Raw genomic sequence first — 115,343 nt, forward strand, 5'->3', positions numbered from 1 at the left:
GTCGGTGGACTCGTCGGTCGCCCGGGCGCATCAGCACGCCGCCGGGGCGCGTAAAAGGGGGATCTGCAGGTCGAACCGCCGGGCGGCGTCGCGGTCGAGCCGGCCGATCATGCGCTCGGGCGGTCGCGGGGCGGACTGACCACGAAGGTGCACCTGGCATGTGAGCAGGGGCAAAAGCCGTTGTCGATCGTGTTGACCGCCGGGCAGCGCGGGGACAGTCCCCAGTTCATCGCGGTCCTCGACGGCATCCGGGTGCCCCGCCAGGGCGGCGGTCGGCCACGGACACGCCCCGATCGGGTCTTGGCCGACAAGGCGTACACATCGAAGGCGAACCGCCGCTACCTGCGCCGACGCGGGATCGCCGCGACGATCCCGTCGAAGGCAGACCAGGACGCCAACCGGCGCAAGAAGGGGTCCAAGGGTGGGCGACCACCGGCCTTCGACCCCGAGCGGTACAAGCAGCGTCACGCCGTGGAGTGCGGCATCAACCGACTCAAACGCAACCGTGCCGTGGCCACCCGCTTCGACAAACTCGCCGTGCGCTACGAAGCCACCGTGCACATCGCCGCGATCAACGAGTGGCTATGACCGACTTCGATACAGACCCTAACGCCCCCGCCCCACCCCCCACACGCCACCCCCCGCACCCCGCCCTCTACCCCCGCGATCTTGCACTTTCGGTTGTCGGATCACGTGAAATGCCCTTTATGTCGCCACAGTAAGTGCAAGATCGCGGGGCCGGGGCCGGGGCCGGGGCCGGGGCTGGGGCCGGGGTCGAGGGCTTGGCCTCGGGCGTGATCGACTCGGTTTCAGGGAATCCGGGGTGTCTTGCCGTCGAGGACACGCCGAGTTCACCGAACCTGAGTGGATCACCGCGTCGGGGCGCTCTCATGAACTGGAGTGGATCACTTGGCGTCAGCCGGCGGGGCGGGGCGGGGTGGTGGGGTCAGGGTTGGTGGGGTGCGGCGAGGAAGTCGGCCAGGACGCGGGTGTGGGTGGAGAACGCCAACTGGACCGGGTCGGTGAGGACCAGCCACTCGGTCGCCTCCTCGGTGGGCGCGGACGGGGGCAGGTCCTCGGCGGCACGCTCGGGCAGCACTCCGAAGATCATCATGGTGCCGCCCTGCGGCGCGCCCCGGACGGCGAGGAGCCGGGCGTCGGCGGCGTCCGCTACCAGCCCGGTCTCCTCCCGCAGCTCACGTACGAGCGCGTCGGACCATTCCTCGCCGTACTCGATGAAACCGCCTGGCAGCCCGAGTAGCCCGCGGGCCGGTTCGATGGCCCGGCGGACCACCACGACCCCCAGGCCCTCGGCCGTGCGGACCGGTAGCACCGCCACCGCGACGGGCAGGGGGTTGCGCCAGACGGTCTCGCCGCAGGCCGCGCAGACCCGCGGCCATCCGGCCGTGGCCGGGTAGGCGGCGCCGCAGTAGGAGCAGTGCGAGTACGGCGTACCGGTCATGCCGCAGCACGTTACCCGTGCCCGGTCGGTCTGCCGCTTTCCGCTCAGGCTTCGGGCACGCCCGTGTAGAAGGCGGTGGTGCGCTCGGCGGCGGCCTTGGCCTCGTCGGGGTCGGTGCCGGCGGCGACGCTCGCCTCGCCCCAGAGTTGGCTGCTCAGCTCCATGGCCCGTCGTGCCTCGGCGGAGGCGATCCACTCGGCGCTGTCCTCGGGCCGGACGCCGACGCCGTCGCTCGACAGGTGCGTGGCGAGGCCGAGCAGGCCCAGGTCCCAGCCGACGCCGACGGCGCCCGGCCCGAACTGTGCCCATCGGTCCTGGTCGACGTGTGCGATGTGGTCCAGGTCGAGGCGCGCCCGGTCGTCGCCGACCGGCGTGACCCGCACGTCGATCCAGCTCACCTCGCCGCCCATCTCCCAGGTGGCGGTGAAGCGGTGCGGGGGTTCGCAGGTCTCGATGGTGCCGCCGGCGTTGCCCTCGAGCTGGTACGTGCCGTGCAGCCGCAGGTCGCCGCTGATCGGCAGGAACCAGCGGGGGATGCGTTCGGCGTTGGTGCAGGCGTCCCACAGGTCCTCGGCGGTCGCCTGGTACGTCTGGCTGATCGTGGTCACCCGGGCCTCGCCGGCGGCCAGGGTGCGGCTGCCGACCTGCCGTTGGACGGCGTTGATCTGCTCGGTCGCGTCGAACATCAGGTGTTCCTCTCGTCGGGTGGGTCGGCGGGCCCGCGCAGGCGACGCTCACGTCGGCCCCGGGCCAGCTCGGTGGCGAGCGCGGCCAGGGGTGGTGCCCAGAACCGGCGGAAGTGCTCCAACCAGCCGTCGACCTCGCGTAACGGGCGCGGGTCGACTGCGTACAGCCGCCGGGTGCCTTCCGGACGCACGGTGGCGAAGCCGTTGTCCCGCAACACCTTCAGGTGCTGGGACACGGCGGGCTGGGAGATGCCGAACTCGTCGCGGATGACCGCGCTGACCGCGCCGGCGGTCTGCTCACCGTCGGCGAGCAGCTCCAGGATGCGGCGCCGGACCGGATCGCCCAGCACGTCGAAGGCGTGCACGGCGACAGTTATATCAGCATGGCCTTATTTAAGCCAGGCTTGACACTCCGACCAGCTTGTCCAACCGGATCGGCAGCTCGCGAATGCGGACGCCGGTGGCGTGGTGGACCGCGTTGGCGACCGCCGCCGCGGTGCCGACGATGCCGATCTCACCGAGGCCCTTCACACCGGCCGGGTTGAGCTCGTCGTCCCGCTCGTCGAGCCAGTACGCCTCGATGGACTCGACGTCCGCGCAGCCGGTGATGTGGTACGTCGCCAGGTCGTGGTTGACCCAGTCGCCGTAGCGCTCGTCGAGCACACCCTCCTCGTGCAGCGCCATCGACAACCCCATCGTCATACCGCCGATCAGTTGGCTGCGTGCCGTCGTCGGGTTCACCACCCGACCGGCGGCGAACACGCCGAGCAGCCGGTTCAGGCGTACCTCGCCGGTGTCCGCGTCCACCCGCACCTCGACGAACTGCGCCCCGTACGCGTACCGGGGCCGCGCCGGCTGCCCGGCCACCTCCTCGGACGTGTCCGCCCCGGCGGTGACCTCGGTGTCCGTCGGCGCGCCGTCGCGCAGCTTTCCGCGCAACGCCTCGCAGGCGCGGATCACGGCCCAGCTCCAGCTCGCCGTGCCCATCGACCCGCCGGCCACCGGCGCCTCCGGCAGGTCGCTGTCGCCGATGCGGATCTCCACCCGTTCCGGCGGTACGCCGAGCGCGTCGGCGGCCACCTGCCACATCGCCGTCCGCCCGCCGTTGCCGATGTCGGTGGCGTTGATCCGGAGCAGGAAGGTGCCGTCCGGCCGGGCGGTGACCGTCGCCGAGGCGGGCCGGGCCCGGGCCGGGTAGGCCGACGCGGCCACGCCGGTGCCGATCAGCCACCGCCCGTCGCGTCGCGCCCGGGGCGTCAGATCGCGTCCGGCCCAGCCGAACCGCTGCGCCCCCTCGCGCAGGCAGGCCACCAGGTTGCGGCTGGTGAACTCCTCCCCCTGGTCGGGGTCGACCCGGGGGTCGTTGCGGATGCGCAGTTCCACCGGGTCGATGCCGGCGGCGATGGCCAGCTCGTCCATCGCCGACTCCAGACCGTACGCGCCGGGGCACTCGCCGGGGGCGCGCATCCAAAACGGTGTGGGCACGTCGAGGCGGGCCAGCCGGTGGGTGGTGCGCCGGTGCGGCGCCGCGTACATGCTGCGGGTGTACACGGCGGTCTGCTCGGCGAACTCCCGGATGGTCGAGGTCTGGCTGATCGCGTCGTGGCAGACGGCGGTGAGCCGCCCGTCGGCGTCGCACGCGAGACGGACCCGTTGGATGGTGGGGGTGCGGTAGCCGATCGGCCCGAACAGTTGCTGGCGGGTGAGGGCCAGCTTGACCGGACGGTCCACGTGCCGGGCCGCGAGCGCGGTCAGGACCACCGCCGCCTTGGTGAACCCCTTGCTGCCGAAGCCGCCGCCGACGTGTTCGGCGACGACCCGGACCGACTCCCGGGGCAGCTCGAACAGCTCGGCGAGGGTGGCCTGCACGGACGCGGTGCCCTGGTTGGAGTCGTGCACCAGCAGCCGTCCGTCGTCCCACCGTGCCGTCGTGGCGTGCGGCTCCATCGGACTGTTGTGGTAGGCCGGCGTTCGGTAGGTGGCGTCCACCCGCACCGGGGCGGCCGCGTACCCGGCGTCGAAGTCGCCCTCCGCGGTGTCCGTCGGGTAGTGGGGATTCACGTGGTCCGGCCGGTACAGGCCCGGGTGGTCGGCGGTGAGCACGGTCGTGTGCGGTCCGGCGTCGTATTCCATCCGTACCAGTTGGGCGCCCTCCCGGGCCGCCTCGAGGCTGGTGGCGACCACCACGGCGACGAACTGCCCCCGGTGGTGCACCGTGGGATCCTGCAACAGCCGCAGCTCCGCCGCCGGGCCCGGCGCCATCCGGGGCGCGTTGCCGTGGTGCAACACGGCCAGTACGCCCGGCGACGCCAGCGCCTCGTCCGCGTCGACGCGCGTGATCCGGCCCCGGACGACGTCCGCCGGCACCACCCAGCCGTACGTGACGCCGTCGGTCGGGTACTCGACGGCGTACCGTGCCGTGCCGGTCACCTTCTCCCGGCCCTCCAGCCGGGGGTACGCCCGGCCGACCGCGCCGGCGCTCACGAGGATGCCAACTCGGTGAGTACCCGGACCGTGATCGCCCGGGTCAGGGGCAGCTTGAAGCCGTTGTGCCGCAGGGGCCGCGCCTCGGCCAGTTCGGCGTCGGCGGCCCGCGCCGCCAGCTCCGGACTGAACGGGCGACCCCGCAACTCCTGCTCGGCCCGGTGCGCCCGCCACGGCCGGTGGGCCACCGCCCCGTACGCCAGGCGCACGTCACGGACCACGTCGCCGTCGAGGTCGAGGACCGCGGCGACCGAGCCGGCGGCGAAGGCGAACGACGCCCGGTCACGTACCTTGAGGTACGCCGAGCGGCGCGCGGCCGGCAGCGCCGGCAGCCGTACGGCGGTGATCAGCGCGCCGCGCGGCAGGGTGGTCTCCCGTTCCGGCTGCGTGCCGGGGGAGCGGTAGAACGCGGCGAGGGGGATGTCCCGGGGGCCGTCGGCCTCGTGCACCTCGACCACGGCGTCCAGCGCGGCGAGGGCGACAGCCAGGTCCGACGGGTGGGTGGCGACGCACTGCTCGGACCAGTCCAGGACGGCCAGGTCGCGGTTCTGCCCGTGCAGGGCGGCGCAACCGCTGCCCGGGTCGCGCTTGTTGCACGCCTTGCCGGTGTCCTGGAAGTACACGCAGCGGGTGCGCTGCAACAGGTTGCCGCCGGTGGTGGCCATGTTGCGTAGCTGGCCGGACGCGGCGGCGAGCAGGGCGCGGGCCAGCACGGGGTAGTCGCGGCGGACCGCCGGGTGGGCGGCGAGGTCGCTGTTGCGTACGGTCGCGCCGATCCGCAGCCCACCGTCGGGTAGCTCCTCGACGGCGTCCAGGGGTAGCCGGGTCACGTCCACCAGCAGGTCGGGTCGCTGCACCCCGAGCTTCATGAGGTCCACCAGGTTGGTGCCGCCGCCCAGGTACGCGGCGTGCGGCTCGCCCGTCAGCACGGCGACGGCGTCGGCCACGTCGGCCGGTCGGTGGTAGCGGAAAGGCCTCACGACGTCGTCGCCGTCTCGCGGATCGCCGAGACGATGTGTGGGTACGCGGCGCAGCGGCAGAGGTTACCGGCCATCCGCTCCCGGATCTCGGCGTCGGTCAGCTCCGGCGGCGAGTCCAGGTCGTCGGTGACCGCGCTGGGCCAGCCTCTGGCGACCTCGTCGAGCATGCCCCGGGCGGAGCAGAGCTGCCCGGGGGTGCAGTAGCCGCACTGGAACGCGTCGTGCGCGACGAACGCGGCCTGCAACGGCGACAGGTCGTCCGCCTCGGCGAGCCCTTCGACGGTCCGGACGGACCGACCGTCCAGGGTGACCGTGAGGACCAGGCAACTCTTGGCGCGACGGCCGTCCAGCAGCACCGTACAGGAGCCGCACTGGCCGTGGTCGCAGCCCTTCTTGGCCCCGATCAAATCCAGATGCTCGCGCAGCGCGTCGAGCAGGGTCGTGCGGTTGTCCAGCGTCAGTTCCCGCCGGTCGCCATTGACCTCGAACGCCACCCGGGTCGAGTGACGTTCGTCGGTCGTCGTCGCGTTCTCAGGTTCGCCCCGCACCGGCCCAGACTAGCGGCAGCGGTACATAAGCGGGCGAATTACGCAGACATCCCACCGTGGTGCGGCCCCCGGGTGCCGCCGGTCGCGGCACCCGGGGTTCGTGCCTCAGGCCACCGGCGCGGCGGCGTCGGCGCTACGGGCGAGGTGCCGGTGGGCGCGGATCAGGTCCGCGTACCGCAGGCCACTCGCCTTCACCGTCCGCCGCTGGGTGGCGTAGTCGACGTGCACCAGGCCGAAGCGCTTGTCGTAGCCGTACGCCCACTCGAAGTTGTCCAGCAGCGACCACACGAAGTAGCCGTCCAGCGGCACACCCCGCGCCACCGCCGACGCGCACGCCGCCAGGTGCTGCTCCAGGTGGTCGGTGCGCTCCTTGTCCTGCACCGTGCCGTCGGCGGTGACCTCGTCGTGCCACGCCGAGCCGCTCTCGGTGACGATGATCCGGGCCGGCCCGTACCGCTCGTGCACGTCGACGAGCAGCCGCTCCAGACCCGCCGGGTGCACCTCCCAGCCCATCGCGGTCTCCACCGAGCCGGGCACCGGCACCTGCTTCACGTACGGCGCCGGACCGGTCGGGTCGTCGACCACCAACTGCCGGAAGTAGTAGTTCACTCCGAGGAAGTCGGTGGGCGTGGCGATCACCGCCAGGTCGTCGCCGCGTACCGGCGGCTCGACCTCGTACGTCTCGACCATGTCGGTGGGGTAGCCGCGCCCGTGGATCGGGTCGAGCCACCAGCGGTTGACGTGCCCGTCGGCCCGCCGTGCCGCAGCGACGTCCTCGGGCCGGTCGGTCGCCGGCTCGATCGGGCTCAGGTTCACGACGAGCCCCACCGAGGCGGGCCGGGCGGCGTTCGCCCGGATCGCCTGGGTGGCGAGACCGTGCCCGAGCAGCACGTGGTGCGAGGCGTGCACCGCGCGGGTCAGGTCCCGTTCGCCGGGGGCCATGTTCCCGTCAAGGTGCCCGATCCAGCACACGCAGAGCGGCTCGTTGACCGTGCACCAGTCGGCCACCCGGTCGCCGAGACGACCGGCGACCACCGCCGCGTACTCGGCGAACGCCTCGGCCGTGGCACGCTCCGGCCAGCCACCGGCGTCCTGTAGAGCCTGCGGCAGATCCCAGTGGTAGAGCGTGACGAACGGCCGGATTCCGTCGGCGAGCAACGTGTCGACGAGCCGGTCGTAGAAGTCCAGCCCGGCGGGGTTGACCCGGCCGACGCCCGCGGGCATCACCCGAGGCCAGGCCACCGAGAACCGGTACGCGTCCACGCCGAGCTGCCGCAGCAGCCCCATGTCCTCCGGCCACCGGTGGTAGTGGTCGCAGGCCACCGCACCGGTGTCGCCGTTGTCGACGTTGCCCGGGATCGCCGAGAAGGTGTCCCAGATGGACGGCTCCCGGCCGTCGACGTCGACGGCCCCCTCGATCTGGTACGCCGCAGTGGCGACGCCCCAGAGGAAGTCGGGTGGCAGCTTGGACAGGTCCGGCACGGGAAGGCTCTCCTCTGGGTTGGGGTGACTCACTTGACGGCGCCGGCGGTGAGACCGGCGACGAAGTAGCGCTGCAGGGCCAGGAAACCGGCGACGACGGGGATGCTGACCACCAGCGACGCGGCCATGATCTGGTTCCAGTAGACGTTGAACTGGGTCGAGTAGCCCTGGAGGCCGACCGCCAGGGTGCGGCTGCCCTCGTCGGTCATCACCGAGGCGAACAGCACCTCACCCCAGGCGGTCATGAACGCGTACACGGTCACCGCGACCACGCCGGGCACGGCGGCCGGCAGGATGACCTGGAACAGGGTGCGTAGCGGCCCGGCGCCGTCGACCTGCGCCGCCTCGTCCAGCCCGCGCGGGATCGAGTCGAAGTAGCCGACCAGCATCCAGATCGAGAACGGCAACGAGAAGGTCAGGTACGTGATGATCAGGCCGGTACGGCTGGCGTACAGCTCGATGCCTGTGGCGTTGCCCAGGTTGACGTAGATGAGGAACAGCGGCAGCAGGAACAGGATGCCGGGGAACATCTGCGTGGACAGCACCGTCACGGTGAAGACACCGCGGCCGTGGAACCGGTACCGGCTGACCGCGAACGCCGCGAAGATGGCGATCGCTACCGAGCAGACCGCCGCGACGCTCGACACCACGAGGCTGTTCACCAGGTAGCGGGCCAGCGGCACGGTGCTCCACATGTCGACGAACGGTTGCAGGGTGGGCCGGCTGGGCCACCAGGTGAACCCGTTCTGCACGTCCCGCAGCGGCTTCGCCGCGGACGTGACCATCACGTAGAGCGGGATGACGACGAAGAGGGTGAGCAGGGTCAGCACGATGCGTCGGCCCCAGCGCTCACCGGCGGTCTCACGCATGGTCGTCCCTCCGGCGGTTGGTGATCAGCAGGTACGCGGCCGAGACGACCATCAGGAACAGCAGCAGCGCCACCGACATCGCCGAGCCCGACCCGAAGTCCCAGGTCTTGAAGGAGCTGCGGTAGATGTGGATGGAGATCAGGTCCGCCTGCGCGGGCGCCGAGCCGCCGAAGAGCACGAACGGGGTGTTGAAGTCGTTGAACGTCCACAGGAACAGCACCAACAGCAGCACCAGGTTCACCGGCCGCAGCATGGGCAGGGTGACCGAGCGCAGCCGACGCCAGAACCCGGCGCCGTCGATCGCGGCGGCCTCGTACAGCTCACTGGGCACGTTCTGCAGGCCGGCCATCAGGCACAGGAACGCGAACGGCCAGTTGCGCCAGACCGACACCACCAGCAACGACCAGAAGCTGTTGTCGCCGATCAGCCAGAACGGCCGCTCGTTCAACAGGCCGAGCTGGTCGACGAGCACGTGGTTGACCAGACCGGTGTCGCGCTGGAGCAGGAAGCTCCACGTGATCACGGCGGCGTAGACCGGCAGCGCGTACGGGGTGAGGAACAGCGCTCGCAGGATGGCCCGCCCGCGGAACGGTTTCTGCAGCACGACGGCCGCCGCGATGCCGAGCAGCCAGGCGAACCCGACCGAGAGCAGGCTGTAGGCAAGCGTCACCCAGAACGAGTGCAGCAGCTCCTTGCCGGCGGCGGAGTTCAGGTCGAGCGTGGCGCGGTAGTTCTCCAGGCCCACGAAGGGCGCGGTCGACCAGTCGCGGATGTGGAACTGGGTCAGCTCCAACAGGCTCATCCAGACCCCGACCACCATCGGGATCACGTGGATGGCGAGTTCCAGCACGATGGCCGGCGCGAGCAGCAGGTACGGCAGGAGGGAACGGCGGGGGCCGCGCGGCCGGCGGGCGGCCCCCCGGGCGGGTGACCCGGCCCGGGGTACGCGCCGGTCGGCGTCCGGCGCGGTGGTGCTGGTTGCCATCGGGGTCCTCTCGGAGGCGGTGGCCGTGGTCAGGCGACGAGCCCGACCACGGCCACCGGCGCTGCGTGGGTCAGCGCATCTTCTGCTGCGCGTCGGTCAGCTTCGCCTTCACCGATGCCTCGGTGACCGGCTTGCCGCTCGCGGCGTCGGCGAACAGCTCCTTCATCGCGGTGCCGACCAGGGTCTCGAAGGTGCTCTCCTCGGGCACCTGCGGCAGCGGGGCCGCGGTGGTGACCAGGGTCTCCTGGATGCTCTTCTGCTCCGGAGCGCTGAACGCCGGGTCGGAGCCGGCGGTCTTCACAGCCGGCAGCGAGCCGTACGTCTTGTTGAGGATCGTCTGCTCCTCGTCGCTGGTCATGAACTTGACGAAGCTCAGCGCGCCGTCCTTGTTCTTCGTGTGCTTGAAGACGGCCATGTTGATGCCGGCCACCATGCTGTTGACCTTCTTGCCGCCGGCCGGCGGGTTGGCCAGGAACGGCACCGGGGCCACGCCGTACGCGTCGGCGGCCATGTTCTGGGTCTTCAGGTTCGAGCCGGCGGACTGCCAGAGCAGCATGCCGGCCTTGCCGTTGGCGAAGTCCGAGACCGACTGGTTCTGCGCGTACTCGGCGTTGCTCGGGTTGGTGATCTTGTCAGCGGCCATGAAGTCGATGTAGCGCTTGATGGCCGAGACGTTCTGCGGGGTGTCGAAGGTCGGCTTGCCGGCCGAGTCGAACCACTCGCCGCCGTACTGCTGGCTGAAGGTGAACGCGTGGTGGGCGTTCTCGGACGGGTTGGCGCCCTCGATGGCCAGGCCCCACTTGCCGCCGGTGCTGAGCTTCTTGCCGTACTCGACGACCTGCTCCCAGGTCGTCGGCGGGGCGGTGATGCCCGCGTCGGCGAACATCTTCTTGTTGTAGTACAGGCTGTACGCCATGCTGTAGAGCGGCACGGCGGCCGGCGGCTTGCCCGGCGCGCCGGCGGCGGCGAGCGCGGCGGGCACGATCCGGTCCTTGCCGCCCACGGCCTGCAGGGCGGCGTCGTCGAACTCGACGAGCGCACCGGTGGCCTGCAACGACGCCGACCAGGTGTTGCCGATGTTCACCACGTCCGGGCCCTTGCCCGAGGTGGCGGCGGCGAGCAGTCGGTTGAGCAGGTCCGACCAGGGGACCACCTCGACGTTGACCTTGACGCCGGTCTGCTTCTCGAACTTGTCCAGCTCGGGCTGGAGGGTGGCCTTGTCGGCCTCCAGGCTGGCGCCCTGGTTGCTGGCCCAGTAGGTGAGGGTCTTGGGCGATGAGGCGGAGTCGTCGCCGGAGCCGCCGCAGGCGGTCAGCGACGCGGCAGCCAGTACGGCGGCAGCGAATATCCCGAGGTGTCGTTTCGACACGGTGAGCCCTTCCGGTGCGTGGTGGGGGTCCGCCGGCCGTCGTCGCCGATAGGGGTGAGGCGACGGCGGCCGGCTGCGGACGGGGTTTCTCCGGACGCGCCGTCGGAGGTCCTTCGGCGTTTCCCGGGAGTTACATCACGGCTTAATGAATGTCGTCATTAAAGTGGTTGGCTGGTGGGTCGTCAAGCACGGTGCGGTTACAGTCGCCACCTACGGCCGACGGGAACGAGGTAACGAGTGGAGCTGGCGCGTGCCACCAACCGGAGCGTCCGGCTGCGCAACCGGTCCGCCCTGTTGACGAAGCTCTTCCTCGATGCCCCGCTCACCCGGCAGGACCTCGTGCGCAGCACCGGCCTGAGCCAGCCGGCCGTGAGCAACGTGGTGGCCGACCTGATCGACGAGGGCATCGTCGTCGAGGCCGGGGCCGCCGAGTCCGACGGCGGCCGTCCCAGCATGCTGCTGCGGGTCGCCGCCCGCTACGCCTTCGTGATCGGCGTGGACGTCGGCGAGACCCGGGTGCGGGTCGAGTTGTTCGACTTCGCGATGACCCTGCTCGCCAGCGTCGAGTACCCGCTCGACCCGGCGCGTACCGAGCCGGACGTGGTGGCCGGGCACGTGCTGACCGGCATCGAGGTGGTCACCGGCCGGGCCGGGGTGGCCACCGCCGACGTGCTCGGCGTCGGCATCGGCGTCTCCGGCGTGGTCCAGCAGGGCGACGAGGCCGTCGTGCACGCCCAGGCCCTCGGCTGGGACCGGGTACCGCTGGAACGCCTCATCGGCGCGGGCACCGACCTGCCGCTGCACATCGACAACGGCGCGAAGACCCTCGGTCAGGCCGAGATGTGGTTCGGCGCCGGCCGCGGGGCCCGGCACGCCGTCTTCGCGCTGGTCGGCTCGGGTGTGGGCGCGGCCGTGGTGACCAACGGCGCCACCTATCGGGGCGCGTCCAGCAGCGCGGGGGAGTGGGGGCACACCACCCTGGTGTACGGCGGTCGGGCCTGCCGGTGCGGCGCGCGCGGCTGCCTGGAGGCGTACGTGGGCGCGGAGGCGATCATCGACCGCTACCGGGAGGCGCGCCGGGGGCACGCCGTTCCCGGCGAGGACGAGGAGTCCCAGCTCGCCGCGCTGGTCGCCGCCGCCGACACCTCGCCCACCGCCCGACGGGTGCTGGACGACACCGCCGGTTACCTGGGCGCCGGGGTGGCCAACCTGATCAACCTGTTCAACCCGGAGCGGGTCGTGCTCGGCGGGTGGGCGGCGATGGCGCTGGGCGATCTGCTGCCGGCCGTCCGCGAGGCCGCCGGTCGGCAGGCGCTGCGCCAGCCGTACGAGCAGGCGTCGATCGAGCTGTGCCGGCTGGGTGTCGACGCGGTGGCCCTGGGAGCGGCCACCCTCCCGATAGCCCGCTTCCTCACCACCGGCGGCGTCCCCCGCGCCTAACCCCCACCCACCCCACCCCCTTCCTCGTGCGGTGATCAAGAAGTTTGCGTCATTCCCGGGGCGGTTTCTGACGCGAACCTCTTGATCACCGGGGGCGGTCGGGCCGTGCGGGACGGTGCCGAGGGGCGGGGAATTACACAAAACCTGATCCTCGGGATAAATAACGAAGTTATAGATCGATGTCTTGACGCCGTCGCAATCTCGCCGCAACACTCCTACGAGAGCGCTCTCATCCCCGCGGCGTCGCATCGGCGGCACCACCCACGGCACCACGGGCGAACCCGACCCCCATCCGCACGGCGTCCGTAACGCCCTATCGACAGGCGATGTCATGACATCTCGTGCTACATCCGTACGCCCGCGTCCCCGGCGGCGGACCGTTCGGCACCTCCTCACCGGAGTCGCCGTGGCCCTGGTGGCGGCCCTGACACCAGCCGTGGCCACCGCCCCGGCGCAGGCCGCACCCACCCTGCTGTCGCAGGGCCGCCCGGCGACCGCCTCGTCCACCGAGAACGCCGGCACCCCCGCGTCGGCCGCGGTCGACGGCAACACCGGCACCCGCTGGGCCAGCGCCTTCAGCGACCCGCAGTGGCTCCAGGTCGACCTCGGCACGCGGGCCACCATCAGCCAGGTCAACCTGCTCTGGGAGGGGGCCTACGGCCGCGCCTTCCAGATCCAGACCTCCGACGACGCCGCCACCTGGACGACGATCTACTCCACCACCACCGGCGCGGGCGGCACGCAGAACCTCACCGTCACCGGCGCCGGCCGGTACGTGCGGATGTACGGCACCGCCCGGGGCTCCGCCTACGGCTACTCGCTCTGGGAGTTCCAGGTCTACGGCGAGACCGGCGGTGACACGTCCACCTGCGGCAGCGCCAACGTGGCGCAGGGCAGCCCGGTGACCGCCTCGTCCACGGAGAACGCCGGCACCCCCGCGTCCGCCGCCGTCGACGGCAACACCGGCACCCGCTGGGCCAGCGCCGCCAGCGACCCGCAGTGGCTGCGCGTCGACCTGGGCAGCACCCGCACGATCTGCCGGGTGACGCTGACCTGGGAGGCCGCGTACGCCCGGGCCTTCCAGCTCCAGACCTCCGCCGACGGGTCCACCTGGACCACGATCTACTCGACCACCACCGCCACCGGCGGCACGCAGAGCCTCACCGTCACCGGCAGCGGACGCTACCTGCGCGTGTACGGCACCGCCCGGGGCACCGCCTACGGCTACTCGCTCTGGGAGCTGGCGGTCAACACGACCGGCGGCGGCACCACCGAGCCCCCGGTCGGCACCACCGACCCGTACAACCCCAACCTCGGCGCGAACACGTACGTCTTCGACCCGAGCACCCCGACGTCGACGATCCAGAGTCGACTGAACACCATCTTCACCCAGCAGGAGACGAACCAGTTCGGCGCGCAGCGCTACGCCGTGCTGTTCGAGCCGGGCACCTACACCGCCGACGTCAACCTCGGCTTCTTCACCCAGGTCGCCGGCCTCGGCATGAGCCCCGACGACGTCAACCTCAACGGACACGTCCGGGCCGAGGCGACCTGGTTCGGCGGCAACGCCACCCAGAACTTCTGGCGGTCCGCGGAGAACCTCTCGGTGACCCTGCCCTCCGGAGTGAGCGTGGAGCGCTGGGCGGTGTCGCAGGCCGCGCCGTACCGGCGGATGCACCTGCGCGGCGCGCAGAACCAGATCCAGCTCTGGAACGGCGGCGACGGCTGGTCCAGTGGCGGCCTGCTGGCCGACACCCGCATCGACGGACTGGTCGTCTCCGGCTCGCAGCAGCAGTGGTACTCCCGCAACAGCGAGTTCGGCAACGGCTGGACCGGTTCGGTGTGGAACATGGTGTTCCAGGGCGTGAACGGCGCCCCGCCGCCGAGCTTCCCCAACCCGTCGCACACCGTCATTGCGCAGACCCCCCAGGTTCGCGAGAAGCCGTTCCTGTACGTGACGGGCAGCGGCGAGTACCGGGTCTTCGTGCCCGCCGTGCGCACCAACTCCACCGGCACCAGCTGGTACAACAAGACCCCGGCCGGCTCGTCGATCTCGCTGTCGCAGTTCTTCGTCGTCCAGCCCGGCACCAGCGCGGCCACCATCAACGCCGCCCTCGCCCAGGGCAAGCACCTGCTCTTCACCCCGGGCGTGCACCACGTCACCGAGCCGATCCAGGTCAACCGGGCCGACACGGTCGTCCTCGGCCTCGGCCTGGCCACCATCCAGGCCGACAACGGCAGCGTCGGTATGCGCGTCGCCGACGTGGACGGCGTCAAGGTCGCCGGCATCATGTTCGAGGCCGGCACCACCAACTCGCCGGTGCTCATGGAGGTCGGCCCGTCCGGCTCCTCGGCGAGCCACGCCGGCAACCCGACCTCGCTGCACGACGTGTTCTTCCGCATCGGCGGACCGCTCGTCGGCAAGGCCACCAACACGCTGACCATCAACAGCGACAACGTGATCGGTGACCACATGTGGCTGTGGCGGGCGGACCACGCCGCCCAGGGTGTGCCCACCGGGTGGACGCTGAACACCGCCGACACCGGGCTCACCGTCAACGGCGACGACGTCACCATGTACGGCCTCTTCGTCGAGCACTACCAGAAGTACCAGACCATCTGGAACGGCAACGGTGGGCGGACGTACTTCTACCAGAACGAACTGCCGTACGACGTGCCCAACCAGGCGGCCTGGATGAACGGGTCGACCCGGGGCTACGCCGCCTACAAGGTGGCCGACTCGGTGACCAGCCACCAGGCGTTCGGGCTGGGCAGCTACAGCTACTTCAACGTCAACCCCGCAGTGGTCGAGGAGCACTCCTTCGAGGTGCCCGTCAACTCGAACGTGCGCTTCACCAACATGGTCACCGTCTCGCTCGGTGGCGTCGGCACCATCAACCGGGTGATCAACAACGCCGGTGGCACCGCGAACGCGGCCAACCAGACGGTGTACCTGACGAACTACCCCTGACCGGGGCACCCGCGCCGATCCGATCGACTCATCTGATCGGGCCGGCGCGGGTCGTACCCAGGGCCGAGGCCGGCCCGGTCCCGCCGAAGACCGGGCCGGCCACGGTCGTTCCCCCGCGTACGCAAGCCCTCCGCGCACCCGGAAGCGTCGGGCATACGACTCTTCGCGCGCTCACCCCGATGATCGCGGTCCGGGTGGGCTGGCATCGACGGTCCTATACTGTGCCTACCGGTCGTGGAACCCGTGAGCGGAGGCGGGCGTGCCACTTTTCTTCCTGAGCTACGCCCAAGAGGACAACCGCAACGGTCAGATTCAGCAGTTCTTCGGCGACCTCAGCGAGGCGGTGGCCGGTCTGGCCGCCACCCGGTGGGACGAGGCGGGGTTCATCGACGGGCAGATCCCGCTCGGCAGCTCCTGGACGGACTCGCTGTCCGACGCGCTGTCCACCAGCGCCTGTCTGATCGCGCTCACCTCGCCCCGATACGTCGTCAGCGACTACTGCGGTCGCGAGTTCCGGGTCTTCGCTGACCGCGTCGACGAGCACGAGCGGCAGTTCCACGTCCGTCCACCCGCGATCGTGCCGGTGCAGTGGATTCCCTGTGACCGGCTGCCCAAGGCCGTCGCCCGCTTCCAGTACCGCAAATTCCCGACCGGCACCGCGTACGACCAGGACGGTCTGCTCACCCTCAAGCAGCGCAAACGGCACGAGGACGATTACGCGGACTTCGTCGACACGCTCGCCAGGCACATCGTGCAGACCGCTCGAAATCACCAGCTCTACCGCCCGGCGCAGCGTCCGGTGCTGTCCAAGGTGACGAGTGCCTTCGACCTGCCGCCGAGGCCGCAGGCGCACCAGGGGCCGGACGCCTCAAAGGCGGTGGAGCGGGCCACCAGCGCCCGACACGTGCACATCGTCCTCGTTGCCGGCAGCTCCGCCGAGCTGGCCGGCAGCCGCCCCGGCGCCGAGGACCGCTACGGCGCGTTCTCGCGCGACTGGCGACCGTACCGGCCCGAAGTGGAAGCGCCGATCGGCAGCTGGGCCGGGGACATCGCCACCACCAAGAGCTACGGCTGGACGGTGGAGGACGCCGAGGACCTGGCGGCCGTGCGGGAGTGGGCGCGGACGCACAACCAGATCGTCGTACTGGTGATCGACGTCTGGTCCGCCGACCTGCCGCGCTACCGGGTGAGCCTGATCCGCCACGACCGCGACAAGGACTCGCCTCGAGCGCCCGTCCTGGTGCCGTGGACGGCCGCCGACGAGGCGGCTGCCGGCGGCAATCGCAAGATGTGGGACACCCTGGCCCGGGTGCTCCCGTCCCACGTGCTGCACAGCACCCGCGACGTCTGGCGCACCGAGATCGCGACCTCCGCACGTTTTCAGGAGGAGCTCGAGGAGGCGCTCGTCGTCGAGCAGGTCCGGATCTACCGCATGGGCACCGTCTACCAGGAGCCGCCCACGGACGGCCCTGGTACCCGCCCGATCCTCGAAGGTCCCTAGGGGAGGCACGTCATGGCGCTGAACGAGACGGCACGTGGCCAGATCGTGACCTTCTACTCGTACAAGGGTGGTACCGGGCGCACGATGGCGCTGGCCAACGTGGCCTGGATCCTGGCCAGCCAGGGCCTCCAGGTGCTGGTCGTCGACTGGGACCTGGAATCTCCGGGTCTGCACCGCTACTTCCACCCGTTCCTGCGTGACAAGGAACTGCGCGCCACCCCTGGCGTCATCGAGATGATCTGGGATTACTCGATCGCCACGATGCAGCGCAACCGTGACGAGGACTCCCAGGAACTGCTCACCGGCCACGCCAAGATCCAACGCCGAGCGGTCTCACTGAACTGGGACTTCAGCCACGGCGGCGTGATCGACTTCGTGGCCGCCGGGCAGCAGGACTCGGCGTACTCCCGGTTGGTGAGCACCTTCGAGTGGGCCAACTTCTACGAGCGCCAGGGCGGCGCGTCGTTCATCGACGCCGTCCGGGAGCAGATGCGTGCCGAGTACGACGTGGTGTTGATCGACAGCCGTACCGGCCTGAGCGACGTGGCCGGCATCTGCACCGTGCAACTGCCCGACCTGGTGGTCAACTGCTTCACCATGTCCACCCAGAGCATCCGGGGCGCGGTGGCGGTGGCCCGCTCGATCCGCAGCCAGCGCCCGGACGACCCGCCGCTGCTGCTGCCGGTGCCGATGCGCGTGGAGGACGCCGAGCTGCGCAAACTGGAGACCGGTCGGGATCTGGTGCGCGCCGAGTTCGCCCCGTTCCTCGATCACCTCTCGGACGCGGCGGTCGCCCGCTACTGGAACACCATCGAGGTCCCGTACCGCACGTTCTACGCCTTCGAGGAGATCCTCGCCGCGTTCGGTGACCGGCCGGAGCAGATCGGCACCCTGCTGGCCGCGTACGAGCAGCTCGCCTCGGTGATCACCGATGGGCGGGTCAAACGGCTGCACCCGATCGGCGAGGCGGACCGGCGCCGCTCGCTGACGGAGTTCGAACGCAGTCGGCTCACCGCCGAGCAGGCGGTGCTGCTCAGCTACGCCTCCGCCGACCGGCTCTGGGCCGAGTGGATCAGCGACCAGTTGGAGGACGTCGGGCTGCGGGTGGATCGCCGCGCGCTCGACGTGCCGGTCGCCGCCGGCGGACGGGCCGCCTTCGACCGGGCCGTCAGCGGTGCCAGCCGGGTGCTGGCGGTGCTCACCCGGCACTACGCGAGCACGCCCCTCGCTGGCGAGGTGTGGAAGAGCGCCACCGGCCGGGACCAGCTCGGCAGCGGGGGAGTGCTCGTGCCGCTGCGCGTCGACGAGTCGCGGCTGACCGTCCCCTACAGCGACCACAGCCCGGTGGACCTCAGCGACGTCGACCCGTCCACCGCGCGGACCCGGCTCCTGGAAGCCGCTGGAGCGACGGTCACGGCCGGCGGTCGCGCGGTCGGCCGGTTCCCCGGCCAGTTCCCGACGATCTCCAACGTCCGCCAGCACGGCACCCCGTTCGTCGGCCGCGCCGAGCAACTCGAGGCGCTGCGCGACCGGCTCACCGCCGCACCGGACGCGCCCATCCAGGTCGTGCACGGCCTCGGCGGCGTCGGCAAGACCCAGCTCGCCGCCGAGTACGCGCTGCGCTTCGGCCGCGACTACGACGTGGTCTGGTGGATCCCGGCCGACAGCGACGACCGCATCCGCGGTGGCCTCAGCGACCTCGGCCAGGCGATGGGGCTGGGCACGGGCGGCGGCGCCGAGGCGGCCCGCCGGGTACTCGACACGCTGCGCCGCGCCGGGCCCGACCAGCGCTGGCTGATCATCCTGGACAACGTCGACAAGCCCACCCACACCACCCGGGCGCTGCTGCCGCAGGGGCCCGGCCACGTCCTGCTCACGACCCGGGACCAGAGCTGGAGCGAGTACGCGACCGCGACCGAGCTGACCGTCTTCGACCGTGCCGAGAGCGTCCAACTGCTGCGCGACCGGGTGCGCGGTCTCAGCGAGACCGAGGCCGCGCAGGTGGCCGAGAAGCTCGGCGACCTGCCGCTCGCGGTCGAGCAGGGCGCGGCGTACCTGCGGGCCAGCGCCATGCAGGTCGAGAAGTACCTGCACTCGCTGGACACCCCCGGCCTGCTGCGAATCCTCGACGGCCGGCAGTCCGCCGGCTACTCCAAGGCACTCGCCGCGACCTGGCTGTTCACCCTCGGCCAGCTCCGCGAGGAGAAGCCGGCCGCCGCCCGGCTGCTGGAGCTGTGCTCGTTCTACGCGCCGGAGCCGATTCCCGTCGCCATGCTCACCGGCGACCGCTTCGCCAGCTTCATGGCACCGATCGACCCGACGCTCACCGACCCGATCCTGCAGGGCCTGGTCACCGCCGAGTTGGGCCGCTACGGCCTGGCCCAGGTCGACGCGGAGAACAACACGGTGCGGATCCACCGGTTGGTCCAGTTGGTCATCCAGGACCAGCTCAGCGAGCCCGACGAGGCGCGACGGGAAGCCCAACTGCTGCTCGCCGCCGCCAACCCCCGCGATCCCGACAAGCCGGTCAACTGGCCCGAGTACGCCGAGCTGTGGCCACACGTACGCCCCAGCGGCCTGCACCTGTCCACCATGGACGAGGCGCGGCAGCTCGTCGTGGACATCGTGCGCTACCTCTACCGACGCGGCGACTACGACACCAGTCGTGCGCTTGCCGAGGAGGCGCTGGCCGGGTGGCGCGACACCGACGACGACGATCCCACCCGCCTGCGGATGCGCTTCCACCTGGCGAACGTGCTGCGCGCGCAGAGCAACTTCGACCGGGCGTACGAGATCGACCGGGACGTCTACGACCGGCAGCGGCGGATCTTCGGCGAGGAGCACCTGTACACCCTGATGACGGCTCGCAGTGTCGGCGCGGACCTGCGCGCCCAGGGGCTCTACCACGATGCCGAGGCGCAGGACCGGCGCACTCTGGAGCTGAGCGTACGCAGCTTCGGCGACGACAGCGGCCGGACGCTGACCGCGGAGAACAACCTCGCCGTGTCGCTGCGCCTGGTCGGTGACTTCCGCAGCGCGGCCGCGCTCGACCAGCACATCCACGAGCGGCGGCGGGACCGCTTCGGTGAGGAGGACCCGTCCACCCTCGCGTCGGCCAGCAACTACGGGCGCGGCCTGCGCGACACCGGCGAGCTGTGGCGGTCGCACAGCGTCCTGCAACGTACGTACGTCAGCCAGCAGCGGGTGAACGGCCCGGACCATCCGGAGACCCTGCGGACGGCGAAGGAGTTGGCGCTCACGCTGCGCCAGCTCGGTCGTTTCGCCGACGCGCACCGGCTGATCGAGCGGACGGTGGTCCGTTACCAGCGCACGCTCGGCGCCGAGCACGCCGACACTCTCTCCGCCGAGATGGCCCTCGCCACCACGTGGTCGGCGGTGGGCGACAACCAGACCGCCCTGCGGGTGGCGCGCCGCCTGCGCGACGGCTACACCGTGGTGCTCGGGGAGTCGCACGCCATCACCCTGGCGTGCCTCAACAACCTCGGTGTGCTGCTGCGCAAGCAGGGCGACCACACCCAGGCCCGGGAGCTGTCCCAGCGGGTACGCGACCAGTTGCTGACCCACCTCGGTGAGCGGCACCCGCACACCCTGCTGGCCACCCTCAACCTGGCCAACGACCTCTTCGCCCTCGGCGACGGGGACAACGCGTTGCTGCTGGACACCACGGCATACGTGGAGCTGACCCGTGCGTTGGGCGCCGAGCATCCCGACACGCTCTCCGCGTCGGTCAACCTCGCGCTGAGCCGCCAGGCCACCGAGAGCGAAGCGGACGCCGGCCGGGCGCTCTACGACGAGGCGTTCGGTCAGCTGGTGCAACTCTTCGGCGGCGACAATCCCCGGGTGGTGCAGGCCCGACAGCGGGAACGCTCCAACGCCTACATCGAGCCGGCGCTCCTGTAGACCGGTCTAGCGGTCTCGCGGTCTCGCCGCGTCGCGCAGGCAAGCCCCGACGCCGTCGCGGCCCCACCCTGGCCACCTTGCACGCGTCCTTTGCTCTGCTTCACTCCAGGCAACACCTGGTGGCCGCGAGTGTTGCGCCCGTTGAAGCAGAGCAAAGGACGCAACCGACCCCCTGCCGTCGCGGCCGGGAACGCCTCGCCCGTGCGCGTCGCGGCCGGGGGCGGCTGACTCGTGCGCATCGCGTTCGGGGGCGGCTGGCGCGTGCGAGTCGCGTCGGGGGGCGGCTGGCCTGTGGCGTCGTATCCGGAAGAGGCGAGCGGCGTCGCTGTCCGGAGTCGACCGGTCAGGCGGGCTGTGCCAGCCAGGCCGCGAGCGTGAGCGGATCGGCGTCGGGAAGGGTCTGGCTGAGCGCCTGCACCAGCTCGGGCCGGTGGGTCAGCACCCCGGCCGCAGCCGGTTGCCCGGTGTGGTGGGCGGTCAGGGCGAGGCCCACCCAGGCGTCGACGTCAGCGGGGTCGGCTGCGAGACGTCGGCGGTAACCGGCCAGCGCGTCCTCGGAGTTGCCCGCCGCGTACGCCTGGTCACTCGGGCTCGACCCGGACGGCCCGCCGCCACCCATGAGCCGGTGCCGTACGGCGGCCTCGGGACCGCTGTCCAGCGTGAGCGCGGGACGGGCCACGGCCGGGAGGACCGTCGACGCCGAGTGCCCGACCTCCGGTGGCACGCCGTGTCGCCACGCGTGCGCCAGGCGGGCCACCTCGTGCGGGTCGGGCAGCAGGTTGGTCAGGCCCCAGCGCACCGCGCCGGCATCGGCGACGTCCCGCACGGCGGCCTCGACCGGGCCGTCGACCGGGTCGCGCCAGCCGCGCAGCGTGCGCTCCATGTCTGCCACGAACGAACGACCGGTCTCGGTCAGCTCGGCGGCGTCGGCGAGCTGCCGGGCCGCGCGGATCGTCTGCTCCCGCCAGTACGCGTACTCGAACACGGCCGCGGTGCCCTCGTGCCGTCGGCGACGCCACACCTCGGCCACACCCAGGTGGGCGTACGCGCCCTGAAGCAGCGCGCCGACCGGGCGTGGGTCCAGCCGCCACGGCGCCCGGTAGCGCGCCGGCCCGCCCGTCCGGTAGAGCGGCACCAGGTCGAGCAGCGCGCCGAGTTTGGTGTGCTGCACCTCGTGTACGAGCAGCAGCGCGAGGGTCTGTGCGTCGGCCGGCACGGAGAGCGCGATGGCCCCCAGCGCGTCCCTGCTGGTGGCGCTCACCGGGTTGCCCGAGGGCGGCGGCCGCAGCGGCACGAGTGAGCGCAGCAGACCGGCCAGCGTGTCGGCGTGCGCCGGAAGGTGTTCGCGCAGCCACTGGCCTGCCCCGGTGGCGAGACGGTCCAGCTGGGCGGCCCCCGCGTCGTCCAGGCGGGGCGCGGACGGACGGTGGTAGCAGTTGCGCCACGGGTCCTGGTCGTCGACCAGCACGCCGGCCGCGTCGAACGGCACGGTCCTGCGCGCCGGCTGCCAGTCGATCCCGCCGTCGCCCGCGTCCAGCAGCCGACCGTCGCGCGCGTCGACCCGTACCCCGTCGTCCTCGCCGCCGTCGATCCGCAGCGTGCCGGCCTCGCCGCGCAGCCGCACCGCGTCGTCGGCGCGCAGTCCCGTCGCCGCGCCGACGGCGGGCAGCGCGAGCACACCGTCGGCCGGGCGGGGCAGCGTCAGCGTGAACGTCAGGCCGGCGCGGCCCGCCGCGGCTGCCGCGAGCGTCGCCAGGTAGGTGGGGCCGGCCGCGCCGTCGAGCGCGGCGCGGGTCCAGCCGGTCACCGGCGGATGGGCCAGCGCTTCGGCCACGGTCGCCGGTTCGGCGTGTTCGGCGCGGGTGAGCAGTTCCAGACTCTGCCGGGCGAGCGGCTCGGCGCGGCAGGCGCGGGCGGCGGCGACGGTCAGCAGTCGGCGGCGGCCGAGCTGTCCGCCCCGCAACACGGCGATGGTGTCGGCGTCGCCGTGGCCGGCGGCCAGTCCGGCGAGCTGCGTCGCCGTCAGAGGGGCCGTCACGGGTGCGCCGCCGGTACGCTCCGACGGCGCAGCGCCTCCAGGTCGGCGGTCACCGTCTCCTGGACGTGCCGGATCAGCCGGAACAGGTCGGCACAGTAGACCGACGGGTGGGCGAACCCGGCGCCGTCGCGGAAGCGGTGCGCGTACAGGCCGCCGCCGCAGACGTCGACGACCGGGCAGGCACGGCAGGCCGGGGCCAGTGCCGCGATCCCGGTGGGACGTCCGGCCAGCGACGGGTGCCGCAGCGCGTCGTCGAAGCTGTGTCGAAAGACGTCGTACCCGGTCCGCATCGCCGACGCCGTGGTGGTCTTGAGCGTGTCGGTCCCCTCGATGGTGCCGTCGGTCTCGATCGTCATGACATCGGGCTCGGCGACGCCCAGGGCCTGTGTGCCGCTGCGCCCGCCCAGCAGCAGCGCGATCATCGACTCGAACAGCCGGATGCCGGTCCGTCGGGGCGTTTCGGCGTACCAGCGGTCGAAGACGGCGATCAGCCAGTCCGCGTACGGGGTGGCTCGGTCGTCGGGGTGACGCCCGGGCGGGGGAGCGCTCCAGTTTCCGTGCGGCAGCAGAAGGTCCAGCCGGGGCGGGTCGAACTCCCGCAGGCCCTCGTAGACGGCGATCGGGTCGTTGGTCAGGTCGACGGTGCAGAGCAGGCCGGCGTAGCGGGCGCGGTGTTCGGGCCGCGCCAGCAGGCGCAGGGCGGAGGCCACCTCGGCGAAGCTGCCGCGCCCGTCGGCGTGGCGTCGGTGGCGGTCGTTGGCCGTGCGGTCGCCGTCCAGGCTCACGCCGACGTCGATGCCGTGCGTGTGACACAGGTCGAGCGCCGCCTCGTCGAGCAGCAGCCCGTTGGTCTGCATCGCCACGTCGAGTGCGGCGCCGGCGGGTAGCGCGGCGCGCAGCGTCCGTACCGTCCGGTCCAGCACGGCGAGGCCGGCGAGCAGCGGCTCACCGCCGTGCAGCACCACCCGGACACGGTCGGTGCCGTGCCGGGCCATGTGGGCGGCGAGCCGGTCGGCGACCCGGCGCACGGTGCCGGGGGCCATGATCCGGGGCCGGGCCCGCCAGTCCTGGTCCGCGTGCCGGTAGACGTAGCAGTAGTCGCAGGCCAGGTTGCACCGCGAGTGGACCTTCAGCACCACCTGGCGGACCCGGGGCGCGGCCACGGCAGGGCGGTGTCGGGTGGCCGACGGCGGTGCGTCGGCCGGCACGGTCAGAAGCTCGACTCGAACGCCGACACGTCGCCGGGCCGCCCCGGCTCGCCCTCGGCGGCCAGCGTGCCCAGCACGTGGGCCAGGACGCCGTCACCCGCCCCGGCCAACAGGTCCGCCAGGGGTACGTCGCCGAGCTGCACCAGAGCGGTGCCGACAGTGCGGGGGATGGGCGGCTGGTCGTGGTCAGCCACCGTGGACCGTCCTTCGGTCGAAGACCGGCACCTGAGTCACCGCTGCGCTCACTCCGCCTTTCTACACCATCGCAGCCGACCCGCGAGGGCGCGACACCGTACCCCGTACGCGCTGGCCACCGTGCCGTTACCTGGCGTACGACCAGGACCGCCCGGCGGCCCGGCGTCGACGGGCCGATACGTGTCCGGTCGACCTGTCGATGTGGGCGGCCGCCGTTCGTATGGAGGATGAGGGGTCGGCATCGTGCCGACCACCGCCGCGAGGAGGAACGATGGCGCTCTACCTGCTGAGCATGCACCAGCCCGGGGTGGGTCACCGGAGCCGGAGTTCCTGGCCCGGGTGATGCGCGAGGTCGGCGAGCTGCATGCCGTACTCACCGTGCTGTACCTGATCTTCAATGCGGGGTACACGGCCAGCGCCGGCCCGCACCTGGCCCGCGCCGAACTGTGCGTCGAGGCGATCCGGCTTGCCCGGCTGCTCGTCGACCTGATGCCGGACGAGCCGGAGGCGCTGGGCCTTCTCGCGCTGATGCTGCTCACCGAATCCCGCCGAGGTGCCCGCACCACCGCCGACGGTGACCTGGTGCCGCTGCCGGAGCAGGACCGGGGTCGGTGGGACGCCACCCTGATCGCCGAGGGGCAGATGCTGGTGCGCCGCCGACACCGACTGGGGGCAGATCCTCGCGTTGTACGACCAGCTCACGGTCGTCGCCCCCGGTCCGGTGGTGGCGTTGAACCGGGCCGTCGCGCTCGCCGAGGTCGCCGGCGCGGCCGTGGCGCTGGCCGAGGTGGACCGGCTCGACCTGCCCGGCTACCACGTACGGCACGCGGTCCGCGCCGACCTGCTGGTCCGGCTCGGCCGCGACGCCGAGGCGTACCGGATGGCCGTCGCGTTGACGGACAACGCGGCCGAACGGGCCTTCCTCACCGCGCGTGCGGTCGCGCTGGCGACGGGTTGAGCGCGCGTTTGCCGGTTGCTCCGGCGGGGAAACCGAGCCGCCCGTCGGCCGAGTGCCCGCCCGTGGCCACGACAGTGGACGGAGGCGGCCATGGCGTACCGTCCGATGACGGTCGACACCCGGCCTGACCTCGGCATCCTCACTCTCGGCGTCGAGGAGGAGTCCCTGCTGCTCGACCCGGACAGCGGCCGGAACCTGCCGGTGGCCGACGAGGTGCGGGCCGCGCTGCGCGGCCGAGCCCGCGACCAGAGCCGTCAGGAGTTCCGACACAGCATGGTGGAGATGGTCACCCCGGTCTGCGCGGACCTCGGCGAACTGCGTACCCAGTTGGTGGCGCTGCGGCGCTCGGCGGTCGAGACCGCCGCCGCGGCCGGGGCCCGGCTCGTGGCGGTCGGCGCGACGCCGGTGGCCGAGCCGCACCGGACGGTGCCCGACGAGCCGCGCTACCACGCCATGTCGCGCCGGTACGGCCCGGTGGCGCACGACCCGGCGGTCTGCGGCTGTCACGTGCACGTCGGGGTTCCGGACCGGGAACTGGCCGTGCAGGTCCGCAACCACCTGCGGGTGTGGCTGCCGGTGGTGCAGGCCATCACCAGCAACTCGCCGCTGCACGACGGGTACGACACCGGTCACGCGAGCTGGCGGTCGATGCAGTGGGCATGGCGGGCGGCCCACGACGGCCTCGACGGCGCGTTGGTCGACCTGCGGGCCGTCATCGACGACCTCGCCGCCCAGACCGCCGCCGGCTGAACGGTCCGTCCCGGTCGACGCGCGCCGACCGGACCCGCCTCGCTGGCTCAGCGGATGCCGTGGGTCTGCAGCCACAGCTCCAGCAGACCCAACTGCCACAGCTTGTTGCCGCCGGCCGCCGCCTCGGCCCGGTCCGGCTCGGCGAGCAGGTGCGCCACGTACTCGGGGCGGAACAGACCGCGCTCGCGCGCCGCCGGGGCCTGCAACGACTCGGCGACCAGCTCGCGTACCGGCCCGTCCACGTTGCGCAGCGCCGGCACCGGGAAGTAGCCCTTCGGCCGGTCGACCACCTCGGCCGGCAGCACCTCCCGGGCTACCTCCTTGAGGACGCCCTTGCCGCCCCGGGCCACCTTGTGCTCCGGGGGGCCGCCGCGCAGCACGGTCCTGGGCGCCGGCACGATCGAGTGCCAGGACAGGTGGTGGTGCAGCGCCACCGGATCGATGTCGGTGTCGACGTCGCCCGCGCGCAGTAGCGCGGGCAGGGTGGAAGCGAACCGGAGGCGTCCGGGAGTCTCGGCGAGGTAGAGCGGTTTGATGCCGGGCCGGTGCTGGCTCGGGGCGGACATGGCCCCTCCTGTCAGGTCACCCCGACTGGTGGTGGCGGGGCCCGCGGTGGAAACGCGGCCGCTGGCTACCCGGGCGGGGGGACGGCAAACGCGCAGGCGCTTTCGCGTCCGGTGTGCCCACGCGTCCGATTCAGGCGCGCAGGGTGAGCAGGATGCGGGTCAGCTCGGCCCGGTCGGCGTCGGGGAGGTGGCCGAAGAAACGGTCCGCCTCGGCGCGACGGGCGGCTCGGATGGCGGCGCTGACCCGGGTGCCCTCGGCGGTCAACGCGACCAGGGTCGCCCGGCGGTCGGCCGGGTCGGGCCGCCGCTCGACGAGCCCCCGGGCCTGGAGGTCGTCGACGACCTCGGTGGCCGAGCGGGGCGCGATGCGCAGGTGCTCGGCGAGGGTGCCGGGGCGTACCTCGCCGTGGCGGCCGAGCACGCCGAGCGCCCGGGACTGGCTGGGGGTGACGTCCCACGGGGCCAGCGACTCCCGGGTCTGCTGGCGCAGACGGGATGCGACCGCCCAGAACGTCTCGGCCAGGTTCTCCTCGCCGGTGTCGGTCGTGTCCTCGGTCACCGGAATACGGTAGCAGCCAATGCTGTTGTTCCCTCATGTTGAGGTAACCTCAGCATATTCATCCGGAAGGATCTCACTCTTGGAACCCACCCCGATGGGCCGCGACCGCGGCCACCGCACGATCAGCGCCGAGGAGAAGGAGCAGGCCCACCAGGTGTCCCTGCGCCGCATCGGCCGCCTGTTCACCCCCCACCGCTCCGCGCTGGCCATCGTCACCGCGATCATCGTGCTCTCCTCGATCGTCGCGATGGCCAGCCCGTTCCTGCTGCGTACCGTGATCGACCGGGCCCTCCCGCAGGGCGACGTGACCCTGCTGGTCTGGCTGGTCCTCGGCATGGTCGCCGTCGCCGCCGTCACCGCCGCGCTCGGCGTCGTGCAGACCTGGATCTCCGCCCAGGTCGGGCAGCGGGTCATGCACCGGCTGCGCACCGACGTGTTCGGCCACCTCCAACGGCAGTCGCTCGGCTTCTTCACCCGCACCCGCACCGGCGAGGTGCAGTCGCGCATCACCAACGACATCGGCGGCATGCAGTCGGTGGTCACCTCCACCGCCACCGCCGTCGCGGCCAACCTCACCACAGTGGTGGCCACCGCCGTCGCGATGATCGCGCTCTCCTGGCAGCTCTCCCTGGTCTCGCTCGTGGTACTGCCCCCGGCCGTCTGGCTGACCCGCCGGGTCGCCCGCATGCGCCGTGAGATCACCGCCCAGCGCCAGGGCGAACTCGCCGACCTCAACGTCACCGTCGAGGAGGGGCTGTCGGTCAGCGGCGTCCAACTCGCCAAGACCCTGGGCACCGGTCCCGCCCTGATCGACCGGTTCGCCGCCTCCTCGGCTCGCCTCGTCGACCTGGAGCTGCGCAGCGAGCTGGCCGGTCGCTGGCGGATGGCGTCGATGAGCATCATCTTCGCCGCCGTACCGGCCGTCATCTACCTCACCGCCGGCCTGCCCGGCACCGCCGGCACGCCGAGCATCGGCACCCTGGTCGCCTTCACCGCCCTGCAGGGCGGCCTGTTCCGGCCGTTGATGGGCCTGCTCAACGTGGGTGTGTCGCTGACCGCGTCGCTGGCGCTGTTCGCCCGGATCTTCGAATACCTCGACCTCCCCGTCGACGTCGCCGACCCCGCCGAGCCGGTCCGCCTCGACCCCACCCGGGTCCGCGGTCACCTGCGCCTGGACGACGTCACCTTCGGCTACCCGGGCAGCGACACCGCCGCCCTCGCCGGGATCACCCTCGACGTGCCCGCCGGCACCAGCCTCGCCCTGGTCGGCGAGACCGGCTCCGGCAAGAGCACCCTCGCCGGGCTGGTCAGCCGCCTGCACGATCCGACCGCCGGCCGCGTCACCATCGACGGCGTCGACCTGCGCGACCTGCGCCTGGCCGACCTGGCCGCCATCGTCGGCGTGGTCAGCCAGGAGACGTACCTGCTGCACACCACCGTTCGGGAGAACCTGCGCTACGCCCGGCCGGACGCCACCGACGCCGAGATCGAGACCGCCGCCCGCGCCGCGCACATCCACGACCTCATCGCCGCGCTCCCCGACGGGTACGACACGATGGTCGGCTCCCGCGGGCACCGCTTCTCCGGTGGCGAGAAGCAACGGCTCGCCATCGCCCGTACGCTGCTGCGCGACCCGCGCATCCTGGTCCTCGACGAGGCCACCAGCGCGCTGGACACCGAGACCGAACGCGCCGTGCAGCGGGCGTTCGACGTCCTCGCCCAGGGGCGTACGACGATCACGATCGCCCACCGCCTGTCCACGGTTCGCGACGCCGACCAGATCGCGGTGCTCGACCACGGCCGCATCGTCGAAACGGGCAACCACGACAGCCTGCTCACCAGCAACGGCCGCTACGCGACCCTGGCCTCCTGAGCTCGTTGCTTCCTTGATCGTTGGCTGCTGGGCGACATGACACGCCGGGCGGATTGCTGCTGAGCAGCCACCGATCACGATTAGCAGAATGTGGGTGCGACTGGGGGGTTGTCGGGTGCTGCCGGAGGTTTTCGTGGCGGCGCACCTGGTGAACAACAGACCGGACGCCCCGGTCCTGAGCCGCCTCGACCCGGGCGTCGCCGCCCTCGCGGCTCTCGCCTGGGCGCGGGGACGCGCCACACTCAGCCGTTTCAGCGCGCTCGCCGCCTGGGGCCTGCGCCCGCAGAACCCGGGTGGGCCACTGCACCTCACCGCCCCGATCAACGCGGGCCTACGGGCCCGCCCCGGAGTGGTGGTCCATCGGCGTAAGGACCTTGTCGTCGCGCCGCCGCACGTGGTCGTCCGCCGAGGACTGACGGTCACTCGCCTTGAGTAGACCATCGTCGACTCGTGGCCGATCCTGCCGTCCGCCGAACGGAGGGCGCCGGTGCCGTAGTCCGCTGGAGATCTGGGGCCACGAGCACGTCTTCATCGGCCCGACGATGCCGGTGTTCCGCCGGCAGGTGCCGATGCGTCTCGGGCGGCGCACCGTCTACCTCGACATGTTCGCCGAGCGGGAACGGGTCAACATCGAACTCGACGGCTCGACCACCCACGACTATCCCCGGCAGCGGGAGGTCGACCTGCGGCGGGACGCCCTGCTGGCGACCGCCGGGATCCTGGTGGTCCGCTTCGCCCATCGCCGCCTGGTCCACGAGGTCGACGACGTACGCCGGGAGACCCTGGCGATCCTCGCGACCCGCAGGCGTGAGCTCGGACCGTCAGGCGGGTAGCACCGGTAGCCCCGGGTCGTGCATGCGCCGGTGGGTCGGGCAGACCCACAGGAACTCGCCGGTGGAGGTCAGCACCCGGCCCAGCCCACCGAACGCCCGCACGGCGTCCAACTGCATGAGCAGCACCTTGAACGAGCGCAGGGCGGCGCCCTCGGCCACGGACAGGGTGTGCCGGGACTCGGGCGGCGCGGCCAGCGCGTCCTCGGCGAGCGCCGTGGGCAGCGAGTCGATCAGGCTCTTCATCAGGTCGAGTTCCCGCTGCGCGTGTTCCAGGTTCGGTGCGACGTAGCCGACCACCGAGGCCGCCACCGGATACACGAGGCGCAGGGTCTTGAACACCAGGTTCAGGTACGGCGCGGCCGTCAGCAGCCACTCGCGCGGCTGGGTCAGCTCGTAACCGGCCCCGTCCCAGGTGTGCCACTCGCCGGGCTGCTCACACCACAGGGTGATCCGGATCGATCGCTGCCCGAACGAGAGACGACGCCAGCCGACGGACGGGATCGTGGCGACGGTGAACAGTCGCGGGCAGTCGGTCACCTCGGTGCCGACGGCCCGTACCAGCCGACGGAGGTGGTGTGCCGTGTCCGCGGCGAACGACGCGGTCTGCGCAACGTGGTCTCCGATCGCGCCGACCTCCTCGCTGAGGGTGCTGAGTCGCCGTTCCAGCCGGTTCAGCTCGACACCGAAGGGCCGCGGCACCACGAAACCGGTCAGCAGGCCGGCGACGTCGTGGTCCTGCTGGCAGGTCAAACAGGGGAGTACGACCTGCGGCCGGTCCGCCCCGGCCCCCAGGGGCGCCCCGAACAGGCCGACGGGCTGGACCGAGGCGGGACGCGTCGAACGCTCCCGGAACCTGATCAGCCCGTCGAGCGGGAACCGTCCGGTGCAGGCCGCGCCGTCGGGGTCGCGGCTCGGACACGGTACGAACAGCGTGAAGGGCAGGCCCGGCCAGCGCGTCGTGAGCAGGCGCTCCAGGCTGTCCCGCAGCACGTTGAAGAAGAGATCGGGCGACGGCGCGCGGACCTCGATGGCCAACCGGTGGTCAGCCTGCAACTCGACAAGCGCCTCGGACCGGTACGTGTCGATCGGATGGCGGAGGAACACGCCTCGCCGCCAGTGTCGACCCGTCGACGCGTCGTGGTGGCGGACGGTGATCCACGAGATCAGGCCCGGCGGTGCGCTCTCGCCGAGCTCACAGGTCAGCCGCAGCACCCGGATACCGTCCGGTACCGGCTGGCTCGCCTCCCACGGCAGTCGCGGGCGCTCGTACGGGACCAACTGGGCGATCAGGCTCCGGTCCCCGTCGTTCAGCCGGTACGAGACGTCGAACTTCTCCATGAGGCGCAGGAAGAACGGATGGTGGACGGGGTTGTACGACAGGCCGTCGTCGCGCCGACGCCAGATGCGTCGCAGCTCGTGGTGGTCGAGGATCCCGTAGCCGGCCCGGACGCCGTGGTCCTCCAACACGTGGCTGATCGCCTTGGTCAACCACTCGGGATTGAGGATCACGATGTCGCGCAGGCCGTCGTCATCGCCGTAGTAGATGATCTGACCGAGGTCGTGGAGCAGCTCCGCCAGGTGGACGACCTCGTCGTCGCGGACCCGGTGCCGGCGGCAGATCGCGGCGAAGTCCTCGAAGGACATCTGCGGCTGGGCGCCGGCCCGCGCCAGGATTCCGTCCCGGGCGCTGGCCCACCGGCGGCTGAACAACTGGCCCATCTGCGGGAGCTGCGCCGCCTCGTTGCCGATGGCCGTCCGTAACGTCGCGACGCCGCGGTTCGTTTCGCTGTCCACCGCGTACTGCCCGGCGATCATGCCCGGGAAGATCTCCCGCAGGCGCGGGTAGTCCAGCTCGGGCCGTCGCTCGTCCGCGTGGGTCGCCACGATCATCACCCTGGCCGCCGTTCCCACCCGCAGCCGGATGCGGCGCAGCCAGCCTTCCACCTCGCCCTGCTCCTGCCCTTCGCGGGGGTGCCAGACGAGCAGGTAGACGGCACGCCGGCTGAAGAAGAACTGGTGGGTCACGCGGTAGATCTCCTGGCCGCCGAAGTCCCAGGTCCGCAGTGTCAACGACTGGCACTGGAACGGGTGCGGCAGGGTCAGCTCCCGGATCTGGATGCCGTGCGTCGTGGGACGCCCCTGCACGAACTGCTCGTCGTTGAGTGCCCCCACCAGCGAGGTCTTGCCGACGTTCCCCTCACCCACCAGCAGGATCTTGGCCTCGTACTGCGGAACCCCGTCTCCCAGACTCTGCAGGTACATGCCCAGCGCGCCGTCGCCACGGCGCAGGGTCTCGACCAGGGCCTCATCCAGCGGATTGTTGTCGAGTCGGATCGTCAGCTGACCTCGGATCAGCAGCGGCGCGAGACTCGTCGGGAGGGTCCTGAGCCTGTTGCTTCGCAGGTCGAGAAGTCGCAGGTCGGGCAGCGCGCCAAGCTCCTCGGGCAGGGCGGTGAGCTGGTTCCCGCCGAGATCCAGCTCACGGAGCTGCTTCAGCTCGCCGATTTCGGGCGGGAGGGTGGTCAGCATGTTTCCGGCGAGGTCCAGCTTTTCCAGCCGACCGAGCGCGCCGATCTCGGGCGGCAGGCTGTCGATCTCGTTGCCGTACAGCGCCAGCACCTCAAGCTCGGTCTGCTCCAGCAGGTCGGCCGGGATCGACGAGATGCCCGTCCGGCCCAGGTTCGCTACCGTCTTCATCGGCTGTCCGTCCTTCGTGACTGCTGATCGCACACCACTATGGACGCCGAGTGCCACCGCGAGGTCCGTCGATCAGGTCACGTTTCCGATCGAGTGTGGGACGCAAGTGTCCCCTCGTCCCATCGTCGGCACATGACACGCCTGTGCCGACGATTCCAGGCAGGGGGTGGCAGGGCCCGCCCCGGTACGGCAGCCTCGGCAGCGTGGGCACATTGTTGGGTCTTGTGATGTGTTTGTGGGTGGTTGGGCGCGTCGTTTATGGCGCACGCCGTTGTCCTGCCTAGGTTCTGGCTTGTTGAAGGTCAGAACTTTTGGGGGCGGGAGAACGGCGTGCGTTCTGCCAGGGTATGGGCTGGGCTGCTCGGGGTCGAGCAGGCGGTGGTCGAGGGTGTGGAGTTCGATCCGGTCGAGTCGGTGGTGGTGGCTCGGGTGCGGGTGCGCAAGGGCGCGTCGCGGCGGTGGTGGCCGCCGCGAACTGGCGCGACGCTATCTGGCAGGTGGAGCGGCTCGCCCGAGGGATCGTCGGAGCGCCGACGGACGTTTCGGAGCAACTGGCACGGGTCAACGAGGCCCGGGACGGCTACTACCGGGCGGCCCGAAAGAGCCTTGGTGTCCGGGGTGGCTCGGTGGAGCAGTCCGCGGCGCTGCGTCAGGCGCTCGCCGGCCGGACGACGGTGGCAGCCGACAGCACCCTGCCCGCCGACGACGGTTGAGGAACCGTGGAGCGGATCCTCCCGGTGTCTGTCGGAGGTCGGAGACCGGAGAGCTGGACGAAGATCTCGCGCTTGGCGATCGCATCGCCTCGGCGATCGAGGACGTAGCCCGTCAACCAGACCCAGCCCTCGTACGTCGGCTGGTCCGACACGGAGACGATGCGAAAGGTGAGGGCGCGCTCCCCGGCGAACTGCACCGAGGCTCGGCCGTCGATGACGAGCAGGTCGCCGGGGGAGGGGCGCGTGATCACCAGTGGCCGGCGTTGTGTTGCTCGTGCGGTGGCCGGCACTCTCGCGCGTGCATGGTCTGCCAGTCGCGCAGCGCCCGTCCGAGTCGGTCGTTTTCCCGGCTGAGCAGCCGTACCGTCTCGTTGAGCATGGTCAGTTCGTCGGCGACCCGGGCCTGGAACTCGCGTACCTCATCGAGGTCGACGCCGCGCCGACGCGCGGCGAACTCGCGGGTCCGCACCTCGTAGGGCGTCAACCGGGCCGGATAGCCGGCGGGGTGGGGCTGACTTCCTCGATACACCTGAGCCACGACGATCCTCTCTGCGGGCAGACGGGATTGCGAAGGGTCCGTTCGGTGGGGTCGGGACGGGCACACGCACCCGCCCCGACCGAGGGGATGAGCCGAACTCGTTGCCACGCGAGGACCGGCTCCGATCCAACATATCTAGACATGCTAGGTAAGTCAACGCTGCTTGTTAGGCGCGTCGCGGTGTGATCAAATCGGATTGCCACGCGAGGAGTGCCATGCGAGAAGTGCCGGATTACTGGCGCATCGCCGACGATGTGATCGCCGACGTCAGGTCGAGGAAGCTCAAGCCGGGGGACAAGCTGCCCTCGATCACTGAACTGCGTGCTCGTTACGACGTCAGTCATGGGACCGTGCAGATGGCCTACGCCCGTCTGGAAGCGTTGCGGGTCATTCGGCGGCACCAGGGCAAGGGCATCTTCGTTACCGATCCGAAGACCTGGATGCGCGAGCCGTAGGTGGCGTGGGACATCTCGGAACACGCCGCCTACGCGGACGGTCTCGAAAAGCCCTCCCTCGATGGATTCACCCTCCATCGAGAGGTAGCAGGAGGCTCGGCAGCGTCCACCGAGCGAGCCGCGGTCCGTACGGCGGCGCGGCCTTCGGTGAGCTGTCCCGGCGACACCACCGCATAGCACGTGCAGGCGCGATGTGGCGCGCTGTCCACAGGGGCACACGCTGTCCACAGCGGCAGCCGAGCAGGCGGTATGCGGTGGGACGCTGCGGCAGGGTCGGCCCATGGATCCACGACTGCATGCCCTGGTGGTCCGGGGCGGTGGGCTCTGCACCTGGCGGGACGCCGTGCGGGCGGCACCCGAGTGGACGATCCAGGCTGCCTGCCGGGCTGGTCGGCTGGTCCGGGCGCTGCCCGGGGTTTATCTGGACGCGGCCCTCATCCGGAGCGCGGGCGCGGACGTGCCGGTCCTGGCCCGGCTCGAGCCCGAGTTGGCACGTCGGGCAGCCCTCGCGTACGCCGACGGGCGGGGCGCACTCAGTCGACTCGCCGCGCTCGACGTGTGGGGTCTGCGCCGCCAGCCCCCCGGCGAACCGGTGTACGTCGACCTGCCCACCGGCTCGGGTCTGCGTGACCGGCCGGCGTTGGTTGTCCGCCATCGCGCCGATTTCGCGGCGGAGCCGCCCCAGGTGGTGGTGCGCGGCGGCCTACCGGTGACACGGCTCGACCGCACCTTGGTGGACTGTTGGCCGCTGCTGCCGCCGGTCGACCGTCCGGGACCCGTCATCCGCGCGGTCAACGATCGGCTCACCACCCCATGGCGGCTCGTCGCGACCCTCGCCGAGGTACCGCGGGTGACCGACCGTGCGGCGTTACGCGGTCTGGTCGACCGGCTCGTCGCCGGTTGCCGCAGCCCCTTGGAAATCTGGGGCTACGACCATGTCTTCACAGGTCCGGGCATGCCGGCGTTCACCCGGCAGACGCCGGTACGGATCGGTGACCGAACGATCTACCTCGACATGTTCGCCGAGGCCGAGCGGGTCAACGTCGAGCTCGACGGCGCCAGCACCCACGGCGATCCGGCCGAGCGGGAGATCGACCTTCGCCGTGACGCCCTGCTGGACACCAGAGGGATCCTTGTCGTGCGCTTCAGCCACCGGCGGCTACTGGCGAATCCCGGGGAGGTCCGCCAGCAGACCTTGGCGATCCTCGCCAGCCGTCGCGTCTCCTCATGATCAGTTGATGGTGACCAGTTCACCGCGACCCCTGACAACTGGTCACCATCGACTGATCGTGGGCGGTCCTAGGTGGTCGTGGCGAACGCCAGGATGCCGCAGCCGGCGACCAGCACCAGCAGGGTCAGCAGGATGAGGCTCACGATCGCGCCGGAGCGTTGGATGACCGGCTTGCCGGGGTCGAGGGGCGCGGGCAGGTGCGCCGCGACACCCGGCGTCGGCTGGGGCGGGACGAGCCGCAGGATGCGACGTGGCCATCGTCGACATTGTTAACTCCGAGGGGGCGAGGGATCAGTTGGCCGGCGCGGGGTAGCGGTCCCCGCCGTACTGGCGCAGCGCCGCCACGACCTCGTCGCGCGACTGCCGGGTGTTCCGCAGGTCGGCGAGGTGGTAGCCGCGAAGACCGGTCAGCCCGACGTCCGGTGCCATCGCCCGCTGCGTCTGGTCGGCCACCCAGACGGTCAGAATGCTCGGCTTCTCCAGCTTGCCGGCGTTGGGCTTCTTCTCGATCGCGACCCGGGTCACCTCCGACCAGGAGAACCCGATCGTGGCCGCGCCTCTGGTCCGGGTGATGCCCTGCTCGCCGATCTTGACGGCGAAGGCCTCGCGGCTCTCCCGCACCGCGCCGATGCCGCCGATCAGGGCCAGGACCGCCCCGTGCCTCCCGAGCGGAAGGACGCAAGGATGCTAGCCAGTCGTGATCAAGATTTGGGTGCGCGGTGGTGCAGAAGTTCGCCGATCCAGCGTGCGGCGTCCCGCTGGGCGGCGAGCAGGTGCTCGCGGGCGTCCGCCATCTCCTGGTCCGCGTCCGCGTCGAGGTGGTCGCCGAGGATCGTCGCCCACCGCCGGCTCAGATCCTCGGCGTACGTCGCCCTGCGTAACTGCTCGTCGAACTGGTACTCCATCCGCACCATCGCGTCGACGTGCGGCCGGAGCGCCGGCATGATCCGCTCGTCGAGGCGTACGGCCGCGTCGGGTCGGCAGGTCACGAGGACGTCCCCGCGCCGGTAGGACCACTCCGGGTCCTCGGTGCGCGCCCACCACCGCATGTCGGTCGCTCGGGGTTCACCGGGCATTGTGGAGCAGTTGGGCTCGTGGGGGCTGTCGCCGACGGCCGGCGACGGCCAGACTGAGCGCGACCCGAGACTGACGCGGGTCGATGGATCGGATGGTCTGGAGGCAGCCTGTGTCCACCCACATGTCCCCGTTGGCCACGCTCGGCGCGATCCGCCGGCGTACCACCACCCTCGCCCTGCTCCTCACCATGGTCGCCGCCGCGCTCGTCGGGCCGTCCGTGGTGACCCCACGGCTGACCGACTCCGCCTCGGCGGCGGTCTACAGCTCCTGCACCGTCAGCCGCTGCGCGGACGCCCGCACCGCACGCTCCGGCTGGTCCGCCAAGGGTTTCCCGACCAGCCGCGGCTGGTACTCGTGGAGCGGCGGGCTGTCCAACTTCGCCGGTGGCCGGTTCTACAACTACGAGGGTCAACTGCCCACGAACGCCACCTACTACGAGTACGACGTGTATCCGCGTACCCAGGGCGCCGCCCGCGACGCGTACCGGATCGTGGTGAACCGCAGCACCGGAGTCACCTGGTTCTCGCCCAACCACTACACCGACTTCTACCGGCTCTGACCGACCCGGCGGCCAGCCGGTCCAGGAGGTACGTCGATGACCGACGACAGGCTCGGCACGGTGACGCTGGCCGGGACGGGGGTACGCACCCGGCCCGCGCTCTTCGCCGCGTTGACCGAGGCGCTGGCACTGCCGGCGTACCTGGGCGGCACCTGGGACAGTCTCGCCGACGTGCTCCGGGACCGGCTGGACGCCGGCCCACTCACCCTGCTGGTCACCGACGCCGCTCAGCTCCTCGCCGACGAGCCGTCCGACCAGTACGACCTGCTGATGGCCGTGATCGACGACCTCGCCAGCACCGCCCCACATCCCCTGCGCGTGGTCCTGAGCGGGGGCGCGGGTTTCGGGTGAGCGGTATTCCACAGAGGTATGAATATGACTCTGAGGTATATCGCTCCTGGGTGACACCGCCGCCCCGGAACGGGGCGACCGACCGGGCCGCGTGGATGCTCAGTTCCCGACAGTCCGAGCGACGTCCGCGCGCGGTGACGGTGGTGGTGACGTTCGGGTGACGGCCCTTCCGCGATCCTCGTGCCCAGCCGGGCGGCGTGCCCGACGTGGGCGGCGGGGAGGCCGAAGCGGTGGACTTCGTCGACGGTGTGCTGGTGCGGCTGGCCGACCCCGGCACCCGCGCCGCGCTCTTCGACGACGCCTCGCTGGCCCACCTGGTCGACGCCGCGTACGACACCGAGGCGATGCCCGTCGCGCCCCCGTACGCGGCGGCCTTCGACGAGCTGACCCTCGGCTTCGCCGCCGCTCCGGTGACCCTCGCCGAGGGGGAGTGGCTGGGCCCCGGCGGCACCACCCGCACCGAGCTGCGCGTACGCCTGCACGGCCTCGGCGGATCGGCGCTGCGCATCGACGCGCTCTGGCGCGGGAGTCTCGTGGTCCGCACGAGCGCGGCGCGGGACCGGGTCGAGGACCTCGACGTGTCGGTGCCGGCATTCGACGTCGACCCACAGATCATCGCCGACCTGGGCGCGTTGCCGACCGACCCGGCGCTGCTGGAGGCCGAGCGTCGTACCCGACTGGTGGCCCGGCTGCGGGCGGGCCTGCACCAGCCGGCGGCCTTCACCGACGCGCACCTGGACCGACTGCTCGCCGGTGTGGGCGCCGCGAACGCGGGTGACCTGGTGGCCCGGATGCGCGGGCAGGCCGCCGGCGCGACGGTGAAACTGCGGTTCGCCGCGCCGCCGGCCGCGCCACCCACGCCCCGCCCGCTGCCGTTCGCCGCCGCCGTCCTGATCCGCGACAAGGGCTTCTCCCTCGCCGACCTGCTCGTCGAGACGCGGCTGGTCCGCGCCCGGGCCGAGGAGCTGGGGCTGGATGTGCCCGCACCCGAGGACGTCCGGCGGCGACACCGGGTGGTCGCCGTGTGGGTGGTCCCCGTCGAGACGTTCGACGACGACGGGTGGCCCGGCGGCGACACCGGAACCGCCGCCCAGAAGCGGGCCGCCCGGTTCACCCGGGCCGGCCAGTGGCTCGCCCGCAGCGGCATCGGGCTCGCCGCCGTGCCGACCTGAGAACTCAGACCAGCAGCAACTTCGTCCGGGAGGACCCGTGGCACCGACAGCAGCATTCCCGTTCATCGAGGTCCGGATCGTGCCGCCACCGGCGCCGCTCGCCCAGCGCTCGCCGGGCGTCATCGCCGTCGTGGGCAAGGCACCGTCCACGGCCGACGGGGGCTCCGCACCGGCGAACACGCCGGTCCGGATCGAGACCCTGGACGACGCGGTCACCAACTTCGCCCGCCGACAGACCGGCAACGTCGTCCGCAACGCCCTCTACAACTCGCTCGAACTGGCGTTCCTGCAGGACCCGCGCCCGGCCAAGGTGTACGGGGTCAAGGTCGCCGGTGACGACTACGCCGCCGCGCTCGGCGGTCTCGAGGCAGCCGACGACGTGACGATGGTGTCGCTGGCCAACGAGTCGACAGTCGGCAACCCCGCCGGAGCGAACCCGCCGACCGGGCTGCACGCGCTCAAGGCGCACGTGGAGACGATGTCCGCGGCCGGTCAGCGGCGGATCGGCTTCGCCATGGTCAACCCGGCCACCGAGAAGAGCCCCACCTACGTCGCCGACGTCACCGCCGCGGCGAACCCGCTCAAGAGCAGCACCAGCCGGATGCTGATGATCGCCGCCCGGGGCGCGGACGGCGACGCGGCGACCGCCGCGATGGCGGCCGTGGCCGGCCTGCCGGTGCACCACAGCATCGTGCTGAAGAAGATCCGCGGGGTGGCCATCCCGGTGGCCAAGCAGTACAGCCCGGCCGAGATCACGAGCCTCTCCGAGGCGAACCTCACGCCGATCATCGACCCGACGCTGATCACCGGCGAGAGCCTGCACTTCGCCGACGGACGGCTGTTCACCTCCGACGCGAGCCTGCTGCACGTCGACCTGGTCCGCACCCTCGACCAGATCGAATTCATGCTCCGCGCCGGGCTCATCGGCCTGGTCGGCGACGCCCGCATCACCAAGCCGGGCATGACCCTGCTCAAGACCCAGGTGGACGGCATCCTCGGCCCACTCAAGCGGCAGGCCGTGATCGACGACTACCGCATCGAGATCCCGGTGCTCGACATCCTCACCATCCCCGAGGTCGCCCGTACCGCCACCGACACGTCGATCGTCACCGCAGCCCGGGCCGACCGCACCGTCGACCTCGTCGTCACCGTCACGTACGGCCCGGCCGTGAGCCGCCTGCTGGTCACGCTCGTGGCCAAGTTCTGACCGGAGGAACCAGACCATGGAGTGGAAGACCCGCCTCGCGGTGCAGTACACCAAGGGCACCGAGACGGTGTTGATCAGCCCGATCGACTCGTTCAGCCCGTCCTTCTCGCTCAACGTCGAGGCGCTGCACTCGTGCGAGGTGACCCACCTGGGGGTCATCCACGCGCCGGTGTCGATGAACTTCACGATGACCGTCAAGGCGATCGGGGACGTCGCCGGCCGGCTCACCAAGCTGGCCCTCGACGGCGAGCTGTTCGACATCGCGCTGCTGGAGCACACCGGCGACGACTGGGCGTTCTCGTCCTTCGTGTTGCAGGACTGCCTGATCACCAGCGCGACACCGACCACCGCCACCATCTCCGGCGCGCCCGCGGCGACCTTCAGCGGCTTCAGCCTGGCCGCCTCGGTCGACCCGAAGACCGGCGACCCGTCGGTCCTGCCGTAACCCCACCAGGATCAACCGGAGGTAGCAGATGGCGACGGGAGCTGGCCGCGCCGCCCGGGTCACCCGTACCGGGCTGGCCCTGGTGCACGCGGGTGAGCTGGTGTTGCCGGCGGCCGGCAGCGAGGCGGAGGCCGAGCAGGTGGCCGAGGACGATCGCGCCGTCATCGCGTACCACTTTCCGGTGGAGATCGAGGTGGTCGCGGCCGGCGGCGCGTTCGACGCCGACGCGCTCGCGGACCTCGCGCTGGCCCGCCTCGCCGAGCACCTGGACGGGCGGTTCTGACGGTGGCCATCTCGGTGCACGTGCCGGTGCGGATCCGGCTGGACGCGCGGTCGGTGACCGAGCGGCCGGAGGCCGTGACCGACGCGCTCGCCGCGGCCCTGGCCCGCGCCCTGGAACGCTCCCGCCAGGAGGTGGTCGCGCCACGCGGCGGCTACCTGGAGGTACGCACCGAAGCGCCGGAGATCCGGTGGACGGGCGCGGCCCGGGAACGGGTGTCGCCGGACGAGCGGCGGGCCTTCGAGGCGCGGCTGCGGCGACGGGTCACCGAGGTGGTCGACGCCGCGCGCCTCGACCCGGGACTGCCGCCCGGGGTGCCCCTGCCGCTGAGCGAACCGGCCGCCGAGCTGTTCGACCCGCAGCGGATGCGGCACCTGCTCGCCGTGTACCGGGTACCGTCCTACGACGACGGTGGCGACGCCGCCGAGGTGCCGGTGGACGGTCCCGAGCCACCGCGGGTGACCTACCAGTGGCTGCTGCGCCCGGCCGCCTACCTGGCCGGTCACTTCGCCGAACTGGCCCGCGAGGCGGTACGTCAGCACGGTGGCCTGCCGTCGGGCACCCCGCAGGGGGTGATCGCCCGGGTCGTCGGCGTGGACGGGCGTCCGGTCTGGGTGATCATGGTGACCACCACTCCACTGTCGGTCCTGACCTTCGAGCAGTTCGGCGAGACGGTGTTCCGGGCCAGCCCGCAACCCCACTTCGAGGTCGAGGCGCGGGTGCCCAGCCCGCAGCCCGGCACGGTGCAGCGGCGGCCGGTCGCGGACCGCAGCGCCCTGGTCGCCATGGTGGATGAGGAGTTGAGCGCCGACATTCGGCGGCGGCTACGGATCGCCTCGCCGCGCGGCGGGACCACGAGCGTCGAGGAGTACCAGGCGCAGATCGAGCGGGCCGTCGACGCCGAGGTGAGGCGGCGGGTCGACGCGATCCTCGCCTCGGTCGGCGGGGCTACGCCGACCAGCCTGGTGGTGGTCGACATCGGCGGCGTCTCCCTGCTGCTGGTCGGCACCGAGGAGACCGACGCCACGCTGCACTGGACCGGCACGGCCAACCTGCTGCCGATCAGCGTCGAGCAGCACCCGGTCGCCCCGCCGGACCCGAACGCGCCACCCGGCGGAGGTGTCGGCACGGGCACCGGCCCGGGTGGCGGGGCTGGCGGTACCGGTGACGGCGGCGGGGGCACCCGTCGGGGTGGGTTCGTCTTCGACCCGAGCAGCCCCAGCGCGCCGCCCGGCACCGAGGGACGCCCATTTCCCTCCGTCGGGGCGGGGCACTCCACGATGCCCGCCTGCGCGTCGTTCAACGGGGAGCCCGAGCTGGCCGCGCTCGGCCCGGACGGCGACGAGTTGCGCCGGCTGATGGACGACATCGCGTTCCGGCTCCAGATGGGCGAGCCGTGCCGTTACCCCGCCAACTTCTGCCTCCAGGCCGCCGCCGTGCTGCGCGGCCGTGCCGCCGCGATCAGCCTGCTGGTCGGCTCGGCCGAGCGGGAGGCGTTCACCCGTCCCGTCCCCGAGGGCAGCGGACGACTCGGCCCGCTGGACTTCCGGCCCGTCGCCTCGCCCGCCGTGCAGTTCCTGCGCCACCTGGCCGGCGTCGTGCCCCGCCTGGACCACCTCGCCCAGCTCGTCATGCGCCGCTACAGCCAGCCCGAGCACTCCGCGCGGATCCAGGGCGGCTGGATCGACACGTCCGCCTCCTGGAACCTGCACTTCGTGCAGGCGCTCAGCCCAGCCGTCAAGGCTGCGGTGGGAGAGCTGTTCGTCGTCGGCAGCCAGGCCATGCTGGTCCAGCTCCTGCTCAGCTCGCGAACCGGCATCGAGGCGCGGATCGCCAACTTCGACAGGTACGCGCCGATCTTCGAGCGGTTGATCGTCTCCCAGCTCACCGACTACGCCGAGTTGCAGGGGCTGCGCGATCGGCTGCGCCGCCACGAGGCCGCCCGGTGGACGCAGGCGCACACCGATGCCGGCGGCGGCACCGTCGCCACGCTGAGCACGCTGAACCCGTCCACCGCCTGGTACGGGGCCGCCCGCGCCATCGCCAGCGCCTTCCTCGCCACCGAAGCCGCCCTGACCAGCCCCGGCGCGGCCGGCGAGATCGTCGAACGCGATGGCGTCACCCGCGTCCGCGACTCGCACGCGGTGCTCTGGACCCTCGCCGAGATCGAACAGGCGCTGGTCATCCAGCGCGGCGAGGCCGAGGGCGTCGACCCGCTGGTCAAGCAGATCACCGACCTGCCCGAGGTGCTGGCCCGCTTCGCCGGCAACCGGTCGGCGATCCGCGACGAGCTGTGGCGGGTGTTGCAGGACATGCGCCGCCACAACACCGAGATGCTCGGCCGGGCCCGCACCGACGCGCGCTTCGCCTTCCGGTCCAGCCGGATCAGCGAGCACGTCCCGTCGGCGACGATCCCCGGTGGACGTTTCGCGTTGCAGGGCATCCACCTCGTCACCCACCAGCAGCTCGGCGAGTTCTTCGGCGGCAACCTCTACTACGCCACCGGCGTCGACAGCCTGTTCAGCACCGAGCTGGGGCGCGAGGCGCTGAGCGCGTTCGCCGTCATGGTCGGCATCATCGCGCTGTCGCTGCTCTGCCCACCCCTGGGCTTCGTGGTCGGGGTCGCCGTCGCCGCCGTCGACGTGGTCCACGCCCACCAGCGCGAGCGCCTCTACTCCTCGATGCTCGACCCGGAGCTGGTGCTCACCCGCACCGAGGTCGAGGTCGAGCTGTTCGCCGCGTACCTCGGGTTGGCGATGTCGCTCATCCCGGAGGCCGGCACCATCGGCGGCGCGGCCGTGCGCGGCGGCCGGGTCGCCCTGCGCTTCGGCGTCCGCGCGGGGCTGCGTGCCGCCCGGGGGTACGTGGTGCGCCGGGTCACCCGGCAGATCGTCGAAGCCGCGTCCCGTGACCTGCTCCAGGGCTTCCTCACCGAGATCCTGCTCAACGAGGTCCTCGAACGTGTCGTGCAGAAGTTGATGGAGCCCATCCTCGCGTACGTGGAGCGCGAGGCGATGCTCAGCGGCGCGGTCGGCGGTCCGGAGGGCGCCCGGTTCATCCTCATGGTGCTCGACTCGCAGCCCAGCGCCGCGTCCGGCCCGCGCGTGCCGGTGGTACGGCCGTGACCGGGCCCCGCCGGTTCCGCGCCGGCCGCTTCCTCGACGCCGCCGCCGTACACGCCGCCGCCGACGCGAACCCGAGACTGCGTCGATTCATACGCGCGATCACCGAGCACAGCGAGGCCGGCGAGGCGCGCTCCCGACGGCTGCTGGAACACCTCATCCGCCGCATCGTCGACGACGTCGGCGACCTGCACCTGGGCAACGCGCTCAACCGGCTGGAACGCATCGCCGTCCTGCGGGACAACATCGCCGCCATCCTCGACCACGTGCTGGAGGGCGGCACCCTGCCCGAGGGGGTCCGGGTGGCGACCCTCGGCGAGTACTTCGAACAGCTCAGCACCGAGATGCGCGAGCTGAGCCGCCCTCGCGAGGGCATCGTCGGCGACGCGCCGCTGCGGTTGGCCGACGACGCTGGCGCGTACGCCGACTCGCTGTTGCGGGATTTCGACGCCGGCGGCGGCGCGGCCGGCCGGCACGTCGAGCCGGCCGCGATCGTCGGTGACGCGTTCCGGGCCATGCCGGCGGACCAGCAGGCGGCGCTGCGCCGCGCCGCCGAGCTGGAACCGGCCGCGTTGTGGCGTGCGGTGGCCGCCGAGAGCGAGAGCGGCAAGCGGGCCGCCGTCGCGGACCTCCAGACCCGCCTCGGCGGCCGGCTCACCGCCGACGAACTGGCCCGGCTCCGCACCGCCGTCGACGACCTCGGCCGGGCCCGCTCCCGGGGCCTCCAGATGAGTGACGCCCGGCTCGCCGACACCCTCGCCCGCATCGGCGATCCGGACCTGCGGGCGGTGGTGGCCGGTGGCGACGTGTGGCTCACCCAGCAGCTCGCCGTGCACAACCCGGAGGCCCTGGCCACGCTGTGGCGGCGCTTCCGCGAGCGCAACGGACGCGCCGACGACGGCCCCGGCTTCCGCGCCTACCTGCGCCACGACATGGTCACCTACGGCCGGGGTGTCCTCGGCGAGTACAGCGCGGCGTTCTCGCTGAGCAGCATCGAGCTGTTCCTCAAGGGACCGGACGCCAACGTCAAGGTCGCCGGCACCGACCTCGTGGGCATCGGCCACGACGGCTGGGTGTGGCTCGTCGACGACAAGTCGCACCGGGCCGCCAGCGTCAGCGGGGTCAGCGCGCTCACCGACAACCTCATGGTCAACCTGCGTCGCGACGCCGCCGACTTCCGCGACGCCATCGCTCGCCTCCAGCGCGACGATCCCGGCTTCACCCCGGACCCGCGCATCCTCGACGCGATCTCCCGGATGGAGGACGCCGCCGCCGAGATCGACCGGATCAACCGGCGCGGCTCGGCGTCCACCCGGCCCGCCCGGATCAGCGCGGCGCTTCAGGAGCGCCGGTTGCGACTGCGCGTCACCAGCGCCGCAGGCGAGGTCCGCGAGATCACCCAGGCGCTGCGCGACCTCGGCCTGGCCGTCGAACCCATCGGTACGCCGGTGCCGCTGCCACCCACCGGAGGGCGCTGACCATGGCCATCACCAGCAGCTTCATGCGGTACGGCACGGTGCCGTCGGCGATCATCAGCGACGGGGTGCTGCCCATCCCGCTCTGGGCGGTCACCGCCATCTCGCTCGCGCAGACGTACCACCTGCCGCCGATCGGCTCCACCGCGCACAAGGCCATCGTGGCCACCCACGACGACACCATCACGCTCACCGGGGTGCTGGTCGGCGCGGAACGCTACGCCTGGAAGTTCGCCCTGGAGACGATGGCCGAGGCGAGCAAACGCGGCACCGCCCTCGCCGCGTACTCGGGTGGGAAGTTCGGCGGGCTGATCCTGGTCACCTCCATGACGATCCGCACCGACATGCAGGTGCAGTCGCTGACCTTCAACGCCTCGGCCGCCCGCCGCGACGTCCTGGACACCACCATCACCCTCGTCCACGTGCCCCGTCCCAGCCTGCTCGGCAAGCTGCTCGACGTGGCCAGCATCGGAGTCGGCGCGCTCGCCGACGGGTTGGGCAACTGATGCCACCGTTCCCGATCGACCGCTACCTGCTGCCGGAGACACCGATCGAGGTGCCCGAGGGGTTCACCGAGGTGCGGCAGAGCCTCACCGCGGGCCTGCCGCACCGCGTCGAGCTGGGCGGCGGCGTACACGGGGTGCTGATCCTGCCGACCGGCCTGGCCCGGCAGTGGCTCGCCACTGATCCGCTCGCCGTGGTCAGCAGCTCCGCCGACGACCTCGCGCCCCGACCCGCGCCGACGACCATGCCGCGCTCGCCAATGCTGGTCGGCCGTGCGCCACTGCGCCTCGTCGTCCGCCAGGGCACCCGCATCCTCGGCTCGGTGCCGCTGGCCACCGGCCTGCGGCGCGTCTGCCCCGACGCGGGCACACCGGCTCCTCCCGGCGTCACCCCGGTGGCCGTCGAGGTGCTGGTGCTGGCCTGGCTGCTGCACGCCGGGACGGTACGCGGCTCCGGCGACTACGGCTCCCACCTGACCGTGGCCTGGCGGCGGACCGACCGCGCGGTGGACCAGTTCGGACCGCCACCCATCAACGAGTTCGTGTGGCGTCGCCGCCCACCCGCGCAGCGCGTCGAATCCGACCTCGGCCCCGGCAGGCTGCGCTACCGCTACCTGCTCGACAAGAAGATGCGGAGGGTGCTGCGGTGACGCTCACGCCGTTCCAGACCGGCCAGGTACGTCAGGGCGCCGTCGGCAACGACGCCGGCTGGACCATCACCTTCCACCGGGAGACACCGACCGGCATCAGCCCGGACGCCACGCTCACCCTGTCCAGCGCCGACTACTACGCGGCCATCGACGCCGCGCTGGCCGACGGGCTGGGCCCCGGCGCGTACACGGTCACCGTGCAGGGGCTGATCGACGAACACTTCGCCGCGCTGCGCACCGCCGAAGGACAACCGCCGCTGGTGGCGAAGCTGCACCTGTACTGGCGGGACGCCAACACCTCGGTCGGCGCGTTCTTCACCAATCTGGTCGGCGTCAACGCCGGGCCCACCCCCGCCGAGCTGACCCAGGCGCTGGTCGCCGTGCTGCGCGTGACGAAGGTGCGCCGGGTCACCGGCGAGCGGACGTACGACACCGAGCTGACCCTCGTCGAGCAGGCGTACGCCCGGCTCGGCCAGCGCGTCGCCGAACGCTTCGAGGCGGCGACCTTCACCGCCGCGATCCGTGCCATCGGCGAGCGGACCCGGGTCGACGTGACCGGCTGGGGCGCCAACCCGGACGGCACGATGACCCGTGGGGCCACCGAGGCGGCCGGGGACGAGCGGGTCGCCTTCGGGGCCGGGTTGCTCTACCGTGCCGCCCTGGAACGCATCGGTGGCGCGTTGCAGCAGTCCCTCAACGCGTACGGGCGGGGGATGCTGCTGATCCGCGACGGCACCGTGCACGTCGGGAAGCGCCCGATCCCGTACCCGGAGGGGGAGCCGAAGCCGCTCACCCTCGCCACCGGCCTGCTGGCCTGCACCGAGAACGGCACCCAGGACACCGACCCGTACGCCGCCACCGAGGCCGGCGGCACGGCCGCACCACGCCGTCGGGCGTGGACGCTGACCCTCAAGGGCCGCCCCGACCTGAAGCCCGGCGACCTGGTGCGCTTCGACCCGCCCGCCACCGACGAGGCCACCACGCTGGGCAGTGTCGGCGCGGCGCTGCTCGGCTCGTTCGCCGCCCCGTTCGCCCCGTCGACCGGGGAGCTGGGTGCGGGCTCGAAGCTGCTCTACCTCAGCGCGGCCCGGCACACCCTGTCGCGTACCGCCGGTTTCGTCACCGTCGTGCAGGGCGTCGAGGTCACCTCCGGCGCCCAGGCGTGGGACACCTGGAGCGACGCGTCCGGCGTGGGGACCGCCGAGCCGGCCGGTCCGGCGTCCTCGCCCGGGGTGGCCGCCGCCGAGGCGGTGCGCCGGGCCGCCCGCGCGGCCCGGGGCGAGACGCGCGGCCTGGAGATCGGTGAGGTCCGCGCGGTCGCCACCAACGCCAGTGGCGCGGTCGAGCCGCCCGCGCAGACCGAGACGGTGTGGGAGGGACTCATCCGCCCGGACGGCCGGCCCAACGCCGCCCGCCGCCTGCCGGTACGCCGGCAGCAGCCCGCGCCGCTGCCCGGGGTCACCTACCTGACCCCGTTCGCCTGGGGCGGCTGCGGGCTGATCCTGCCCCGCTACCCGGGCACCCGGGTGGCGCTGGCCTATCGCAACGGCGCGCCGGACGACCCGGTGGAGGTCGGCGCGCTCTGGCCGACCGGGCACGCCCCGGCGTCCGAACCGGGGGACTGGTGGCTCTCCCTGCCGGTCGGGGTCGCCAGCGGCAGCCGCTCGTCGATCGCGGACACGGTGACGCCAGCCGACCACGACGGCAAGGTGACGCACGACCTCACCGACGGCGATGGCAACCGGGTCATCGAGCTGGGCGAGCTGACCGTGCGGGTGGGTCGGGCCCAGTTGCAGGGGCGGGGGCAGCGCCCGAAACGCGCCGACGAGGCCGACAGCATCACCATCGAGCACGCCGGCGGGTCCTCGATCGTGATGAAGCAGGACGGCTCGATCACCATCACCGCCACCCAGATCGACCTGGACGCGGGCAACGGCGCGGTGAACATCAGCGGCGGCACCGTGAACATCGCCGCCGACGACGTCGACGTCCAGGTCAGCAACGCGATGAACGTCCACTGAGGAGATCGACATGGCATTCGTGCTCACCACGTCGAGCGACGTGCACTGCCCCAACCAGGGGAAGGTCTCTCCGACCGGGCAGGGCACGCTGACAGTCGACCACACACCGGTGGTCCGCCTCGACGGCATCAGCGGCAGGTCGGTGGCCGGCTGCACCATCACCACCAGCAACTCCACCAAGCAGTGCAGCACGGTGACCTCCGCGACCGGGGCCGCCGGCAAGCTCACGGTCGGTGGCGTCGCCGTGGCGCTGGACTCGCTCAGCGGCGCCACCGACGGCTCCAGCCCCGGACTGGCTGCCAACGCCGGGCAGAGCAAGCTGAAGGCGGCCTGAGGTGGACCGTACCGAGCGCGAACGGCAGGCCGCCCAGCGCCGCTACCTCGGCTGGGGCCTCGCCTTCGAACCCACCATGCCCGGCGTGGACCTGGCCCGGGACATCGTCTTCGACGACGGCCCGAACGGCCGGACGCTGGCCCTGGTCGAGGGCACCGGCAACGTGGCGCAGAGCCTCGCGGTGGCGCTGACCACGCTGCGCGGCTCGAACGTCTTCGACGCCACGTTCGGCTTCGACGGGCTCAACGCCCTCGCCGAGCAGATCGAGCCGAACCTCATCCGCGAACAGGTCCGCATCGGCATCATCACGCTGCTCGACCGTGACCCGCGCGTCCGCAAGATCGTTGACGTGAACCTCGACGACGGTCGACTCGGCGCGGGCCGCGCCGACGACGCGTCGGCCGCCACGCTGCGCGCCTCGCGCACCCTGCAGGTGCAGGTCCAGTTCGAAACCATCACCGACGACCGGCTCTCGGTGCGCCTCGGGGAGCTGCCCAGTGTCTGATCCGACCCTCCCGGCCGAGCTGGCCGACGTGCTCGCCGTCGACGCCGCCGCGCTGCGGGCCACCGGCTCGACGGGCTTCGGCGTCGTCGAGACCGGCTTCGTGCCCAAGTCCTTCGCCCGGCTGCTCGCCGAGAAGCTGGCCACCGCCCGACTGCTCTTCGGCGAGGACGTCGACCTGACCAGCGGCGCGGTGCTGCGCAAGGTGCTCGAACTCGCCGCCTTGGAGGACGCCCGGATGTGGGCGGCGCTCGGCGCGGTCTACGACAACTCCTTCGTGGTGTCCGCGACCGCCGACGCGCTGACCCGCCTCGGCGAGGAACTCGGCATCGGACGGCCGTACCTGCAAGCACGGGGGACGGTGAAGCTGAAGCTCAAGGCGGCGCTGCCGACCGGCCACCCGCAACTCACCCTGCCCCGGGGCGCGCGACTGTCCACCCCCGGCGGGCACCACGTGGCCCTGGACGAGACGGTGGTGCTCTCCGCCGCCGTCGGTGAGCGCGAACCTGTCGTCACCGCCTTCTATCCCGGCCCGGCGCACAACCTCGACCCGACGCAGGCCAGTCAACGGATCGATCGCTGGAACCGCGCCGACACCCTGCTGGCCGACCTCGACGACGCCGAGCAGGCCGCCGGCAAGGAGCTGGTCGAGATCACCCACACCGTCGCGCTCACCGGAGGCGAGCAGCAGGTCTCCGACGCCCGCTACCGGCAACTGCTGCTGGCCGCGCCCCGCTCCATCTGGACGGCCGAGGCGATCGGCCTGGCCGTGGCCACCGTGCCCGGCGTACGCCAGGTGCAGGTGTTCGACGGTCGGGGCGGGCTGGACCTCAACCAGTCCATCTTCGGCAACTTCTCCTTCATCGAGCGGGTGTTCAGCACCGAACGCGACCTGGGCAGCCCGTACTACGTCACGGTGCTCGTCGCCCCCACCGCCGCCGCCATCTGGGACGGCCCCGACGGACTGCACGCCGCCGTCGAGTCGGTCATCGAGGACCTGCGGCCGGTGGGCATCTTCGCCTCGGTGGACCGAGCCGACGAGGTGGGCGTCGGTGTCGAGGCCGACCTGGTGATCCGGGGACTGCCGCTGCCCACCGGCTCGAAGGAGGCGGTGAACGCGTCCACCGCCGCCACCGAGCTGCGCGCCCGGTTGCACGCCCGGCTGCGCCGCTACGTCGACGAGCTGCCCTTCGGCGAGCCGGTTCGCGCCGCCGAGGTGATCTGGACGCTGATGAACGAGCCGGGCGTCGCCGACGTCCGCAACCTGCGACTGGTCCGCTTCCCGGCCGACTCGGCGGTCGTGGTGACCGGCAGCGCGCCCACCGGCGACGGCGTGCAGCGCCTGCCGGTCGGCGACAACGCGGTGCTTGCCGCCAACCAGGTGCCCGTCTACGTCGACCGGGACGATCCCCGGCCGTTCCGGATCGTCTGAGCGGGAGCCGCGATGACCGACATCCGGGTACCCGTGGACGGTGCCGACCCGTCCGTCGAACGCAACCTCGTCGACCAGTTGGAGGGCCCGTACCCGGGGACCGTCCGGCGGGTCGTGGTGCCGCTCGCCACCGCCGGCAGTGCCGCCGTGGACTGGACGAGTCGCCATCCGCTGTTCACCGTCGTGCTGCGCCGAGACCTGGCCGAGGAGACCATCCGGGTGACGGTCACCGTCGACCCGGGAGGCGCGGGGGAGCGGGCGCTGCCTCCGGTGGTCTTCGCGCCCTGGTCCGCCGAGGGCGCGTCGGTGCCCGCGTACGTGCCGGACACCGCCGACGAGCCGCTCGTCGCGCCGTTCACCGTCGCCGTGACGGCCGAGCGGGCCGTCGAGGGCGCCGCCGCCACGGCGGTCACCGGGGCGGCACTCCCCGCTCTGGTCGAGCTGGCCGTCATCGAGGGCAACCTGGGCCGGCTGCTCTACCTGGTGTCGTACGAGAAGCACCGGTTGCGCCGCGCGGCCCGGGAGGTGCACGCGTACCGGACCCTGGCCCACGCCCGCCGCGACGCCCTGGACCGGATCGGCGCGGACGTCGGGGTGGCCCGCTTCGTGGACGAGCTGGTGCACGAGCCGACCAACGGCGAGGTGTACGCCCGCCGGCTGGCCCCGCCGGCCCGCGAGCCGGACGCCGCGTACGCCCACCGGCTCGGGCTGTACCGGCGGTTCCTGCTGCCCACCCCGGGCGCGGTACGCCACCTGCTCAACGGCCCCGGCGCGGACACCGACCCGAACGCGGGCCTCTTCGCCGACCTGCCCGGCGGCGCGCGCTTCACGCTGCGCGAGGACGACGACCAGTTCGCGGTGGCGGTGCGGCTGGTCGCCGTCGGTGACCCGCAGCACCGCACCAACTTCCTCGCCCAACTGCGCCGCGATCGCCTGGTGCTGGCCGCCAACACCCCACCGAACAACACCGTCCACGCCGGTCGGGCGTTGCCGGCCAGCCGTCTCGCCGAGGTCACGGCGTTGCGGGCGAGCCTGCGTCAGTCGTACACCTTCGGCAGCTCGCACGCCGTGGCCCCGCCGCTGGCGATGGCCCTGGACCGTGCGGGGCGGGTCTGCCGGGCGCTCGGCTCGACGATCGTGTGGCAGGTCAGCAGGGCCCAGGACGACGCTGGTGGCAGCCGCTACGAGTTGGGTCTCGGCGTCGACGTGAGCTGGCCGACCCCGGCGCAAGCCACCGACCTGCGTAACCGGGTGCTCGACACCGGCCGGACGGTGACCGCCGACCGGACCGCCGAGGCGCTCATCGTCGCCGCCCGCGCCGCCGGCGTGCCCACCGTCTCGGCCGACGGCGAGCTGGCCTGGCTGTGGCGGGTCTGCGGGCTGCCGACCACGCACCGGGTCAGCACCACCGTGATGTACCTGTCGCACCTGCCCACCCGGGGGCTCGCGGTGACCGCGCCGCTGACCGCTTCGATGGGCGTCGACGCGCCGGTCGAGGCGCAGTTCCACGCCCCGGGCGACCCGGGTGGCAACGCCCTGCTGCTGGCCGGTCTGAGCGCGGCCAGGACAGCGTGGGCGGCCGCCGGCGAGCCGGCCTGGAACCCGTTGACCGACGCGGCGGCCCGGGCCCGGTGGGCGGCCGTGCCGACACGACCCGCCGGGCAGCCGGTCGACGCGGTGCTCTCCGCCGCCGGCCTGCCCGCCGTGCGGGACCCCGCGCCCGTGGTGGCCGCGCTGAACCGCCTCCCCGACGAGCTGGTGGAGACCGTCGAGCTGCCGGCCGCGCTGGCGTCCGCGCTGATCGCGGGGCAACCGGCCGCCGCCGACCGGCTCGCCCGGCTGGTCGGTCTGCTGCGCGAGCAGCACCTCGCTGCCGCGCTGCCGCTCGTCGAGACGGGCAACCGGGTGCTGCTGGTGTGCAGCGTCATCGGCCTTCCGCAGGCCGGGCTGAACCTGAGCGAACGCCGGGCCACCGGGTTCCGCTGGTACACCGTGGGACTCGGCGGCGGTGCCGCGGACATCAAGGCGGTCGGCGCGCGGACCGCGCTGCGCCCCATCCACGCCGGGCTGGTCGCCGTGGTGGCGCTGTCCTACGTGCGGACCGGCCGGACCGACCCGTACGAGTTCCGGGTCGAGCTGCCCGACGGGGTGACGGTGACCCTGGAGCAGTACGAGCGGCTGATGAACGCCCTCACCAGGGTCTGCCCGCTCGGCGTGGAGATCAACACGTTCGGCATCCGACGTGATCATGTCGACCTCGACGACGACGGGACGGCCGAGCCACTGCGCCCGGCCGTGGCCCGCACCTTCCGCACCTTCCAGCAGCGCCGGCACCGCGGCGTGTACGACCAGCTCTGAGAGGGACACCACGATGGCGAACGAGATCAACTACGACGGGGTGACCGTCAGCGAGCTGTACGAGGCGTTCACCCGCAACGGCATCCCGGCGTCGGACGCCAGCGTGCTGGTCTCCTCCTGGATCTATGAGAACGTCGGCACCGCGAAGCGGGTGTTCACCTACGCCGAGTCGTTCCCAGCGGTGGAGCCGGGCTGCGCGCCGCCGCCGTTCGCCCGCACGTTCGCGCACACCGACTGGGTGGACGGCGAGGACGTCGTACAGGCCGGTCAGACACCGGGGGAGCAGGGCTTCAACGAGCGTTTCCACCGCATCGAGCACGACCTGGACCACCTCGGCACCGACCTGGCCAAGGCGTTCTCCTGCATGGCGGCGATGCGGGTGAGTCTGCGCCGGTTGCTCGACGAGATCCGCGCCGAGATCAACCGGCTGCACTCGACCGTGCACGAGAACAAGATCGTGCCCGGCCCGTACACCTTCGAGCAGATTCCCAACTACATCGGCGCGTTGGATTTCGGTAAGTACATGGGCACCACCATGTTCATGGACAAGAAGGTCAGTATCTGGCAGACCAAGGCCGGCACGATCGTGCTGCCCGCCGTGGAGACCCTCGGCGTGGACGTGGTCGCCGGCCCGAAGGTCCGGGGTGCCGCCTACCTCGACCGGTACGCCGTCGAGCACCCCGACGTCCGGCAGCGCTTCCCACGCGAGGTGAAGGTGGTGGAGTTCCTGCGCTCCTTCGGCGAGGAGGAGGTGGCCGACGGCCGAACGATCCGCGACGTGCTCAAGGTGCTGCCGGCGGACAGCAGCTACCCGAGCTTGGACGCGCTGGTCGCCGAGGTCAGCGAGCGGGAGGCGGCGATCGTGCGGACCACCTCGGGCGCCCAGTCGGCGGTCTCCGCCGCCCTCGGCATCGACGCGGCGCTGGAGAACGTCGCCGACGCCGACATCGCCATGCTGGCCGGCGTACCGACCAAGGCCCGGGCGGCGCTGACCCGCGCCGGGATCAGCACGCTGGGCAAGCTCGCCGAGACGTCGACCGAGCGGGTGGTCGGCATCATGAAGGAGGCGGGGGTACGCGCCGACGTCGGCGACGCCGCCGAGTGGACCGGCTACGCCCGGACGCTGAGCAAGCTGCGCTGAACGGCCGGCCGCGACTCCGGCGAACGGTTGATCCGCGCCGTTCGCCGGGTCGGTGTGACGACACTGCGCTGGCGTGCCGACCGTCCACACCCGAGCGTGGGACTCCCACGGGGCGATCGGGCACGAAGGGCGCACGGATGGCAGTTCACGAGGTGACGCACGACCTCCGCTCCGGGGTACCGGAGACCGGGGCGGCGCGACCGACCCGGTACGCGCTGCGGCTGCTCGGCGGCTTCGCGCTCGAACGCGACGGCCGGTCCGTGGTGGTGCCGCAGGGTGCCCGCCGGCTGCTCGCCTACCTCGGCGTACGCCAGCGGTGTGCCCGCTCCGAGGCTGCCGGTACGCTCTGGCCCGCCTCGCACGAGGACCGGGCGCGGGCCAACCTGCGCACCATGCTGTGGCGGCTGCACCGGGTGACGCCGGAGCCCCTCGTCGAGGAGGACGACCGGCTGGCCCTGGCCGCCGGTGTGACGAGTGACGTGGCCGCCCTCAGTGCGGCGGCGGCCGTCCTGTTGAACGGCCGCTCACTCGTGGGCACCGTGCCGACGTTGGCGACCGGCGAGCTGCTGCCCGGCTGGTACGACGACTGGGTCCTGACGGAGCGGGAACGGCTGCGCCAGACCCGGCTCTACGCGCTGGAAGCCCTCGCCGAGCGGCTCACCACGCAGGGCCGCTACGGCGAGGCGGTACAGGTGGCGTTGACCGCGGTGCACCTGGAGCCGCTGCGGGAGAGCGCCACCCGCGCGCTGATCTCGGTGCACCTGGCCGAGCGCAACATCAACGAGGCGGTACGGCGTTTCGAGCTGTTCCGCGCCGACCTGGGTCGCGAGTTGGGTGTCGCCCCGACACCCTGGCTCGAGCAGCTCGTCCGCGCCAGCCTGACCGGCGCGACCGCCCTGGCTCCGTGACCGACAGCGACACCTCGCACGATGTGCGATGCCCCGGCCACACTCCCGCACCCGCACCCGCAAGGGGCCCTGCCCACCTCGCAGTGGGGTGGCGCGGGGTGGGCGGCGCGCAGTGGGGTGGGATGGGTAACGCGCAGTGGGGTGGGATGGGTAGCGCGGAGGTTGGGGGGACTGCCAGGGCACCTGGCGGGCTGGTCGGCCGAGCGTCAGTTGGGGACCGGCTGGTCCAGGATGGCGCTGAAGCGCTCCTCGGCGAGGTCGAGCTGGCTGAAGATGTGCCGCTTGACCTCCTGCGACAACGGCGTGTCCGGCCGGGCGATCAGGTCCCGGAAGAGGGGCACCAGCGGCCGGTACTTCTTAGCCGACGAGACGACCTTCGGCCCGATCGTGTGGATCACCCCGACGCCGTTGTCGGTGAAATCCGACACCTTGATCACCCGTGCCCAGGGCTCGCGGTCCAGGCTGACCGCGAGGTGCTCGCGGTACTGCTCGTTGCGGTCCCGCTCGGGGTCGTACACCGGGTTGGTGACGGCGGCGACGAGCGTCGCGACACGCGTCCCGAACCGTGCGGCGAGCGCGGCCAGCGCGGCCCCCGTCGGGTCGGTGCCAGCATCACCGTGGGCCAGCTCGACCGGGTGGTCCTCGACCGCGTCGTGCAGCAGGCCAGCGACGATCACGTCCACGTCGCGCACCTGGTAGTGGTGCATCAGCCGGATCGCCACCCGCAGCAGGTGGTTGAGGTACGGCTCACGAACGCGCCGGTCGTCCCGGTGCAGCTCGGCGGCCAGGTCGAGCGCGGCCGTCAACCGTTCGCGGGCGGCGTCGTCGAACTGTTGGACCTCCAGCCGGAAGCGCTCCAGCAGGCCCGGTTCGCCGTGGATCTCGGTGATCGCGTGCATCGGCATGCTGCCCAGGTGCGGCGGGAAGTCCATGCGTCACTTATAGCCGATCTTCACCACATCGATGGGCCCTTACGTCGCCGACCCGACCGCGGACCCCGCCGCGGGTCGAGCCGTCAGATCGGCAGCCGGTCGGCTCCGGCCAGCGGGTTCACCACGAGGGGGACCAGTGGCGCCGGCAGGACGGGATCACGACGCAGGGTGGGCGTCCAGCCGGCGTCGGCGGCGAGGTCGGGATCGTGTGCCGCGTTGTACGCGGCCAGCAGGTCCACAGGTCGGGCCGGGCCGGTGCCCTGGCGCACCCAGGAGCCCCGCTCGGTCAGCCCGGTGCCACCCCAGTCGTAGAGCAGGTCGGCCGGGTCGACCGTCGGGTCCAGGGTGAAGAAGTTGCTCTCCGCGTGGATCGCCGACTGGACCCCGACGCCGAGGGCGTACTGGAAGCCGTCCCCGCCGAGCCGGTAGTGGTTGTTGTAGACGTCGACCTGGCCGAAGCGCGCCCGGGGGAGCCGTTGCAGGACGCCGTCGAAGAGGTTGTGGTGCAGGGTGACCTTCAGTCGACCGACGTCCGGGCCGACGGTGTTGGACGAGCCGATCAGCATCAGCTTGTCCCTCCTGACGAAGCGGTTCCAGGAGGCGGTGACCAGGCTGGCGGTGTGCGTGACGTCCACCGACCCGTCGTGCACCTGGTAGGGCCGCCCGAAGTAGCTCGGCTGGGCGCTGTCCGGGTTGTCGCCGTCGGTGAACGTGTTGTGGTCGATCCAGACGTGCTCGCTGCGGCGTACCGAGATCTGGTCGTACTGGCTGTTCCAGTTGCCCGCGTCGCCGTCCGTGGGTGACCAGGCGGGGAAGCAGTCCCGGGCGTCGACGAAGGTCAGGTTGCGGACGATGACGTTCGACGCCCGGTCGATCATGAGGGTGAGGCCGGTCAGCCGCGCGCCGCGCAGCCCGATGATCGTGGTGTTCGGACCCACGTTGATCTGGGTCCGGCGGGTCTGGTTCGCCACCGAGCGCACCCGGGCCTCCTCCAGCGGCCCGGCCGGCGCGACCCGCCCCCAGACCGCCGGATCGTACGCGGCCAGATAGGCGTCCAGGCGGTACGCCGGGTCGGCCAGGTCGGCGCAGCTCAGCGTCGTACCGTCGGGTCCTTCGAAGCCGTCGACGGCACCGTCCACGTAGATCAGTTTCGGGGTGGCGTCGGTGGCGTTCCCGGCGTTGTCGCCGCCGAGGGCCGCCACCAGTTCGGCGCGGCTGTGCACCACGCTGGTCCGTTCCGGCGTGGCTGCCGAACCGCCGGTCGTGCCCGGTCCCTCGGCGGCCCAGCCGTCCCGATCGGGCAGCGTCTGTCGTCCGAGCTGGTGCGCCAACCACGGGAGCGGGTCGGGCCGGGACGCGGCCGAGGCCGGCGCGGCGGCGAGGAGCAGGGCGGCCACCGTGACGCCCACGAGGGTTGTTCTGCGCATGGCACTCTCCCGAAATCAGGGGTGGTGGTCGGGCAGCGGACCCGTCAGGTCGGCGCGGTACGCGGGCACCGCCCACGGCACGCCCAGTTCGCTGGGCAGCGATCCCCGTTCGGCGCAGCGGCGCAGCACGTCGACCACCCTCCTCAGGTGGCGAATCCGCTCCCCGCCGTCGCCCACGGAGTCGATGAGGTCGTCGTCGAGCAGTCGGGGTTCGGGCGCGGCCCGCAGCGCGTCCAGCAGCGCGGTGAACGGCGCGGTACGGGCCAACGGCGCGATCAGCGGCACCGCGGCGGGGTCGATCCGGTGGGCGAGCAGGTTCTCCAACAGGCCCCGTCGACCGGGGACGCGGCGGGTCACCGCGTCGCCGGGCAGGCGCAACCGGTCGGTCGGGTACTCCAGCACCGCCTGCCCGCTCATGCCGGTCACCACCACCTCGCCCGCCACGAACTCCGGCGAGGCGAGGGTGACCGCCGCCAGCACGGGTGGGCCGGCGCGGAACCGGACGCGCAGCACCGCCGTGTCCTCCACCTCGATCGGCCGGACCCGATAGCGCTCCACCTCGATCGCGACCGGCCACGGTGGCGCCCCGCCCAGCGCCTCGGCGACCGCCAGGCACTGCATCACCGCGTGCGCGAACGGGTTCGCCAGTGCGCCGTCCAGCACCGGCCGGCCGTCCAGGCTTCGTCGGCCGGCCCAGCGGGAGCGGGTGTAGTAGGCGTCCGGCCGTTGCCAGGCGGCGACGGTGGAGATGCCGGTGACCGTGCCCAGTCGGCCCGCGGCCAGCGCGTCGGTCAGCGCGGTCAGCGCCGCCGAACCGAGCGCCTGGAAACCGACCTGTGCCAACCGGCCGGCCGCCGCGAGCGTGTCGGTCAGCTCGTGGTGCTCGGCCAGCGACAGCACCGGAGGCTTCTCCAGCAGCAGGTCCGCGCCGGCCGCGACGGCGTCGCGGGCGATCGGCAGGTGGGTGTGCGGCGGGGTGCAGATCACCACCACCTCCGGACGGGTGGCGGCGAGCATCGCGCGGTGGTCGGTGAACACGCCGACGCCGGGCGGCACGGGCGCCTCCCGTTCGTCGCGCACCGGTTGGACGTCGACGAGAGCGACGAGTCGCAGGCGACCGTCGGCGTGCAGCGGCGCGATCCCACGCCGGTGCCAGTGGCCGTGCCCGTTCGCCCCGACGACCGCCACCGTCGTCGGCGGCACCGACCCGTTCACGACACGCCCGCCGACGTCGACCGGTTCACCGGGCGCCGGCCAGGGTCGCCTCGACGCCGTGTCGTCCGAGCGCGGTGAGCCAGGCGGTCACCTGGGCGCGTACCTCGTCGTCGTCGGCGACTTCGGCCGGGATGACCTCGTGCAGCGCGAAGACGGCGTCCACCGCGCCGGCCGGGCTCTGCGCACCGGCGTCCAGAGCGGCCCGGATCGGCCCCGCGAGAGGGTCCTGCAACGGCAGCGGTCGGCCGTCGTCGGCGTACCCCAGCGCGAAGCGCAACCAGGACGCCACGACCAGCGCGCCCCAGCGCGCGGACCGCCCGGACGCGCGCAGGTCGGCGATGGTCTGCAGGACGCGTTGCGGCAACTTCTGCGAGCCGTCGGTGGCGACCTGGAGGGTGCGGTGCCGGATCGCCGGGTTGCCGAACCGGGCCAGGACCTGCTCGCCGTAGTCGACGACCCGCACCCCGTCCGGCGGTCGGAAGCTGGCCGCCACGTCCTCGGCGATCAGCCGGCGCAGCACGTCGGTCAGGTGCGGGATCTCCAGGGCCTCGGCGATGGTCTCCCGGCCGGCCAGGGCGCCGAGGTACGCCACGGCCGAGTGCACGCCGTTGAGGGCGCGCAGCTTCAACCGCTCCCACGGGCCGGCGTCGTCGGTCAGCACCGCACCGGCGTGCTCCCAACCTGGCCGTCCGCCCGGGAAGTCGTCCTCGATCACCCACTGGGCGTACGGCTCGGCGGCCACCGCGGCCAGGTCGGTCACGCCGAGCGCCCGGCGGGCCGCGTCGAACGTCTCCGGGGTGCTGGCCGGCACGATCCGGTCCACCATGGTGCCCGGACAGGTCACGTTCGCGGCCACCCAGTCGACCAACCCGGTCGGCGTTCCGGCGGCCCGCTCGATCCCCTGGTCGACCAGACCGCGCAGTCGCCGGCCGTTGGCCGGCAGGTTGTCGCAGCTGACGAGGGCGACCGGCCCGGCGTCGGCGGCGGCGCGGGCGGCCAGTCCGCGCAGCAGCAGACCCGGCACTGTCGTCGGGGCCCGAAGGCCCGCGAGGTCCGCGGCGAGGGCGGCGTCCGGGGACAAGCGGCCGGTCACCGGATCGAGTTGGTACGCCTTCTCGGTCACGGTGAGCGTCACGACGCGGACGGCCGGATCGGCGAGCAACGCCACCACGGCGTCCGGGTCGCTCGGCGCGTGCCGTACGCCGCTGAGCGCCCCCACGACCCGGGTGGTGGCACCGGCCGCCGAGAGGGTGCTCACGCTGAACAGGTTGTCCTGGGCGGCGAGCGCCTCGACCAGGGCGGTGCTGCGCGGGGCGACGGCCACGATGCCCCAGTCGCCGCCGGCCGCGCCGACCGCCGCCTCGGTGTAGACCGCCTGGTGGGCGCGGTGGAACGCGCCCAACCCCAGGTGTACGACGCCCGTCGGCACGGTGCCCGGCCGGACGAGGGGTCGGGACTCGACGGGCAGGTGGCGCAGCACCCCCAGGCCGAGGCGGGACGCGCCGACGGTCACCGCCATGCCGGACCGTCCGGGAAGCGGAACTCGGCGATCGACGACGGTTTCATGGCGGCGCTGTAACCGGGCCGGTCGGGCAGCAGGTAGCGGCCACCGCGGGTGCGCACCGGGTCGACGAAGTGCTCGTGCAGGTGGTCGACGTACTCGATCATCCGACCGTCGAGGCTGACGCCCACCCGCAGGTAGTCGAAGATCGCCAGGTGCTGGACGTACTCGCAGAGGCCGACTCCGCCCGCGTGCGGGCAGACCGGCACCCCGAACTTCGCGGCCAGCAGCAGCTCGGCCAGGACCTCGTCGACGCCGCCGACCCGGCACGCGTCGACCTGCATCACGCCGATCGCCTCGGCCTGCAACAACTGCTTGAAGATCACCCGGTTGGCGGCGACCTCCCCGGTGGCCACCCGACACCGGCCGCCGGTCAGCTCGGCGACGGCGCGGTTGATCCGGGCGTGACCGAGGATGTCGTCGGCGTGGGTCGGCTCCTCGATCCAGTACGGGTCCACCTCCGCGAGGGCGGTCATCGCCGCGATCGCCTCGTCGACGTCCCAGACCTGGTTGGCGTCCATCATCAACAGCGTGTCCGGGCCGATCTCGGAGCGGATGATCCGGGCCCGGCGCAGGTCGTCCGCGAGCGGCCCGCCGACCTTCATCTTCATCGCCCGCCAGCCGTCGTCGTACGCCTGCCGGGTCAGCGCCCGCACCTTCTCGTCGGGGTAGCCGAGCCACCCGACCGAGGTGGTGTACGAAGGAAAACCACTCTGCTTGAGTTCCGCGATCCGGCCATCCCCTCCGATTAATCCCTTGTCGAGGATCGTCGCCGCCTCGTCGGGTGTGAGCGCGTCACTGATGTGCCGGAAGTCGACGCTGGCGACGAGGTCGTCGGTGGGCAGCTCGGCCAGGAACCGCCACATCGGCTTGCCGGCCAGCCTGGCCCGCAGGTCCCACACGGCGTTGACGAGCGCCCCGGTCGCCATGTGGATGACGCCCTTCTCCGGGCCCAGCCAGCGCAACTGCACGTCGGCGCTGAGCGAGCGCCAGAACGCCACCGGCTCGGCGGCGATCTCCTCGACCGTACGACCCTCGACGTGGTGGGCCAGCGCCCGCACCGCCGCGCAGGTGATCTCGTTGCCCCGCCCGTTGGTGAAGGTGAACCCGGTGCCGACCGGTCCGGCGTCGGTACCCAGCTCGACGTACGTCGCCGAGTAGTCGCCCCGGTTGATCGCGTCGGACCCGTCGCCCCGGGCGGCGGTCGGGAACCGTACGTCGTGCACGTCGACGGACGTGATGGTGACACTCACTGGGCCAGCCTCTCGTTCGCGACTGCGGGGCTCCGCTGCGCTGCACTCCTCGCGCTCACTGGTCGACCCCTTCGAAGTGGAAGACCCGCTTGGGCAGCCGGTACGCCAGGTCGACGATCGTCTCGGCGGCCTCGTCCATCGCCAGCCGGTCCTCGGCGACCAGCCGGGCCAGGAAACCGGCGTCGACACGGCGGGCCACGTCGTGGCGTACCGGGATCGAGCAGAACGCCCGGGTGTCGTCGACGAACCCGGTGGTGTTGTAGAAGCCGGCGCTCTCGGTGACCGTCTCCCGGAACCGCCGCAGCGCCTCGGGGGAGTCCAGGAACCACCAGGGCGCCCCGAGCAGCAGCGCGGCGTACCCGCCCGCCAGGGGTGCCAGCTCGCGGGTGAAGGTGTCCTCGTCGAGGGTGTAGAGCACCACCGTCAGCCGGGGGTCGTTGCCGTAGCGGGCCAGCAGCGGGGCCAGCGCGTGCACGTACTCGGTGGCCTGCGGCACGTCGCCGCCGACGTCGCGGCCGTGCCGCTCGTACAGCCAGCGGTTGTGGTTGCGCACCGCGCCGGGGTGCAGTTGCAGCACCAGGCCGTCGTCGAGGGACATGCGGGCGAACTCCATGAGCATGTGCGCCCGGAACGCCTCCGCGTCAGCGGCGTCCGCCTCGCCGCGCAGCCCCCGGTCGTAGAGTCGCGCGGCCTGCGCCGGGCTCAGGTCCAGGGTGCGTGCGGTGGGATGCCCGTGGTCCGACGAGGTCGCGCCGGCCGCGATGAACGCGGCCCGGCGAGCCCGCAGGGCGGCCAGATAGCCGGTGTACGTGCCGGTGTCCTCGCCGGCCAGCTCACCGAGGCGGGCCACGTTGCCCGACCAGCCCTCGAACTCCATGTCCACCACGTCGTCGGGACGGAACGTGGTGACCACCCGACCGCCCGGCCCGCCCCACCCGTCGGCCGCGAGCTTGGCGTGTTGCGCGAGGTCGTCCAGGGGCGACTCGGTGGTGGCGAGGACCTCGATGCCGAAGCGTTCGAACAGCGCCCGGGGCCGGAAGGCCGGCTCGGCGAGCCGCGCTGCGATCTCGTCGTAGACGGCGTCGGCGGTGGCCGGGCCCAGCGGGGTGTGGACCCCGAAGACGGTGCGGAGGGTCTGCTCCAGCCAGAGCCGCGACGGGGTGCCCCGGAACAGGTGCCAGTGCGCCGCGAAGCGCCGCCAGATCACCCGCCCGTCGGCCTCGACCGGACCGCCGTCACGGGTGGGCACCCCCAGGTCCGCCGGGGGTACGCCCTGGCTGAGCAGCATCCTCGTCAGGTAGTGGTCGGGCACGATGAGCAGCCGCGCCGGGTCGGGGAAGGGTCGGTCCTCGGCGAGCAGGGCCGGGTCGACGTGCCCGTGCGGCGAGATGATCGGCTGCCGCGCCGCGAGGGCGTACAGCTCCCGGGCCAGCGCGCGCTGGCCCGGCTCGGCCGGCAGGAGCAGGTCGGTGTGGTCGGACGTCGGCACGGGACTCCTCGTCTCCTGGTCAGTGGGGGGTGAGCAGGTCGGCGACGCGGACGGGTCGCCCGGTCTCGAAGGACCGGTTGGCGGCCAGGCCGGTGAGCAGGGCCAACGCCCCGTCGTCGGCCGTGGCGGCGCGGCCCAGCGGATCGGGCTGGCCGCCGAGGAGCACCGCGGTCATCCGGGCGTCCGCGCCGCCGTGTCCCTGGCGGGTGCGACCCTCGACGGGGATCCGCCGGGGCGGTTCCCAGAAGGGACGTACGGTCAGTGTCGCGCCGCCCCCCTCGGCGGGCGCCTCGACGCCGTGCAGGGCCGCGCCCTTGACCGCGCCGGCCGTGCCCCGGTCGACGTAGTCGTTCTCGGTCACCTCCAGCTCCAGCCGTCCCCGGCTGCCGTTCACCATCACCCGGTAACCCTCCCAGGGGGCGTACGCGGTGAGGTGGTAGCTCATCGTCGCGCCGGTGGAGTAGCGGGCCAGCACCGCCATGTCGTCCTCGATGCTCACGCCGGGGGCGAAGACGTTGCGGTCGCGCTGGTAGCCGTCCTCGGCCTCGGCGTCGAGGTACAGCTCGCGCAGCCGGGGGTGGGCGTCCAGTCGCAGCGCGAACGGGTCGTCGACGGCGGCGGGGGAGCCGTACGCCCGGTCGTAGTCGCGGGCGTAGCCGTGCCGGCGACCGTCCTCGCCGTAGAAGAAGAGCCGGCCGGCCGCGTACACCTCGACCGGAGTGGCCCCCAACCACCAGTTGACCAGGTCGAAGTGGTGGCTGGCCTTGTGCACCATCAACCCGCCGGAGGTGGCCTTGTCGCGGTGCCAACGCCGGAAGTAGTCGGCGCCGTGGCGTACGTCGAGCAGCCACTCGAAGTGCACCGAGCCGATCTCGCCGACCGCGCCGTCGGCGAGCAGGCGGCGGACCTGCTCGTGCAGTGGGTTGTAGCGGTAGTTGAACGCCACCGTCACCCGGGCGCCGGTCTCGGTCACCGCGTCCAGGATGCGCCGGCAGCGGGCCGCGTCGACGGTCATCGGCTTCTCGGTGACGACGTCCCGGCCGGCACGCAGCGCCGCCACCACGTACTCGTCGTGGGTGACGTCCACGCTGGTCACCAGGACGACGTCGACACGTTGTCGGTCCAACATGCCCGCGAAGTCAGCGGCTCGGTAGGTGGGCACCGGCGGGTGCCCCAGCTCGCCCAGCCAGCGGTTGTGCGCGTCCATCCGGGCCTGGTTGACGTCGGCGAAGGCGACCAGCTCGGTGGTGTCGGCGTGATCGAGCACCAGGGCCCGGACGAACATCTCGGCCCGCGCGCCGGTGCCCACGACGGCGTACCGGACTCGCCCGCCGGATCTCGGTGACATGCGCTCGCCTTCCGGGTGATCCCTGCAAAGGTTTGCAGTGAAGTAACCACGATCGATATCACGACGTCAACGACGACGGCGCAATCGGTGGCAAATATGGGCTTTTGCGGGGTTGAAGGTCACCAATGGGAGCGTCGACGCAACAGAGCTGCAAACATTCACCGTTGACAGTGGAGCAACCGTTTGCATTAATTGGCGGCACCCGCGTGACCGCCGCCGCATTCGGACGAAGGGGCCGCCGTGCCAGTCACCATCCGTGACGTCGCCCGCGCCTCCGGGGTGCACATCTCCACCGTGTCCCGCACCTTCTCGGCACCGCACCTGGTCAACCCCGAGACCCGGGTCCGGGTGCTGGCCTGCGCGGAGGACCTGGGCTACCGACCGAACCGTGCCGCCCGCGCCCTCATCACCGGGCGTACGCACAACATCGGCCTGATCATCGCCGACATCGCGAACCCGTTCTTCCCGCCGCTGATCAAGGCGGCGGAGAGCCAGGCACGCCACCGCGACTACCACGTCTTCGTGGCCGACACCAACGAGGACCCGACCGCCGAGGAGGAGCTGGTCCACGCCCTCGCGAAGCAGGTCGACGGGGTGCTGCTGTGCAGCCCCCGGATGAGCAACAGCCTGATCGAACAGCTCAGCCGCGAGGTGCCGCTGGTCGTGGTGAACCGTCAGGTCACCGGCTTGCCGTGCGTGCTGATGGACGTCGGACAGGGAGCCCGGTCGGCCGTCGAGCACCTCATCGGTCTCGGTCACCGCCACATCGCCCTGCTCGGCGGGCCGCGCAGCTCGTGGACCAACCGGGAGATGCGCCGCGCCGCCGTCCCCGCCGCCCGGGCGGGTGGCGGGGAGCTGACCGTGCTCGGCCCCAACGCGCCCACCGAGACCGGCGGCTCCGCCGTGGCGGAGCAGGTACGACGAAGCGGCGTGACGGCCGTGCTCGCCTACAACGACCTGATGGCGATCGGCCTTATCGAAGGGCTGGACGCGCTCGGGGTCCGGGTGCCGCAGGAGGTGAGTGTCGTCGGGGTCGACGACATCGCCCTGAGCCGGCTCACCCGACCCAAATTGACGACGGTGGCCACACCCACCGGGGCCGCCGGCCGGACGGCCGTCGACATGCTGCTGCAACAGGACATCGAGTCACCGCGCGGCGCGCGAGGGCCCGGTGCCGGCACGGCGGTCGGCGTCCGTCGTACCACCGCACAGGTAATGCTCCAGACCGACCTGGTCATCCGCGACTCGACCGGTCCGGGTCCGCACGCCCGACCGGCACGTCCCCTGGCCGCGCCCCAAGGCCCGGACCCGCACTGCCCTGCGGGCCCGGGCGTCCCGACCGCGGCCACCGGTGATGCCGTCGCCTCCTAAAGCCGAGGAGTGAGCGCACATGCACCCCGCAACGTCCCCCACCACTGGCACGCCCGTCGGGCGTCGTCACGGTACCCCGCTGCCCCGGCGGCGGCTGCTGCGCGGCCTGCTCGCCGCGACGGTCGCCGCGCCACTGCTGTTCGGCGCCGCCGCCTGCGGCGACGACGACGGCGCCGCCGACCCGAACGCCCCGGTCAAGCTCTCGATCTTCTGGTGGGGCGGCGACGCCCGGGCCAAGCTGACCGAGGACGCCCTCGCCCTCTACACCAGGAAGCATCCCAACGTGACCTTCGAGAAGACCTGGCAGGCCAACCAGGGCTACTTCGACAAGCTCGCCACGCTCACCGCCGGTGGCAACCCGCCGGACCTGTTCCAGATCGACGACAACTACCTCGCCGAGTACGCGGCCCGCAACACCACGCTCGACCTCACCTCGTACCAGGAGTCCGGCAGGCTGGACACCTCCAAGTTCCCCAAGAGCCTCTGGCAGTACGGCGTCGTCGACGGCAAGCTCGCCGGCCTGGCCGCCGGGGAGAACACCCAGGGGCTCGTCTACAACAAGACGCTGCTGTCCACGCACAACCTGCCCGAGCCGACCACCGGGATGAGCTGGGAGCAGCACATCGCCTGGGCCGAGGAGGTGTCCCGTAAGACCGGCGTGCCCGGCACGCAGGACCCGAGCGCCGACTACAAGGCGTTCTGGGTCTGGCTGCGCCAGCAGGGCAAGGACCTCTACAAGGGCAAGGAGCTGGGCTTCACCGCCGAGGACGTGACCGCGTGGTTCGACCTGTGGAAGGGCGCCCGGGACCGCAAGGCCACCCCGACCGCCGACGTCATCCACGAGGGCAACTCCAGCGACGTCACCAAGCAGTTGGTGGTCACCGGCAAGTCCGCGACGTCCTGGGTCTGGGCAAACCAGATGCCGGACCTGAAGAAGAACACCAAGAACGAGTTGGGTGTCGTCGCGTACCCCGGCGATCCCAGCGCGCAGTGGGCCCGGGCCTCGATGTACTGGTCGGTCTTCAAGGGCAGCAAGAAGAAGGACGTCGCGGTCGACGTGATCAACTTCCTGAACAACGACCAGGAAGTCGTCAAGCTGCTCGGCACGGACCGTGGGCTGCCGTCCAACCTGGACCTGCGTCGGGTGGTCAGCGACGACACCACCGACCCCGCGATGAAGCAGTCGATCGCCGTCGAGGCGGAGCTGACGCAGAAGTTCGGCGCGTCGCCGCAGGTGCCGATCAAGGGACACAGCACGGTCAAGTCCGAGCTGGTCAAGGCCGCCGAGAGCGCCCAGTACGGCCGGGCCACCCCCGCGCAGGCCGCCGCCCAGTTCGTCGAGGCGTGCAAGGCCGCCATCGCCTGACCCGCCCCCACCGGGCGAGGAGAGGAGCTGCTCGTGGCGTTGACCACGGCGCCCGTCAAGGCCCGACGCGGCCCCGACCGGGCCCACGCCGCGCGGCGTGGGCCCGGCACCAGCGGGCACAGCGAAGGTCTGGCGGGGTACGTCTTCCTGTCGCCGTGGCTCATCGGCCTGCTGGGTGTCACGGCCGTTCCCATGCTGCTGTCGCTCTACCTGAGCTTCACCAACTACGACATCCTCACCCCGTTCTCCGAGGCCCGGTGGGTGGGGCTGGCCAACTACGAGCGGATGTTCACCGCCGACCCGTCGTACTGGCATGCGGTGCGGGTCACCCTGACCTTCGCGCTGGTCGCCGTACCCCTGAAGCTGGCGGCGGCGCTCGGGGTGGCGCTGCTGCTCAACCGCGCGTGGCGCGGCGTCGGGCTGTTCCGGGGCCTGTTCTACCTGCCGTCGCTGCTCGGCGGCAGCGTCGCGCTGGCCATCGTGTGGGTCAACATGTTCAACCGCGACGGGGCGTTCAACTCGTTGCTGGGTCTCGTCGGCATCGAGGGCAGGCCGTGGGTGAACGACCCGGACTGGGCCCTGGAGACGCTGATGGTGCTGGCCATCTGGCAGTTCGGCGCGCCGATGGTGATCTTCCTGGCCGGGCTCAAGCAGGTGCCCACCGAGCTGTACGAGGCGGCCTCGGTGGACGGGGCCGGCCGGTTCCGCCAGTTCCGCAACGTCACGCTGCCGATGCTCTCCCCGGTGATCTTCTTCAACCTGGTGCTGGAGACGATCAACGGTTTCCAGGGCTTCACCGCCGCGTTCGTGCTCAGTAACGGCACCGGCGGACCGGTCGACTCCACCCTGATGTACACGCTGAACCTCTACATCACCGGCTTCACCGACCTGGAGATGGGCTACGCGTCGGCGATGGCCTGGGTGTTCCTGCTCGCCATCGCGGTGCTCACGGCGATCTTCTTCAGCACCGGACGGTTCTGGGTGCACTACTCCGACGGGGAGGACCGGTGATGCGCGGCCGTCCGATCCTGCGACTGCTGATCCTGGTGGCGATCGTGGTCGTGGTGCTCTACCCGCTGATCTGGATGGTCGGCACCTCGGTCAAGTCCCAGGAGGAGATCGTCAACAACATCGGGTTGCTGCCCGAGCGGTTCACCCCCGGCAACTACCCGGCCGGGTGGTCCAACTTCGACGTCAGCTTCGGCCGGTTCTTCCTCAACAGCGCGCTGGTCAGCCTGCTCACCGTCGTCGGCAACGGGCTCTCCTGCCTGCTGGCCGCGTACGCCTTCGCCCGGCTGAGGTTCCGGCTGCGCGGGATGTGGTTCGCCGTCATGATCGGCACGTTGCTGCTGCCCCAGCACGTGCTGATCGTGCCGCAGTACATCCTGTTCCGCACCCTCGGCCTGGTCGGCGGCGAGTGGCCCTACCTGCCGCTGCTCATCCCGCAGTTCCTGGCCACCGAGGCGTTCTTCGTGTTCCTCATGGTGCAGTTCATGCGGGGCATCCCGCGCGAGTTGGACGAGGCGGCCCGGATCGACGGCGCCGGCCCGTACGGCATCTTCCGGCACATCATCCTGCCGCTGAGCCGTCCCGCCCTGGTCACCACGGCGATCTTCTCCTTCATCTGGACCTGGAACGACTTCTTCCGCCAGCTGGTCTTCCTGTCCCAGCTGAAGGACTACACGGTGCCGGTGGCGCTGACCCTCTTCATCGACTCGACGAGTCAGAGCGCGGTCGGGCCGATGTTCGCCATGTCGGTGCTGTCGCTGCTGCCGGTCTTCCTGTTCTTCGTCGCGTTCCAACGGATGCTCGTCGAGGGGATCAACACCGGTGGCATCAAGGGCTGAGCCGATCGACGTCGACGGACGGCGGAACTGGCGGGACGTCGCCCGTGACGCCGCCGACCTCGCGCTGCTCGGCATCCTGCTGACCCTCGCGGCGGCACCGCTGTTCACCGCCGCGGCGGCGGCCGGTACGGCCAGCGCGGCGGTGCACGACTGGACGCGTACCGGCAGTTGGCCGTCGGCGCGAGCCACCGCGCGCCGGTTCGCCCGGTCGGTGCTGCCCGGTGTGCCGGTCAGCCTGCTGGCGTTCACCGCGCTCGGGCTGCTCGCGGCCGACCTGGTGGCGCTGGCCGCCGGACGGGTGCCCGGTGGCCCGCCGGCGCTGGCGGTGACCGGGCTGGTCGCGGCGGCTCTGGCCGGGTACGCCGGACTGGTCGTCGTCGAGGCGGGATGCAACGGGGGTGGGCGGTGGCGGGTCGCGGCCCGGTCCTCCGCCCGCGCCTGCCTCGACGCGCCCGCCCACTGGCTGGCCCTGACCGGCGTGACGGCTGTGGCCGGGCTGCTCGCCGTCCTGGTCACGCCGGTGGCCGTGCCGATCCTCGCCGGATACACAGTGGCGGCCCTGCACGCCGTCGCCGCCCGCCGGCCGGCCCCCGCTGACGTCGGCAGCCGCGAGCCGGCCGCCGTCCGCCCGGAGCTGCCGTGAGCACCGATCACGCTGCCGGCCCTGCCCCGGCCGGTGCGGAGCCGGCGCGGCTGCTCGTCGACGGGACCGAGGTGGCCCGGTACGTCGTCGACCCCGTGCTGGACGCGCGGCACGGTCCCCGGCCGTACCTGCACCCGGTACGCACCCTCGGCGGCACTGTCGTCACGGACGCGCTCCCCGCCGACCACGTCTGGCACCTCGGGGCGTCCCTCGCCGTGCAGGACGTCGACGGCACCAACCTCTGGGGTGGGCGTACCTACGTCCGCGACGTCGGCTACACCTGGCGCGACGACCACGGGCGGATCGTCCACACCGGCTGGACGCGGCGGTCGGCCGACCTGCTCGCCCACCGGCTCCAGTGGCGCGACCCGCGAGGTGGGGTGCTGCTCACCGAGCGGCGTGAGCTCGCCGCGTCGGCCGTGACACCGGGCACCTGGCGGCTCGACCTGGACTCCACGCTCACCGCGCCAACCGGCCCGGCGGTACACCTGGGCAGCCCGGCCACCAACGGCCGCCCCGGCGGGGCCGGCTACGGCGGGTTCTTCTGGCGAGCGGTCGCCGCCGGGGGCGAGGCGACGGTGTTCACCGCCGAGGCGGCGGGGGAGGAGGCGGTCAACGGCAGCGCGGCCCCGTGGCTGGCGCTGACCGGCACCGGGCCGGGCGGTGGGGCGTACACCCTGGTCTTCGCGGGCCTCGGGCCCGGCGACCGGTGGTTCGTGCGGACCGCGATGTATCCGGGCGTCTGCGTGGCGTTCGCCTTCGACCAACCGGCGGTGCTGCCGGCCGGCACCACCCGCCAGGGCCACTACCAGGTGTGGATCTGCGACGGCACCCTGAACCCCAACCGGTGCGCGACCCTCGCCGACGACCGTCGATCATGAAGTTAGTGTCACGACACGCCGAGCGCGGTGACGATAACTTCATGATCGACCGGGTGGGGCGGCGGGTGGGGCGGCGGGTGGGGCGGCGGGTAGGGCGGCGGCGGTGACCCGGATGGCCTTGACTATCGCCGGGATCGAGCCGATCAGCAGCACCAGGCCCCAGACGATCGCGATGATCGCGAAGACCAGCGCCGCCACGTCGTCGACGATGCTCACCAGGATCACCGGCACCAGATTGTGCAGGAACTCCAGCACGACGGTGCACAGCAGAGTGGTGATGATCATCAGGACGAGGCCCTTGTTCTGCAGGAACCGGGGCTGGGCCAGCACCAGCAGCCCCGCCCACACGAGCTTGAGCAGCAGCGCCAGCCCGAGCAGCACCGCCGCGTCGCCGACCGGAAAGAAACCCCACAGGGCGAGGTACGCCAGCGTGCCGAACGGCACGGCCAGGAACAACGACACCATGATCATCAGCTCCACGAACGCGATGATCAGCAGGACCAGCGAGCCCAGGATGAGCAGGATCGAGAAGATCAGGGTGGCGACGCCCTGGATTCGGCCCTGCACCCGTTCGGGCACCACCAGGCTCAGGCAGAACAGGCCGGTGGTCCACACCGCCACCGCGTCGATCAGCGCCAGGTAGCTGGTGCCCCGCCCGGACGGTTCGCTGACCCCGCCGGCGTCCACCTCCACGCCGAGGTCCGCCGCGCCGACCAGCAGCGCCCCGGTGGCGTCGCCGCCCCCGGTGAGCAGCGACGAGCCGACCTCGACGAGGAGCACCAGCGTGATCGCCACGAACGCCAGCACCAGGAAGGGCTTGCGCAGGTCACCCATGGCGAGGCTCCTCGCGGTCGTGGCGCGCGACCGGCACGTCAGCCGGGGCGGCCGGTGAACCCGTCAGTCCGCGGCGACGGTGACCGTGCATCCGACACCTCCCGGGCAGCCCAGCAGCACGGTGGTCGCGCTGTCGACGGCGATCCGGGCGACCGCCTCGCCGCCGTCGTCCGGCTCCACCTCCGCGCGCACGGTGAGATCGGCGTCGCCGGGTGCCGGCGCGGTCACCACGAACGGGCGACCGCTGCGCAGCACCAGCGTCCGGAGTTCGCCCGGATCGGCGACATCCACCGCGCAGCCACCGACGAAGGTGAGCACGTCGCCGGTACGGTCACAGTCGGCCCGTACGCTCGCCGGGTCGACCGTGGTGCTCGCGCCGGACAGGCGCCCCAACCGCTCCACGATGCCGGGCCGATCGCTCGCGCGGCCCTGGTCACCGCCGCCCAGGCCGACGGCGAGCGCGAAGAACGCCACCAGCAGCACCGCCAGCGTCACCAGGACGACCTTCTGCCGACCGCTCATCGCTGCGCGACCGCCCCGGTCACCTCGGTGAAGCGGATCTGGTCCACGCCGGCGAAGTACCTGTCGGAGCCCTGCGTCTTGCCGACGACGACCAGCGTGAGCGTGTGCCGGCCGGGCCCGAGCCGGACGGTGCCCACGTCGGTGAAGCCCTGGAGGACGACCGTCGGGGTGAAGCCGAAGAAGGTGCTGCCGAGCTGCACACCGTCGACCTGCCAGATGGTGTTGGCGTAGTCGAAACTCGTCGTGCGTGTGGTCGAGAAGCGCCAGAGCGCCTCGGCGGGCAGCTCGACCGTGACACTCACCCGGTCGCCGGGCGCCAGGCCGGTGAAGAACAGTTGCGCGTCTTTCGACCAGGTGATGTCGCAGCAGTTCGGCTGCGCGTCGATGCCGGCGGCGGTCTTCGCCGGGGAATCCACCCGGGCACCGTCGACCAGGCTCTCCGCCTCCACCGTCACGACCCGTGGCGCGCCGGGGGTCGGTGTGCCGTCGGGGCGGGTCAGCAGGTAGCCGACCACGCCGGCGACCACGAGCACCAGCGCCGCCGCCGCGATCCACGGCCACGGCGTCCGCTTCGGCGCGGCGACCGCCTTGACCTCGTACGTCACCCGGCCGCTGGAGCGGGAACTCTCCTCCGGCGCGGTGTTGGCCGAGTACGCGAACCCGGTCATGTCGTAGCGGCGGGGCGCGGTGCCGGCCGGCACGGCGAGGCGGACCAGGAACGAGACCGAACCCTGCCCGGGCACCGTCCGCTGCGGCTCGGTGACGGTGAACCAGGCCCGCTGACTGCCCTCGCCGGGCGCCACGTCGAAGACGACGGTGTCCGGCGCGAGGCCCGGGTTGGAGACGGTGAAGGTCAGTTCGCCGTGGTTGGCGGCGTCCAGGGTGAACTGCGACGCGGCGGCGACGACGGCCCATTCGGTGGTCATGACGGCTCCTTAAGCGGACGGCGCCGCGGTCGGCTGATCCGGTGGCGGCGGGGCGGCGAGGACGACCTCGGCGGTGACCGCCGCGGGCTTCTCCGCCTCGACGATGCGGGTGATCACGGCGAGGTGGTCGGCGGCGACCGCCGGCACCCGCACCACGATGTGAAAGGGCCTCTCGTCGGGCTCGTCGATGGCGAAGCCGCTCACCCCGGTGGCCACCTCGAGGGCCCGGCGCATGCCGTACGGGGTGCCGCGCCAGCGGGCCAGCAGCGCGCCGTGGGCCACCAGGTCACGCAGCCGCCCGACCGGCAGGGGCAGCGGCGCGTCCGGTCGGTGCGACGCCACCACGTGGTCCATCGCCACCCAGCGGGTCAGGCGTACGACCATGTCGTCGGGCGCCCGGTACGGGTCGAACAGGGCGTCCACCTCGGCGAGGATCGCCTCGTCCGGAGCGTGCAGCCCCTCCATCACGTCCAGCAGCGCCCAGAGCACGCTGCCCGGCACGCACGCCCGCTGGTACGCGGCGGGCAGCAGCCGCTCAATCGCCGAGCGTCGCATCCTGGCGCACCACCTCGATGTCGTGCTCGCCGGAGCAGAGCAGCCACGTGTCCGGGACGGTCACCACGTCGGCGGTGGCCTGGTTGGCGCTGGCGGTCCAGGTGACCGCGTCGGTGCTGCGGTACACGCCGCGCTCACCACCGGCCAGCACCAGCCGGTCCGCCGCCGCGCCACCCGCGCCGGCCGCCGCTGCGGGACCACCAGCGCCGGCTGTCGTCGGGCCGCTCACCGCGACCGCGTCCACCGGCACGAACCGGGTCCGGTCGCGCAGCGGCAGCCCGCAGTTGACCGACACCGGTTGCCACTGTGGCTGGGCGGCCAGGGTGTCCAGCCGCAGCACACCACCGCTCTGCGTGGCGGCCACCACCTGCTGCCCGGCGAACGCGAGATCACGGCACGTGCCGCCGAGCCAACCGGCCTGCACCGACTGCCACTTGACGTCGGACTCGAACAGCCGGGTGCGGTGACAGCCCTGGCCGGGCTTCTTCGGGTCCGGCTCGCCCGCGCCGCTCCACAGCAGCGTGGCCGGGCCGTCGTACTGCACCGCGAGGACGCGGTTGTCCACGTTGGAGAGCCCGACGTGCGCGAAGCTGCCGGGCCGTCCGCCGGCCGTCGACAGGTACACCCCGAAGCTCGCCTGCGCCGCGACGGCCACGCCCGGCGCGCCGCGCTCGGAGACGAAGGCGCGGACGGCGTAGAAGCCCCGGTCGGCGTCGGACGGGTCGACGAGGATCTGCAACGGCACCGCGCCGGGCAGCAGTGACACCTCGTACAGCCCCGTGTCGGTCGCCACCAGCAGCGCCCCCGCGCCGTCGCGGTCCAGCCACGCCACGTCGGAGATGCGCGAGTCCAGGTCGGTCAGCAGCGACCACGTCTCGCCGAGGTCGGTGCTCAGGCGCACCCGGGACCCGCCCGAGGCGAGCACCGTCACCACGGCCACCGAGCCGGGACGGGCGACGATACCCGGCCGGACCGGGGCGGGAGCGGGCGCCACCCGCAGGACCGTCTCGTCGTCGTCGAACCGGCCGGCCGGCTCCCAGCCCGAGCCCGCGTTGCTGGAACGGAACAGCACCGGGCCACGCCCGGCGTACCAGGTGCGCGGTTGGTACGCGTCGACCGCGAGGGCGCGGACGTTTGCGTCGGGCGCCTCGTCGACCACGAACCGTACCGACTCGACGTACCGGACGCCCGGCTCGGCGTGCTCCAACAGCCGGTACACGTTGGACGCCCGCAACGGCTCACCGAACGGCCACCCGGTCGGGTTCAGCGCGGTGGGCAGCGGGCTGAGCGTCTGGTGCAGCCGGTCGTGGATGCGCCGCCGGACCGCGTCCACGTCCTCCTCCCGGCGCACCACCACGCGCGCCCGCACCGAGACCGCCTTGAACCGGGCCCAACTGGCCCGCGAGCGGATGCCGACCATCCGGCGCTGCTCCAGGTCCGTCTCGACGCGGTGCCGGGCCTCGGGCACCTCGTGCTCGCGCAGCACCGCCACCGGCAGGCGGCCGCCCGGGCGGGCCTCCGGCGGCACGTACGGCACCAGCACCACCTCGACCTCACCGGGGCGGGCGAAGCTGTAGACGGCCGAGCGGGTGAACGCGCGGGCCCGCACCACCGCGCCGGTGCTGGTGGCGAGGACCTCGAAGTCGCGGGCGGTGACCGCGCGCTGCTGGGCGAAGAACTCGTACGGGCCGCGTAGGAGCACCGACTCCAACGCCTCCATCTCCCGGCCGCCCGCCGCGGGCGTGGGGTTGTCGACGCGTACCCCCGGTAGTGGATCGCGCAGGTTGGTCAGCGTGCCGGCGGCGACGTTGCCGGCCGGACCGCCGCCGGCCCGGTACCAGAGGCGGACCTGCCGCCCGGCCGGCGGCACGGCCGCCACCGGGGTCGGCCCGGCGCTCTGGCCGGCGGACGGTCGCAGGTCCAGCGCCGGCGCGAAGGTGACGGTTCCCGAGCAGCGGTCGACCAGGTACGCCCTGGCCTGCGGGCCGAGCCCCGCGAAGCTGTCCACCCGCTGCCAGATCTCGAACGTGCGGCCCTCGTGCTCGCGGGCCGCCGCCCCCAACTCCACCGAGCCGGCCGGCACCTCCACCCCGAGCAGCAGGTCCAGCGACTCGCCGGTGTGCGCGAGGGGGGCGCGGGCCGCGCGTAGCACCTGGCCCGGCTGCCCGGTGCCGACACCCAGCAGTTCGGCGTCGACGGGCTCGCAGTGGTGCAGACGGACGGTCACCGACGACTCCCCGGCCGGCAGCATCGCCGGCTCGGTCGTGACGAACACGACGGGCCGTGGGTCCGCGCCGCGTGCCGCCGCGACCCGCAGGCCGGCCGGTATCCGCACCGCGGCGCGGTCGGTGCCGGCCCGCGTGAACACGACGTCCGCCCAGGCCGCGGTGGGCGCGTGCCGCGCCACGCCGAGCAGGTTCAGGAACTGCACGTACGCCTTCTCCGGCAACTGGTTCAGCCGGTAGATCATCACCTCGGTCAGGTGCGCGAACGCCTCCACCAGCGCCATGCCCGGGTCGTGCGCCGACAGGTCGGTCCAGGCGGGGCAGGACTGGCGGATTCGCTCGCGGGCCTCGGTGACGAGGTCGAGGAATCCCCGGTCGTCCAGATGCGGCACGGGCAGCGTCATGACGATTCTCCCGGTTCGTCCTCGGCGGGGAGCAGGTCCACGGAGAACACCAACTGGCCGGGCGTCAGGCTGGCCCGCACCCGGTAGTCCAGGCGGATCACCAGCCGCCACTCCTCGTCCGGGTCCGGCCCCGCGTCGGTGTCGATGACCTCGACGCGAGGCTCCCAGCGGGCGATGGCCTGTCGGACGTAGTGGATCGCCAGCCCGGCCGTGGTGTCGTCGTTGGGTGCGAAGATCAGCCGGTGCAGCCGGGAGCCGTACCCGGGTCGCATCAGCCGCTCGCCCGGCGTGGTCGACAACAACAGGAACAGCGCCTGTCGTACGCTCTCGTCGCCCTCGGTCATGGCCAGGCCGCCGGTGGCGGTGAGCGCCAACCCGCCGCTACGGCCGGCGTCGAAACCGGCGCCGACGAACCGGAACGCCCTCACCGGTCCGCCCCCAGGAAGCGCTGCCGGGGATCGCGGACGGTGTGGTGGACCGCGCCCGGTGGCGTGCCGTCGGTGAACCCCTCCAGGTGCGAGAGCACCACCCGGTGTCCGTCGACGCGCAGCCAGTCGCTGTAGCCCACGCGGACGGACAGCGTCCTGCCGCACGGTTTGATGGTCGGGCCGTAGTTCGGGCAGGCGACGATCTTGCGTCCCTCCGGGTCGTCGTCGACCAGCACCGGTACGGCAGCGACGGTCACCCACCGCTGCGAGGGCTGGTTCTCGACCCGGCCGTCGTGGTGACAGGTGATCACCGAGTCGCGGTGGATCCACCGCATCAGCCGCCTCCTTCGTGGTGGGCCTGGGCGAGCGAACGGGCCTGCTGCGCCGCGGTGGTCGGATCCTCGGTCGACTCGGCGTGCAGGAAGTCCACGCTGCGGGCGCGGACCACCATGGCCCGACCCGGCGCGGAGATGACCAGGTCGGTCGCCGCGTGCAGGGTGGCCAGGTCGGGCGTGAGTTCCAGCCAGCTGCCGCCCTCGGTGCCGAGCCGCAGGCTGCGCTGGACGTCGTCCACGACTATCGACTGGCCGCCGGCCGTGCGGAGCGTCCAGCGCCTCGCCCGACCGTCGTCGATGCCCGCGTCGTACGGCTCGACGGCCCCGAACAGCGAACCCAGCACGATGCCCGAGGCCGGCTCGCCGCCGGGCAGGACCACCAGCACGGTGTCGTCCGGATCGGGGAGCGCCACCAGTCCCTTGCCGCGCCCCGCGCCGGGACACAGCACGCCGAGCCATCCGGTGTCCAGGTCCCCGTACGCGGGCAGGGTCAGCCGTACCCGGCCCAGCCCGTCCGGGTCGGCCACGTCGGTCACGGTGCCGAGGGTCACCACCGCGCCGCCGGCCGCCGTGGGCACAGCGGCCGGTGGCCCGGCCTCCGGTGGCACGGTCGAGAACCGGGTCAGGTGCCCGTCGCCGTCCACCGTGTGCACCACCTCGGTCAGCACGTACGCCCCGGCGAGGGGGTCGGGCACACCCGTCAGGTCGATCCGCCGGCCCGGTCGTAGCGCCGGATCACCCTCGGCCACCCCCTCGGCGGTGGCCAGCGCGGCAGCACGCAGGTCGAGTCGCGCCTGGGCCAGCGCGGCCAACTCGTCGTCGCTGCGTCCCGGCTGGTCGACGGCGGTGCGTACCCCGTCGGCACCCACGTCGGCCGGGTCCGGACGGTCACCGGCCGGTCGACCGCAGCGCGCCTCGTCGGCCCGCTGGCTGATCGGCTCGGCCCGCTGTGGATGCCACCCCAGAGCGGCGCTCGGGCCGCTGGCCTGGTCCGCGTTCGTGGACAGCGACAGCGTGTGCACATCCGCGCCGAGGGTCAGTGTGACCGGCTCGCCGTAGCCGGCGAGGGTGACCAGTCGTACGCCGTCGCCGTCGGCGGCCAGGTGCAGTCCGGCCCGCCCGGCGACCTCGCACAGCAGCTCCAGATCGCTGTGCCGGTGCTGCACCAGCCGTTCCAGCCGTGGTCCGTCGTCCTCGGCCGTCACGGTCAGCCCCACCTCGCCGCACAGCTCCCCGGCCAAGCCCGCCGCCGTCACCGACGTGAACACCCGCAGGTCCTGCCGTTTGCGCAGCCGGTGCAACGCGTCGTACGCCCGCAGCCGCAGCACGGCCGCGCCGTCGGCGGCGTACTGGACCTCCACACAGGTCACCTCGCCGACGAACAGCGCGTCGGGATGGTCGGCGAGCCGCACGTCGAGGGTCGTGCCGGGCCGCACGGCGGGGTCGAGGGCGGCGGTGCCGGCGGCGGTGGCGAGCACCAGTTCGGCCTGGGTGGGCTGGTCGAGCCGGGCGGCCACCCGCAGCGAGCGGATTCGCCGGCGGGCCGCGGCGTCCAGCTCGACGCCGTCCAGCAGGACGGTCAGCGCACGGGGCGCGACGCTGGTCACAGCGTGCCCCCCGCGCCCGGGCTGGTGCTGCTCGGCGTGGCGGGCGTCGTGCCCGTCGACGCCGTCCAGCTCGCCGCCGCGGTGACGAGCGAGGCACCCATGGACGACGCCGCGCCGGCCACCGCCCGCGCCATCGCGCCGAGCGTCGACTCCGGCGCCTGGACGCCCGAGCCGGCGGCGGGAACCGCGAGGGTCGTACCGGCCGGCACCGCCAGAGGGTCGGTGATCCTGTTGTGCTCGGCCAGCAGCCGCCACCGCAGCGGAGACCCGAGCGCGTCGTTGGCCAACAGGTCGAAGCGCACACCGGACTGGCCCGGCTCGGCGGCGCCGTCGCCGGCGGCGACCACGGCGCTGCCCGGTGCGGCGGCCGGCGTGTTCGCCGCGGCCAGCTCCTCGGTGAACCCGGCCTGCGCCTGGTCGGCCGTCTCGGCGGCCCGCACCAACTTCAGTCGCAGCCAGGAGCGCCGTGGCGAACCCGTACCGGTGAACGCGTCGAACCGCTCGGCCACCGCGACGATCACGCCCGGCACGTTCCAGGTCTTGCCCCAGACCAGCCGGATCAGCGGTGGACGTAGCCAGCCGTGTTCGGCGGTGGAGTTCTCCGCCAGCATCCACAGCGGCCGGGTGAGCACCCGTACGTCGGTCGGACGGACCTGCGCCTGGACGAAGTCGACGTCGAAGAGCAGATCCAGCACCAGCTCCGTACGGCCCCCGCCGGTGAAGACCAGCGGGTCGTCGGCCAGTCCGGCGCCGGTGAGCTGCGCGCCGTCCGCACCCCGATGGCGTACGCCGGCGAGCCGGGTCACCTGCACGGTCTCCGGGTTGAGCAGGCAGTCCACCCGTTCCCCGGTGGAGTCGATGAGGAAGGCCACGCGTTCCATCAGCCACCCGCCTGTTCGCGGTCCAGCCGACGCTCGTGCGCCGTGTCCCGTGCCGGGCCGGGCACCGTCCACAGCGGTCGGTCATCCGGCAGAGCGGGCCACGGGTCCGCCCCCGGGGCGACGGCGGCCGACGGGAACGCCGCGCTCACCGGCCACCGCTCGCCGTTCTCGACCTCGATGGGGTACGTCCGGTTCCCCGAGCGAGGTTCCCGCCGCCGCACCTCATCGCCGCGCTGCGTGCCGTCGTACGGGTGTCGAGGGGCCTGCTGCGGTCCGCTCCTCGCGGGCTCCCGGTCTCGACCAACCCGGTGCCGGCTGGCGGGGCGCTCGGGAAGCAGGCTGCCGTGCTGCGGGGAGCGCCCGCCGGCGGGTTGCTCGGGGAGCCCGCCCGGCCGACCCGGTTCGTCCGGCAGACCGGGCCAGTACGCCTCGACGCCGCGTCCGTGCGGCCGTGCCGACGTCATGGACCCATCAGGAAGAGCGCCGAAATCGTGCAGGATCTCGCGCGGACCGGGCGCGGGGCGTCGGTGTGCGGCGGTCCGTTCGTCTCGACCCGGGGCGACGGAAGCGGACATCGTCCCCTCGACGCCGAGCGCTCCGAAGGCCCGCGTCACGCTGCCAGCCCCGAACGGCCCGCTCGTCGAGCCGGCACGCCCGCCGCCGTCCGCGCCGCCGCCGCCGTCCGCGCCGCTCGCCGAACCAGCGCTGCCGACGTGGGCCGCGCCGCTCGTCGACGCCGCGCCGCCGGAGCCGTCGGCTCTGCTCGCCGATCCGGCACCACCGGAGCGGGAAGCTTCGGTAGTCGGCCCCGCGCCGCCGGAGCGGGCCACTCTGCTCGGCGAACCCGCGCTGTCCGGGGTCGCCGGCCGGATGAGCGGGGGCCACCGGTCGGACCTGCTTCCCGGGTTTCCGGTGCCACTGGCTCCGGGAGCGTGCAGGGCACGACCACGAGCACGACCGGGCGGTTGGCCGGGCGTGCGCGGGTCGCCCGTCCCGGGTGGGTCGTCGGACCGGCCGTGCGTGGCGGCAGCCCGCCCGTCGGTCCGGTCGGTGATCGGCCGGGACGTTCCTGCGACCGGGTCGCCGGAGCGGTCCCGCCGCAGGGGAGCCGGTGCCGGTGGGGCCTGGTCGCGCGTCGGCGCCGCGGTGTCGAGGTCCACGTCCAGCTCGCGGAGCAGGCCGGGGGCGTGCGCGGCGACCAGGTCCAGCCAGTGCCGCGGTGGCTCCCCGAAGCGACGCGGCACGTCCGCCGGGGGTGCCGGGGGTGCCGGGGGGAGGCCGGTGGGGTCGACGCGTCCGGCGAGGCGCTGCACCGCGCCGGCCGCCGAGCGCAGGCGACCGGCCAGCCAGCTACGCGGGCGTCGGCGCGGCGGCACCGCCGGCCTCCAGTTCGAGTCCCTCGTAGCGCAGCGTCAGCGAGGCGATGGCGATCTCGTGGCCGACCGTGTTGAGGTGTGCGCCGCGCCACCGGGTGGGCCACGCGTCGATCAGGTTCCAGCGCAGCACCTCGGCGGTGCCCACCGAGTCGAGCAGCACCACCGACACGTTGCGGCGGTTGAGGGTGCCCTTGGCGGTGGCGCTCACCCAGTCCCACAGCTCACGGGACGCGGTGAGGCCGAAGTGCAGCGTCACCGGCTCGTACTCGGCCTGGCCGGGAACCATCCGGGTCGGTCCCGGGCCGTGCTCCCGGTACGGCTGCCCGGGGATGTTCACCTCCAGGCCGCTCATCTCGGTGAAGTGGCCGTTGGTGACGCCGTTGATGAGCAACCGGAAGTTGTACGCCCGGTACGGGTCGACCGGCGCGCCGGGCTGCGGGGTGGTGGGGGTGGCCATGTCAGCCTCCGATCGTCTCGGTCTCGGTGCCGCCGGCCCACTGGCTGAGCTTGAACACCACGAATTCGGCGGGCTTGACGACGGCGATGCCGATGTGGGCGATCACCATGCCGGCGTCGCGGACGTCCGGCGGGTTGGTCTCCTCGTCGCACTTGACGAAGAACGCCTCCTCTGGGCTGCGCCCGAGCAGCGCGCCGTCGCGCCACACCCGGGTCAGGAACGCCCCGATGTCGCGCCGGATCGAGCGCCAGAGGGTGAAGTCGTTCGGCTCGAACACCATCCAGCGGGTGCCGTTGGCGATGGCCTGTTCGATGGCGATGCTGAGCCGTCGTACGTTGAGGTAGCGCCATTCGCTGGCCTCGGCGGCGAGCGTACGGGCGCCCCAGACGCGGATGCCCTCGCCGGCGAAGTAGCGGATCACGTTGACGCCCTTGGGGTTGAGCACGTCGTGCTCGGGTCGGGTGACCCGGTAGCCGAGGTCGACGGCCCCGCGTACGGGTTCGTTGGCCGGTGCCTTGTGCACGCCGCGCAGCGCGTCGGTGCGGGCCCAGATGCCGGCCAGGTGCCCGCTCGGCGGTGTCAGTTCCAGCTCGCCGGAGATCGGGTCGCGGACCTGCAGGTACGGGTAGTAGAACGCCGCGTACTCGGTCTGCCGGGGCCGGTACGCCGGCGGTCCCTCCCCGCCGCCCGGTCCGGCGGCGGGCCCCGCACCCTCGGCGGGTTTCGGCGGCTTGCCGGAGGACGGAGTGGCGACGCGGGTCAACGCGGAGATGTCGTCGATGTCGGGGGCGGGGTCGCAGATCGCGACCATGGTGCGGGTGCCCTCGGCCATGCTGATCAGCGCCTCGTGGGACACCGGGTCGGCAAAGCCCGGAGCGGCGATGATGGAGATCTCGTCGATGGCCTCCAGCAGTTGCAGCCCGCCGCGTTGCTTGCCGGTGCCGGTGATCGCGCCGCCCTCGCCGACGTTGACCACCCAGCAGCGGGCGCCGCCGTTGTCCAGGAAACCGAAGACGGCCCGTGCGAGCGGGGTGCTCTCCACCTCGTCCCCCTCGGCGAACAGCCGCAGGAACTCGGACCAGTTGTTGACCGGCACGGCCTTGCCCAGGTGGGCACCGCGGTTCGGGGCGACGCCGACGAACGCGGCGATGCTGGTGCTCACCGGTCCGATCGGTCGTGCGCCGCTGGGGACCTCCTCGACGTAGATGCCGGGGGAGAAGTAGCTGGGCATCGGTCCTCCTGTGCGGGTGGGCGTCAGTGGGGCGGTGGCGCGCAGACGATGACGATGTCGTCGTCGTCCGCGTCGACGTCGGCGGTGAGCACGAGCCCGCGCCCGCTCAGCCGCAGCCGTACCGGATGGGGGTGTTCGGGGTCGTGCGGAACCCCGGCGATCAGGAACCGGCCGTCGGGCCCGGTGCGGGTCGCGGACGCGGTGCCGGGCACCTCGACGCGCATGGCGGCGAGGGGCTGGTCCTGCGGACCGACGACCCGGCCGGCGAGCGCGCGCACCGCGACCTGACGCAGCCGCAGCGGTTGCAGGACCGGGGGCGCGGCCGGCGTCGGGTGGTCCACCTGAGCCGGTACGTCGAGCAGCAGCGCCGGGCGGGGCGCGGCGCCCAACGCGCTCCACAGCTCCGCCGCGCCGGCTTCCAGCACCACGTCACAGGTGCCGTCGCGGGTCGCGGCGGTGAGCACCCGGTCCAGGGCGGTGAACGCGGCCGGCCCGGCCACGCAGAGCAGGTAGCGGACCGTGAACCGGTACGGCTCGCGGACCGCGCCGCTGGACCGGGTCTGCCGGGCCGGGCGCAGTTCGAGGGGCCACAGGGTCAGCCCGTCGGCGTCGCCACCGGCGCGGGGCGGGCCGATCGGGACGGGTTCCCCCGCCGCGCTTCTCAGCCAATCGACAAGCGCGGCGGTGGCCGCCTCGATCGGTCCGCGCCCGTCGGCGGTCATCGCGGCGGCGTCCCCTGGATGCGGTACGCGATGGCCTCGTTCCACACGTGCGGGTAGACGCCGATCTCGAAGTAGCGGGTGAACCGGTTGATCGGCGCGTTGGTGTGGTCGTGGTAGAGCAGCCAGATCGGCGCGATGGTGAACAGCACGTAGTTCGCCAGCACCAGCGGGATGTAGAGCGGCCCGAGCAGGCGCGCCTGGAAGATGTGCACGTCCTCGTGGCGTTGGATGCTCGGGCTGGAGCCGGCGCAGACGGTGCCGATGGTGGTGGCGTAGCGCGGGGACACGCCCTCGATCAGGCTGACCCGGCCACTGGCGGACGACGCGGGCCGGTCGAGTGAGTGTCCGAAGACGAGGTGCGCGACCAGGTAGATGGCCCCGACCACGGTGTTGAGCAGGCTCCACGTGTGGTCGACGACGAAGAGGAAGATGCCGCGGGCGTCCGGGGCGTACACCCCTGCGGAGGTGACCGCCCAGCCGAACACCGCCCCGACCAGCAGGCCCACGACGGCGCCGATGAGCAGGCCGATCGGGCCGCCGGCCAGGAGGCCGAGGACGGCGCCGGCAGCCATCTGGATCACCGCGCTGAGAATGCCGAAGATCATGACGTCACCCCCTCAGACCCAGGAGCGGAAGACGCGGGGCTCACGGCCGCTGGCGACCTGCGTGGGCGTCGCCTGCCGGTTGCCGGGTGGGAACTGGTTGACGCCGAGCGCGGCCGAGAAGATCACCAGCGCGTTGAAGAACGCGATGATCCACTTTTCGCCGCCGGCGTCGTCGGCGAACGCCGCCGACACGTAGGACAGCAGCAGCGCGATCGCGATGGCGATCCACTTGCGGAGCTTGTCGCCGCTCGGGCCGATCAGGCCGCCGATGACGTTGGTGGCCAGCAGGGTGGCGGCGCTCGCGCCGGCGAGGCTGCCCAGGGCTGCCCAGGTGAAGAGATCGTTCACGGCGATCCCCCCTTTTCTGCGATGGTGCGACCGGGGATGTGGTGGTGGTGAGGCCGGTGCTCCCCTTGAGGAGCACCGACGCCGGTCGCCGTCGTCGCGGGGCGGCCGGAGCCGGGACGTGGCCGGCGGGGCCGGCCACCGGATGGATCAGCCGGGCCCGGGCGCGCCGGCGGGCGGCCCCGGCGGGGTCGGGCCGGGAACGGTCGGGTCGGTCGCGGCCGCACCGGGTGCCGCCGGCGCCGCCGAGCGACGCCGACGCAGCAGGAGTACGACCACAGCGGTGAGGACGAGCAACAGGAGTACGCCCCCGACGACCAGCAGCCACGGGAAACCACCCGAGTCGGTGTCGGCGGCCGTCGGCGAGGCCGAGGGGCGGGGCGGTGCCTCGGCGACGGCGCGCAGCTCCGTCGGCTTGTCCTGGTTGGAGTCGACCTTCCAGGTGACCGATCGACCGTTGACGGTGCCATTGGTGTCGATCACCCGTCCGGGAAAGGTCACCGAGATCTCGAACGACATCAGCTTGAGGAATGCCTGCTGCTGTTGAGGATTCTGCTGGGCAGCTTTCCCGCCATATTTCTTCGGGTCCAGCGGTAACGTGAAACGGTAGAAGTCGCCGTCCCGGACCAATTTGACGCTCGCGCTGTCGAAGCCCGCCAGCGGTGCCCTGCGGTAATTGATCTGGGTGCCGAAGAGTTTGCTGTCCTCGTAGCCTGTCTCCTCGCCGGGAGGCAGCGCCGGAATGTTCTGCCGCAGCTCGGCGAACGCGGCCGGGATGTTCTTGTTCTGGGAGCTCAGTACGGACTTCTGGGTCGTCAGCAGCAACTGCCCGTCGACCGTGTCGTCGGCGTTGACGGTGAGCCCCATGTTGAGTTGCATGCAGCCGCTCAATGCGGCGAGCAGCAGGAGACACACCGCGACGCGGAGTGCCCTACCGCGGTTGACTCTCCTGTTCATGCGCTCAGTGTGTGTGATCGCTTTCACCATCAGCAGTCAGCGATCGGTCACTAGGTAGTCGCCGATTGTACCGGCGGGCTGTCGTATGTGGCCGAGGCCGAGAGCGGTCCCGAAGAATAGACTGAAGCTTTGCGCCGTCGGCCGGATTGAGCGGTGACTCAGCCCTGCGGCGGCCGCCAGTCGACGCACCAGGTCATGCTCCGCAGCGTGACGCTGGCCGGGACGAGGCGCAGCGCGGCGGTGCGGGCCGCGAGGGCGACAGGGTTGCGCAGTTGCTGGCCGTACCGCCCGGCGCGCAGGGACGCACGGGCGATGGCCTGGGTGCGGGGGCGACGCTGCTCGTCGTACACCGCCAGGGCGGCGGGCAGCCCCTGCGCACCCCCGGCGCAGGCCGCGCCGAGCACCACCGCGTCCTCGATGGCCTGGCCGGTGCCCTGCCCGAGGTTCGGCGTCATCGCGTGGGCCGCGTCGCCGAGCAGGGCCACCCGTCCCCGCACGTACGACGGCAGCCCCGTGGCCAGGTGGTGGATGTCGTTGCGCAGGACCACTCCGGGTGGGGTGGCCGCCAGCAGCGCGGGGATGGGGTCGTGCCACGTGCCGAAGTGCTCCCGAACCGCCGCCAGCTCGTCCGGGGTGTGGCCGCCGGGCGGGGCGTTGCGGGCCGCGTACCAGTAGAGCCAGCCGTCGCCGATCGGCACCATGCCGAACTCGGCGGCCGGGCCCCAGGTGATCGCCGTCGGGATCGGCTCCGGGAACGCGATGGCGGCCCGCCAGGCCGTCGTGCCCGCGTACACCGGGACGGGGATCTCCGGCCAGAGCTGGGCGCGCAGCCGGCTGCGCAGGCCGTCGGCGCCGACCACCAGGTCGGCGTGCAGGGTTCGCGGGCCGTCGGGCCCGCGGTAGCGCACCGTCGCGTGGTCGGAGTCGGAGTCGACGTGCTCGACCTCGGCACCGGTGTGCAGCGACGACGCGGGCAGCGCCTCGCGCAGGATGCGGTGCAGCGTGGCCCGGTGGACGCCGAGCGCGCTGGTGCCGAGCTGTCGGACCATCTCTGCCGCGTCCATGCGGGACAGCCACCGGCCCCGCCGGTCGCGGACCCCGCCGGGAGCCTCGGCGTGCGCGTTGGACCGCAGGGCCGAGCTCAGGCCGAGGGCGTCCAGGGCGCGTAGCGCGTTGGCCATCAGGCTCAGCCCGGCGCCCACCTCGCGCAGTTCGGGGGCGCGTTCCAGCACGGTGACCCGCCAACCACGCCGGTGCAGGGCGAGCGCCGCGCTCAGCCCCCCGATGCCGCCGCCGACCACCACCGCGTGTGGCTCATCCATGTCGTCCGCCCTTCTACACCTGTAGAAGAGGGATACTACCGGCGCACCGCGCAGAGGAGGAACCCCGTTGAACGCCCGCGCCCACCGGATCGCGCTGCTGACCGACGCGGCCATCGAACTGATCGCCGACGGCGGCATGCGGGCGCTCACCCATCGGGCCGTCGACGCGCGCGCCGAGCTGCCACCCGGCACCACCTCGGCGTATCTGCGCACCCGGCAGGCGCTGATCGAGGCGGTCGTGCAACGCCTCGTCGAGCGGGACCGCCTCGACCTGGCCGCGAACGACCTGCCGACCGAGCCGCCCGCCCCGGTGCCGGGTCCCCGGCTGGACAGCGGCGACCTCGACCAGCTCGCCGCCGGGGTCGCCGAGGTGCTCGACCGGTGGATGAGCGTGGGACGCAGCCGCACGCTGGCCCGCTACGCCTGCCTCCTGGAGGCGGTGCACCGCCCCGAGCTGCGCGGCATCCTGCAACACGGCACGGGCATTCGCGCGCAGGCACGCGACCTGCTGAGCCGGGCCGGCGCCACCGACCCCGACCGCCAGGGTGACCAGTTCGTCGCGTACGTCGACGGGCTGCTCTTCGACCGTCTGGTCGGCGCGGGCGCGCTCACCGCCCCGCCCTCCGGCAGCGCGGCCAGCCGCGCCGACCTCGCCGACGCCGTCCGTACGCTGCTGCGCGCCCTGACCGGACGTTGAGCGGGCCCGGACTGCGCGCCGGACGGGGCGCTCGCCGCCGACCTGGACGGGCAGGAGGACGTCGCCGACCAGCACGCCCTGCGGGCGGACGACGCCGCGCTGGCCGCCGTCCGTACCGCCGGGCAGCTCTTCGGCTCGACCCAGCCCCTTCCCCTCGCCATGATCATCGGTCAGGTCCGGGCAACGGCCATCGACCTGCTGCGGGGCGTGCACCCCGACGACGCCGCCGTCCTGGCGCGCGTGGACGAGGCCCTCGGACTCCCCGCCGTCTGACCCGGCCCGGCGATCCGGTCAGCCGGTCAGCCAGTCGGTGGCGGTCTCGCGGACCCGGGCGGGCAGGTCGTGGCCGCCGGCGAACTCCTCGTAGGTGACGTCGTAGCCGATACCGCGCAGGTGTGGCACGAAGCGGCGGCTGCACACGTCGATCGGCAGGACTCGGTCGTCCACCCCGTGCGAGACGAAGATCCGTGGTCGCCCGCGGACGACTGGCGGCGCGGCGAAGCCGGGGGAGAAGGCCAGCACCGCGTCGACCAGGTCGCCGTTGGCCAGGCCCAGCGAGAGCGCGTACGAGGCGCCGTCGGAGAAACCGCCAAGCGTCACACCGGCGACCGGGTAGCCGTCGAACGCGCTGGCCAGCAACGCGTCGATGTGCCCGACGTCCACCCCGAAGTCACCGGCGATCAGGTCCCAACTGGTCGCCGACGACTGAGGGGCGATCAGCAGCAGGCGGTACGCGTCCGCGACCGGCAGCAGCAGGTCCAGTCCGTGCCGGGCGGAACCCCCCGCCCCGTGCAGCAGCACCACCAGCCGGTAGGGGGCGCGGTCGGCCGCCGGCTCCGGCACGTACGCCATCGCCGGCCTACCGCCGTCGCCGCCGGGCAGCGGCACGACACCGGTGGGCCCGGTCACCACCGGCGGGTGCGGGCGAGTGGTCAACCGGCCGTCCCGGGAGCCCTGCGCGGGCGCTCGGCTCGGCGGCGCGGGGTCGGACACGGGCCACCAGCTCCTCGCGGTCGACGAGAGGTGCGAGGCGGTTACCCGGCCGGCCGCCCGTTAACCGGCGGGACGCTCAGGCGCTGTCGCGGGCCACCAGCGCGGACGGGAAGAGCGTCACCGGCGCTCCCGGACGACCGGCCAGCACGGCGGCGGCCGCCGCGGCGGCGATCCGGCCCACGGGGTGGCTCGCGGTGGTCAGCGCCGGCGCGGTCATGCCGGCCAGCGGGATGTCGTCGAAGCCGGCCACCGCGACATCCCCGGGCACGCGCACACCGTCCTCGCGCAGCGCCACGATCACGCCGAGGGCCGTCTCGTCGCTGATCGCGTAGATCGCGTCGACGTCCGGCCAGCGGCGCAGCGCCTCGCCGGCCGCCTCCCGGCCCCGCTCCGCCGTGAAGTCTCCCTGCACGACCCGCTCGGGCAGGCCGGCCTGGCGCATCAGGTCGCGGTACGCCCGGACCGGCCGCTGCGCGCACGGCAGCCAGCGCGGACCGGTCACCATGGCGATGCGGCGGCGGCCCGTGGCGTACAGGTGGCGCAGCACCGCGTCGGTGCCGGCGGTGTTGTCGACGTCGAACGACGGCACCGTGGCCGAGCCGATGCCGATCGAGGCGATCCGGCCGTACAGTGCCCGGGGCACCGCCTCCAGCAGGTCCTCGGTGGTGTTGACAAGCACGACGCCGCACACGCTGCGATCGGCGGCGAGCTGGTCGAGCCCGTGCGGTTCGCCCAGCGACAGCCAGTGCAGCGCCACTCCGACGCCGGCCGGCGCGCACACCCGGGCGGCCGAGCCGACCACCTTGTGGACGTACGGGTCGTCCAGCACCGCGGCGCTGGTGCCCAGGGCGGCCACCACCAGCCGCACGCCACCGCCGCGTACCAGTGCCCGGGCGGCCGGGTTGGGCACGTAGCCGAGCTGGTCGGCGGCCGTCGCCACCCGCGCCCGGGCGGCCGGCGAGGCGAACCCCGTGCCGGCGATCACCCGCGAGGCGGTGGACCGGGACACGCCGGCGGCCCGGGCGACGTCCTCCAGCGTGGCCGGCCGGTGCGCCGCTGCCGTCATCGTGCCCTCCCCCGGCGCCCGCCCGGTGCGGGCGTACGCCTGCCAGGAATCATCCCCCGACCTGCGGGCTCCCGGTAAGGGGTGGTGGCCCGCTTGTGGTGGTAGCGCTCTCAGGTGTGCGATCGTGCGAGAAGATCACCCCAAGGAAGAGGACCACCCCGTGAGTGCCCCCACCAGTCCCGCCGTCGCCCGGGACGCCACCGTCCCGGCGCGGGCCGTCCGGCTCGCCCGCAACGGCGTCGCCCTGACCTTCACCCTGAACGGCCTGGCCGTCGGCAGCTGGTTCTCCCGGGTGCCGGCCGTCCGGGAGGCGCTGGACCTGTCCGCCGGCCGCCTCGGGCTGCTGCTGCTGGCGCTGAGCGTCGGCGCGCTGCTCGCCATGCCCACGTCCGGCCTGCTCGCCCAGCGCCTCGGCTCGGCCCGCACCGTGACCCTCGCCACCGTGCTCGTCGCGATCGGCCTGATCGTGGCCGGGCTGGGCGCGACGGTCGCCGGGTCGGCCGTCGTCGTCGCGCTGGGGATGGTCGCCTTCGGCTACGGCTCCGGAGCCTGCGACGTGGCGATGAACGTCGAGGGCGCAGCGGTGGAGCGCCGGTTGGGGCGTACCGTCATGCCTCGCTTCCACGCTGCCTGGAGTCTCGGGTCGGTGGCCGGCGCGGGCTTCGGCGCGGGCGCGGCCCGGCTGGACGTGCCGGTCGGCGCGCACGTCGCAGTCATCGCGGTGGTGGTGCTGGCCGGCACCGCGTTCGCGTCCCGGGCGTTCCTGCCGCAACCTGTCGTCGACGCCACCGACACCTCGACCGACACCAGTCCGGCCGGCCGCCGTCGGGCCCAGCTCGCCGCGTGGCGCGAGCCGCGCACCCTGCTGATCGGGCTGTTCGTGCTGGTGGCGGCGTTCACCGAGGGCAGCGCCAACGACTGGCTGGCGGTCGCGTTCGTGGACGGCCGCGACCTCAGCGAGGCGGCCGGTGCGGCGGTGTTCGGCGTGTTCGTCGTCGGCATGACCCTCGGTCGTACCGCCGGCACGGTCGCCCTGGACCGCTGGGGCCGGGTGCCGGTGCTCTGCGGCACCGTCCTGCTCGCCGCCGCCGGCGCGGCGCTGGCCGTGCTGGCCGGCTCGGGGCCGGTGGCCATCGTCGGCGTGGCGCTGTGGGGGATCGGCGCGTCGCTGGGCTTCCCGGTCGGCATGAGCGCGGCGGCCGACGAGGAGGCGCACGCGGCGGTACGGGTCAGCGTGGTCGCGGTGATCGGCTACACGGCCTTCTTGGGTGGCCCGCCGCTGCTGGGGCTGCTCGGCGACCACGTCGGCATCCTGCGGGCGCTGCTGGTGGTGCCGCTGCTGCTCCTGCCGACGCTGGCGCTGGTGCCGACGCTGCGCCCGCCGGTCGCCGCCGGGCAGGCGCCGGCTGGGCAGGCTCCGGACCAGCAGACACCGGCTGCGCAGACGCCGGCTGAGGTCGCCGCCGGGCAGGCGTCGGCAGCACAACCAAACTAACCCGCATCGTCGCATCGCGGTATCAGGTGCGCGGCCGAGTGCGCCGCGCGCCCGCCGTGGCTACGGTCGCCCGATGCCAACCGACGAGATCACCGCCGCCGCGGCGGGCACCTGGACCCTGGGCGACCGCACGGTGCGCCGGATGGGCTTCGGCTCGATGCGGATCACCGCGAACCCGGACCGCGAGCGTGCGATAGCGCTGCTGCGCCGCGCGGTGGAGCTGGGTGTCAACCACATCGACACGGCCGCGTTCTACGTCTCACCCGGCGGGACCCTGCGGGTGGGCACCGGACCCGCCCGGTACGCCACCGAGCTGATCCGGGCGGCCCTTGCCCCGTACCCCGAGGATCTGGTGATCGCCACCAAGGTCGGCTTCGGCTACGACCCGGTGGACGGGTTCATCGAGGCGGTCACCCCCGCGCAGTTGCGCGCGCAGGTCGAGGAGAACCTGCGTCGTCTCGGCCGCGACCAGCTCGACGTGGTGAACCTGCGGCTCGGCCGGGGGCCGGGCACGTGGCCGCTGGCCGAGCGGTTCGGTGCCCTGGCAGAGCTGCGCGACGCCGGCCTGATCCGGCATCTCGGGCTGTCCAACGTCCGGCCCGAGCAGCTGGATGAGGTGGCCGCCATCGCGCCGGTGGTCTGCGTGCAGAACAACTACGGGGTGGACGCGTACCGGGAGCAGGACGCCTTCGTCCGGGGCTGCGGCTTGCGGGGGATCGCCTACGTGCCGTTCTTCGCGCTGGCCGGAACGTCCCGGGAGGCGGGCGTGACCGCCGCGCCGGGCCCGGCCGTCGAGGCGGTCGCCCGCGAGCACGGCGTCACCCCGTCGCAGGTACGTCTGGCCTGGACCCTGCACCAGGGCCCGCACGTCCTCGCCATCCCCGGCACCGGCGACCCCGCCCACCTGCGGGACAACATCGCCGCCGCGTCCCTACGCCTAACCCCGCAGGATCTGACCCGCCTACCCTGACCCCCGCCCCGCCCCGCCCCCCTACCCGCCCGCCCCCTACCCGCCCGCCCCCTACCCGCCCCCCCTGCCCGCCCCCCCTGCCCCTGCCGCTGCCGCTGCCGCTGCCGGTGATCATGAAGTTATTGCCATGGATGCCGGCGTGTCGCGTTCATAACTTCATGATCACCGGAGCCAGACGCGTAGGGGGCCCGCGGGGGCGAAGCCGGCTCGGCGGGCCGGGGGCAGGTCGGGTGCGGACTCGTAGCCGACCAGGGGCACGTCGGGTCGGGTGACGACGACTGCACGCCAGATCTCGTCCGGGTCGTCCGTGCTGCTGAACAGGTTGGAGACGCCCGACGGGTCGTCGCCGCTGACCACCGCCCCACCCACCACCGCGCCCCGCCCGTCGTGGCGGGCCAGCACCCGGATTCGCGGGTCGGCCAGCAGCGCGGGGCGGAACAGCTCCCCGCCGCCGTGCGCGCTCGCCCAGGCCGCGAGCCCCTGCGCCGTGGTGACCGCGTCGAGCGGCGCGCCGGCCGGCGGATCGCCCGGTGCGCGGTGGATCCACTGCGCCTCGAAGAGCACCCGGAACCCGTACGCCGCCAGGTCGAGTTCGGCGAAACTGTCCTTCACCGACGCGCCCGTCCCGGCGTCGATCCGCGCCAGCAGCGCGTCGGGGTCGACGCCGGGACGCAGGGTGACCGCGTCCGGATACCAGGGCGTGGAGCGGTGGGGCACCGACCACGCCTCGGCGTCGATCCGGCCGACCAGCCCGTGACTGGCGCACACGGCATCGCACCATTGCGCGTTGTTGTGCGCCGCCGCCTCCCGCACGTCGTCCGACACGCCCGGCAGCCTAATCGGTGAGGACGACGAGCCGCTGGGTCGCGCGCGTCATCGCCACGTACCTGTCGACCGCCCCCTGGATGCCCTCGCCGAACGCCTCCCGGTCGACGAGGACGACCAGGTCGAACTCCAACCCCTTGGACAGTTCCGGGCTCAGCGACCGGACGCGATCCGTCGCCGGCCGGAACGTGGGCTCGCCGATGACGCAGGCGATCCCGTCGGCGTGCTCCGCGAGCCAGTCGTCGACGATCGCGTCCAGGTCGCGCACCGACCCGTGGGTGACCGGGATGCCGTTGCCGCGGATCGAGGTCGGCACGTTCGCGTCCGGGAGCACGGCCCGGATGACCGGCTCGGCCTGCGCCATGACCTCCCGGGGCGTCCGGTAGTTGATGGTCAGCGAGGTCAGGGTCACCCGGTCGAGTCCGACGCGGGCGAGTCGTTCCCGCCACGACCCGGTGAATCCGTTCCGGGCCTGGGCGCGGTCGCCGACGATGGTGAAGCTGCGCGACGGGCAGCGCAGCAGGAGCATCTGCCACTGCGCGTCGGTCAGCTCCTGGGCCTCGTCCACGACGATGTGCGCGAACGGACCGGCCAGCAGATCCGCGTCGGCGCTGGGCAGGACGGCCTCGTCGACCAGCGCGTCCTGCAGGTCCAGCTGACGCAGGCTGGACAGCACGCCCTCGCCGTCGTCGTAGGTGTGTGCCTCGATCAGCTCGTCGACGACCGCCGCCATGCGCGCCCGCTCGGTGGCGATCGTCGCCTCGCGTCGGCGGTTGCGCCTCGACGCCTCCGGGTCGCCGAGCCGCTGCCGTGCCGCGTCCAGCAGCGGCAGATCGGCCACCGTCCACGCGCGGGCGTCTGCGCGCTGGAGCCGGCGGACGTCGTCGGGGGCGAGCCACGGGGCGCATCTGCGCAGGTACGCGGGCACGGACCACAGGTCCGCGACGATGTCGGTCGCGTCGAGCAGCGGCCAGGCACGGTTGACCGTCGTACGGAGTGTCGCGTCGCGCCGCAGCGTGGCGCGCACGGCGTCCTCCGGCTCGTCGCCGTCGTACCTGCCGAGCAGGATGTTCAGCAGCTCGTCCCAGATCTCGTCGCGGGCCTCGTTGTGCGGGGTGCCCGGTCCGGGCGCCTCGAACGCCTGGGCCCAGTCGTCCGCGCTCAACCGGACGTCGGTGTCGCCGGCCGCGACCGTGAGCGCCGTCGTGGGTGGCTCCTCGTAGAACCGGACGGCCGCGTCGATCGCCCGTACCAGGCCCACCGAGGCCTTGAGCCGCTCCACCTCCGGTTCGGTCTCGACGACCGCCGACGCACCCTGGGGCACCAGGTCACGCAGGGTGCAGGTCTGCACGTCGTCCTCGCCGAGGCTGGGCAGGACGTCACCGACGTACGCCAGATAGGGCTGGTGCGGCCCGACGAACAGCACCCCACCGCGGCGCTGCCGCAGGCGCGGGTCGGAGTAGAGCAGGTACGCGGTGCGGTGCAGGGCGACGACCGTCTTGCCCGTACCCGGGCCACCGTCGACGACGAGCGCGCCGTCCGACCCGGCGCGGATGATCGCGTCCTGGTCGGCCTGGATGGTGCCGAGCACGTCGCGCATCCGGGCCGACCGGTTGCCTCCGAGGCTGGCGATGAACGCCGACTGGTCGTCGAGCGCGGCGTGCCCCTCGAACCCGTCCGGGGTGAACACCTCGTCCCAGTAGTCGCTGATGCGGCCGAGCGTCCAGCGGTACCGACGTCGGCTCGCCAGGCCCATCGGGTTGGCGTGCGTCGCGCCGAAGAACGGCTCGGCCGCCGGGGAGCGCCAGTCGAGCAGCAGCCGGCGACCATCGCCGTCGGTGAGGCCGAACCGCCCGATGTAGACGGGCTCGGGGTCGTCCGCGTGGACGACGCGGCCGAGGCAGAGGTCCAGGCCGAACCGACGCAGGGCGCGCAGGCGGCTCGTCAGCCGGCGGACCTCCTCGTCCCGGACGACCGCCTGGCGACCCTTGCCGGCGGGCGCCCGACGCTCGGCGTCGAGGCGGTCGGACAGGTCGGCGATCGACCGTGCGAGGCTCGCCGCGATCGCGGCGAAGTGTTGCTCGTCGCGGGCGATGAGAGCCGGGTCGGCCTTGGCGGCACGGTTCTCGGGCAGGTCGAACACACTGGTCGCCGCCGACGACTCGTTCATACGCATGGCTCCCGTTTCCGCAGGTCATGGCCTTGGACGGGTCATTCTGCGGGACGCCGGGGGCCTTGCCGCAAGTCCCCCCATGCGGTATATGTTGGATATGGCGGGAGGGTCGTCCCCGTCCTCAGGGCTTCCGTTCGGCGTAGACGAGATCCATCGTGTCGGTGCGCCCTGCCCACCGCAGGTCGAGATGCCAGCACCCCGCACGGGGCATGTCGATGATCGACGGGCCCGGCCCTCCGGGGACTGCCCTGATCACCCTGGTGTCGGTGCCGTCCAGCGTGGCGGTGATCTCCAACGTGGTCGAAGCGGCCGTGGCCGGCGACGTCGTGGTGGGCCGCGCCACCCACAGGATCTTGTTGCTCGACCCGTCCGGTCGGACCTGCGCCAGCGGATCGCCGAACAGCACCGCCGCGATCTCGCCCCGCGCGCCGATGCTGTGCGGGGCGCGGGCGTCACCGGTGAACCCCGCGTCCGCCCAGTCGGGCAGCGTCCCCGTCTCGACCCGCGCCGTGCAGCCGGTGGCCGACGTCGTGGCCGGGCCGTCGGCGGGTATCGCCGTGACCGAGGCGTTCGTCGACGTCTCCGCCCGGCCGGCGGCCGTGCAGGCCGTCAGCAGGAGGACCGTACCCAGTAGGAACCTGCCCCAGGTGACCATTGCGCTCCCTCTCGAAGAGACGTGTGCCCCGTACCAGGGGGACACCGCTCGGGCCGCGCAGGTTCCGGGAGAGTTAGAGCAGCGACTCGGCGATCGCCACCGCCTCGGCTCGCGTGCGCGCGCCCTCCAAGCGGTAGGTCACCCCGCCCTGCTCCCAGATCAGGGTCGGCGCGGCGAGCCGGGCGGCCTCCTGACGGATCTGGCCCGACCGGTCGACGTAGGACAGCACGTGGGGACCGTCGACCCAGATGGCGAAGTCGCCGTCGACCTGCGTCCACTCCGTTCCCGCACGGCTGGTCCGTTTGTGGAACGCGAGGTCGAGGCGACCGTCGAACGCGTCGAGGCGCAGCGAACCACCGTCGTAGAGCACCGTCGCCACCCGGTACGCGCCAGTGCCGTCGGGATCGGCGATCGACACCCGATCCGGCGGACCGAGCGCGGACGGCACACGGATCGGGAAGCGCACCGCCCGTCGCGCCTCGTCGAGGCCCACCGTCCGCAGCGACGGCAGGGGTGACGGCTCGCCGCCGGGCGACGACGGCGTCGGCGACGTGGCGATCTCGACGCCCGCGAAGCGCAGCACCTCCCCGACGGCGTCGGCGACGGCGGCGCGCGTCGGCGGCAGCGCCGCGACCAGCAGGGCCACGAGCGTCGCCGCGGCGAGGGACCGCCACCGACGCCGTCCGCGTACGTCACGGACGAGACGGTCGTGTACGCGTGCGGTCACGTCCGGCGCGTCCGGCGCCGCCAGCCAGGCGCCGAGGTCGTGCAACTCGGCTTCGAGGCCGCGCAGCTCCGCGTCGAGGTCGCCGGCGTCCCGGCCGAGGTCATCCATGGTGCGCCTCCTCGTCGACGAGCAGGGCGCGCAGTTTCGCCAGCGCCCGCGAGGTCCGCGACTTCACCGTTCCCCGGGGCCAACCCAGCATGACGCCCGTCTCCTGCTCGCCGAGGTCGAGGAGGAACCGACAGACGATCACCTCGCGGTCCCGTTCCGGCAGTTGGCGCAGGGCCGCCACCAGCTGGGCGCGGCGCTCACCGGCGAGGACCGCGCCGACCGCGTCGTCCCCGGCGATCGCGGGCGAGTGGGCCGCCGCCGCCCGCAGGACCAGGCCGTCCCGGCGCGAGCGGGACCGGTGCAGGTTGCGGGTCTCGTTGGCGACGATCGCGAGCAGCCAGGAGCGGAAGGACGCCTCCCCCCGGTACCGGGACAGCTTGCGGTACCCCTTCACGAACGCCTCCTGGACGACGTCCTCGGAGTCCGGTCCCGCGCCGAGCAGCACCGCCGTCCGGTACGCGGACGCGGTGTGCCGGGCGACCAGGAGGTCGTACGCCTCCAGGTCACCGGCTCGGGCGCGGGTGACGAGCACGTCGTCGTCCAGGGGAACCTCCGGTTTGGGTCGCACTGCTGACACCGCCCGCGCGTGTCGGGTTCCGCCCGGGACCCGGTGAGTCAGATTTTTCCCACCCGCCGTGCAGCGTATTGCCAGGAATCGGTGCTGAACTGGAGGTGGAGTCGAAGGAGAGGGGCTGGGCATGGGCTGGTTCAACCGGCGGTCACGAAGCGCCGAGGCGACCCCGACGAAGCTGGACCGCGAGGCCACCCGGGACGACCTCGCCGCGTTGGAGGCGTTCGTCGCCAGCCGGCGCGGGGTGGAGTTCTACCTGGAGCCGGAGACGACCGCCACCGACACCACAGTGGTCGCGATCGCCCACGACGGCGAGTGGATCCGCCGCCGCACCGGCACACCCCGGGCGGCCGGCGACATCGCCCGCAAGCACGCGGTACCGCTGTACGAGGCGGCCCGCACCGGCTATCCCGAGCGGATGCGGGTGTGGAATCGGGCACACCCGGAGCGCCGCGCCCGCTGAGACACATCCGGCCGCAAGCCCACCCCTGTCCTGCCGCCGACGCGGGCCAGGGGGCTCTGCGCATCCTTTGCTCTGCTTCACCAGAGGCGCCAGTGCGACCCCGTCCGCGTTGCCTGTGGGGAAGCAGAGCAAAGGATGTCGGGCATGGGACGCGGGCAGCGGGGTGGCGAACAACAGGGCGGGCATCGAGGCGGGGGCATCTGCGGCGGTGTCCACCGCCGCAGCACGGCGACGCGCGCCTGCTGGGCGGGCCGCAGCGGCGTTGACCCGCAGCGTGGGGGTGTGGCAGCATTCGCGGCCTGACGGCAGTGAAGGAAGTCGGTGCGAATCCGACGCGGTCCCGCCACTGTCACCGGGGAGCGATCCCCCCTCGTGAGTCACGGCCGTGTGTCTGCGGTTGGAAGGCCGGGGGAGAGCATCGATCCGGAAGCCAGGATACTTCGGCCGTCGGGACGTACCCCAGGGCGTGGACACCCGAGGAGGACCCGATGACGCTTGGCGTCTCCATCATCGACGGCTGCTGCCGTTCCCCGCACCGCAGCTGTGCCGTCGCCGCGATCGGCATCGACTCCGTTTCCCGCTGAGTTCCGCGCCACGCCACCCGTCGCCGCCGGCCGCGCGCCGGTGAGCGGACCGGGTCGCGGTGCCCGCTGAACCCCGCGCCCATCCCACGTCGCCCGTTCGCTGCCGCGAGCGCGTCGACGTCACCGTCCGGAGCGTACCGTGCACATTCTGCTGCTCTCCACCGCCGACACCGACCTGCTGGCCGCCCGCGCCAGCAACGCCGAGTACCGGCTCGCCAACCCCGCCCGCGTGGCGGCCGACGAGGTGCCCGCCCTGCTCGACGGGGTCGACCTCGCCGTCGTACGCCTGCTCGGGGGTCGGCAGGCGTGGCCGGACGGCCTCGACGCGGTGCTCGCCGGCGGGGTGCCCACCGTTGTGCTCGGCGGCGAGGCGCTGCCGGACGCGGAGCTGATGGCGGTCTCCACGGTCCCGGCCGGGGTCGTCGCCCAGGCGCTGGCGTACCTGGTCGAGGGCGGTCCGGACAACCTCGGGCAGCTGGCCCGGTTCCTCTCCGACACCGTCCTGCTCACCGGCGAGGGGTTCGCCCCGCCCGCGCTCACCCCGGCTTACGGCGTGCACGGCGAGCACCCCGTCGACCCGGACCGGCCCACCATCGGCATCGTCTTCTACCGGGCACACGCCCTCGCCGGCAACACCGCGTTCGTCGACGTGCTGGCCGACGCGGTCCGCGCTGCCGGCGGCAACCCCCTGCCGATCTTCTGCGGCTCGCTGCGCGGGCTGACCAGCGGCGCCGGTCCGCTCGGGCTGTTCGCCCGCTGTGACGCGCTCCTGGTCACCGTGCTCGCCGCCGGTGGCGCGGTCGCCGCCGACGCGTCCTCCGGCGGCGACGAGGACGCCTGGGACGTCGGCGCGCTCGCCGCCCTGGACGTTCCGGTCATCCAGGCGCTCTGCCTGACCAGTACCCGCGAGCAGTGGGCCGGCAGCGACGCGGGGCTGTCCCCGTTGGACGCGGCGATGCAGGTGGCCATCCCGGAGTTCGACGGCCGGATCGTCACCGTGCCGTTCTCGTTCAAGCAGATCGACGCCGACGGGCTGTCGGTGTACGCGGCCGACCCCGAGCGGGCCGCCCGTGTGGCCGGGATCGCGGTGCGGCACGCTCGCCTGCGGTACGTGCCCACCGCCGACAAGCGGATCGCCGTGATCCTCAGCTCGTACCCCACCAAGCACTCCCGGGTCGGCAACGCGGTCGGGCTGGACACCCCGGCCTCGGCGGTCCGGCTGTTCGCCGCGCTCGCCGAGGCGGGCTACGACCTGGGCGACGCGCCGCCGCCCGACGACGGTGACGCGCTGATCCACGCGCTGATCGCCGCCGGTGGTCACGACGTCGAATGGCTGACGCCGGAGCAGTTGGCCGCCGCCGAGGCCCGGATACCGGGGCAGACGTACCGGCGGTGGTTCCATGCGGTTCCGGCCGAGCTGCGCGAGCGGATGCGGGAGCACTGGGGCGAGCCGCCCGGCGAGCTGTACACCGAGGGCGGCGACATCGTGCTGGCCGGGCTGCGCTTCGGAAACGTGGCGCTGCTCATCCAGCCGCCACGCGGTTTCGGGGAGAACCCGATCGCCATCTACCACGACCCGGACCTGCCCCCGAGCCATCACTACCTGGCCGCGTACCGCTGGCTCGCCGTCCCGGTCGCGGACGGCGGCTTCGGCGCGGACGCCGTGGTGCACCTGGGCAAGCACGGCACCCTCGAATGGCTGCCCGGCAAGGGCCTCGGCCTGGCCGCCGACTGCGCGCCCGACGCCGTCCTCGCGGACCTGCCGCTGGTCTACCCGTTCATCGTCAACGACCCCGGCGAGGGCACCCAGGCCAAGCGGCGTGCACACGCCGTCGTCATCGACCACCTGGTGCCGCCGATGGCCCGCGCCGAGACCTACGGCGACCTGGCCAAACTGGAGCAACTGCTCGACGAGTACGCCACCGTGCAGGCGCTCGACCCGGCCAAGGTGCCGACCGTGCGGGCGCAGATCTGGGACCTGGTACGCGCCGCCGAGCTGCACCACGACCTGCACACCGAGGCGATGCCCGACGCGGACGACTTCGACGACTTCGTGCTGCACCTCGACGGCTACCTGTGCGAGGTCAAGGACGTGCAGATCCGCGACGGGCTGCACATCCTCGCCGACGCGCCCACCGGTGAGCCGCGGGTCAACCTGGTCCTCGCCGTGCTGCGCGCCCCGCAGATCTGGGGTGGCGCCCAGGCACTGCCCGGCCTGCGGCAGGCTCTCGCCACCGAGTACGGCCTCGACGAACAGGAACTGCTCGCCACGCCGGGCCAGCGGATCGCGCTGCCCACGGCGTTGACCGAGGCGGTGGACGGTCCGGCCGGCACCGCCGCCGACGCGATCGACCTCATCGAAGGGCTCGCGCGCCGGCTGGTCGTCGGCATGGAGACCCTGGACTGGGCGGTGGACGCGGCCGACGCCGTCGTCGCCGAGGTGACCGGCCAGTCGATCCCGCACGCCGCAGCCGTGCTGCGCTTCGCCGGCACCGAACTGGTGCCCCGACTGGAGCGCACCACCGACGAGCTGCGCAACACCCTCGGCGCGCTGGACGGCCGGTTCGTGCCGCCCGGCCCGTCCGGCTCGCCCACCCGGGGCCTGGTCAACGTGCTGCCCACCGGCCGGAACTTCTACTCCGTCGACCCGAAGGCCATCCCCAGCCGCAACGCCTGGGACGTCGGGGTGGCCCTGGCCGACTCGCTGCTGGCCCGGCACCTCGCCGACACCGGCGCGTACCCCCGCTCGGTGGGGTTGACCGTGTGGGGCACCAGCGCGATGCGGACGCAGGGCGACGACATCGCCGAGGTGCTCGCGCTGCTGGGCTGCCGGCCGGTCTGGGACGAGCGGTCCCGGCGGGTCACCGGCGTCGAGGTGGTGCCGACCGCCGAGCTGGGTCGGCCCCGGGTCGACGTCACCGTGCGGATCTCCGGCTTCTTCCGCGACGCGTTCCCGCACGTGGTGGCGCTGCTGGACGACGCCGTGCGGCGGGTCGCCGCTCTCGACGAGCCGGACGAGGACAACTACCTGCGCGCCCACGTGGCCGCCGACCTGGCCGAGCACGGCGACGAGCGGCGGGCCACCGCCCGCATCTTCGGCTCCAAGCCCGGGGCGTACGGTGCCGGACTGCTGCCGCTGATCGACGCCCGGACGTGGCGCAGCGACGCCGACCTGGCCGAGGTGTACGCGGTGTGGGGTGGCTACGCGTACGGCCGGGGCCTGGACGGGCGGGAGGCGCGCGCCGACATGGAACGCTCCTTCGCCCGGATCGCGGTCGCCGTGAAGAACCAGGACACCCGCGAGCACGACATCGTCGACTCCGACGACTACTTCCAGTACCACGGCGGGATGGTGGCGATGGTCCGCCACCTCACCGGCACGTCACCGGCGGCGTACGTGGGCGACTCGGCGATGCCGCACGACGTGCGCACCCGCACCCTGGGCGAGGAGACCCGGCGGGTGTTCCGGGCCCGGGTGGTCAACCCGAAGTGGATCGCCGCGATGCGCCGGCACGGCTACAAGGGCGCGTTCGAGCTGGCCGCCACCGTGGACTACCTGTTCGGCTACGACGCCACCGCCGGCGTGGTGGACGACTGGATGTACGAGCACCTGGCCGCCGCGTACCTGTTCGACGACACCACCCGCGAGTTCCTGGAGCGGTCCAATCCGTGGGCGCTGCGTGGCATCACCGAGCGGCTGCTGGAGGCCGCCGACCGGGGTCTGTGGGCCAAGCCCGAGCCGGCCACCCTGGACCGGCTGCGCGATCAGTACCTGGCCAGCGAGGGTGACCTGGAGGACCGCGCATGACCACCACGTACCCGTTCAGCGCCGTGCTCGGCATGGCCGACATGCGGCTGGCGCTGCTGCTCAACGCGGTCTCCCCGGCGATCGGGGGCGTCCTCGTGCGCGGCGAGAAGGGCACCGCGAAGTCGACCGCCGTCCGCGCCCTCGCCGCGCTGCTGCCCCCGGTGCGCCGGGTCGCCGGCTGCCGTTTCGGCTGCGACCCGGCGCAACCCGACCCCGGCTGCCCGGACGGGCCGCACCCGGTCGGGGCGGCCGCCGAGACCGGGCCCGCGCGCCTCGTCGAGCTGCCCGTCGGCGCGGCGGAGGACCGGGTGGTCGGGTCGCTGGACCTGGAGAAGGCGCTCGGCGAGGGCGTACGCGCCTTCGAACCGGGTCTGCTCGCCGCCGCACACCGGGGCGTGCTCTACGTCGACGAGGTCAACCTGCTGCACGACCACCTGGTCGACCTGCTCCTCGACGCGGCGGCGATGGGCCGCAGCCACGTCGAGCGCGAGGGCGTCTCGATCAGCCACGCCGCCCGGTTCCTGCTCGTCGGCACGATGAACCCGGAGGAGGGGGAGCTGCGCCCGCAGCTTCTCGACCGGTTCGGACTGACCGTCGAGGTGAACGCCAGCCGCGATCCGGAGATCCGGGTGGAGGTCGTCCGCCGCCGGCTCGCCGCCGACGCCGACCCGGCCGGCTTCGCCGCCCGCTGGGCCGACGCCGACGCCCAGATCGCCGCCCAGGTGGCCACCGCCCGTCGTCGGCTTCCCGGGGTACGCCTGCCCGACGCCGCGCTGCGCCAGATCGCCGAGGTGTGCGCGGCGTTCGACGTGGACGGGATGCGCGCTGACATCGTCACCGCCCGTACCGCCCTCGCGCACGCCGCCTGGGCGGGCCGGGACCGGGTCACCGGCGACGACGTCCGGGTGGCCGCCCGGCTCGCCCTGCCGCACCGCCGTCGCCGCGACCCGTTCGACACGCCGGGGCTGGACGAGAAGCGCCTCGACGAGGCGCTGCAACGGGCGCAGGACGCCCACCCCGACGATCCGGACGACGACGGCGGCCCGTACGACGGCGGCCCCGCCGGCCGGCGCCCCGACGGCCCGGACCCGGACGGTGGCGGCCCCGGCGGCAGTGCCGGCAACCCGGGCGGCTCCTCCGGCGCGGACGACGAGACCGGAGAACATCGTCGCGATGGGAACGGCCCCGACGGCGATGCCCTCGATCCCGCCGACGTGGACGGTGGTGATCGGAACGGGTCGGGTAGCGGCGGGCACGATCCCGGCGCTGGCGAGTCCGGGGGCGCCGACGGCCCGGAGCCGCACGCCGCCGACGTCGACGCGGACGGGGACTTCACGGGGGTGGACGGTCGAGGCGGTCGCCGCCGACGGCCCGAGGCGGGTGAGCCCAGCGGCACCGGGAACGATCGGGAGCGCGAGGGTGGGCGAGTGGCCGTACCCCGAGGTGGTCTGCGGGCCCGGCTGCTCACCGCGCCCGGTGTCGGTGACGGGGTGCCGGGCCGGCGGTCGCGGGCTCGGACCGGGCGGGGCCGCACCACCGGGGCCCGGGTGCCGAACGGTCGGGTCGGCGCGCTGCACCTGCCGGCGACCATCCGCGCCGCCGCACCTCACCAGGCGGCTCGGGGCCGGCTGGCGGGTCCGCTGCGACTGCGTCCGGACGACGTCCGCGAGGCGGTCCGGGAGGGGCGCGAGGGCAATCTGGTGCTGTTCGTGGTGGACGCCAGCGGTTCGATGGGCGCCCGGCAGCGGATGGTCACCGTGAAGGACGCGGTGCTCGCCCTGCTCACCGACGCGTACCAGCGGCGGGACAAGGTCGCGGTGATCGCCTTCCGGGGTGCCGGCGCGCGCACGGTGCTGCCGGCGACCTCGTCGGTGCTGGCCGCCTCGACCCGTCTGGCCGAGTTGCCCACCGGTGGGCGGACACCACTGGCCGAGGGCCTGCTGGCCGCCGCGGACCTGCTGCGGGTGGAGCGCCTGCGCGACCCGAAGCGCCGTCCCCTGGTCCTGGTGGTCACCGACGGCCGTGCCACCGCCGGAACCCGCCCGCTCGACCGGGCGGCGGGAGCGGCGGCAATCCTCGCGGCGACAGGTGCCCCCTGCGTGGTCGTCGACTGCGAGTCCGGCCCGGTACGCCTCAACCTGGCCCGCCGCCTGGCCACCCAACTGCACGCCCCCCTACACCCACTGCACGCCCTCACCCACCCCGAACCCCGCGATCTTGCAGTTTCTGTCGCGACATAAAAGGACGAGATGCGCATATGAGCAACAGAAACTGCAAGATCGCGGAGGACGCGCGGGGCGTGACGACGAGGGGGGACCTCTGATGCCGCAGGGACAGCCGAGTCAGGTGCCCGCTGACGGGTTGACCACCCGGCAGCGGCGGCATCGGCCGCTGCTCATCGTTCACACCGGACAGATGAAGGGGAAGTCGACGGCGGCCTTCGGGCTGGCTCTACGGGCGTGGACGGCCGGTCTGCCGGTCGGCGTGTTCCAGTTCGTCAAGAGCGCCAAGTGGCGGGTGGGGGAGGAGAACGCCTTCCGGGCGCTCGGCGAGGTGCACGAGCGTACCGGCCAGGGCGCGTCGGTGGCCTGGCACAAGATGGGCGAGGGCTGGTCCTGGATCCAGCGCGGCGGCGAGGCCGACCACGCCGCCGACGCCCTGGAGGGCTGGCGGCAGATCCAGCGTGACCTGGCCGCCGAGCGCTACGGGCTGTACGTGCTGGACGAGTTCACCTACCCGATGAAGTGGGGCTGGGTGGACGTCGACGAGGTGGTCGCCACCCTGGCCGACCGGCCCGGCTTCCAGCACGTCGTGATCACCGGCCGGGACGCCGATCCGCGCCTGGTCGCCGCCGCCGACCTGGTCGCCGAGCTGACCAAGGTCAGGCACCCGATGGACGCCGGCCAGAAGGGCCAGAAGGGCATCGAGTGGTGAGCGTCGAGCCCTGGGCGCTGCCCCGGGTGGTGGTCGCCGCCCCGGCCAGCGGCCACGGCAAGACGACGGTCGCCACCGGGCTGCTCGCCGCGCTGCGCCGACGCGGCCTGACGGTCAGCCCGCACAAGGTCGGCCCGGACTACATCGACCCCGGCTACCACGCCCTCGCCGCCGGCCGGCCCGGCCGCAACCTCGACCCGTTCCTGGTCAATGCCGAGCGGATCGCCGGCCTGCTGCGGCACGGCGCGAGCGTCCCCACGCCCGCCGACATCGCCGTGGTGGAGGGCGTCATGGGCCTGCACGACGGCGCGGTGGGCCGCCGTGACTTCGCCTCCACCGCGCACGTCGCCCGGCTGATCGACGCGCCCGTGCTGCTGGTCCTCGACACCACCGCGCAGGGCCGCTCGGCCGCCGCGCTGACCCTCGGCATGGCCGCGTTCGACCCGGCCGTGCGGATCGGCGGCGTGATCCTCAACCGGGTCGGCTCGCCACGGCACGAGACGCTGCTGCGCGACGCCCTCGCCGAGGTGGGCGTACCGGTGCTCGGGGCGGTCACCCGCGCCGCCGAGGTCGCCGCGCCGGCCCGGCACCTCGGGCTGGTGCCGGTCGCCGAACGGGCCCCCGAGTCGCTCGCGATCGTCACCGCGCTCGCCGAACTGGTCGAGGCCACGGTGGACCTCGACGCCGTCCTCGACCTGGCCCGCGGCGCCGGGCCGCTGACCGCCCCGGCGTGGGACCCGGTCGAGGCCGTCGGCGGGCCGGCCGGCGTCGGGCGACCACGCGTCGCGCTCGCCGGTGGTCCGGCCTTCACCTTCTCGTACGCCGAGACCGCCGAACTCCTCACGGCTGCCGGCGCGGACGTCGTCAGCGTCGACCCGCTGCGCGACCCGGCCCTGCCCAGCGGCACCCGGGCGGTGGTCATCGGCGGCGGCTTCCCCGAGGCGTACGCCGAGGCGCTGGCCGGCAACGCGACGCTCCGCGCCGAGCTGGCCGACTTCGACGGGCCGGTCGTGGCCGAGTGCGCCGGGCTGCTCTACCTCGGGCGGTCCCTGGACGGCGTACCCATGTGCGGCCGGCTGGACCTGACCGCCCGGATGACCGGCCGGCTCACCCTCGGCTACCGCGAGGCGGTGGCCGTCACCGACTCACCGGTGGCCCGGGCCGGCGAGCCGGTACGCGGACACGAGTTCCACCGCACCACCACCGACCCCGGGCACGGCGACACGCCGGCGTGGCGCTGGAACGACGTCGACCACGGGTTCGTCGCCGGCCGCGTGCACGCCTCCTACCTGCACACCCACTGGGCCGGCCACCCCGAGGCCGCCCGCCGCCTCGTCCAGGCGTGCCGGTGACCGCCACGTTGACCGGCGTCGGCGTCGGCCCGGGTGACCCGGAACTGCTCACCGTCAAGGCGGTGCGTGTCCTGCGCGAGGCCGACGTGGTCCTCGTACCCGTGATGGCGGACCGGCCCGAGTCGGACGCCGGACGGGCCGAGACGACCGTGCGGGACCACGTTCCGGCGGACCGTCTGCGGCGGCTGCCGTTCGCCCTCGACGACCGGGGTGGGGTGACCGCCCGCCGCGCGGCTGCCTGGGACGACGCGGCCCGGACGGTCGTCGAGGCGATCGACGCGGGCGCGCGGTCCCTCGCCTTCGCGACCATCGGCGACCCCAACGTGTACTCCACCTTCGGCTACCTGGCGCAGAGCGTCCGAGCCCTGCGCCCGGCGGTGCGGGTGGCGACAGTGCCTGGCGTGACCGCCATGCAGGAGCTGGCCGCGCGCAGCGGCATCCCGCTGGTCGAGGGACGCGAGCCGCTCACCCTGCTGCCGGCCACCGCCGGCCTCGCGCTGTTCGCCGACGCCCTCGCCGGGCCGGGCACCGTTGTCGTCTACAAGGGCTGGCGGCGGCACCCGGAGCTGCTGGCCGAGCTGCGTCGACAGGGCCGCCTGGCCGACGCGGTGCTCGGACGCAGCCTCGGCCTGCCCGCAGAGAGCGTCGGCGCCGTCGACGACACCGCACCCGACCTGCCGTACCTGTCCACGCTGCTGGTCCCCGCCCGCCGCACGTACCGAGGAGGAAAGCTGTGACCAGCGACGGCAAGGTGTGGTTCGTCGGCGCCGGCCCGGGGGCGGCGGACCTGCTGACCCTGCGGGCCGCCCGGGTCATCGCCGCGGCGGACGTCGTGATCTGGGCGGCCAGCCTCGTGCACGCCGACGTGCTCGACCACGCCCGCCCCGACGCCGAGATCGTCGACTCGTCGCAGCTGCCCATCGAGGGTGTGCTGCCGCTCTACGAGCGGGCCGCCGAGCGTGGACTCACCGTGGCTCGCATCCACTCCGGTGACCCGGCGCTGTGGGGCGCGGTGCAGGAGCAACTGGACCTGTGCCGGGCGCTCGGCCTGGCCGTCGAGATCGTCCCCGGGGTGTCGTCGTTCACCGCCGTCGCGGCGCTCGTCGGGCGCGAGCTGACCATCCCCGAGGTCGCCCAGTCGGTGATCCTCACCCGGCTCGAAGGCGGCAAGACCCCGATGCCGGCCGGCGAGCGGGTCCGCGACTTCGCCCGGCACGGCACCACCATGGCGCTGTTCCTGTCCGCCGCCCGCTCCGGGCAGGTGCAGGCCGAGCTGCTGGCCGGCGGTTACGCCGACGACACCCCAGCCGTCGTGGCGTACCAGGCGACCTGGCCCGACGAGCTGGTCGTGCGCTGCACGGTCGGCACCCTGGAGGCCACGGTCAAGCAGCACAGGCTGTGGAAGCACACCCTGTTTCTGGTCGGGCCGGCCCTCGCCGCCGAGGGGACCCGCTCGCACCTCTACCACCCCGGGCACTTCCACACCTTCCGTCGCGCCGAGCCGGCCGCCCGGGCCGAGCTGCGCCGCGCCCGCGCCGGAGGAACAGAAACCCCATGACGTACGCCGAGCCGCCATTGCGCGAACCGGACCTGCCGCGTACGGCGAAGGTCCGGCCCACCGCGCTGCGGACCGGCTGGACCACCGGCGCGTGCGCGACGGCGGCGGCCAAGGCGGCGGTGACCGCCCTGGTCACCGGCGAGATCCAACCGGACGTCGAGATCGGCCTCCCCGCCGGCCGACGGGTGCGCTTCCCGGTGGAACGCTGCGAGGTCACCGGCACCCCACCGGTGCGGGCCGAGGCGGTGGTCGTGAAGGACGCCGGTGACGACCCGGACGTCACCCACGGCGCCGAGCTGACCGCCACCGTGGACTTCACCGACACTCCCGGGCTGCGCCTGGCCGGCGGCTCCGGCGTCGGCACCGTCACCAAGCCCGGCCTCGGGCTCGCCGTCGGCGGACCGGCCATCAACGACACGCCCCGCCGGATGATCGGTGAGGCGGTGGCCGAGGTCGTCGACCTCACCGAGATCGGCGTACGCGTGGTCATCAGCGTGCCCCGGGGCGAGATCATGGCCCGCAAGACCACCAACCGGCGGCTCGGCATCCTCGGCGGCATCTCGATCCTCGGCACCACCGGCATCGTCCGGCCCTTCTCCACCGCGTCCTGGCGGGCCAGCGTCGTCCAGGCCGTGCACGTCATGGCCGCCCAGGGGGAGCGGACCGTGGTGCTGTGCACCGGTGGGCGTACCGAGCGGGCCGCCCGCGCGCTGCTGCCCGACCTGCCCGAGGTGTGCTTCGTCGAGGTGGGCGACTTCACCGGCGCGGCGGTCACCGCGGCCGTCCAGGACACGATGACCGGCGTGGTCTTCGTCGGGATGGCCGGCAAGCTCGCCAAACTCGCCGCCGGGATCCTGATGACCCACTACACCCGCTCGAAGGTCGACCTGTCCCTGCTCGGCGCGGTGACCGCCGACGCCGGTGGCGATCCCGCGCTCGCCGCCGCCGTGACCGAGGCGAACACCGGACGGCACGCGTACGAGCTGTGGGAGGCAGCCGGGCTGCTCGGCCCGGCCGGCGACCTGCTCTGCGAGCGGGTCCAGGCGGTGCTGCGACGCTTCGCCGGGCCGACGGTCACCGTGGACGTGGCGATGGTCGACTTCGCCGGAGCACACGTCGTCGCCTCCTCCGGCCGGTGGCCGCGATGAGCGCCCCGGACGCGTTGGTGACAGTCGTCGGTCTGGACGCCGCCGGGGCCCCGCCGCACCCCGCTCTGGCGTCCGCGCTGGCCGGCGCGGGGTTGCTCGTCGGGGCGGCCCGGCACCTGGCGGCGGTGCCCGTACCGGCCGACGCGGAGACCGTCGTCCTCGGACCGCTCGCCCCGGCCCTGCGCCGACTGGTCGACGCCGCCGCCGCCGGGGTGCCGGCCGTCGTGCTGGCCAGCGGCGATCCCGGCCTGTTCGGGATCGTCCGGCGGCTGCGCGCCGCCGGGTTGCCGCTGCGGGTGGTGCCGGCGGTGTCCAGTGTGGCCGCCGCCTTCGCCCGCGCCGGACTGTCCTGGGACGGCGCCGCCGTGGTCACCGCGCACGGGCGCGATCTTCGACCGGCGCTGAACGCCTGCCGCGCGCTGCCGCTGGTCGCGGTCCTCACCGCGCCGGGCGCGGGCGCGGCCGAGGTGGGTGCCGCGCTGGTCGGCTGGCCCCGTCGTCTGCTGGTCGCCGAGCACCTGGGCACGGACGCCGAACGGGTCCGTGAGGTGACCCCCGACCAGGCCGCCGAGGCCGCCTGGTCCGACCCGCACGTCCTGCTCAGCATCGCCGTACCCGCCGATCCCCTGCTCGACATGCCCACGTCCGACCCGGTCGGGGCGGGTGCGATGCGGGTGGACAACCAGCCGGCCGCCGCGCCGGCTGGCGGCTGGGCGCTGCCCGAGGACCGGTACGCCCACCGCGACTCGATGATCACCAAGTCGGAGGTGCGCGCCCTCGTCGTCGCGCGGCTGCGTCCCCGGCTCGGTCGCCTCGTCTGGGACATCGGCGCGGGCAGCGGCTCCGTCGGCATCGAGTGCGCGTCGCTCGGCGCGGCCGTGCTCGCCGTCGAGCGGGACCCCGGGTCCGCCGCGACGATCCGGGACAACGCCGCCGCGCACGCCGTCGACGTCCGGATCGTCGTCGGGTGTGCCCCGGCGGTGCTGGACGGGCTGCCCGAGCCGGACGCCGTCTTCGTCGGTGGTGGCGGCGTGGACGTCCTCACCGCCGTGCTGGCCCGCCGACCCGAGCGGATCGTGCTCACCCTGGCCGCGCTGGACCGCGTCGCGCCGGCGGTGGGCCTGCTGCGTGCCGCCGGATACACGGTCGAGGGCAGTCAGCTCTCCGCCGCCCGCCTCGCCGCCCTGCCCGGCGGGTCGATCCGTCTCGCGGCCACCAACCCGGTGGTCGTCCTCACCGGGGAGCGCCCGTGAACGACACCACGCCCGGCCGGATCGGCCTGGTGGCGGCGACCGCCGCCGGCCGCCGGCACGCCGACACCCTGACCGCCGCGTGGCCGCACGCCCGGCTGATCGAGGGGGAGACCGTCGCCGACGCGCTGCGCGCCGCCTGGGCCGGGTGCGACGCGGTGGTCGCGTTCCTGGCCACCGGCGCGGTCGTCCGCATCCTCGCGCCGCTGCTCGGCGACAAGCGCACCGACCCGGCCGTGGTGGTCGTCGACGAGGCGGCCCGGCACGCGGTGGCGCTGCTGGGCGGCCACACGGGCGGCGGCAACGACCTCGCCGAGCGGGTCGGCGTCCTGCTGGACGCCCGACCGGTGGTCACCACCGCCACCGACGCGGTCGGGCTGCCCGGACTGGACACTCTCGGCTGGCCCGTGCAGGGCGCGGTCGCCGCGGTGTCCCGGGCCATCCTGGACGGCGAGCCGGTCGAGCTGATCGCCGATGCCACCTGGCCGCTGCCCGCCCTGCCCCCGAACGTGCGTGCCGCCGACCACCGCGATGCCCACGCCGCCGAGAACACGGCCGGCAGCACGGCCGACGACGACGTGACCGGCGGTGGGTACCGGCTGCTGGTCACCGACCGGGTGGTGCCGACCGACGGGCGGACCGCCGTGCTGCGACCGCCGTCGCTGGTCGCCGGGGTGGGGGCGAGCCGGGGCGTACCGGCCGCCGAGGTGGCCGAACTGCTGCACCGGGTGCTGGTCGAGGCCGGCCTCGACCCGGCGAGCCTGCGCTGCCTGGCCAGCGCCGACATCAAGGCCGACGAGGCGGGCATCCGCAGCACCGCCGACGCGCTCGGCGTACCCCTGGTGACCTGGCCGGCGACGCGCCTCGCGGCGGTCGACGTGCCGCACCCCAGCGAGGTGGTCCGCGCCGTGGTCGGCACGCCGAGCGTCGCGGAGGCCGCGGCGCTGCTCGGCGCGGACGGCCGGGACGACGACGCGACGCTGCTGGTGGGCAAGACCGCGTCGGCGATGGCGACCGTGGCGGTGGCCCGGCACACGCCGCGCGGCCGGCTCGCCGTCGTCGGCCTCGGACCGGGCGCGGCCGACCTGCGCACCCCCCGCGCGGTGGCGGAACTGCGTCGTGCCGGGGTAGTCGTCGGCCTCGACCAGTACCTCGACCAGGTCCGGGACGTGCTGCGGCCGGGCACCCGGGTGCTCGCCAGCGGGCTCGGCGCGGAGGAGGCACGGGCCCGCGCCGCCGTGGTCGAGGCCGTCGCCGGCCACGCGGTCGCGCTCATCGGGTCCGGCGACGCCGGGGTGTACGCGATGGCCAGCCCCGCGCTGGAGTACGCCGACGAACGGATCGACGTGGTGGGCGTGCCCGGGGTGACCGCCGCCCTGGCCGCCGGGGCGCTGCTGGGGGCGCCGCTCGGGCACGACCACGCCTACGTGAGCCTGTCCGACCTGCACACTCCCTGGGAGGTCATCGAGCGGCGGGTGACCGCCGCCGCCGAGGGCGACTTCGTGACGCTGTTCTACAACCCGCGGAGCCGCGCGCGCGACTGGCAGCTCGGCAAGGCGCTCGGCATCCTCGCCGCGCACCGGCCGCCGGACACTCCGGTCGGTGTGGTGCGCAACGCCAGCCGCCCTGGCGAACGGGTGCACCTGGCGACGCTGGCCACGCTCGACGCGGCCATCGTCGACATGTACAGCGTCGTGGTGGTCGGCAACAGCGACACCCGGCTGGTCGCCGGGCGGATGGTCACACCCCGGGGGTACCGGTGGCGCTCGTGACCATCGACGCCTGTCAGGGCTGCGGCGCGTGCCTGCTGACCTGTCCCACGCACGCGATCCGGCCGGTCGCCGGCGGCCTCACGGTACGCGCCGACCGCTGCACCGGCTGCCTGGAGTGCCTGGAGATCTGCCCGGTCGACGCGATCCGCGTCGTCGAGCCCGAGTCCTGGGAAGGAACCCGATGAGCCGGATGGTGCATCCCATCGAGGTCGAGTCGTACCGCATCCTGCGCGAGCGCGTCGACCTGTCGCACCTGCCGCCGCTGACCCGCGCGGTGACCGAGCGGGTGGTGCACGCCAGCGCCGACCTCGCGTACGTCGACGACTTGGTCTGCGACGAGGGGGCCCTCGAATCGGGGCTGGCCGCGTTGCGTGGTGGGGCGCCCGTGGTCACCGATGTGGCGATGGTCGCCGCCGGCATCACCCGGGCCGGGCTGGAACTGGTCTGCCCGGTCGCCGAGCCGGCCGCTGCCGAGCTGGGCCGCTCGGCCGGCATCACCCGCTCGGCGGCGGCCGTGCGGATCGCCCTGGACCGGGTCGGCCCCGGCGCGGTCTGGGTGGTCGGCTGCGCGCCGACCGCCCTCGTCGAACTACTCACCCTGGACGCCGCGCCGGCGCTTGTCGTCGGCCTGCCGGTCGGCTTCGTGGGCGCGGCCGAGTCGAAGGCGGCGCTGCGGGCCAGCGGCCTGCCCGGGGTGTCCAACGTGGGCGAGAAGGGTGGTTCGGCGGTCGCCGCCGCCGCCCTCAACGCCCTGCTCTACAGCGAGGAGAAGCCATGACCGGGTTGGTCATCGTCGGGCACGGCACGCGCAGCGCGGCCGGGGTCGACCAGTTCGCCGCGCTGGTCGAGCGGGTCCGCCGTCGGGGTGACATCGGCGACGTGGAGGGCGGCTTCATCGAGCTGTCCCGCCCGCCGCTGACCGACGCGGTCGGCGCGCTCGTCGGGCGCGGTCACCGGAACCTGGTCGCGTTGCCGCTGGTGCTCACCGGCGCCGGGCACGGCAAGGGCGACATCCCGGCCGCGATGGCCCGTGAGCAGCAGCGGCACCCCGGGCTGAGGTACCGCTACGGGCGTCCGCTCGGCCCGCACCCGCTGCTGCACACAGCCCTCGAAGAGCGCATCGACGCCGCGCTGGCGGGTGCCGACCGGACCGGCACCTGGGTGGCGCTCATCGGGCGGGGATCCTCCGACCCGGACGCCAACGCCGAGGTCGCCAAGGTCGCCCGTCTGCTCTGGGAGGGGCGCGGATACGCGGGCGTCGAACCGGGGTTCATCTCCCTCGCCGAGCCGTCCGTGCCGGCGGTGCTGGACCGGCTCCGTCGCCTCGGCGCGCAGCGGATCGTCGTCGCGCCGTACTTCCTGTTCGCCGGGGTGCTGCCGGACCGGATCGTCGCCCAGTCGGCCGACTTCGCCGCCGCGCACCCCGACCTGGACGTGCGGGTCGCCGACGTGATCGGCGACTGCGACGCCCTCGCCGACCTGGTCCACGAGCGGTACGCCGAGGCGCTGGGCGGGGACATCCGGATGAACTGCGACACCTGCGCGTACCGGGTGCTGATGCCCGGCTTCGCCGACAAGGTCGGTCGCCCGCAACGCCCGCACGACCACCCCGACGACCCGGTCGGCCACCACCACCATCACCACGGGCACGACCACCACCACGACCACGGGCACGGGTCGGTCGCCGTGGTCGGCGGCGGGCCGGGGCCCGACGACCTGATCACGGTACGCGGGAAGGCGCTCCTGGACGCCGCGGACGTCGTCGTGGTCGACCGGCTCGCTCCGCAGGGGCTGCTCGCCGGGCTGCGCCCCGAGGTGCTGGTCGTCGACGCCGCGAAGGTGCCCCGCGGCCCGTCGATGGCGCAGGAGACGATCAACGCGGCTCTGGTGTCCCACGCCAGGGCCGGTCGCCGGGTGGTCCGGCTCAAGGGCGGCGACCCGTACGTCTTCGGACGCGGCCACGAGGAGGTGCAGGCGTGCCTGGCGGCCGGGGTGCCGGTGACGGTCGTGCCGGGGGTGAGCAGCGCCCTCGCCGCGCCGGCCCTCGCCGGAGTTCCGGTGACGCACCGCGGTGTGGCGCACGACCTGACCATCGTGTCCGGACACCTGCCGCCCGGGCACCCCGACTCGCTCGTCGACTGGGCGGCGCTGGCCCGTGCACGGGGGACCATCGTGTTGCTGATGGCCGTCGACACCATCGCCAAGATCGCGACAGTGCTGATCGAGCACGGTCGTGCCCCGGAGACGCCGGTGCGGGCGGTGCAGGACGCCGGGCAGCCCGGCCAGCGGTCGGTGTCGGCCCGGCTGGACGAGATCGGCGCGGCCGCCGCCCGCGAGTCCGTGGGCCCGCCGGCCGTCTTCGTCGTCGGCCCGGTGGTCGCCGTCGCGGCCACCGGGCCCTGACGGTCACTCGCTGCGGGCGGTCTCCGGACCGGTGACACGTTCCAGCAGCGGCATCGTGGAGGCGATGACACCGAGGCAGGCGACCAGTCCGACCACGACGATCACGTAGAAGCGCGGCTCGGGCGCGGCGAGCGTGTAGTGCATCTGCGCCCGCAGGAACAGGTGCGCGGCGAGCAGGCCCATGCCGATGGCGAGGGTGGCGACGGCGAGCATCGGCACAGCGCTCTCCAGCGCCACCACCCGACGCAGGACCCGCACCGGAGCGCCGCTGAGCCGCAGCAGGCTGAACGGACGGCGGCGTTCCGTGAGACCACCGATGACGCTGACCGCGAGGCTGCACCCGCCGAGCGCCAGACTGGCGATGATGATGACGTTGGCCAGTTGCTCCCAGCCGCGCAGCGTGTCGGCGAAGTCCGACTCGAAGTCGCCGGGCACGTTCGGCCCGACCCAGAAGGTCGGGAAGGCGATCTCCAGCACGGTGCGGACACGCTCGACGGCGGTGGCCGACCCGTCCGTGCCGACCACCACCGAGGTCACCGGCAGTCGCTGCAACTCGTCGAGCGTGATCGCCGCGGCGGGCCAGACCGTCGCGGGTGATGCCGATTCCTCCCAGCGGCTGAGACCCAACGGCACCTCGATGACGCTCGCGCCGTCGGCGCACCGGCCGTACGCGCTCGGGAGGTCGGCGCACGCGATCATCCCGCCCTCACCGCCGTCCATCAGGTCCGGGTCCTCCCGGATGGCGGTCGCGGACCCCACGCCGCGGATCGCCCGCAGCTCGGCGAGGAGCGCGTCGGGCACCGACGCCGCCTTCTCGTCGAAGACGGTGGTGACGGTGCCCGCGTCGGTCGAGCCGACCGGGGCCGGGCCACGCTCGTCGATGATCGTGGTGATCACACCGACGGCGACGCTCGTGACGAAGAGCGCGAGCATGATGCCGCTGATCGCCCGGAACCCGGCCTTCGGGTTGTCGGCGAGGCGTCGCGCCGCGATGAGCGTGGCCGGCCGGTTGGCGTACCGGGCCATCACCCGGGCGCCGACCATCGTCAGCCAGGGGCCGGCGAGGACCAGGCCGAACATGATGAGCAGCAGGCCGGGCAGGAACACCGCCGCCTGGCCGTCGGAGGTCTCGGGCCGGAAGCCGATGGCGGAGACGAGCACGGCGACGCCGAGCACCATCGGGATCAGCCGGTACGGCTGTGGGGCGCGAGGGGTGACCCGTCGGGTGACGCCCAGCGGCGAGATCCGGACCCGGCGCAGCGAGACCTGGGCCGCCAGCGCCGCGCCGGCCGGGACGCCGAGCGCCACCAGCAGGGTGTCCAGCAGGCCCAGGGACATGTCGCCGGGGAAGAACGGCATGCCGGTGAACGGGATGCCCGCGAGTGGGCCCCGGAACGCGTAGAACAGGGCGAAGCCGACGGCGGTGCCGGCGACGGCGGCGGCGGCCGCCTCCACCGCGGCGACCATCGCGATCTGCCGGGGTGTCGCGCCGACCAGACGCATCGCGGCGAAGCGCTGCTCCCGGCGGGCCGCGCTGAGCCGGGTGGCGGTGCCGATGAAGATCAGCACCGGGAAGAGCAGACCGCCGGCGACCACGCCCAGGATGAGGTCCACAGTGGTCTCGGGCAGGGTGGGCGTATTGCCGAGGTTGTCCACCTGCCTGGCGTTGGGCAGCTTGCCGACGCTGTCCGGGGTGCCGCCGACGATGGCGAGCAGGGTGTCCGGTGACGTCAGCCCGGATGGTGCGACGGTGCCGAGGTCACGCCCCGGGTAGCGGTCGGCCAGCTCGGCGGCCGGGTGCGCGGCGAACAGGTCCCGCAACGCCGGCGAGGCGTAGAACTCGCCCGGGCCCGGAGTGCTCGGGATGCCGGCCGGGG

General features: G+C 73.0%; 99 protein-coding genes, 4 pseudogenes and 1 riboswitch (1 of these 104 running past the window's edge). Of the genes and pseudogenes, 52 read left to right on the forward strand and 51 right to left on the reverse strand.

The window, feature by feature from the left end:
- Nucleotides 1-588 (forward strand): annotated as a pseudogene (locus ACGFH9_RS11905) (IS5 family transposase); the annotation flags it as partial.
- Nucleotides 589-946: 358 nt separating this feature from the next.
- Here the strand turns inward: ACGFH9_RS11905 and ACGFH9_RS11910 are convergent.
- From ACGFH9_RS11910 to ACGFH9_RS11955, 10 genes are all read right to left on the reverse strand, one after another.
- A complete protein-coding gene (locus tag ACGFH9_RS11910; protein WP_393217644.1) occupies nt 947-1,462 on the reverse strand; it encodes an NUDIX domain-containing protein in 516 nt (171 codons plus the stop codon).
- A 44-nt stretch (nt 1,463-1,506) separates the two neighbouring features.
- Nucleotides 1,507-2,148 carry an SRPBCC family protein gene (locus ACGFH9_RS11915; protein ID WP_393217646.1) on the reverse strand — a complete coding sequence of 214 codons (642 nt, stop codon included), beginning with the start codon at nt 2,146-2,148 and terminating at the stop codon, nt 1,507-1,509.
- Nucleotides 2,148-2,513, reverse strand: coding sequence for a metalloregulator ArsR/SmtB family transcription factor (locus ACGFH9_RS11920; RefSeq protein ID WP_355620692.1), 366 nt, complete (start codon nt 2,511-2,513; stop codon nt 2,148-2,150). The genes ACGFH9_RS11915 and ACGFH9_RS11920 overlap by 1 nt, the downstream gene beginning before the upstream one ends.
- A 28-nt stretch (nt 2,514-2,541) precedes the next feature.
- A complete protein-coding gene (locus ACGFH9_RS11925; RefSeq protein ID WP_393217648.1) occupies nt 2,542-4,632 on the reverse strand; it encodes a xanthine dehydrogenase family protein molybdopterin-binding subunit in 2,091 nt (696 codons plus the stop codon).
- Nucleotides 4,629-5,612, reverse strand: coding sequence for an FAD binding domain-containing protein (locus ACGFH9_RS11930; RefSeq protein WP_393217649.1), 984 nt, complete (start codon nt 5,610-5,612; stop codon nt 4,629-4,631). The genes ACGFH9_RS11925 and ACGFH9_RS11930 overlap by 4 nt, the downstream gene beginning before the upstream one ends.
- Nucleotides 5,609-6,106 (reverse strand): 2Fe-2S iron-sulfur cluster-binding protein, encoded by a 498-nt coding sequence (locus tag ACGFH9_RS11935; RefSeq protein ID WP_393217957.1) that lies wholly within the window; start codon nt 6,104-6,106, stop codon nt 5,609-5,611. The genes ACGFH9_RS11930 and ACGFH9_RS11935 overlap by 4 nt, the downstream gene beginning before the upstream one ends.
- Before the next feature lie 159 nt (nt 6,107-6,265).
- Nucleotides 6,266-7,642, reverse strand: coding sequence for a GH1 family beta-glucosidase (locus ACGFH9_RS11940; protein ID WP_393217651.1), 1,377 nt, complete (start codon nt 7,640-7,642; stop codon nt 6,266-6,268).
- 29 nt (nt 7,643-7,671) lie between these two features.
- Nucleotides 7,672-8,511 carry a carbohydrate ABC transporter permease gene (locus ACGFH9_RS11945; protein WP_355239317.1) on the reverse strand — a complete coding sequence of 280 codons (840 nt, stop codon included), beginning with the start codon at nt 8,509-8,511 and terminating at the stop codon, nt 7,672-7,674.
- The gene (locus ACGFH9_RS11950) at nt 8,504-9,496 is read right to left on the reverse strand and encodes a carbohydrate ABC transporter permease (RefSeq protein WP_393217653.1); all 993 of its coding nucleotides are present in this window, start codon (nt 9,494-9,496) and stop codon (nt 8,504-8,506) included. Before ACGFH9_RS11950 ends, ACGFH9_RS11945 begins: the two co-directional genes overlap by 8 nt.
- 70 nt (nt 9,497-9,566) lie before the next feature.
- Complete coding sequence (locus ACGFH9_RS11955; RefSeq protein ID WP_393217655.1) at nt 9,567-10,865, reverse strand: ABC transporter substrate-binding protein; 1,299 nt, start codon at nt 10,863-10,865, stop codon at nt 9,567-9,569.
- A 237-nt stretch (nt 10,866-11,102) separates the two neighbouring features.
- On the opposite strand from ACGFH9_RS11955, the gene ACGFH9_RS11960 reads away from it, so the two are divergent.
- The 4 genes from ACGFH9_RS11960 (at nt 11,103) to fxsT (ending at nt 20,698) form a co-directional block, all read left to right on the forward strand.
- The gene (locus tag ACGFH9_RS11960; protein WP_393217657.1) at nt 11,103-12,305 is read left to right on the forward strand and encodes an ROK family protein; all 1,203 of its coding nucleotides are present in this window, start codon (nt 11,103-11,105) and stop codon (nt 12,303-12,305) included.
- 331 nt (nt 12,306-12,636) lie between these two features.
- Nucleotides 12,637-15,276, forward strand: a complete 2,640-nt coding sequence (locus ACGFH9_RS11965) for a discoidin domain-containing protein (RefSeq protein ID WP_393217659.1) — start codon at nt 12,637-12,639, stop codon at nt 15,274-15,276.
- 259 nt (nt 15,277-15,535) lie between these two features.
- The gene (locus tag ACGFH9_RS11970; RefSeq protein WP_393217661.1) at nt 15,536-16,777 is read left to right on the forward strand and encodes a TIR-like protein FxsC; all 1,242 of its coding nucleotides are present in this window, start codon (nt 15,536-15,538) and stop codon (nt 16,775-16,777) included.
- Between the two features lie 12 nt (nt 16,778-16,789).
- Entirely contained in the window at nt 16,790-20,698 is a 3,909-nt protein-coding gene (gene fxsT, locus ACGFH9_RS11975) for an FxSxx-COOH system tetratricopeptide repeat protein (protein ID WP_393217663.1), read from the forward strand.
- Nucleotides 20,699-21,041: 343 nt separating this feature from the next.
- On the opposite strand, the gene ACGFH9_RS11980 is transcribed toward fxsT, so the two are convergent.
- From ACGFH9_RS11980 to fxsA, 3 genes are read right to left on the reverse strand one after another with little or no spacing between them, the layout of a single operon-like run.
- The gene (locus ACGFH9_RS11980) at nt 21,042-22,736 is read right to left on the reverse strand and encodes an aKG-HExxH-type peptide beta-hydroxylase (RefSeq protein ID WP_393217665.1); all 1,695 of its coding nucleotides are present in this window, start codon (nt 22,734-22,736) and stop codon (nt 21,042-21,044) included.
- Entirely contained in the window at nt 22,733-23,944 is a 1,212-nt protein-coding gene (locus ACGFH9_RS11985) for an FxsB family cyclophane-forming radical SAM/SPASM peptide maturase (RefSeq protein ID WP_393217666.1), read from the reverse strand. The genes ACGFH9_RS11980 and ACGFH9_RS11985 overlap by 4 nt, the downstream gene beginning before the upstream one ends.
- A gap of 2 nt (nt 23,945-23,946) precedes the next feature.
- Entirely contained in the window at nt 23,947-24,138 is a 192-nt protein-coding gene (gene fxsA, locus ACGFH9_RS11990) for an FxSxx-COOH cyclophane-containing RiPP peptide (protein ID WP_344360073.1), read from the reverse strand.
- 361 nt (nt 24,139-24,499) lie between these two features.
- On the opposite strand from fxsA, the pseudogene ACGFH9_RS11995 reads away from it, so the two are divergent.
- Together ACGFH9_RS11995 and ACGFH9_RS12000 are read left to right on the forward strand one after the other, a co-directional pair.
- Nucleotides 24,500-25,097 (forward strand): annotated as a pseudogene (locus tag ACGFH9_RS11995) (DUF6596 domain-containing protein); the annotation flags it as partial.
- Between the two features lie 90 nt (nt 25,098-25,187).
- Nucleotides 25,188-25,751: pseudogene (locus ACGFH9_RS12000) on the forward strand (glutamate-cysteine ligase family protein); the annotation flags it as partial.
- Between the two features lie 143 nt (nt 25,752-25,894).
- On the opposite strand, the pseudogene ACGFH9_RS12005 reads toward ACGFH9_RS12000, so the two are convergent.
- Both ACGFH9_RS12005 and ACGFH9_RS12010 read right to left on the reverse strand, forming a co-directional pair.
- A pseudogene (locus ACGFH9_RS12005) lies at nt 25,895-26,212 on the reverse strand (asparagine synthase-related protein); the annotation flags it as partial.
- 331 nt (nt 26,213-26,543) lie between these two features.
- Complete coding sequence (locus tag ACGFH9_RS12010) at nt 26,544-26,972, reverse strand: MarR family winged helix-turn-helix transcriptional regulator (protein WP_393217668.1); 429 nt, start codon at nt 26,970-26,972, stop codon at nt 26,544-26,546.
- A 94-nt stretch (nt 26,973-27,066) separates the two neighbouring features.
- On the opposite strand from ACGFH9_RS12010, the gene ACGFH9_RS12015 reads away from it, so the two are divergent.
- The 3 genes from ACGFH9_RS12015 to ACGFH9_RS12025 all read left to right on the forward strand — a co-directional run bounded on the left by ACGFH9_RS12015 (nt 27,067) and on the right by ACGFH9_RS12025 (nt 29,678).
- Nucleotides 27,067-28,845: an ABC transporter ATP-binding protein gene (locus tag ACGFH9_RS12015; RefSeq protein WP_393217959.1), complete on the forward strand. Its 1,779-nt coding sequence runs from the start codon at nt 27,067-27,069 to the stop codon at nt 28,843-28,845.
- Nucleotides 28,846-28,960: 115 nt separating this feature from the next.
- Complete coding sequence (locus tag ACGFH9_RS12020) at nt 28,961-29,281, forward strand: hypothetical protein (RefSeq protein WP_393217670.1); 321 nt, start codon at nt 28,961-28,963, stop codon at nt 29,279-29,281.
- A 106-nt stretch (nt 29,282-29,387) separates the two neighbouring features.
- Nucleotides 29,388-29,678 carry a DUF559 domain-containing protein gene (locus ACGFH9_RS12025; RefSeq protein WP_393217672.1) on the forward strand — a complete coding sequence of 97 codons (291 nt, stop codon included), beginning with the start codon at nt 29,388-29,390 and terminating at the stop codon, nt 29,676-29,678.
- On the opposite strand, the gene ACGFH9_RS12030 is transcribed toward ACGFH9_RS12025, so the two are convergent.
- Complete coding sequence (locus ACGFH9_RS12030; protein WP_393217674.1) at nt 29,667-32,375, reverse strand: COR domain-containing protein; 2,709 nt, start codon at nt 32,373-32,375, stop codon at nt 29,667-29,669. The two genes, ACGFH9_RS12025 and ACGFH9_RS12030, sit on opposite strands and share 12 nt — an antisense overlap.
- A gap of 458 nt (nt 32,376-32,833) precedes the next feature.
- On the opposite strand from ACGFH9_RS12030, the gene ACGFH9_RS12035 reads away from it, so the two are divergent.
- The gene (locus ACGFH9_RS12035; protein ID WP_393217676.1) at nt 32,834-33,088 is read left to right on the forward strand and encodes a hypothetical protein; all 255 of its coding nucleotides are present in this window, start codon (nt 32,834-32,836) and stop codon (nt 33,086-33,088) included.
- Nucleotides 33,089-33,335: 247 nt separating this feature from the next.
- Here ACGFH9_RS12035 and ACGFH9_RS12040 read toward each other — a convergent pair whose 3' ends face one another.
- Nucleotides 33,336-33,626, reverse strand: coding sequence for a DivIVA domain-containing protein (locus tag ACGFH9_RS12040; RefSeq protein ID WP_393217677.1), 291 nt, complete (start codon nt 33,624-33,626; stop codon nt 33,336-33,338).
- A 215-nt stretch (nt 33,627-33,841) separates the two neighbouring features.
- Between ACGFH9_RS12040 and ACGFH9_RS12045 the strand changes: the two genes are divergently transcribed.
- On the forward strand, nt 33,842-34,081 hold the full coding sequence (locus tag ACGFH9_RS12045; RefSeq protein WP_393217679.1) for a winged helix-turn-helix domain-containing protein: 240 nt from the start codon (nt 33,842-33,844) through the stop codon (nt 34,079-34,081).
- A gap of 280 nt (nt 34,082-34,361) precedes the next feature.
- On the forward strand, nt 34,362-35,312 hold the full coding sequence (locus ACGFH9_RS12050) for a DUF559 domain-containing protein (RefSeq protein WP_393217680.1): 951 nt from the start codon (nt 34,362-34,364) through the stop codon (nt 35,310-35,312).
- A gap of 291 nt (nt 35,313-35,603) precedes the next feature.
- On the opposite strand, the gene ACGFH9_RS12055 is transcribed toward ACGFH9_RS12050, so the two are convergent.
- Both ACGFH9_RS12055 and ACGFH9_RS12060 read right to left on the reverse strand, forming a co-directional pair.
- Nucleotides 35,604-35,933, reverse strand: a complete 330-nt coding sequence (locus tag ACGFH9_RS12055; protein ID WP_393217682.1) for a hypothetical protein — start codon at nt 35,931-35,933, stop codon at nt 35,604-35,606.
- A gap of 80 nt (nt 35,934-36,013) precedes the next feature.
- Nucleotides 36,014-36,388, reverse strand: coding sequence for a hypothetical protein (locus ACGFH9_RS12060; protein WP_393217683.1), 375 nt, complete (start codon nt 36,386-36,388; stop codon nt 36,014-36,016).
- 122 nt (nt 36,389-36,510) lie between these two features.
- On the opposite strand from ACGFH9_RS12060, the gene ACGFH9_RS12065 reads away from it, so the two are divergent.
- From ACGFH9_RS12065 to ACGFH9_RS12145, 17 genes are all read left to right on the forward strand, one after another.
- A complete protein-coding gene (locus ACGFH9_RS12065; RefSeq protein ID WP_393217962.1) occupies nt 36,511-36,948 on the forward strand; it encodes a ribonuclease domain-containing protein in 438 nt (145 codons plus the stop codon).
- A 36-nt stretch (nt 36,949-36,984) separates the two neighbouring features.
- On the forward strand, nt 36,985-37,299 hold the full coding sequence (locus ACGFH9_RS12070) for a barstar family protein (RefSeq protein WP_393217685.1): 315 nt from the start codon (nt 36,985-36,987) through the stop codon (nt 37,297-37,299).
- 197 nt (nt 37,300-37,496) lie between these two features.
- A complete protein-coding gene (locus tag ACGFH9_RS12075) occupies nt 37,497-38,471 on the forward strand; it encodes a hypothetical protein (RefSeq protein WP_393217687.1) in 975 nt (324 codons plus the stop codon).
- Between the two features lie 37 nt (nt 38,472-38,508).
- On the forward strand, nt 38,509-39,678 hold the full coding sequence (locus ACGFH9_RS12080) for a hypothetical protein (RefSeq protein WP_393217689.1): 1,170 nt from the start codon (nt 38,509-38,511) through the stop codon (nt 39,676-39,678).
- 16 nt (nt 39,679-39,694) lie between these two features.
- A complete protein-coding gene (locus ACGFH9_RS12085; protein WP_393217691.1) occupies nt 39,695-40,123 on the forward strand; it encodes a hypothetical protein in 429 nt (142 codons plus the stop codon).
- A gap of 28 nt (nt 40,124-40,151) precedes the next feature.
- Complete coding sequence (locus tag ACGFH9_RS12090; protein ID WP_355051243.1) at nt 40,152-40,406, forward strand: hypothetical protein; 255 nt, start codon at nt 40,152-40,154, stop codon at nt 40,404-40,406.
- A 2-nt stretch (nt 40,407-40,408) separates the two neighbouring features.
- Nucleotides 40,409-43,528, forward strand: coding sequence for a hypothetical protein (locus ACGFH9_RS12095; protein WP_393217693.1), 3,120 nt, complete (start codon nt 40,409-40,411; stop codon nt 43,526-43,528).
- Nucleotides 43,525-45,003 carry a hypothetical protein gene (locus ACGFH9_RS12100; RefSeq protein WP_393217694.1) on the forward strand — a complete coding sequence of 493 codons (1,479 nt, stop codon included), beginning with the start codon at nt 43,525-43,527 and terminating at the stop codon, nt 45,001-45,003. Before ACGFH9_RS12095 ends, ACGFH9_RS12100 begins: the two co-directional genes overlap by 4 nt.
- Before the next feature lie 2 nt (nt 45,004-45,005).
- A complete protein-coding gene (locus ACGFH9_RS12105) occupies nt 45,006-45,506 on the forward strand; it encodes a hypothetical protein (RefSeq protein ID WP_053659787.1) in 501 nt (166 codons plus the stop codon).
- Nucleotides 45,506-46,153 carry a hypothetical protein gene (locus ACGFH9_RS12110; RefSeq protein WP_393217696.1) on the forward strand — a complete coding sequence of 216 codons (648 nt, stop codon included), beginning with the start codon at nt 45,506-45,508 and terminating at the stop codon, nt 46,151-46,153. The genes ACGFH9_RS12105 and ACGFH9_RS12110 overlap by 1 nt, the downstream gene beginning before the upstream one ends.
- Nucleotides 46,150-48,174, forward strand: a complete 2,025-nt coding sequence (locus ACGFH9_RS12115; protein WP_393217698.1) for a hypothetical protein — start codon at nt 46,150-46,152, stop codon at nt 48,172-48,174. Before ACGFH9_RS12110 ends, ACGFH9_RS12115 begins: the two co-directional genes overlap by 4 nt.
- Before the next feature lie 10 nt (nt 48,175-48,184).
- Nucleotides 48,185-48,508 (forward strand): hypothetical protein, encoded by a 324-nt coding sequence (locus tag ACGFH9_RS12120; RefSeq protein WP_393217700.1) that lies wholly within the window; start codon nt 48,185-48,187, stop codon nt 48,506-48,508.
- 1 nt (nt 48,509) lies between these two features.
- Nucleotides 48,510-49,013, forward strand: a complete 504-nt coding sequence (locus ACGFH9_RS12125) for a hypothetical protein (protein WP_393217702.1) — start codon at nt 48,510-48,512, stop codon at nt 49,011-49,013.
- The gene (locus ACGFH9_RS12130; protein ID WP_393217704.1) at nt 49,006-50,442 is read left to right on the forward strand and encodes a baseplate J/gp47 family protein; all 1,437 of its coding nucleotides are present in this window, start codon (nt 49,006-49,008) and stop codon (nt 50,440-50,442) included. Before ACGFH9_RS12125 ends, ACGFH9_RS12130 begins: the two co-directional genes overlap by 8 nt.
- A 12-nt stretch (nt 50,443-50,454) precedes the next feature.
- Nucleotides 50,455-52,800 carry a hypothetical protein gene (locus ACGFH9_RS12135; RefSeq protein WP_393217706.1) on the forward strand — a complete coding sequence of 782 codons (2,346 nt, stop codon included), beginning with the start codon at nt 50,455-50,457 and terminating at the stop codon, nt 52,798-52,800.
- Nucleotides 52,801-52,813: 13 nt separating this feature from the next.
- Nucleotides 52,814-53,941 carry a hypothetical protein gene (locus tag ACGFH9_RS12140; protein ID WP_393217708.1) on the forward strand — a complete coding sequence of 376 codons (1,128 nt, stop codon included), beginning with the start codon at nt 52,814-52,816 and terminating at the stop codon, nt 53,939-53,941.
- A gap of 137 nt (nt 53,942-54,078) precedes the next feature.
- Complete coding sequence (locus tag ACGFH9_RS12145; protein WP_393217710.1) at nt 54,079-54,849, forward strand: BTAD domain-containing putative transcriptional regulator; 771 nt, start codon at nt 54,079-54,081, stop codon at nt 54,847-54,849.
- A gap of 206 nt (nt 54,850-55,055) precedes the next feature.
- Here the strand turns inward: ACGFH9_RS12145 and ACGFH9_RS12150 are convergent, their stop codons facing one another.
- From ACGFH9_RS12150 to ACGFH9_RS12180, 7 genes are all read right to left on the reverse strand, one after another.
- A complete protein-coding gene (locus tag ACGFH9_RS12150; protein WP_393217711.1) occupies nt 55,056-55,781 on the reverse strand; it encodes an HD domain-containing protein in 726 nt (241 codons plus the stop codon).
- A gap of 83 nt (nt 55,782-55,864) precedes the next feature.
- Nucleotides 55,865-57,208, reverse strand: a complete 1,344-nt coding sequence (locus ACGFH9_RS12155) for a polysaccharide lyase family 1 protein (protein ID WP_393217713.1) — start codon at nt 57,206-57,208, stop codon at nt 55,865-55,867.
- A gap of 15 nt (nt 57,209-57,223) precedes the next feature.
- On the reverse strand, nt 57,224-58,423 hold the full coding sequence (locus ACGFH9_RS12160; RefSeq protein WP_393217715.1) for a Gfo/Idh/MocA family protein: 1,200 nt from the start codon (nt 58,421-58,423) through the stop codon (nt 57,224-57,226).
- A gap of 25 nt (nt 58,424-58,448) precedes the next feature.
- Complete coding sequence (locus ACGFH9_RS12165; RefSeq protein ID WP_393217717.1) at nt 58,449-59,942, reverse strand: mannitol dehydrogenase family protein; 1,494 nt, start codon at nt 59,940-59,942, stop codon at nt 58,449-58,451.
- On the reverse strand, nt 59,933-61,237 hold the full coding sequence (locus tag ACGFH9_RS12170; RefSeq protein ID WP_393217718.1) for an enolase C-terminal domain-like protein: 1,305 nt from the start codon (nt 61,235-61,237) through the stop codon (nt 59,933-59,935). The genes ACGFH9_RS12165 and ACGFH9_RS12170 overlap by 10 nt, the downstream gene beginning before the upstream one ends.
- Before the next feature lie 55 nt (nt 61,238-61,292).
- Complete coding sequence (gene uxaC, locus ACGFH9_RS12175) at nt 61,293-62,726, reverse strand: glucuronate isomerase (RefSeq protein WP_393217720.1); 1,434 nt, start codon at nt 62,724-62,726, stop codon at nt 61,293-61,295.
- 19 nt (nt 62,727-62,745) lie between these two features.
- On the reverse strand, nt 62,746-64,074 hold the full coding sequence (locus ACGFH9_RS12180; RefSeq protein WP_393217722.1) for a Gfo/Idh/MocA family protein: 1,329 nt from the start codon (nt 64,072-64,074) through the stop codon (nt 62,746-62,748).
- Nucleotides 64,075-64,314: 240 nt separating this feature from the next.
- On the opposite strand from ACGFH9_RS12180, the gene ACGFH9_RS12185 reads away from it, so the two are divergent.
- From ACGFH9_RS12185 to ACGFH9_RS12210, 6 genes are read left to right on the forward strand one after another with little or no spacing between them, the layout of a single operon-like run.
- Nucleotides 64,315-65,445 carry a LacI family DNA-binding transcriptional regulator gene (locus ACGFH9_RS12185; protein WP_393217724.1) on the forward strand — a complete coding sequence of 377 codons (1,131 nt, stop codon included), beginning with the start codon at nt 64,315-64,317 and terminating at the stop codon, nt 65,443-65,445.
- A gap of 19 nt (nt 65,446-65,464) precedes the next feature.
- A complete protein-coding gene (locus tag ACGFH9_RS12190) occupies nt 65,465-66,811 on the forward strand; it encodes an ABC transporter substrate-binding protein (protein ID WP_393217726.1) in 1,347 nt (448 codons plus the stop codon).
- 33 nt (nt 66,812-66,844) lie between these two features.
- Nucleotides 66,845-67,822 (forward strand): carbohydrate ABC transporter permease, encoded by a 978-nt coding sequence (locus tag ACGFH9_RS12195; protein ID WP_393217727.1) that lies wholly within the window; start codon nt 66,845-66,847, stop codon nt 67,820-67,822.
- Nucleotides 67,822-68,658 (forward strand): carbohydrate ABC transporter permease, encoded by an 837-nt coding sequence (locus tag ACGFH9_RS12200; protein WP_393217729.1) that lies wholly within the window; start codon nt 67,822-67,824, stop codon nt 68,656-68,658. Before ACGFH9_RS12195 ends, ACGFH9_RS12200 begins: the two co-directional genes overlap by 1 nt.
- Nucleotides 68,642-69,301: a hypothetical protein gene (locus ACGFH9_RS12205; protein ID WP_393217730.1), complete on the forward strand. Its 660-nt coding sequence runs from the start codon at nt 68,642-68,644 to the stop codon at nt 69,299-69,301. Before ACGFH9_RS12200 ends, ACGFH9_RS12205 begins: the two co-directional genes overlap by 17 nt.
- Nucleotides 69,298-70,182 carry a PmoA family protein gene (locus ACGFH9_RS12210; protein ID WP_393217731.1) on the forward strand — a complete coding sequence of 295 codons (885 nt, stop codon included), beginning with the start codon at nt 69,298-69,300 and terminating at the stop codon, nt 70,180-70,182. The genes ACGFH9_RS12205 and ACGFH9_RS12210 overlap by 4 nt, the downstream gene beginning before the upstream one ends.
- Nucleotides 70,183-70,221: 39 nt before the next feature.
- Here ACGFH9_RS12210 and ACGFH9_RS12215 read toward each other — a convergent pair whose 3' ends face one another.
- From ACGFH9_RS12215 to ACGFH9_RS12295, 17 genes are all read right to left on the reverse strand, one after another.
- Nucleotides 70,222-71,016 (reverse strand): hypothetical protein, encoded by a 795-nt coding sequence (locus ACGFH9_RS12215; RefSeq protein ID WP_393217733.1) that lies wholly within the window; start codon nt 71,014-71,016, stop codon nt 70,222-70,224.
- A 63-nt stretch (nt 71,017-71,079) separates the two neighbouring features.
- Nucleotides 71,080-71,538, reverse strand: a complete 459-nt coding sequence (locus ACGFH9_RS12220) for a hypothetical protein (RefSeq protein ID WP_393217735.1) — start codon at nt 71,536-71,538, stop codon at nt 71,080-71,082.
- Complete coding sequence (locus ACGFH9_RS12225; protein WP_393217737.1) at nt 71,535-72,464, reverse strand: hypothetical protein; 930 nt, start codon at nt 72,462-72,464, stop codon at nt 71,535-71,537. Before ACGFH9_RS12225 ends, ACGFH9_RS12220 begins: the two co-directional genes overlap by 4 nt.
- A 9-nt stretch (nt 72,465-72,473) precedes the next feature.
- Nucleotides 72,474-73,019 (reverse strand): phage tail protein, encoded by a 546-nt coding sequence (locus ACGFH9_RS12230; protein ID WP_393217739.1) that lies wholly within the window; start codon nt 73,017-73,019, stop codon nt 72,474-72,476.
- Nucleotides 73,000-75,648: a putative baseplate assembly protein gene (locus tag ACGFH9_RS12235; RefSeq protein ID WP_393217740.1), complete on the reverse strand. Its 2,649-nt coding sequence runs from the start codon at nt 75,646-75,648 to the stop codon at nt 73,000-73,002. The genes ACGFH9_RS12230 and ACGFH9_RS12235 overlap by 20 nt, the downstream gene beginning before the upstream one ends.
- On the reverse strand, nt 75,645-76,076 hold the full coding sequence (locus tag ACGFH9_RS12240; protein WP_393217742.1) for a GPW/gp25 family protein: 432 nt from the start codon (nt 76,074-76,076) through the stop codon (nt 75,645-75,647). The genes ACGFH9_RS12235 and ACGFH9_RS12240 overlap by 4 nt, the downstream gene beginning before the upstream one ends.
- Nucleotides 76,073-76,411 (reverse strand): hypothetical protein, encoded by a 339-nt coding sequence (locus ACGFH9_RS12245; RefSeq protein WP_393217744.1) that lies wholly within the window; start codon nt 76,409-76,411, stop codon nt 76,073-76,075. Before ACGFH9_RS12245 ends, ACGFH9_RS12240 begins: the two co-directional genes overlap by 4 nt.
- On the reverse strand, nt 76,411-78,018 hold the full coding sequence (locus tag ACGFH9_RS12250; protein ID WP_393217745.1) for a phage baseplate assembly protein V: 1,608 nt from the start codon (nt 78,016-78,018) through the stop codon (nt 76,411-76,413). The genes ACGFH9_RS12245 and ACGFH9_RS12250 overlap by 1 nt, the downstream gene beginning before the upstream one ends.
- Nucleotides 78,015-78,899, reverse strand: coding sequence for a hypothetical protein (locus ACGFH9_RS12255; RefSeq protein ID WP_393217747.1), 885 nt, complete (start codon nt 78,897-78,899; stop codon nt 78,015-78,017). The genes ACGFH9_RS12250 and ACGFH9_RS12255 overlap by 4 nt, the downstream gene beginning before the upstream one ends.
- The gene (locus tag ACGFH9_RS12260) at nt 78,899-80,275 is read right to left on the reverse strand and encodes a hypothetical protein (RefSeq protein ID WP_393217749.1); all 1,377 of its coding nucleotides are present in this window, start codon (nt 80,273-80,275) and stop codon (nt 78,899-78,901) included. Before ACGFH9_RS12260 ends, ACGFH9_RS12255 begins: the two co-directional genes overlap by 1 nt.
- Entirely contained in the window at nt 80,250-80,732 is a 483-nt protein-coding gene (locus ACGFH9_RS12265; protein ID WP_393217751.1) for a phage tail protein, read from the reverse strand. The genes ACGFH9_RS12260 and ACGFH9_RS12265 overlap by 26 nt, the downstream gene beginning before the upstream one ends.
- A 1-nt stretch (nt 80,733) precedes the next feature.
- Nucleotides 80,734-81,963 carry a phage tail sheath family protein gene (locus ACGFH9_RS12270; RefSeq protein WP_393217753.1) on the reverse strand — a complete coding sequence of 410 codons (1,230 nt, stop codon included), beginning with the start codon at nt 81,961-81,963 and terminating at the stop codon, nt 80,734-80,736.
- 23 nt (nt 81,964-81,986) lie between these two features.
- Nucleotides 81,987-82,685 carry a carboxypeptidase-like regulatory domain-containing protein gene (locus ACGFH9_RS12275; protein ID WP_393217755.1) on the reverse strand — a complete coding sequence of 233 codons (699 nt, stop codon included), beginning with the start codon at nt 82,683-82,685 and terminating at the stop codon, nt 81,987-81,989.
- Entirely contained in the window at nt 82,682-83,290 is a 609-nt protein-coding gene (locus ACGFH9_RS12280; protein ID WP_393217756.1) for a glycine zipper family protein, read from the reverse strand. Before ACGFH9_RS12280 ends, ACGFH9_RS12275 begins: the two co-directional genes overlap by 4 nt.
- 12 nt (nt 83,291-83,302) lie before the next feature.
- Nucleotides 83,303-83,638, reverse strand: a complete 336-nt coding sequence (locus ACGFH9_RS12285; RefSeq protein ID WP_355239132.1) for a hypothetical protein — start codon at nt 83,636-83,638, stop codon at nt 83,303-83,305.
- A 147-nt stretch (nt 83,639-83,785) separates the two neighbouring features.
- Nucleotides 83,786-84,592 (reverse strand): LppM family (lipo)protein, encoded by an 807-nt coding sequence (locus ACGFH9_RS12290; RefSeq protein WP_393217758.1) that lies wholly within the window; start codon nt 84,590-84,592, stop codon nt 83,786-83,788.
- 158 nt (nt 84,593-84,750) lie between these two features.
- On the reverse strand, nt 84,751-85,914 hold the full coding sequence (locus ACGFH9_RS12295; protein WP_393217759.1) for an FAD-dependent oxidoreductase: 1,164 nt from the start codon (nt 85,912-85,914) through the stop codon (nt 84,751-84,753).
- 67 nt (nt 85,915-85,981) lie between these two features.
- Between ACGFH9_RS12295 and ACGFH9_RS12300 the strand changes: the two genes are divergently transcribed.
- Nucleotides 85,982-86,611: a TetR/AcrR family transcriptional regulator gene (locus ACGFH9_RS12300; protein ID WP_393217760.1), complete on the forward strand. Its 630-nt coding sequence runs from the start codon at nt 85,982-85,984 to the stop codon at nt 86,609-86,611.
- 291 nt (nt 86,612-86,902) lie between these two features.
- Here the strand turns inward: ACGFH9_RS12300 and ACGFH9_RS12305 are convergent, their stop codons facing one another.
- Complete coding sequence (locus tag ACGFH9_RS12305) at nt 86,903-87,604, reverse strand: alpha/beta hydrolase (protein WP_393217762.1); 702 nt, start codon at nt 87,602-87,604, stop codon at nt 86,903-86,905.
- Nucleotides 87,605-87,680: 76 nt separating this feature from the next.
- Nucleotides 87,681-88,670 (reverse strand): LacI family DNA-binding transcriptional regulator, encoded by a 990-nt coding sequence (locus tag ACGFH9_RS12310; RefSeq protein ID WP_393217764.1) that lies wholly within the window; start codon nt 88,668-88,670, stop codon nt 87,681-87,683.
- 160 nt (nt 88,671-88,830) lie between these two features.
- Between ACGFH9_RS12310 and ACGFH9_RS12315 the strand changes: the two genes are divergently transcribed.
- Together ACGFH9_RS12315 and ACGFH9_RS12320 are read left to right on the forward strand one after the other, a co-directional pair.
- Nucleotides 88,831-90,165 carry an MFS transporter gene (locus ACGFH9_RS12315; RefSeq protein WP_393217766.1) on the forward strand — a complete coding sequence of 445 codons (1,335 nt, stop codon included), beginning with the start codon at nt 88,831-88,833 and terminating at the stop codon, nt 90,163-90,165.
- A gap of 73 nt (nt 90,166-90,238) precedes the next feature.
- Complete coding sequence (locus ACGFH9_RS12320; RefSeq protein ID WP_393217768.1) at nt 90,239-91,135, forward strand: aldo/keto reductase; 897 nt, start codon at nt 90,239-90,241, stop codon at nt 91,133-91,135.
- 162 nt (nt 91,136-91,297) lie between these two features.
- On the opposite strand, the gene ACGFH9_RS12325 is transcribed toward ACGFH9_RS12320, so the two are convergent.
- The 5 genes from ACGFH9_RS12325 to ACGFH9_RS12345 form a co-directional block, all read right to left on the reverse strand.
- Nucleotides 91,298-91,960, reverse strand: coding sequence for a hypothetical protein (locus ACGFH9_RS12325; protein WP_393217770.1), 663 nt, complete (start codon nt 91,958-91,960; stop codon nt 91,298-91,300).
- Nucleotides 91,961-91,970: 10 nt separating this feature from the next.
- Nucleotides 91,971-94,130 carry an RNA polymerase recycling motor ATPase HelR gene (gene helR / locus ACGFH9_RS12330; protein ID WP_393217772.1) on the reverse strand — a complete coding sequence of 720 codons (2,160 nt, stop codon included), beginning with the start codon at nt 94,128-94,130 and terminating at the stop codon, nt 91,971-91,973.
- Nucleotides 94,131-94,254: 124 nt separating this feature from the next.
- Complete coding sequence (locus ACGFH9_RS12335) at nt 94,255-94,788, reverse strand: hypothetical protein (RefSeq protein WP_393217773.1); 534 nt, start codon at nt 94,786-94,788, stop codon at nt 94,255-94,257.
- 73 nt (nt 94,789-94,861) lie between these two features.
- Nucleotides 94,862-95,623 (reverse strand): hypothetical protein, encoded by a 762-nt coding sequence (locus tag ACGFH9_RS12340; protein WP_393217775.1) that lies wholly within the window; start codon nt 95,621-95,623, stop codon nt 94,862-94,864.
- On the reverse strand, nt 95,616-96,191 hold the full coding sequence (locus ACGFH9_RS12345) for an RNA polymerase sigma factor (RefSeq protein ID WP_393217777.1): 576 nt from the start codon (nt 96,189-96,191) through the stop codon (nt 95,616-95,618). The genes ACGFH9_RS12340 and ACGFH9_RS12345 overlap by 8 nt, the downstream gene beginning before the upstream one ends.
- 130 nt (nt 96,192-96,321) lie before the next feature.
- Between ACGFH9_RS12345 and ACGFH9_RS12350 the strand changes: the two genes are divergently transcribed.
- From ACGFH9_RS12350 to cobA, 13 genes are all read left to right on the forward strand, one after another.
- On the forward strand, nt 96,322-96,657 hold the full coding sequence (locus ACGFH9_RS12350; protein ID WP_393217779.1) for a hypothetical protein: 336 nt from the start codon (nt 96,322-96,324) through the stop codon (nt 96,655-96,657).
- A 311-nt stretch (nt 96,658-96,968) separates the two neighbouring features.
- Nucleotides 96,969-97,098, forward strand: a riboswitch (cobalamin riboswitch).
- Between the two features lie 282 nt (nt 97,099-97,380).
- Nucleotides 97,381-101,049 (forward strand): cobaltochelatase subunit CobN, encoded by a 3,669-nt coding sequence (gene cobN, locus ACGFH9_RS12355; protein ID WP_393217780.1) that lies wholly within the window; start codon nt 97,381-97,383, stop codon nt 101,047-101,049.
- Nucleotides 101,046-103,289, forward strand: coding sequence for a magnesium chelatase subunit D family protein (locus ACGFH9_RS12360; RefSeq protein WP_393217782.1), 2,244 nt, complete (start codon nt 101,046-101,048; stop codon nt 103,287-103,289). The genes cobN and ACGFH9_RS12360 overlap by 4 nt, the downstream gene beginning before the upstream one ends.
- 82 nt (nt 103,290-103,371) lie before the next feature.
- Nucleotides 103,372-103,983, forward strand: a complete 612-nt coding sequence (gene cobO / locus ACGFH9_RS12365) for a cob(I)yrinic acid a,c-diamide adenosyltransferase (protein ID WP_393217784.1) — start codon at nt 103,372-103,374, stop codon at nt 103,981-103,983.
- Nucleotides 103,977-105,335 carry a cobyrinate a,c-diamide synthase gene (locus ACGFH9_RS12370; protein ID WP_393217787.1) on the forward strand — a complete coding sequence of 453 codons (1,359 nt, stop codon included), beginning with the start codon at nt 103,977-103,979 and terminating at the stop codon, nt 105,333-105,335. The genes cobO and ACGFH9_RS12370 overlap by 7 nt, the downstream gene beginning before the upstream one ends.
- Nucleotides 105,332-106,072: a precorrin-2 C(20)-methyltransferase gene (gene cobI, locus ACGFH9_RS12375; protein ID WP_355239079.1), complete on the forward strand. Its 741-nt coding sequence runs from the start codon at nt 105,332-105,334 to the stop codon at nt 106,070-106,072. The genes ACGFH9_RS12370 and cobI overlap by 4 nt, the downstream gene beginning before the upstream one ends.
- On the forward strand, nt 106,069-106,893 hold the full coding sequence (cobM, locus tag ACGFH9_RS12380; protein ID WP_393217790.1) for a precorrin-4 C(11)-methyltransferase: 825 nt from the start codon (nt 106,069-106,071) through the stop codon (nt 106,891-106,893). Before cobI ends, cobM begins: the two co-directional genes overlap by 4 nt.
- Nucleotides 106,890-108,041, forward strand: a complete 1,152-nt coding sequence (locus tag ACGFH9_RS12385) for a cobalt-precorrin-5B (C(1))-methyltransferase (RefSeq protein ID WP_393217794.1) — start codon at nt 106,890-106,892, stop codon at nt 108,039-108,041. The genes cobM and ACGFH9_RS12385 overlap by 4 nt, the downstream gene beginning before the upstream one ends.
- A complete protein-coding gene (gene cbiE / locus ACGFH9_RS12390) occupies nt 108,029-109,294 on the forward strand; it encodes a precorrin-6y C5,15-methyltransferase (decarboxylating) subunit CbiE (protein WP_393217796.1) in 1,266 nt (421 codons plus the stop codon). Before ACGFH9_RS12385 ends, cbiE begins: the two co-directional genes overlap by 13 nt.
- The gene (gene cobJ / locus ACGFH9_RS12395; RefSeq protein WP_393217799.1) at nt 109,291-111,063 is read left to right on the forward strand and encodes a precorrin-3B C(17)-methyltransferase; all 1,773 of its coding nucleotides are present in this window, start codon (nt 109,291-109,293) and stop codon (nt 111,061-111,063) included. Before cbiE ends, cobJ begins: the two co-directional genes overlap by 4 nt.
- Nucleotides 111,051-111,248, forward strand: coding sequence for a DUF362 domain-containing protein (locus ACGFH9_RS12400; protein ID WP_393217800.1), 198 nt, complete (start codon nt 111,051-111,053; stop codon nt 111,246-111,248). Before cobJ ends, ACGFH9_RS12400 begins: the two co-directional genes overlap by 13 nt.
- Nucleotides 111,245-111,841 carry a precorrin-8X methylmutase gene (locus ACGFH9_RS12405; RefSeq protein WP_393217803.1) on the forward strand — a complete coding sequence of 199 codons (597 nt, stop codon included), beginning with the start codon at nt 111,245-111,247 and terminating at the stop codon, nt 111,839-111,841. The genes ACGFH9_RS12400 and ACGFH9_RS12405 overlap by 4 nt, the downstream gene beginning before the upstream one ends.
- Nucleotides 111,838-113,466, forward strand: coding sequence for a uroporphyrinogen-III C-methyltransferase (gene cobA, locus ACGFH9_RS12410; RefSeq protein WP_393217806.1), 1,629 nt, complete (start codon nt 111,838-111,840; stop codon nt 113,464-113,466). The genes ACGFH9_RS12405 and cobA overlap by 4 nt, the downstream gene beginning before the upstream one ends.
- Nucleotides 113,467-113,469: 3 nt before the next feature.
- Here cobA and ACGFH9_RS12415 read toward each other — a convergent pair whose 3' ends face one another.
- A protein-coding gene (locus tag ACGFH9_RS12415; RefSeq protein ID WP_393217809.1) for an FtsX-like permease family protein crosses the window boundary here: on the reverse strand, nt 113,470-115,343 show its 3' portion. It continues 283 nt past the right edge of the window; 1,874 of the gene's 2,157 nt are visible here — the last part of the coding sequence; the start codon falls outside the window, past its right edge; its stop codon occupies nt 113,470-113,472.

The sequence above is a fragment of the Micromonospora sp. NPDC049102 genome, from assembly GCF_043197485.1.
In the GTDB taxonomy this organism is placed as follows: domain Bacteria; phylum Actinomycetota; class Actinomycetes; order Mycobacteriales; family Micromonosporaceae; genus Micromonospora.

What these genes read in the sequence shown, in the direction of transcription:
- ACGFH9_RS12165 (WP_393217717.1), bottom strand. Translation starts at nt 59,942, where the DNA reads ATGGCGGTGACCGTCGGCGCGTCCCGCCTCGGCCTGGGGGTGCTGCGC.
- ACGFH9_RS12030 (WP_393217674.1), bottom strand. Translation starts at nt 32,375, where the DNA reads ATGAAGACGGTAGCGAACCTGGGCCGGACGGGCATCTCGTCGATCCCG.
- ACGFH9_RS12105 (WP_053659787.1), top strand. Translation starts at nt 45,006, where the DNA reads ATGGCCATCACCAGCAGCTTCATGCGGTACGGCACGGTGCCGTCGGCG.
- cobA (WP_393217806.1), top strand. Translation starts at nt 111,838, where the DNA reads ATGACCGGGTTGGTCATCGTCGGGCACGGCACGCGCAGCGCGGCCGGG.
- ACGFH9_RS12070 (WP_393217685.1), top strand. Translation starts at nt 36,985, where the DNA reads ATGACCGACGACAGGCTCGGCACGGTGACGCTGGCCGGGACGGGGGTA.
- ACGFH9_RS12085 (WP_393217691.1), top strand. Translation starts at nt 39,695, where the DNA reads ATGGAGTGGAAGACCCGCCTCGCGGTGCAGTACACCAAGGGCACCGAG.
- ACGFH9_RS12360 (WP_393217782.1), top strand. Translation starts at nt 101,046, where the DNA reads ATGACCACCACGTACCCGTTCAGCGCCGTGCTCGGCATGGCCGACATG.
- ACGFH9_RS12090 (WP_355051243.1), top strand. Translation starts at nt 40,152, where the DNA reads ATGGCGACGGGAGCTGGCCGCGCCGCCCGGGTCACCCGTACCGGGCTG.
- ACGFH9_RS12405 (WP_393217803.1), top strand. Translation starts at nt 111,245, where the DNA reads ATGAGCCGGATGGTGCATCCCATCGAGGTCGAGTCGTACCGCATCCTG.
- ACGFH9_RS12060 (WP_393217683.1), bottom strand. Translation starts at nt 36,388, where the DNA reads ATGCCCGGTGAACCCCGAGCGACCGACATGCGGTGGTGGGCGCGCACC.
- ACGFH9_RS12150 (WP_393217711.1), bottom strand. Translation starts at nt 55,781, where the DNA reads ATGGACTTCCCGCCGCACCTGGGCAGCATGCCGATGCACGCGATCACC.
- ACGFH9_RS12180 (WP_393217722.1), bottom strand. Translation starts at nt 64,074, where the DNA reads ATGTCACCGAGATCCGGCGGGCGAGTCCGGTACGCCGTCGTGGGCACC.
- ACGFH9_RS12320 (WP_393217768.1), top strand. Translation starts at nt 90,239, where the DNA reads ATGCCAACCGACGAGATCACCGCCGCCGCGGCGGGCACCTGGACCCTG.
- ACGFH9_RS12385 (WP_393217794.1), top strand. Translation starts at nt 106,890, where the DNA reads ATGACGTACGCCGAGCCGCCATTGCGCGAACCGGACCTGCCGCGTACG.
- ACGFH9_RS12310 (WP_393217764.1), bottom strand. Translation starts at nt 88,670, where the DNA reads ATGACGGCAGCGGCGCACCGGCCGGCCACGCTGGAGGACGTCGCCCGG.
- ACGFH9_RS12290 (WP_393217758.1), bottom strand. Translation starts at nt 84,592, where the DNA reads ATGAACAGGAGAGTCAACCGCGGTAGGGCACTCCGCGTCGCGGTGTGT.
- ACGFH9_RS11965 (WP_393217659.1), top strand. Translation starts at nt 12,637, where the DNA reads ATGACATCTCGTGCTACATCCGTACGCCCGCGTCCCCGGCGGCGGACC.
- ACGFH9_RS12275 (WP_393217755.1), bottom strand. Translation starts at nt 82,685, where the DNA reads ATGACCGCCGACGGGCGCGGACCGATCGAGGCGGCCACCGCCGCGCTT.
- ACGFH9_RS12340 (WP_393217775.1), bottom strand. Translation starts at nt 95,623, where the DNA reads ATGGATGACCTCGGCCGGGACGCCGGCGACCTCGACGCGGAGCTGCGC.
- ACGFH9_RS12025 (WP_393217672.1), top strand. Translation starts at nt 29,388, where the DNA reads ATGCCGGTGTTCCGCCGGCAGGTGCCGATGCGTCTCGGGCGGCGCACC.
- ACGFH9_RS12270 (WP_393217753.1), bottom strand. Translation starts at nt 81,963, where the DNA reads ATGCCCAGCTACTTCTCCCCCGGCATCTACGTCGAGGAGGTCCCCAGC.
- ACGFH9_RS12295 (WP_393217759.1), bottom strand. Translation starts at nt 85,914, where the DNA reads ATGGATGAGCCACACGCGGTGGTGGTCGGCGGCGGCATCGGGGGGCTG.
- ACGFH9_RS12120 (WP_393217700.1), top strand. Translation starts at nt 48,185, where the DNA reads ATGGCATTCGTGCTCACCACGTCGAGCGACGTGCACTGCCCCAACCAG.
- ACGFH9_RS12155 (WP_393217713.1), bottom strand. Translation starts at nt 57,208, where the DNA reads ATGCGCAGAACAACCCTCGTGGGCGTCACGGTGGCCGCCCTGCTCCTC.
- ACGFH9_RS12335 (WP_393217773.1), bottom strand. Translation starts at nt 94,788, where the DNA reads ATGGTCACCTGGGGCAGGTTCCTACTGGGTACGGTCCTCCTGCTGACG.
- ACGFH9_RS12225 (WP_393217737.1), bottom strand. Translation starts at nt 72,464, where the DNA reads ATGACCACCGAATGGGCCGTCGTCGCCGCCGCGTCGCAGTTCACCCTG.
- ACGFH9_RS12280 (WP_393217756.1), bottom strand. Translation starts at nt 83,290, where the DNA reads ATGATCTTCGGCATTCTCAGCGCGGTGATCCAGATGGCTGCCGGCGCC.
- ACGFH9_RS11945 (WP_355239317.1), bottom strand. Translation starts at nt 8,511, where the DNA reads ATGCGTGAGACCGCCGGTGAGCGCTGGGGCCGACGCATCGTGCTGACC.
- ACGFH9_RS12145 (WP_393217710.1), top strand. Translation starts at nt 54,079, where the DNA reads ATGGCAGTTCACGAGGTGACGCACGACCTCCGCTCCGGGGTACCGGAG.
- ACGFH9_RS12350 (WP_393217779.1), top strand. Translation starts at nt 96,322, where the DNA reads ATGGGCTGGTTCAACCGGCGGTCACGAAGCGCCGAGGCGACCCCGACG.
- ACGFH9_RS12235 (WP_393217740.1), bottom strand. Translation starts at nt 75,648, where the DNA reads ATGACGCTGCCCGTGCCGCATCTGGACGACCGGGGATTCCTCGACCTC.
- ACGFH9_RS12065 (WP_393217962.1), top strand. Translation starts at nt 36,511, where the DNA reads ATGTCCCCGTTGGCCACGCTCGGCGCGATCCGCCGGCGTACCACCACC.
- ACGFH9_RS12200 (WP_393217729.1), top strand. Translation starts at nt 67,822, where the DNA reads ATGCGCGGCCGTCCGATCCTGCGACTGCTGATCCTGGTGGCGATCGTG.
- ACGFH9_RS12140 (WP_393217708.1), top strand. Translation starts at nt 52,814, where the DNA reads ATGGCGAACGAGATCAACTACGACGGGGTGACCGTCAGCGAGCTGTAC.
- ACGFH9_RS12230 (WP_393217739.1), bottom strand. Translation starts at nt 73,019, where the DNA reads ATGCGACGCTCGGCGATTGAGCGGCTGCTGCCCGCCGCGTACCAGCGG.
- ACGFH9_RS12110 (WP_393217696.1), top strand. Translation starts at nt 45,506, where the DNA reads ATGCCACCGTTCCCGATCGACCGCTACCTGCTGCCGGAGACACCGATC.
- ACGFH9_RS12050 (WP_393217680.1), top strand. Translation starts at nt 34,362, where the DNA reads ATGGATCCACGACTGCATGCCCTGGTGGTCCGGGGCGGTGGGCTCTGC.
- ACGFH9_RS12135 (WP_393217706.1), top strand. Translation starts at nt 50,455, where the DNA reads ATGACCGACATCCGGGTACCCGTGGACGGTGCCGACCCGTCCGTCGAA.
- ACGFH9_RS12215 (WP_393217733.1), bottom strand. Translation starts at nt 71,016, where the DNA reads ATGGGTGACCTGCGCAAGCCCTTCCTGGTGCTGGCGTTCGTGGCGATC.
- ACGFH9_RS12265 (WP_393217751.1), bottom strand. Translation starts at nt 80,732, where the DNA reads ATGGCCACCCCCACCACCCCGCAGCCCGGCGCGCCGGTCGACCCGTAC.
- ACGFH9_RS11910 (WP_393217644.1), bottom strand. Translation starts at nt 1,462, where the DNA reads ATGACCGGTACGCCGTACTCGCACTGCTCCTACTGCGGCGCCGCCTAC.
- ACGFH9_RS12015 (WP_393217959.1), top strand. Translation starts at nt 27,067, where the DNA reads ATGGGCCGCGACCGCGGCCACCGCACGATCAGCGCCGAGGAGAAGGAG.
- ACGFH9_RS12045 (WP_393217679.1), top strand. Translation starts at nt 33,842, where the DNA reads ATGCGAGAAGTGCCGGATTACTGGCGCATCGCCGACGATGTGATCGCC.
- ACGFH9_RS12245 (WP_393217744.1), bottom strand. Translation starts at nt 76,411, where the DNA reads ATGCGGTGGATCCACCGCGACTCGGTGATCACCTGTCACCACGACGGC.
- ACGFH9_RS12190 (WP_393217726.1), top strand. Translation starts at nt 65,465, where the DNA reads ATGCACCCCGCAACGTCCCCCACCACTGGCACGCCCGTCGGGCGTCGT.
- ACGFH9_RS12255 (WP_393217747.1), bottom strand. Translation starts at nt 78,899, where the DNA reads ATGGAACGCGTGGCCTTCCTCATCGACTCCACCGGGGAACGGGTGGAC.
- helR (WP_393217772.1), bottom strand. Translation starts at nt 94,130, where the DNA reads ATGAACGAGTCGTCGGCGGCGACCAGTGTGTTCGACCTGCCCGAGAAC.
- ACGFH9_RS12220 (WP_393217735.1), bottom strand. Translation starts at nt 71,538, where the DNA reads ATGAGCGGTCGGCAGAAGGTCGTCCTGGTGACGCTGGCGGTGCTGCTG.
- cobO (WP_393217784.1), top strand. Translation starts at nt 103,372, where the DNA reads ATGCCGCAGGGACAGCCGAGTCAGGTGCCCGCTGACGGGTTGACCACC.
- fxsT (WP_393217663.1), top strand. Translation starts at nt 16,790, where the DNA reads ATGGCGCTGAACGAGACGGCACGTGGCCAGATCGTGACCTTCTACTCG.
- ACGFH9_RS11915 (WP_393217646.1), bottom strand. Translation starts at nt 2,148, where the DNA reads ATGTTCGACGCGACCGAGCAGATCAACGCCGTCCAACGGCAGGTCGGC.
- ACGFH9_RS11950 (WP_393217653.1), bottom strand. Translation starts at nt 9,496, where the DNA reads ATGGCAACCAGCACCACCGCGCCGGACGCCGACCGGCGCGTACCCCGG.